Source organism: Streptomyces saintjeani, assembly GCF_055409605.1.
On sequence record NZ_CP189624.1, the window covers coordinates 391603 to 505469 of the forward strand.

Annotated in this window: 96 protein-coding genes (2 of these 96 only partly in view); 40 read left to right on the plus strand and 56 right to left on the minus strand. The window is 72.2% G+C overall.

Going from position 1 to position 113867, the window contains the following annotated elements; genetic code table 11:
• Positions 1-378 carry the beginning of a glycosyltransferase gene (locus ACQCO7_RS01845; protein WP_464070094.1) on the minus strand. It extends 738 nt beyond the left edge of the window, so 378 of the gene's 1116 nt are visible here — the first part of the coding sequence; its start codon is at positions 376-378; its stop codon lies beyond the left edge, outside the window.
• Positions 375-1070, minus strand: a complete 696-nt coding sequence (locus ACQCO7_RS01850) for a GTP cyclohydrolase II (RefSeq protein ID WP_464070095.1) — start codon at positions 1068-1070, stop codon at positions 375-377. Before ACQCO7_RS01850 ends, ACQCO7_RS01845 begins: the two co-directional genes overlap by 4 nt.
• Positions 1071-1814: 744 nt before the next feature.
• Between ACQCO7_RS01850 and ACQCO7_RS01855 the strand changes: the two genes are divergently transcribed.
• From ACQCO7_RS01855 to ACQCO7_RS01865, 3 genes are all read left to right on the plus strand, one after another.
• Positions 1815-3251, plus strand: coding sequence for a carboxylesterase family protein (locus ACQCO7_RS01855; protein ID WP_464070096.1), 1437 nt, complete (start codon positions 1815-1817; stop codon positions 3249-3251).
• Between the two features lie 55 nt (positions 3252-3306).
• Complete coding sequence (locus tag ACQCO7_RS01860) at positions 3307-4329, plus strand: alcohol dehydrogenase catalytic domain-containing protein (protein ID WP_464070097.1); 1023 nt, start codon at positions 3307-3309, stop codon at positions 4327-4329.
• Positions 4330-4463: 134 nt separating this feature from the next.
• A complete protein-coding gene (locus ACQCO7_RS01865; RefSeq protein ID WP_464070098.1) occupies positions 4464-5822 on the plus strand; it encodes a replication-associated recombination protein A in 1359 nt (452 codons plus the stop codon).
• A gap of 105 nt (positions 5823-5927) precedes the next feature.
• On the opposite strand, the gene ACQCO7_RS01870 is transcribed toward ACQCO7_RS01865, so the two are convergent.
• The 6 genes from ACQCO7_RS01870 to ACQCO7_RS01895 form a co-directional block, all read right to left on the minus strand.
• Positions 5928-6584: a TetR/AcrR family transcriptional regulator gene (locus ACQCO7_RS01870; RefSeq protein ID WP_464070099.1), complete on the minus strand. Its 657-nt coding sequence runs from the start codon at positions 6582-6584 to the stop codon at positions 5928-5930.
• Between the two features lie 170 nt (positions 6585-6754).
• On the minus strand, positions 6755-7513 hold the full coding sequence (locus tag ACQCO7_RS01875) for an SDR family oxidoreductase (RefSeq protein WP_464070100.1): 759 nt from the start codon (positions 7511-7513) through the stop codon (positions 6755-6757).
• Positions 7510-8289 (minus strand): enoyl-CoA hydratase/isomerase family protein, encoded by a 780-nt coding sequence (locus tag ACQCO7_RS01880; RefSeq protein ID WP_464070101.1) that lies wholly within the window; start codon positions 8287-8289, stop codon positions 7510-7512. The genes ACQCO7_RS01875 and ACQCO7_RS01880 overlap by 4 nt, the downstream gene beginning before the upstream one ends.
• Positions 8290-8294: 5 nt before the next feature.
• Positions 8295-9938 (minus strand): AMP-binding protein, encoded by a 1644-nt coding sequence (locus ACQCO7_RS01885; protein ID WP_464070102.1) that lies wholly within the window; start codon positions 9936-9938, stop codon positions 8295-8297.
• Positions 9935-11683 carry a CocE/NonD family hydrolase gene (locus ACQCO7_RS01890; RefSeq protein WP_464070103.1) on the minus strand — a complete coding sequence of 583 codons (1749 nt, stop codon included), beginning with the start codon at positions 11681-11683 and terminating at the stop codon, positions 9935-9937. The genes ACQCO7_RS01885 and ACQCO7_RS01890 overlap by 4 nt, the downstream gene beginning before the upstream one ends.
• A 70-nt stretch (positions 11684-11753) precedes the next feature.
• Complete coding sequence (locus tag ACQCO7_RS01895; protein WP_464070104.1) at positions 11754-12716, minus strand: helix-turn-helix domain-containing protein; 963 nt, start codon at positions 12714-12716, stop codon at positions 11754-11756.
• 193 nt (positions 12717-12909) lie between these two features.
• On the opposite strand from ACQCO7_RS01895, the gene ACQCO7_RS01900 reads away from it, so the two are divergent.
• The 4 genes from ACQCO7_RS01900 to ACQCO7_RS01915 all read left to right on the plus strand — a co-directional run bounded on the left by ACQCO7_RS01900 (position 12910) and on the right by ACQCO7_RS01915 (position 16623).
• Positions 12910-13665: an SDR family oxidoreductase gene (locus ACQCO7_RS01900; protein ID WP_464070105.1), complete on the plus strand. Its 756-nt coding sequence runs from the start codon at positions 12910-12912 to the stop codon at positions 13663-13665.
• Positions 13666-13704: 39 nt separating this feature from the next.
• Positions 13705-14391 (plus strand): TetR/AcrR family transcriptional regulator, encoded by a 687-nt coding sequence (locus tag ACQCO7_RS01905; RefSeq protein WP_464070106.1) that lies wholly within the window; start codon positions 13705-13707, stop codon positions 14389-14391.
• Between the two features lie 203 nt (positions 14392-14594).
• The gene (locus tag ACQCO7_RS01910; protein WP_464070107.1) at positions 14595-16061 is read left to right on the plus strand and encodes an MFS transporter; all 1467 of its coding nucleotides are present in this window, start codon (positions 14595-14597) and stop codon (positions 16059-16061) included.
• Between the two features lie 4 nt (positions 16062-16065).
• Entirely contained in the window at positions 16066-16623 is a 558-nt protein-coding gene (locus ACQCO7_RS01915; protein ID WP_464070108.1) for a TetR/AcrR family transcriptional regulator, read from the plus strand.
• 10 nt (positions 16624-16633) lie between these two features.
• Here the strand turns inward: ACQCO7_RS01915 and ACQCO7_RS01920 are convergent, their stop codons facing one another.
• From ACQCO7_RS01920 to ACQCO7_RS01955, 8 genes are all read right to left on the minus strand, one after another.
• Positions 16634-17632: a cation diffusion facilitator family transporter gene (locus ACQCO7_RS01920; protein ID WP_464070109.1), complete on the minus strand. Its 999-nt coding sequence runs from the start codon at positions 17630-17632 to the stop codon at positions 16634-16636.
• An 89-nt stretch (positions 17633-17721) separates the two neighbouring features.
• Positions 17722-18993 (minus strand): cytochrome P450, encoded by a 1272-nt coding sequence (locus tag ACQCO7_RS01925; RefSeq protein WP_464070110.1) that lies wholly within the window; start codon positions 18991-18993, stop codon positions 17722-17724.
• A complete protein-coding gene (locus ACQCO7_RS01930) occupies positions 18984-20201 on the minus strand; it encodes a wax ester/triacylglycerol synthase domain-containing protein (protein ID WP_464070111.1) in 1218 nt (405 codons plus the stop codon). The genes ACQCO7_RS01925 and ACQCO7_RS01930 overlap by 10 nt, the downstream gene beginning before the upstream one ends.
• 12 nt (positions 20202-20213) lie before the next feature.
• Positions 20214-21452: a beta-ketoacyl-[acyl-carrier-protein] synthase family protein gene (locus ACQCO7_RS01935; protein ID WP_464070112.1), complete on the minus strand. Its 1239-nt coding sequence runs from the start codon at positions 21450-21452 to the stop codon at positions 20214-20216.
• A complete protein-coding gene (locus ACQCO7_RS01940) occupies positions 21449-21676 on the minus strand; it encodes an acyl carrier protein (protein ID WP_464070113.1) in 228 nt (75 codons plus the stop codon). The genes ACQCO7_RS01935 and ACQCO7_RS01940 overlap by 4 nt, the downstream gene beginning before the upstream one ends.
• Entirely contained in the window at positions 21673-23010 is a 1338-nt protein-coding gene (locus tag ACQCO7_RS01945) for a cytochrome P450 (RefSeq protein ID WP_464070114.1), read from the minus strand. The genes ACQCO7_RS01940 and ACQCO7_RS01945 overlap by 4 nt, the downstream gene beginning before the upstream one ends.
• Positions 23011-23015: 5 nt before the next feature.
• Complete coding sequence (locus tag ACQCO7_RS01950; RefSeq protein ID WP_464070115.1) at positions 23016-24548, minus strand: prenyltransferase/squalene oxidase repeat-containing protein; 1533 nt, start codon at positions 24546-24548, stop codon at positions 23016-23018.
• Positions 24478-25083, minus strand: coding sequence for an NUDIX domain-containing protein (locus ACQCO7_RS01955; protein ID WP_464070116.1), 606 nt, complete (start codon positions 25081-25083; stop codon positions 24478-24480). The genes ACQCO7_RS01950 and ACQCO7_RS01955 overlap by 71 nt, the downstream gene beginning before the upstream one ends.
• Positions 25084-25140: 57 nt before the next feature.
• On the opposite strand from ACQCO7_RS01955, the gene ACQCO7_RS01960 reads away from it, so the two are divergent.
• The 4 genes from ACQCO7_RS01960 (at position 25141) to ACQCO7_RS01975 (ending at position 29230) form a co-directional block, all read left to right on the plus strand.
• Positions 25141-26394 carry a cytochrome P450 gene (locus ACQCO7_RS01960; RefSeq protein WP_464070117.1) on the plus strand — a complete coding sequence of 418 codons (1254 nt, stop codon included), beginning with the start codon at positions 25141-25143 and terminating at the stop codon, positions 26392-26394.
• 11 nt (positions 26395-26405) lie between these two features.
• Complete coding sequence (locus ACQCO7_RS01965) at positions 26406-26804, plus strand: hypothetical protein (protein ID WP_464070118.1); 399 nt, start codon at positions 26406-26408, stop codon at positions 26802-26804.
• 78 nt (positions 26805-26882) lie between these two features.
• Complete coding sequence (locus ACQCO7_RS01970; protein ID WP_464070119.1) at positions 26883-27992, plus strand: PLP-dependent cysteine synthase family protein; 1110 nt, start codon at positions 26883-26885, stop codon at positions 27990-27992.
• Positions 27989-29230 (plus strand): MFS transporter, encoded by a 1242-nt coding sequence (locus ACQCO7_RS01975; RefSeq protein ID WP_464070120.1) that lies wholly within the window; start codon positions 27989-27991, stop codon positions 29228-29230. Before ACQCO7_RS01970 ends, ACQCO7_RS01975 begins: the two co-directional genes overlap by 4 nt.
• Here the strand turns inward: ACQCO7_RS01975 and ACQCO7_RS01980 are convergent.
• A complete protein-coding gene (locus ACQCO7_RS01980) occupies positions 29220-30083 on the minus strand; it encodes a LysR family transcriptional regulator (RefSeq protein WP_464070121.1) in 864 nt (287 codons plus the stop codon). The genes ACQCO7_RS01975 and ACQCO7_RS01980 overlap by 11 nt on opposite strands.
• Positions 30084-30151: 68 nt before the next feature.
• On the opposite strand from ACQCO7_RS01980, the gene ACQCO7_RS01985 reads away from it, so the two are divergent.
• Positions 30152-31069, plus strand: a complete 918-nt coding sequence (locus tag ACQCO7_RS01985; RefSeq protein WP_464070122.1) for an EamA family transporter — start codon at positions 30152-30154, stop codon at positions 31067-31069.
• On the opposite strand, the gene ACQCO7_RS01990 is transcribed toward ACQCO7_RS01985, so the two are convergent.
• Together ACQCO7_RS01990 and ACQCO7_RS01995 are read right to left on the minus strand one after the other, a co-directional pair.
• The gene (locus ACQCO7_RS01990; protein ID WP_464070123.1) at positions 30975-31544 is read right to left on the minus strand and encodes a DedA family protein; all 570 of its coding nucleotides are present in this window, start codon (positions 31542-31544) and stop codon (positions 30975-30977) included. The genes ACQCO7_RS01985 and ACQCO7_RS01990 overlap by 95 nt on opposite strands.
• Positions 31541-32188: a class I SAM-dependent methyltransferase gene (locus ACQCO7_RS01995; RefSeq protein WP_464070124.1), complete on the minus strand. Its 648-nt coding sequence runs from the start codon at positions 32186-32188 to the stop codon at positions 31541-31543. The genes ACQCO7_RS01990 and ACQCO7_RS01995 overlap by 4 nt, the downstream gene beginning before the upstream one ends.
• Before the next feature lie 109 nt (positions 32189-32297).
• Between ACQCO7_RS01995 and ACQCO7_RS02000 the strand changes: the two genes are divergently transcribed.
• Together ACQCO7_RS02000 and ACQCO7_RS02005 are read left to right on the plus strand one after the other, a co-directional pair.
• Positions 32298-33410 carry a sensor histidine kinase gene (locus tag ACQCO7_RS02000; protein ID WP_464070125.1) on the plus strand — a complete coding sequence of 371 codons (1113 nt, stop codon included), beginning with the start codon at positions 32298-32300 and terminating at the stop codon, positions 33408-33410.
• Positions 33407-34057, plus strand: a complete 651-nt coding sequence (locus ACQCO7_RS02005; RefSeq protein WP_464070126.1) for a response regulator — start codon at positions 33407-33409, stop codon at positions 34055-34057. The genes ACQCO7_RS02000 and ACQCO7_RS02005 overlap by 4 nt, the downstream gene beginning before the upstream one ends.
• Before the next feature lie 88 nt (positions 34058-34145).
• On the opposite strand, the gene ACQCO7_RS02010 is transcribed toward ACQCO7_RS02005, so the two are convergent.
• Complete coding sequence (locus ACQCO7_RS02010; protein ID WP_464070127.1) at positions 34146-37223, minus strand: family 78 glycoside hydrolase catalytic domain; 3078 nt, start codon at positions 37221-37223, stop codon at positions 34146-34148.
• Between the two features lie 40 nt (positions 37224-37263).
• Positions 37264-38904 (minus strand): extracellular solute-binding protein, encoded by a 1641-nt coding sequence (locus ACQCO7_RS02015; protein WP_464070128.1) that lies wholly within the window; start codon positions 38902-38904, stop codon positions 37264-37266.
• Positions 38905-39074: 170 nt separating this feature from the next.
• Here ACQCO7_RS02015 and ACQCO7_RS02020 point away from each other — a divergent pair, with 170 nt between their 5' ends.
• Positions 39075-40133, plus strand: coding sequence for a LacI family DNA-binding transcriptional regulator (locus ACQCO7_RS02020; protein ID WP_464070129.1), 1059 nt, complete (start codon positions 39075-39077; stop codon positions 40131-40133).
• 74 nt (positions 40134-40207) lie between these two features.
• Here ACQCO7_RS02020 and ACQCO7_RS02025 read toward each other — a convergent pair whose 3' ends face one another.
• The 10 genes from ACQCO7_RS02025 to ACQCO7_RS02070 all read right to left on the minus strand — a co-directional run bounded on the left by ACQCO7_RS02025 (position 40208) and on the right by ACQCO7_RS02070 (position 56945).
• Positions 40208-41008: an SDR family oxidoreductase gene (locus ACQCO7_RS02025; RefSeq protein WP_464070130.1), complete on the minus strand. Its 801-nt coding sequence runs from the start codon at positions 41006-41008 to the stop codon at positions 40208-40210.
• Between the two features lie 132 nt (positions 41009-41140).
• The gene (locus ACQCO7_RS02030; RefSeq protein ID WP_464070131.1) at positions 41141-48166 is read right to left on the minus strand and encodes an SDR family NAD(P)-dependent oxidoreductase; all 7026 of its coding nucleotides are present in this window, start codon (positions 48164-48166) and stop codon (positions 41141-41143) included.
• A gap of 134 nt (positions 48167-48300) precedes the next feature.
• Positions 48301-49302 (minus strand): class I SAM-dependent methyltransferase, encoded by a 1002-nt coding sequence (locus ACQCO7_RS02035; RefSeq protein WP_464070132.1) that lies wholly within the window; start codon positions 49300-49302, stop codon positions 48301-48303.
• Positions 49296-50354 carry a pyridoxal phosphate-dependent aminotransferase gene (locus ACQCO7_RS02040; protein ID WP_464070133.1) on the minus strand — a complete coding sequence of 353 codons (1059 nt, stop codon included), beginning with the start codon at positions 50352-50354 and terminating at the stop codon, positions 49296-49298. The genes ACQCO7_RS02035 and ACQCO7_RS02040 overlap by 7 nt, the downstream gene beginning before the upstream one ends.
• Positions 50351-51898, minus strand: coding sequence for a histidine ammonia-lyase (hutH, locus tag ACQCO7_RS02045; RefSeq protein WP_464070134.1), 1548 nt, complete (start codon positions 51896-51898; stop codon positions 50351-50353). The genes ACQCO7_RS02040 and hutH overlap by 4 nt, the downstream gene beginning before the upstream one ends.
• A gap of 388 nt (positions 51899-52286) precedes the next feature.
• Entirely contained in the window at positions 52287-53294 is a 1008-nt protein-coding gene (gene dmpG, locus ACQCO7_RS02050; protein WP_464070135.1) for a 4-hydroxy-2-oxovalerate aldolase, read from the minus strand.
• Positions 53291-54214: an acetaldehyde dehydrogenase (acetylating) gene (locus ACQCO7_RS02055; RefSeq protein ID WP_464070136.1), complete on the minus strand. Its 924-nt coding sequence runs from the start codon at positions 54212-54214 to the stop codon at positions 53291-53293. Before ACQCO7_RS02055 ends, dmpG begins: the two co-directional genes overlap by 4 nt.
• Complete coding sequence (locus tag ACQCO7_RS02060; protein ID WP_464070137.1) at positions 54211-54990, minus strand: 2-keto-4-pentenoate hydratase; 780 nt, start codon at positions 54988-54990, stop codon at positions 54211-54213. Before ACQCO7_RS02060 ends, ACQCO7_RS02055 begins: the two co-directional genes overlap by 4 nt.
• A 5-nt stretch (positions 54991-54995) precedes the next feature.
• Entirely contained in the window at positions 54996-55934 is a 939-nt protein-coding gene (locus ACQCO7_RS02065; RefSeq protein WP_464070138.1) for a 3-carboxyethylcatechol 2,3-dioxygenase, read from the minus strand.
• Positions 55935-55976: 42 nt separating this feature from the next.
• A complete protein-coding gene (locus ACQCO7_RS02070) occupies positions 55977-56945 on the minus strand; it encodes a zinc-binding dehydrogenase (RefSeq protein WP_464070139.1) in 969 nt (322 codons plus the stop codon).
• A 111-nt stretch (positions 56946-57056) separates the two neighbouring features.
• Between ACQCO7_RS02070 and ACQCO7_RS02075 the strand changes: the two genes are divergently transcribed.
• Positions 57057-57617, plus strand: a complete 561-nt coding sequence (locus ACQCO7_RS02075) for a helix-turn-helix domain-containing protein (protein ID WP_464070140.1) — start codon at positions 57057-57059, stop codon at positions 57615-57617.
• A gap of 221 nt (positions 57618-57838) precedes the next feature.
• Here the strand turns inward: ACQCO7_RS02075 and ACQCO7_RS02080 are convergent, their stop codons facing one another.
• On the minus strand, positions 57839-58633 hold the full coding sequence (locus ACQCO7_RS02080; RefSeq protein ID WP_464070141.1) for an IclR family transcriptional regulator: 795 nt from the start codon (positions 58631-58633) through the stop codon (positions 57839-57841).
• A gap of 264 nt (positions 58634-58897) precedes the next feature.
• On the opposite strand from ACQCO7_RS02080, the gene ACQCO7_RS02085 reads away from it, so the two are divergent.
• The 11 genes from ACQCO7_RS02085 (at position 58898) to ACQCO7_RS02135 (ending at position 69593) form a co-directional block, all read left to right on the plus strand.
• The gene (locus ACQCO7_RS02085; RefSeq protein WP_464070142.1) at positions 58898-60211 is read left to right on the plus strand and encodes an aromatic ring-hydroxylating dioxygenase subunit alpha; all 1314 of its coding nucleotides are present in this window, start codon (positions 58898-58900) and stop codon (positions 60209-60211) included.
• The gene (locus ACQCO7_RS02090; protein ID WP_464070143.1) at positions 60208-60549 is read left to right on the plus strand and encodes a bifunctional 3-phenylpropionate/cinnamic acid dioxygenase ferredoxin subunit; all 342 of its coding nucleotides are present in this window, start codon (positions 60208-60210) and stop codon (positions 60547-60549) included. Before ACQCO7_RS02085 ends, ACQCO7_RS02090 begins: the two co-directional genes overlap by 4 nt.
• The gene (locus tag ACQCO7_RS02095) at positions 60546-61715 is read left to right on the plus strand and encodes an NAD(P)/FAD-dependent oxidoreductase (protein ID WP_464070144.1); all 1170 of its coding nucleotides are present in this window, start codon (positions 60546-60548) and stop codon (positions 61713-61715) included. The genes ACQCO7_RS02090 and ACQCO7_RS02095 overlap by 4 nt, the downstream gene beginning before the upstream one ends.
• Positions 61716-61861: 146 nt before the next feature.
• Entirely contained in the window at positions 61862-62449 is a 588-nt protein-coding gene (locus ACQCO7_RS02100) for a 3-phenylpropionate/cinnamic acid dioxygenase subunit beta (RefSeq protein ID WP_464070145.1), read from the plus strand.
• 13 nt (positions 62450-62462) lie between these two features.
• Positions 62463-63329, plus strand: coding sequence for an alpha/beta fold hydrolase (locus tag ACQCO7_RS02105; RefSeq protein WP_464070146.1), 867 nt, complete (start codon positions 62463-62465; stop codon positions 63327-63329).
• A 3-nt stretch (positions 63330-63332) separates the two neighbouring features.
• Positions 63333-64172 carry an SDR family NAD(P)-dependent oxidoreductase gene (locus tag ACQCO7_RS02110; RefSeq protein WP_464070147.1) on the plus strand — a complete coding sequence of 280 codons (840 nt, stop codon included), beginning with the start codon at positions 63333-63335 and terminating at the stop codon, positions 64170-64172.
• A gap of 76 nt (positions 64173-64248) precedes the next feature.
• Complete coding sequence (locus ACQCO7_RS02115) at positions 64249-65826, plus strand: acyl-CoA synthetase (RefSeq protein ID WP_464070148.1); 1578 nt, start codon at positions 64249-64251, stop codon at positions 65824-65826.
• Positions 65827-65837: 11 nt separating this feature from the next.
• Positions 65838-66131: a GNAT family protein gene (locus ACQCO7_RS02120; RefSeq protein WP_464070149.1), complete on the plus strand. Its 294-nt coding sequence runs from the start codon at positions 65838-65840 to the stop codon at positions 66129-66131.
• A gap of 95 nt (positions 66132-66226) precedes the next feature.
• Complete coding sequence (locus ACQCO7_RS02125; RefSeq protein ID WP_464070150.1) at positions 66227-68500, plus strand: hypothetical protein; 2274 nt, start codon at positions 66227-66229, stop codon at positions 68498-68500.
• A 10-nt stretch (positions 68501-68510) separates the two neighbouring features.
• The gene (locus tag ACQCO7_RS02130) at positions 68511-68900 is read left to right on the plus strand and encodes a hypothetical protein (protein ID WP_464070151.1); all 390 of its coding nucleotides are present in this window, start codon (positions 68511-68513) and stop codon (positions 68898-68900) included.
• Between the two features lie 129 nt (positions 68901-69029).
• Positions 69030-69593 carry a hypothetical protein gene (locus tag ACQCO7_RS02135; protein WP_464070152.1) on the plus strand — a complete coding sequence of 188 codons (564 nt, stop codon included), beginning with the start codon at positions 69030-69032 and terminating at the stop codon, positions 69591-69593.
• On the opposite strand, the gene ACQCO7_RS02140 is transcribed toward ACQCO7_RS02135, so the two are convergent.
• Positions 69590-69757, minus strand: coding sequence for a hypothetical protein (locus ACQCO7_RS02140; protein ID WP_464070153.1), 168 nt, complete (start codon positions 69755-69757; stop codon positions 69590-69592). The two genes, ACQCO7_RS02135 and ACQCO7_RS02140, sit on opposite strands and share 4 nt — an antisense overlap.
• A gap of 13 nt (positions 69758-69770) precedes the next feature.
• On the minus strand, positions 69771-70295 hold the full coding sequence (locus tag ACQCO7_RS02145; protein WP_464070154.1) for an RNA polymerase sigma factor: 525 nt from the start codon (positions 70293-70295) through the stop codon (positions 69771-69773).
• A gap of 93 nt (positions 70296-70388) precedes the next feature.
• On the opposite strand from ACQCO7_RS02145, the gene ACQCO7_RS02150 reads away from it, so the two are divergent.
• A complete protein-coding gene (locus ACQCO7_RS02150; RefSeq protein WP_464070155.1) occupies positions 70389-71312 on the plus strand; it encodes a MerR family transcriptional regulator in 924 nt (307 codons plus the stop codon).
• On the opposite strand, the gene ACQCO7_RS02155 is transcribed toward ACQCO7_RS02150, so the two are convergent.
• The 4 genes from ACQCO7_RS02155 to ACQCO7_RS02170 all read right to left on the minus strand — a co-directional run bounded on the left by ACQCO7_RS02155 (position 71287) and on the right by ACQCO7_RS02170 (position 76054).
• Complete coding sequence (locus ACQCO7_RS02155) at positions 71287-72612, minus strand: cryptochrome/photolyase family protein (RefSeq protein ID WP_464070156.1); 1326 nt, start codon at positions 72610-72612, stop codon at positions 71287-71289. The genes ACQCO7_RS02150 and ACQCO7_RS02155 overlap by 26 nt on opposite strands.
• Positions 72613-72694: 82 nt before the next feature.
• Positions 72695-73336 (minus strand): dienelactone hydrolase family protein, encoded by a 642-nt coding sequence (locus ACQCO7_RS02160; protein ID WP_464070157.1) that lies wholly within the window; start codon positions 73334-73336, stop codon positions 72695-72697.
• An 88-nt stretch (positions 73337-73424) separates the two neighbouring features.
• Positions 73425-74924, minus strand: coding sequence for a glycoside hydrolase family 43 protein (locus ACQCO7_RS02165; protein ID WP_464070158.1), 1500 nt, complete (start codon positions 74922-74924; stop codon positions 73425-73427).
• A gap of 80 nt (positions 74925-75004) precedes the next feature.
• Entirely contained in the window at positions 75005-76054 is a 1050-nt protein-coding gene (locus ACQCO7_RS02170; protein WP_464070159.1) for a LacI family DNA-binding transcriptional regulator, read from the minus strand.
• A gap of 202 nt (positions 76055-76256) precedes the next feature.
• On the opposite strand from ACQCO7_RS02170, the gene ACQCO7_RS02175 reads away from it, so the two are divergent.
• From ACQCO7_RS02175 to ACQCO7_RS02200, 6 genes are all read left to right on the plus strand, one after another.
• The gene (locus tag ACQCO7_RS02175) at positions 76257-77963 is read left to right on the plus strand and encodes a cellulase family glycosylhydrolase (RefSeq protein ID WP_464070160.1); all 1707 of its coding nucleotides are present in this window, start codon (positions 76257-76259) and stop codon (positions 77961-77963) included.
• A 316-nt stretch (positions 77964-78279) separates the two neighbouring features.
• On the plus strand, positions 78280-79341 hold the full coding sequence (locus ACQCO7_RS02180) for a hypothetical protein (RefSeq protein ID WP_464070161.1): 1062 nt from the start codon (positions 78280-78282) through the stop codon (positions 79339-79341).
• A gap of 10 nt (positions 79342-79351) precedes the next feature.
• Positions 79352-80209 (plus strand): DUF3592 domain-containing protein, encoded by an 858-nt coding sequence (locus ACQCO7_RS02185; RefSeq protein ID WP_464070162.1) that lies wholly within the window; start codon positions 79352-79354, stop codon positions 80207-80209.
• A 15-nt stretch (positions 80210-80224) separates the two neighbouring features.
• Positions 80225-80938, plus strand: a complete 714-nt coding sequence (locus ACQCO7_RS02190; protein WP_464070163.1) for an acyltransferase — start codon at positions 80225-80227, stop codon at positions 80936-80938.
• Complete coding sequence (locus ACQCO7_RS02195; RefSeq protein WP_464070164.1) at positions 80844-81938, plus strand: hypothetical protein; 1095 nt, start codon at positions 80844-80846, stop codon at positions 81936-81938. Before ACQCO7_RS02190 ends, ACQCO7_RS02195 begins: the two co-directional genes overlap by 95 nt.
• The gene (locus ACQCO7_RS02200; RefSeq protein WP_464070165.1) at positions 81935-82489 is read left to right on the plus strand and encodes an SMI1/KNR4 family protein; all 555 of its coding nucleotides are present in this window, start codon (positions 81935-81937) and stop codon (positions 82487-82489) included. Before ACQCO7_RS02195 ends, ACQCO7_RS02200 begins: the two co-directional genes overlap by 4 nt.
• 2 nt (positions 82490-82491) lie before the next feature.
• Here the strand turns inward: ACQCO7_RS02200 and ACQCO7_RS02205 are convergent, their stop codons facing one another.
• The 4 genes from ACQCO7_RS02205 to ACQCO7_RS02220 all read right to left on the minus strand — a co-directional run bounded on the left by ACQCO7_RS02205 (position 82492) and on the right by ACQCO7_RS02220 (position 88101).
• Positions 82492-83457 (minus strand): aldo/keto reductase, encoded by a 966-nt coding sequence (locus tag ACQCO7_RS02205; RefSeq protein WP_464070166.1) that lies wholly within the window; start codon positions 83455-83457, stop codon positions 82492-82494.
• An 81-nt stretch (positions 83458-83538) separates the two neighbouring features.
• Positions 83539-86388 carry an aminotransferase gene (locus tag ACQCO7_RS02210; protein ID WP_464070167.1) on the minus strand — a complete coding sequence of 950 codons (2850 nt, stop codon included), beginning with the start codon at positions 86386-86388 and terminating at the stop codon, positions 83539-83541.
• A 610-nt stretch (positions 86389-86998) separates the two neighbouring features.
• A complete protein-coding gene (locus ACQCO7_RS02215) occupies positions 86999-87547 on the minus strand; it encodes a hypothetical protein (RefSeq protein ID WP_464070168.1) in 549 nt (182 codons plus the stop codon).
• A complete protein-coding gene (locus ACQCO7_RS02220) occupies positions 87544-88101 on the minus strand; it encodes a hypothetical protein (RefSeq protein WP_464070169.1) in 558 nt (185 codons plus the stop codon). Before ACQCO7_RS02220 ends, ACQCO7_RS02215 begins: the two co-directional genes overlap by 4 nt.
• A 197-nt stretch (positions 88102-88298) precedes the next feature.
• Between ACQCO7_RS02220 and ACQCO7_RS02225 the strand changes: the two genes are divergently transcribed.
• Complete coding sequence (locus ACQCO7_RS02225) at positions 88299-88883, plus strand: DUF1707 SHOCT-like domain-containing protein (protein WP_464070170.1); 585 nt, start codon at positions 88299-88301, stop codon at positions 88881-88883.
• Between the two features lie 124 nt (positions 88884-89007).
• Here the strand turns inward: ACQCO7_RS02225 and ACQCO7_RS02230 are convergent, their stop codons facing one another.
• The 6 genes from ACQCO7_RS02230 to ACQCO7_RS02255 form a co-directional block, all read right to left on the minus strand.
• On the minus strand, positions 89008-89982 hold the full coding sequence (locus tag ACQCO7_RS02230; RefSeq protein WP_464070171.1) for an ArsR/SmtB family transcription factor: 975 nt from the start codon (positions 89980-89982) through the stop codon (positions 89008-89010).
• A 110-nt stretch (positions 89983-90092) separates the two neighbouring features.
• The gene (locus tag ACQCO7_RS02235; protein WP_464070172.1) at positions 90093-91817 is read right to left on the minus strand and encodes an MGH1-like glycoside hydrolase domain-containing protein; all 1725 of its coding nucleotides are present in this window, start codon (positions 91815-91817) and stop codon (positions 90093-90095) included.
• Positions 91818-91884: 67 nt separating this feature from the next.
• On the minus strand, positions 91885-92694 hold the full coding sequence (locus tag ACQCO7_RS02240) for a carbohydrate ABC transporter permease (RefSeq protein WP_464070173.1): 810 nt from the start codon (positions 92692-92694) through the stop codon (positions 91885-91887).
• Positions 92691-93620, minus strand: a complete 930-nt coding sequence (locus ACQCO7_RS02245; RefSeq protein ID WP_464070174.1) for a carbohydrate ABC transporter permease — start codon at positions 93618-93620, stop codon at positions 92691-92693. Before ACQCO7_RS02245 ends, ACQCO7_RS02240 begins: the two co-directional genes overlap by 4 nt.
• Positions 93621-93628: 8 nt before the next feature.
• Entirely contained in the window at positions 93629-94879 is a 1251-nt protein-coding gene (locus tag ACQCO7_RS02250) for a sugar ABC transporter substrate-binding protein (protein WP_464070175.1), read from the minus strand.
• A gap of 59 nt (positions 94880-94938) precedes the next feature.
• Positions 94939-95958, minus strand: coding sequence for a LacI family DNA-binding transcriptional regulator (locus tag ACQCO7_RS02255; RefSeq protein ID WP_464070176.1), 1020 nt, complete (start codon positions 95956-95958; stop codon positions 94939-94941).
• A 292-nt stretch (positions 95959-96250) separates the two neighbouring features.
• Between ACQCO7_RS02255 and ACQCO7_RS02260 the strand changes: the two genes are divergently transcribed.
• The gene (locus tag ACQCO7_RS02260; RefSeq protein WP_464070177.1) at positions 96251-99853 is read left to right on the plus strand and encodes a LamG-like jellyroll fold domain-containing protein; all 3603 of its coding nucleotides are present in this window, start codon (positions 96251-96253) and stop codon (positions 99851-99853) included.
• Positions 99854-99915: 62 nt separating this feature from the next.
• On the opposite strand, the gene ACQCO7_RS02265 is transcribed toward ACQCO7_RS02260, so the two are convergent.
• On the minus strand, positions 99916-101988 hold the full coding sequence (locus ACQCO7_RS02265; protein WP_464070178.1) for a HelD family protein: 2073 nt from the start codon (positions 101986-101988) through the stop codon (positions 99916-99918).
• Between the two features lie 237 nt (positions 101989-102225).
• Between ACQCO7_RS02265 and ACQCO7_RS02270 the strand changes: the two genes are divergently transcribed.
• On the plus strand, positions 102226-103170 hold the full coding sequence (locus ACQCO7_RS02270) for a bile acid:sodium symporter (RefSeq protein WP_464077126.1): 945 nt from the start codon (positions 102226-102228) through the stop codon (positions 103168-103170).
• Positions 103171-103233: 63 nt separating this feature from the next.
• Entirely contained in the window at positions 103234-103422 is a 189-nt protein-coding gene (locus ACQCO7_RS02275; protein ID WP_464070179.1) for a hypothetical protein, read from the plus strand.
• Here the strand turns inward: ACQCO7_RS02275 and ACQCO7_RS02280 are convergent.
• Positions 103413-104636 carry an MFS transporter gene (locus ACQCO7_RS02280; protein WP_464070180.1) on the minus strand — a complete coding sequence of 408 codons (1224 nt, stop codon included), beginning with the start codon at positions 104634-104636 and terminating at the stop codon, positions 103413-103415. The genes ACQCO7_RS02275 and ACQCO7_RS02280 overlap by 10 nt on opposite strands.
• 93 nt (positions 104637-104729) lie before the next feature.
• Here ACQCO7_RS02280 and ACQCO7_RS02285 point away from each other — a divergent pair, with 93 nt between their 5' ends.
• Positions 104730-105176 (plus strand): winged helix-turn-helix transcriptional regulator, encoded by a 447-nt coding sequence (locus tag ACQCO7_RS02285; RefSeq protein WP_464070181.1) that lies wholly within the window; start codon positions 104730-104732, stop codon positions 105174-105176.
• A 10-nt stretch (positions 105177-105186) separates the two neighbouring features.
• Here ACQCO7_RS02285 and ACQCO7_RS02290 read toward each other — a convergent pair whose 3' ends face one another.
• Genes ACQCO7_RS02290 through ACQCO7_RS02310 form a run of 5 tightly spaced genes read right to left on the minus strand, consistent with a single transcriptional unit; the run spans position 105187 to position 112099 of the window.
• On the minus strand, positions 105187-105594 hold the full coding sequence (locus ACQCO7_RS02290; protein ID WP_464070182.1) for a PPOX class F420-dependent oxidoreductase: 408 nt from the start codon (positions 105592-105594) through the stop codon (positions 105187-105189).
• Positions 105595-105654: 60 nt separating this feature from the next.
• Entirely contained in the window at positions 105655-108738 is a 3084-nt protein-coding gene (locus ACQCO7_RS02295; RefSeq protein ID WP_464070183.1) for an SAV_2336 N-terminal domain-related protein, read from the minus strand.
• A gap of 16 nt (positions 108739-108754) precedes the next feature.
• Positions 108755-109687 (minus strand): AAA family ATPase, encoded by a 933-nt coding sequence (locus ACQCO7_RS02300; protein ID WP_464070184.1) that lies wholly within the window; start codon positions 109685-109687, stop codon positions 108755-108757.
• Positions 109684-111783, minus strand: a complete 2100-nt coding sequence (locus tag ACQCO7_RS02305) for a VMAP-C domain-containing protein (protein ID WP_464070185.1) — start codon at positions 111781-111783, stop codon at positions 109684-109686. Before ACQCO7_RS02305 ends, ACQCO7_RS02300 begins: the two co-directional genes overlap by 4 nt.
• 1 nt (position 111784) lies before the next feature.
• On the minus strand, positions 111785-112099 hold the full coding sequence (locus ACQCO7_RS02310) for a trypco2 family protein (protein ID WP_464070186.1): 315 nt from the start codon (positions 112097-112099) through the stop codon (positions 111785-111787).
• 94 nt (positions 112100-112193) lie between these two features.
• Between ACQCO7_RS02310 and ACQCO7_RS02315 the strand changes: the two genes are divergently transcribed.
• Positions 112194-113675 (plus strand): type I restriction-modification system subunit M, encoded by a 1482-nt coding sequence (locus ACQCO7_RS02315; protein ID WP_464070187.1) that lies wholly within the window; start codon positions 112194-112196, stop codon positions 113673-113675.
• Here the strand turns inward: ACQCO7_RS02315 and ACQCO7_RS02320 are convergent.
• Positions 113606-113867, minus strand: the 3' portion of a protein-coding gene (locus tag ACQCO7_RS02320) for an HAD family hydrolase (RefSeq protein ID WP_464070188.1). It continues 395 nt past the right edge of the window; only the last 262 of its 657 coding nucleotides appear in the window; its start codon lies beyond the right edge, outside the window — the gene reads right to left on this strand; its stop codon occupies positions 113606-113608. The two genes, ACQCO7_RS02315 and ACQCO7_RS02320, sit on opposite strands and share 70 nt — an antisense overlap.

Here is a 113867-nt window from a genome sequence, read left to right on the forward strand (position 1 = left end):
CACGTCCGCGTCCAGGAACAGGACGATGTCGTGGGCGCCGAGGCCGTCCAGGGCGTGGTTCAGGGCGCGGCCCTTGGGGCGCATGTCCGGTACGGGCCAGACGCGGGACCTCGGGTCGAAGCCCGCCCCGTCCAGTGCGGCGAACGCGGTGCGGGCGGGGGTCTCGCTGCGGGTGTCGCCCTCGGGGATCAGCCAGAGGACGGTGATGTGGTCCCGGGGGTAGTCCAGGCGGAGCATTCCGGTGACCGAGCGTTCGCAGGTTTCCAGGGATTCCCGGTACATCGGGACGAGGATCACGACGTCGGCGGGGGTGGGGCTCGTGGTGGGGGTGTCCTGGTCCGGGCGGCGTTCCATGGTGGGGATCAGGAAGCCGGTCACGCGGATTCTCCGACGAGGTCGATGGTGTGGCCGCCCAGTTCCGCCTTGACCCTCAGGTACTGCGTATTGCGTTCCGTGCGGAATACCTGGGTGGCCTGGATTCCCTCGATTTCTATGCCCTGTTCTTCGAGCTGTCTGACCTTGTCGGGGTTATTGGTCAGCAGGCGCACCCTGGATATACCGAGTGCGCGTAACATCTGTGCGGCGGGGAGGTATTCCCTCAGGTCGTCGTCGAATTTCAGGGCGCGGTTCGCGGCGAAAGTGTCGAGGCCCGCGTCGTCCTGCACTCGATACGCGTCGAGCTTGTTGTACAGGCCGATTCCCCGGCCCTCCTGACGCAGGTACAGGAGAATGCCACCCGTGTCGGCGAACCTCTCCACCGCCTCTCCGAGCTGCGGTCCGCAGTCGCAGCGCGCCGAGCCGAAGACGTCTCCCGTGAGGCACTCCGAGTGGACGCGGACGAGGGGGGCGGGCGTCGAGTCGCCCGGGAAAACGACCGCGATGTGTTCCCGGCCGTCGGCGAGTCCACTGAAACTCACCATTTCCGCGGTGCGCCACGACCCGTCGTCGATATGGACGGGAACTTCTACGCGAGTTCGGATGACAACCTTGTCATCATTTTCGGCAACTCCTCTCTTCCTGCCACCGTTATCGACGGTCTGCGTGAACCTATGCCCTCCCGTTACAGGCATGGCAAGGCCCCCTCTCCATCCACCGATTTGACTTGACCGAACAATAACAGGGCCGCTGTTGCGAGTGTCAACGATCACATGGCCAGGGTGGCCGATTCGAACCTCCCCACGACGCCATGGGCGGGCAATCGATTTCCGTCGAATCGACAGTCACGCTGCTCGTTTCTCTCGGGCCGACTTCTCCTTTTGGGCGACTTCAGGATTCCGGTTGGCTTGTTCGATGGATCATCGAATCGACCCACAGGGTGGCCATAGGCGAAGGAATCATGTGAAATCGATCGCGGACCTCGCGGCGCCGAAGTGCCTATGGGGAAGCTTGAGGAACGACGTCGCCGCGCCGACGATCAGCCAGTTGCCCGGCCGCCCGCCTGCCGGAGTCCGTCCTCCGAGCCGCCGCCGGGCGCCTGACCCTGCTGATCCCGGCAGCGGCGACGGCCGACCTGCGGGGACTGCCCTCCTTCTGGCGGCGCCTCGCGGTGCTGGGCGAGTGGTCCATGGTCCACGTCCTGGTACTACGCCCAGGAGAGCAGCTCCTCCCCCTGCGCCACCTCCCGACCGCACCGGCGCCGCCCTCCCCTCCGCCGGCCTTGAGTGCCGAAGTGTCACCTGATGACCACCAGGTGACCGCTGCCCGCCAGGCGATTTACCGGAGCCCGGGGAATGCTGGGAGCGCGTCCCCGCGAGCGATCAGCCGCCGGCACGCCGCGCCGGACACCCGAACCGCACCGGAAGGAATCTCCCGCTATGACCGAGATCGCGCCCAAGGCCCCGACCGCACCAGGGGTGCGGTCCTGGTGGGGAATCCCGTACGCCACCGCCGAGCGGTACCGCCGCCCCGTGGTCGCGGACTTCGACCCGGACCTCCCCTACGACCGCAAGGGCGTCGCCTCCGTCCAGCCCGACAGCGGCGACTGGCTCGAAGCGGACAGCGGGATGGGCGAGGACTGCCTGAACCTGAACGTGTGGGCACCCGAGCAGCCGGCCGCCAAGGCGCTGCCGGTGGCCGTGTACATCCACGGCGGCGGATTCGAGTTCGGCGCGAACACGCAGATCACCTCGAACGCCTCCGGCCTCGCCGCGTCGGGTCGCGTGGTGGGCGTGTCGGTCAACTACCGGCTCGGCGCCCTGGGCGCGGTCTCGCTCTCGCAGTACGGCGGGCGGCTCGCCGAGGCGAGCAACCTCTGCCTCCAGGACGTCATCGCCGCGCTGACCTGGATCAAGGGGAACATCGCCCACTTCGGCGGCGACCCCGACAACGTCACCGTCTACGGCCACAGCGGCGGCGCCTACTCCACCTTCGGCCTGCTCGGCGCCGCCTCCGCAGACGGTCTGTACCGGCGGCTGGCCGGGTTCTCCGCCGGGCCCTCGCGGCTCCAGCCGGCCTGGTGGGCCGAGGAGCTCGCCCACCTGTTCGTCACCGAACTCGGCGTCGCGGACAACCCCGACAAGCTGCTCGACCTCGACACGGCGTCCCTGGTGGCCGCCCTGCACAAGGTCACCCCGACGGACCTCGGAGTCCGTGGCGGGATGGACAGCAAGAGCCTCGGCGTCGTCCTGGACACCGGACAGCCCGGCGCGGTGCTGCACGCCCACCCCCTGGACGTACTCGCCTCGGGCGCACACCGTGATGTCGACGTGCTGCTGAGCATGGCGAGTGACGACATGGGCTGGTGGGTGGCGAACGACCTCGACCGATTCGACCCGCACACCGTGGACCGCGTCGTCGACGAGGTCGCGGGCTGGCGCATTCCCCGCTCCCGCGCCAAGAAGATCGTCGACGCCTACGACCAGGGCGGCCGTACCCCTGCCGAGGTCCGCGCCGCACTCCTGACGGACTACATCTTCGGGCTCCCCGCCGCCCGCGGCGCCCTGGCCCACGCCGCCGCGGGAGGCAACGCCCGTCTCCTCCTGATCGGCCCCGCCGAGGGCGCGCCCGCCGTACACGGCACCGAGATGTACGCCCTGGTCGGCCAGGAGCAGCCGGGCCGCAGCCCCGAACAGGCCGAGCGTGACACGCGTATCCGCGACCTCGTCCTCGACTTCGCCACCGGCGAGCAGACCCGTCTGTGGCCCGCCGTCACGGACCGGCCCGCCTCGGAAAGCGTCGGCACCCCTCCCTTCGAGGCCACCGCCCACTACCAGCAGGCCCTCGGCCTGTGGGAGGGCATCGACCGCCCCTGACGGCCGGCGGGCGATACGCAACAGCGCGGGGGACGAGCAGAGTGAGGAACTCGGCATGAGCCAATCGACAACAGCCGGCGACGCCGCACCGGCGACAATGCGGGCCGTCGTCGTCACCCGGCCCGGCGGCCTCGACGCACTGGAGATCAAGGACGTGCCGGTGCCCGTCCGCGAGCCCGGCTGGGTACGGATCAAGGTGAAGGCGTTCGGCGTCAACGAGTCCGAGGTCGCCACCCGCAAGGGTGAGTCGGACGCGGAGGTCACCTATCCGCGCGTGCCCGGCATCGAGGGCGTCGGCGTGGTCGACGAGGCCGACGAGAACAGTCCGCTGCGGCCGGGACAGCAGGTGGCCACGATGATGGGCGGCATGGGCCGCTCGTACGACGGCGCGTACGCCCAGTACGTGACCGTCCCCGCGGCGCAGGTCATCCCGTTCGAGACCGGCCTGCCGTGGGAGGTCGTCGGTGCGCTGCCGGAGATGTTCCAGACCGCCTACGGATCGCTGACCACCGGCCTGGACCTCAAGGCCGGGCAGACGCTGCTGATCCGTGGCGGCACCTCCACGGTCGGGCTGAGCGCGGCCACGATCGCCAAGGACCTCGGAGCGACCGTGCTGTCCACCACCCGCAGCGCGGCGAGGGCCGGGCAACTGCGGGCGGCGGGCGTCGACCATCCCCTCGTCGACGACGGCACGATCGCCGGCCAGGTGCGCGAACTGATGCCGGACGGCGTCGACGCCGCCCTGGAACTGGTCGGCTGCTCGGTCCTCCCCGACACCCTGCGCACCGTCCGCCGGCACGGCACGGTCTGCTTCACCGGAGCCCTGGCGGGCCAGTGGACGATCCCCGACTTCACCCCGTTCATGATCCCGGGCGGGGTGCGGCTGACCTCCTACGGCGGCCAGGCCACCGACCTCCCGGCCGACGTCTTCGCCCGCCACCTCCGGGCCATCGCCGCAGGGCGCCTCGAAGTCCCGGTCGCGAAGGTCTACCACGGCCTGGAACAGGTCCGTGACGCCCAGACCGACGTCGAGTCCGGCACCACGCCGGGCAAGCACGTCGTCGTCCTGGACGACTGAGGACTGATCGCGGGACGCGACAAGGCCATGGCACGCGTCGTGCGCGACTGGTGACCGGCTCCTACGACCTGACACTCGACCCGGCGCCCCGCAGCCTGCCCCGACCACCATCACCTACGCGAAAGCCCAGCCCCATGGACCACAGCGAACCCGCGCTCCCCCTGTTCGACGACGATCCCGGCCTCGCCGCCACCGCGCCGGCCGTCGAAGACCTCTCCCGTCCTCTCGCCGACCGGCTGCGCCCGCGCACCCTCGGCCAGGTGGTCGGCCAGGAGCACCTGCTGGGCGATGAGGCGCCGATCGGGCGGATGGTCGAGCGGCAGCACCTGGTGTCGATGGTCCTGTGGGGGCCGCCCGGCTGCGGGAAGACCACCATCGCCCGGCTCCTCGCCGATGCCGCCGGTCTGGTCTTCGCCCCGCTGTCGGCGACCTTCTCCGGGGTCGCCGACCTGCGCCGGGTGTTCCACGACGCCGAGCGGCGCCGGGCCCGGGGGCGGGGGACGCTCTTGTTCGTCGACGAGATCCACCGCTTCAACCGCGCCCAGCAGGACAGCTTCCTGCCCTACGTGGAGGACGGCACGGTCGTCCTGGTCGGCGCGACCACCGAGAACCCGAGCTTCGAACTGAACGGCGCGCTGCTCTCGCGCAGCCAGGTCTTCGTCCTCAAACGCCTCGACGAACAGGCTCTGCGCACCCTCACGACCCGCGCCGAGGAGCTGACCGGGCGCCGGCTGCCGCTGACCGGCGAGGCCCGCCAGGCCCTGCTCGCCCTGGCCGACGGGGACGGCCGCTACCTGCTCAACATGGCCGAGCAGCTCCACTCCCTCCCCACCGGCACCGGCCCGCTGGACGTGGCCGGGCTGGCCCGGCAGGTGCAGCAGCGGGCCCCGCTGTACGACAAGGCCCAGGAGGGCCACTACAACCTGATCTCCGCGCTGCACAAGTCGCTGCGCGGCTGCGACCCGGACGCCGCCCTGTACTGGCTGGCCCGGATGCTGGAGGGCGGCGAGGACCCGCTGTTCATCGCCCGCCGGCTGGTCCGCTTCGCGGGCGAGGACGTCGGCATGGCCGACCCGAGCGCCGTCCAGCAGGCCCTTGCCGCGTGGGACGTGTACGAGCGGCTCGGCTCGCCCGAGGGGGAACTCGCCCTCGCCCAGGCCGTCGTCCACCTGGCCACCGCCCCGAAGTCCGTCGCCGTCTACCGAGGTTTCGGCGCGGCGACCAAAAGCGCCCGCCGCACCGGCTCCCTCATGCCGCCGCCGCACATCCTCAACGCGCCCACCCGGCTGATGAAGAACCTCGGCTACGGCAAGGGCTACCAGTACGACCCTGACTCCCCCGACGGCTTCTCCGGCGCCGACTACTTCCCCGAGGACATGGACCGCGAGACCTACTACCGGCCCACCGAACACGGTCACGAGGCAGAGATCGGCCGCCGCCTGAAGCACTGGTCCCGCCTGCGTGCCCAGCGACGCCACCCGGACTCCGGCTGAGCGCCCACATCCCCTGTGCCGGTGCGGTCGGTCTGTGGTGAAGCTTGAGCTGTTCGCTGCACCGGGCCGCGGATGCCGTGCGGCGCAGGCCGCTTCCGTCGGGCTCTACCCGGGCGTCGAAGCCTGATCCTTTGCGCTCTGCCCCGAGCTGAGCCCGTCCAGCAGGAGGTCGCCGAGTTCGGAGAAGGCGTCGCCCGCGGTCAGGCCGGTTCTCTCCAGGAGGGCCCCCGACTGGACCGCGTCGATGGTGACCGCTACGACGTGGGCGGCGAAGTGGCCGTTGAGCGCGCGGAAGACGCCGGTCCGCACGCCTTCTTCGATCAGTTCGTGGACCCGGTGTGCCGCGGCGGCGGAGTTCTTGCGGTAGATCCGCGCCGTCGGTTCGTAGCCGACCATGTCGTCGTAGAAGGCGTGGGAGTGGCGGCGCATGGCCGTGCCGACGCCCGTGAGGTAGACGCGGATGCGCTGCCTGGGGTCCGGCTCGGCCCGCACAGCCTGTTCGATCTCGGCTGTCGCGTCCCGGAAGAAGGTGCGGGTCACCGCCAGTACCAGCTGTTCCTTCGTGGAGGCGAGGCTGTACAGCGTCGCCTTGGAGCACTCGAGCCGTTGGGCGAGTTCGTCCATGGTCACCGTGGTGAAGCCTTCGGCCAGGATGATCGTCTCGGCCTGGAGCAGCAGTTCGTCCCGGCGGCGCGTGTCGACGACCCGCTTGCGCGCGGTTCGGCGTGGGCGTCGGTCACGCGAGTCGGTCTGGGCCGTCACCGTGGCAGTCTCCCCTGAGGATCTCCGCCGGAAGCGGCGAGTGGTCGTCCGGGCCGGAAGGCCGGCCCCGTACAAAGGGGTACCAGCGTACCTCCCGACGTACCCACGCCGACCGGGTCAACCCCGAGGCCCGAGAACCATTTGGCTCCCTTCGTTCGCGGGGCTCGCGGTCACCGGATCGAGGATCCGATGGAGATGCCGCCGTCCACGTCCAGGACGACGCCGGTGATGTAGCCGGCAGCCTCGCAGGCAAGGAACGCCGCTGCTTCGGCGATGTCCTCGGGGCGGCCGGTGTGGCGCATAGGGACCTTGGCCGTGAGTTTGTCGCGGGCCGGGCCGTTCATGGAGGCGAGCATGGGGGTCTCGATGAGGCCGGGGGCGATGGCGTTGGCGGTGATGCCGTGGCGGGCACCCTCAAGGGCGAGGGTGCGGGTCATGCCGACGATGCCCGCCTTGGCGGCCACGTAGTTGGCCTGGCCGAAGTTCCCGCGCCAGGACATGGAGGAGAAGCTGACGATACGGCCGTAGCCCTGGCGTTTCATGGGGCCGAACGCGGCGCGGGCGCAGTGGAAGCCGCCGGTCAGGCTCACGCCGACGACGGCGTGCCAGTCGTCGTCGGTGATGTCCTCGACGCGGTTGTCACGGATGATGCCGGCGTTGTTGACCAGCACGTCGAGGCGTCCGAGACCGGCGACGACGCCGTCGATCCAGGCGTTGACCTGGGCCGAGTCGGTCACGTCCACCACGTCGGTGCGGAGTGTCGCGCCATGGGACTCGGCGATGGTCCCGGCGGCTTCGGTGAGGGCCTGTTCGTTGACGTCGGCCAGGGCGACCATGGCGCCCTCCGCGGCGAACCGGGTCGCCATGGCGAGGCCGAGCCCCTGCGCGGCGCCGGTGATGGCGACGACCCGTCCCTGGTAGCGATTCACTGGTTGTCCGCTTTCGTGGTGGAGGGAGTGAGGAAGGCCCGCAGGGCATCGGCCACGGAACTGGCCGACCAGTTGTCCGCGAAGGTGGCCAGCTCCTCGCGCAGGGCCTGCTCGGGGGCCATACCGTCGATCCGGTGCAGCAGCGTCTTGAGCCGTTGCTGAGCGGGGCTGTTGCGCTCGGCCAACTGCCGGCAGATGCGGGCAGCGGTGGCGTCGAGGTCCCTCTCGGGCACGATCGCGCGGATCCAGCCGGTGTTCTCGAAGGCGGTCGCGGGCAGCAGTTCGCCGGTGAGCAGGAGCCAGCGGGACAGTCCCCGTCCGACCGCACCGGGCAGCCGGACACTCGACCCGCCGGCCGGTACCAGGCGCCGCTTCAGGTGCCCGTCACCGATGAGCGTGGTGTCGGCGGCGACGACGACATCGCAGGCCAGCGCGAGTTCGAGGCCCCCGGCGACGGCGTGACCGTGCAGCACGGCCACCCATGGTTTCGGGCTGGCCGCGATACGGCTGAGGCAGGCCGATACGTCGGTCAGGAAGTCGACCGGGTTGTGGCCGGCGTCGTGCGACTCCAGGAACTGGTGGAAGTCTCCGCCGGAGCAGAAGCTCGGCCCCCTCCCCGCCACCGCGACGACCGCCGTACCGGGATCGGCCTCGGCACTGGTGATCTGCTGGTCCAGAGCTTCCACGAGGGTGACGTCGAGGGCGTTGCGCCGCTCGGGGCGGTTGAGCGACAGCCATCGGACGGGGCCGCGTTGCTCGACGAGCAGCGGTTCCATGCCGGTCAACGTGACTCCGGGGTGGTGGGTTCGGTGTGCCGGCGTTCGCGCAGCAGGTAGCGCTGCGTCTTGCCGCTGGGTGTCTTGGGCAGGGCGTCGATGAAGTGGACCTGACGCGGGTAGGCGTGGGCGGCGTACCGGGTCTTGACCGACTGCTGGAGTTCGGTGGCCAGTTCAGGTGAGCCGTCGACGCCGCCGCGCAGGACGACGTACGCCTCGATGACCTCGCCACGGACGTCGTCGGGGGCACCGATGACGCTGCACTCGGCGACGGCGGGATGCTGGGCGAGGACGCTCTCGATCTCGAACGGCCCGATCCGGTAGCCGGCCATGATGATGACGTCGTCGTCGCGGGAGGAGAAGAAGAAGTCGCCGTCGGCGTCGACCCGTCCGGCGTCGCCGGTGAGGTACCAGCGGCCGTCGGGGGTGAACTTGGAAGCGCTCTGCCCGGGGATCTGGTAGTCGCGGAACGTCATCAGCGGGCTCGCCGCGACATCGATCGCGACCCGGCCCAGCACGCCTGGTCCGGCGGGCTCGTCCTTCTCGTCGGCCAGGACGGTGAGGCTCCAGCCGGGCAGCGGCCGGCCCATCGATCCCGGTTTGAGCGGACCGGCGAGTTCGGGATGGTGGTGGTTGGCCAGGGGCATGCCGACCTCGGTCTGGCCGAAGTGGTCGTGCACGGCAAGACCCAGCGCGGTGGCGGCCCACTCGTTGACCTCGGGGGTCAGGGGTTCGCCCGCGCTGGACGCCCGCTCCAGCCGCAGCCCCTCGGGCACCGGTACCGACGAGGAGCGCAGCCCTCGGTACACGGTCGGGGCGGCGGTGAAGTCGGTGACCCGGTGTTCGGCGAGGGTGCGCCAGGTCGTCTCGGCGGAGAACCCGCCGGACAGCAGCAGGCTGGGGATGCCGGCGGCCATCGGGGCGACGACGGCCGCGTACAGCCCGTAGGCCCAGCCCGGGTCGGCGGCGCACCAGTAGCCGCTGTCCCCGGTGACGCCCAGGGCGTACTCCAGGTAGATCTGCCATCCGGTGATGTACGAGACGGGGTGGATGACGCCCTTGGGCTTGCCGGTGGTGCCGGAGGTGAACATGTGGACCAGGGGGCCGTCCCCGCTCGTGGTGACGGCGGGTACCGGCTCGGGTGACGCGGCGGCGACGAGGTCGGCCAGCGACAGGTCACCGCGCGACGTCGCGGCTCCGGTGACGACGACGCGGCGCCGAGGGTCGTCCGGCATGTCGGGGCCCGGGTCGAGTTTGTGGCGCTGGTCCGGGTCGACGACCACCAGGTGTGCACCCGCGCCCTCCAGGCGCAGGGCGATGGCCTGGGGTGCGAACGCGGTGAACAGCGGGACGTAGACCGCGCCGAGTCGCCAGGTCGCGAGGATGACGGTCACGAGGTCGGTGCTCTTGCCCATCAGGGTCGCCACCCGGTCGCCCGGCCCGACGCCGAGTTCCCGCAACGCCCGCGCACAGCGGTGGGAATCCGCCGCGAGCTGCCCGAAGGTCAGGACGGACGCCTCGCCGACGGCATCGACGACGGTGAACGCCACCCTGTCGGCGGGATGCCGGTCGCACAGCAGCCACGCCACATTCGCCTCGGAGAAAAGGAATCTCGCGGTCAGCTCGGTGACCCGGTCGGCGGCGCTCACGACTGGTCCTCGCGGTCGATGACCGGCAGTACCAGACGGCTGGGGTGGTCCGGTCCGTGATGGATGTGGTTGACCGCGGGGATCATCTGCTCCTCGCCCTCACGGGCGATGACGCCGCCGGTGTTGGTGTTGCGGTCGTAGCGGGGGAAGTTGCTGCTGGAGACGTCCACGCGGATGCGGTGACCGGGGAGGAACACATTGGACGTGGCGGTCATGTCGACGGTGATCTCGTAGACCGTGCCGGGCTCCATCAGTTCTTCCGTGGCCAGGCCGCCCCGGTAGCGGGCGCGCAGGATCCCGTCGCACAGGTTGATCGCCTTGCCGTCGGGGAAGACGTCGACGAGCTTGGCGGTGAAGTCGGTGTCCACCGCCGAGGAGGAGACGAACAGGGTCAGGCTGACCGGACCGGTGACCTCGACGGGCTCCTTCAGCACCGGCCCGGCGAAGCACAGGACGTCCTCGCGGGCGGCCACGGTCCGCTGGTCGACCGGGCCGCAGAGTTCCAGCGTCACCGGCATGGACGCCCCGCCGGCCGTGGGAACCGGGCGGCGCGGGTCGTAGAGGTAGGTGTCGTGCCCGGCGCCGACCGGCGCCTCGGTCGTCAACACGCCGTCGCCGTAAGCGGTGTTGGCGTGACCGGCGCTCGTGAGGTGGAAGTCGGTCCACCTCGTGTCGGGCAGCGGCCAGTCCTGCTCGTCGCGCCACTGGTCGATGCCCATCACGAAGATCTTCACGGGCGCCACGCCGTCGAGAGCGGTGGTGTCGCCCCGGAGCCAGCGGTCGAAGAACTTCACGTGCAGGCCGGTCAGGCCCAGCATCTGCGCACTGGCCGGCGGACCGAAGGAGCGGTCGGGATAGACGCCGGTCGAGGAGATGTGATCCCACGGACCGATGATCAGCCGCTGTCCCTCACGGGCCTGCGCACTGCCCGCCTTCTGACGGGCGGTGGTGTAGGTGCGCACCGTCTGCCCGATGTAGAGGTCGTACCAGCCGCCTATGTTGAGCGCCGGAACGGTGACGTTCTTGAGCTCGGGCGTGAGCTCCATGGCGTCCCAGTACGCGTCGTGGGAGGGGTGGGCCATCCAGTCGTCCCACCACTTGCCGTACTCCGCCAGGACCGGGACCTCGGCCGTCGGCAGCACGTCGTTCAGCGGCTCCGGGAACAGCGCCGCCCGACCGAGCCGCCGCACCTGGGACACGGAGCCCTCGCCGGCCGCCAGGGACCGCTGGGCGTCGGCCATGTACATCATGGCGTTCCACGCGGTGACCAGGCTCAGTGAGAGCGCACCGCCCGGGCCGTACCAAGGCGCTTCGTAGTTGTCGGTCGAGGTGACGGACGGTGCGATCGCCTTGAGGCCGGGGGCGCCGGTCACGGCGGTCTCCCACTGGACCATCCCGAGATAGGACCCGCCGTACATGCCCACCGTGCCGTCGGACCAGAGCTGCTCGGCGATCCAGGCGACGGTGTCCTCGCCGTCGTCGCGGTCGGCCAGGTGCGGAACGAACTCGCCCTCCGAGCGGTGGGTGCCCCGGCAGTCCTGCACCACCACCGCGTAGCCCGCCTCCAGCAGAGGCATGAGGTCGGGCATGACCCCGCCCAGGCTGACGCCGAACACGTCCTTGCCGTAGGGCATGCGCACGAGCAGTGTCGGAGCCTTCTCCTCGACCGGACGCCACACGTTGGCGGCGAGGGCCGCTCCGTCACGCATCGGAACCCGGACGTCTATCTCGTACAGGTGCTGCATCGGTGCTCCTCATTGAGCCGACGGTGGTGCTCCCGGATGCGGGTACGTTAAGAGGTACGTTCGTACCCTGTCAATTACCGCGCGGTGGGCCGACCTCCCCTTGTCCGCCGTTCGCGCGGGCCGCGTAGGCGGCCGGGGTGAGGCCGGTGCGGTCGCGGAAGAAGCGGCCGAAGTTCGCGGGGTCGGTGAAGCCGAGGTGGGCGGCCACGGCGCGGGCGTCCCACCGGGCCGCTCCCAGCAGGCGCCGGGCTTCGAGGAGGCGCCGCTCGTCGATGAGTTCGCGCACCCCCTTGCCGGTGGCGTCCCGGGCGGCGCGGCTGAGGGTGCGGACCGAGCAGCCGAGCGACTCGGCGTAGTCCGCGGCCTGGTGCAGTTCACGGAAGTGCAGCTCCAGGGCGTCCAGGAAGCGCCTGTACCGGTCGGCGCGTCCGGTGTCGGCCGTGACCGTGTCGGCGGGGGCGATGCCCGGGGAGTTGGCCAGGCGCAGGAGCAGCGATTCGAGCAGGCTGCGCCGCAGGGCGTGGTGGATGGCGAGGGGGCGGCGCCCCAGTGCGCGGTGTTCGTCCAGGAGCTGGAGTGCCGTCCGCTGGAGCCAGGCGGTGTCGTCGGGGTGCGGGCTGAGCACGGGAGGGGCCTCGTGCGCGGTGAGCGGGGCCAGCAGGCGGGCGATGTCGGGCCGCAGCACGTCGGGTTCGAACAGGATGAACGGGCCACGGGCCGCGCCGGGCGGATGCCAGCACTGGGTGTGTCCGGGACGCACCCACAGCCACTGGCCGGGGGTGACGGTCCGCGTGACGTGGTCGACGTCGTGCCGCAGCTCGCCCTCGGTGACGGCGATGAGGTAGTGGAAGGTGGCACGGCCCGGACGGGGCGGGTTCCACGGCCAGTCGTCGTGCTGGTCGAAGAAGTCCTCGACGGTACTCACCTCAAGGCCGTAGGGAGTACCGACCGGGGGCTGGAAGCCGTAGAGCCGAACCTCAGCCGGTCCGGCCGGGGTTCCGCTCAGCTCGAAGTGTCGCTTGTCGACCATCATGCGTCCGCAACCTACAGCCCTCCCGGTCGGCTTCGACGGAAGGATGGGACGCCCCCCGCGACCGCGTGTCAGCCACTTTCTCCGGCGCGACCCGGATGGTAAGTGGATCGACTTGCCTCAAGGGTGGCACGGGGGTTACCTTCGCATGGTGAGTCGATCGACTCACCTTATGTCTCGGCAAGGAACCATGAACATGACTCGTCTTGCGGGCAAGCGCGCCCTCATCACCGGCGGCACGAGCGGGATCGGCCTGGAGACCGCGCGGCGTTTCGTCGCGGAGGGGGCCGAGGTGCTGGTCACGGGTGTCACCCCGGCCAGCATCGACAGGGCGCGGCAGGTCCTCGGGGACAAGGTGCCGGTCGTGCAGGCCGATGCCCGCGATCTCGATGCGCAGCGCGCCCTGGCCAAGCGGGTGGGTGAGCACTTCGGGGAGCTGGACGTGGTGTTCCTGAACGCCGGTGTCTCGGACTGGCGGCCGTTCGAGAACCACACGGAGAACAGTTTCGACCGGCTCTTCGACATCAACGTCAAGAGCGTCTTCTTCCTCACGCAGGCCCTGGTGCCCGTGCTGGCCAACCCGTCCTCGGTCGTCCTCAACGCGTCCAGCAGCGCGCACGGCGGCTACGGGAACTCGAACGCCTACGCGGCGACGAAGGCGGCCCTCGGCTCCCTGATGCGGTCGTGGAACGCGGACCTGCTCAGGTCGCACGGCATCCGGTTCAACGCGGTCAGCCCCGGCCCGGTGGACACCCCGCTGTACTCCAAGCTCGGGATCGAGGACCCCGCGGTGCAGGCGGCGGTGCTGGAGGGGATCAGCGCCGGCATCCCGCTGGGCCGCATGGGCCTGCCCGGGGAGGTCGCGGAGGCCGTCGTGTACCTGGCCTCCGACGCCGCCGCCTTCGCGGTGGGCCAGGACCTTATCCTGGACGGCGGCCAGACCGTCCTCTGACAGCGAGGACACGGCCAGGGACGGGCGAGGGGCGTGGACATGACGGTGGCGGACCGGGCGGAAGCCGGCGGCGATACGTGCCGGGCCGGGTATCACGCGCAGATCAAGGAGGAGAACCGGGCGCGCATCATCCGCGCCGCCCGCGACCTCTTCCTCGCCCGGGGATACGACAAGACCTCCCTCGCCCAGATCGCGAAGGAGGCCCGCGTCTCCACCGGCACTCTCTTCAAGCGCTACCCCTCCAAGGCCGCCCTGTTCGCGGCCGTCACCTCCGAACAGTGGCAGCTGGACGTGGAGTACGCCGCACCGCCCCCGCCCGGTGACCCCCGGTACGGTCTCGACCACATCGGCCGCGACTACGCCTGCCTGGTCTCCCGGCCCGGAACCGCGGCGCTGTGCCGCCTCATCATCACCGAGCTTCCCCAGATGCCGGAACTCGCCGACATCGTCGGCACCGGCTTCGCCATCGACCGCGGCCCCTTCTTCGACCGGCTCCGCGACTACCTCGACACCGAAGCGCAGGCCGGCACCCTCGACTTCCGCTCCGCCGACGGACACCCACAGACAGCGGCCACCGTCGCCGAACAGTTCCTCGGCATGATCTGTAGCCAGTTCCTGTGGCCCCAACTCGTACGGACCGACTTCGTCCCGCCCAACCCCACCGACGCCGCGATCGTGGACGAAGCCGTCGCCCTCATGCTCACCCGCTACAGCACCCGGCCCTGAACCCCGGACGGCAAACTTCTGGCAATCATCACGCCGGAGATCGCGGGCGCCGCACGGGGGCTGGACGGACAAACCCCTTTCCATATACGGCAGTTGATCCAGTAGCCCCTTCCAGACCCGGACTAACCGGACCCCAGGGTTCGGTTAGCCTGACGGAGAAACGGACCCTTGGGTCCACTTGACCCTCCTGGAAGACGGAATCCATGGCAGACACGAACGGGGCGAGAACCGCGCCCATAGGCCGGAGCATGGCCATCCTGGGGCTCGCCGCGCTGGCCTTCTCGCTCGCGCAGACCTCGCTGGCGCCCGCGCTGGGCGACATGGCCGCCTCCCTGCACACCAGCCCGCAGAACACGGCCTGGGCGCTCACCGGTTATCTCGTGGCCGCCGCCGTGCTGACGCCGGTGTTCGGGCGGCTCGGGGACATGTTCGGGAAGCGGCGGCTGCTGGTCGCCTCGCTGGTGCTGTTCGCGATCGGCGGGGCGTGGGCCGCGCTCGGCGACAGCCTCACCGTGGTGGTGATCGGGCGCGTCGTGATGGGGGCGGGCGGCGGCATCTTCCCGCTGTGCTTCGGCATCATCCGTGACGAGTTCCCGGCGCACCGCCGGGCCGGCGCGGTCGGTCTCGTCTCCGCCATCGCCGGGCTCGGCGGCGGGCTCGGCCTCCTGATGGGCGGCCTGCTGGTCGACCACGCCTCGTACCGCTGGATCTTCTGGGCCGGCACGATGATGGCCACGGCCGCCGCGGTCGCCGCGCACTTCCTGCTCCCGGAGTCCCCGGTCCGCACCCCCGGCAAGGTCGACTTCGCCGGTACGGCCCTGCTGGGCGCGGGCATCACCGCTCCCCTGGTCGCCATCAGCCAGGCGTCCACGTGGGGGTGGACCAGCGGGCGCACCCTCGGTCTGATCGCCGCCGGTCTGGTCGTCCTCGCGGTGTTCGTGCTGGTGGAGCGGCGTACCGCCGAGCCCCTCGTCGACATGGGCGTCCTGGTCCAGCGCCCGGTGCTGATGACGAACGCGGCGACGCTGCTGATCGGCTTCGGCATGTTCGGCGTGTTCCTGCTGGTCCCGCAGCTCGTGCAGACGCCCGAGGCGAGCGGGTACGGCTTCGGCGGCGACGCCACCCGCGCCGGGCTGCTGATGCTCCCCGGCTGCCTGATGATGCTGGTCGCCGGGCCCCTCTCCGGCGTCCTCACCGCACGTTTCGGCGGGAAGGTGCCGCTCTCGCTGGGCGGGGTCGTCACCGCCGCCGGGCTCGCGCTGCTCGCGGTGGCGCACGGTTCGCAGGCGGCCGTCCTCGGTTTCACCATGGTCGTCTTCACCGGTATCGGCCTCGCCTTCGCCGCGATGCCGAACCTGATCGTGGACGCCGTCGACCCGGCCAGGACCGGCGAGGCGACCGGGGTCAACGCCCTGGTGCGGTCCGTGGGTTCGTCGCTCGGCAGCCAGGTCATCGCGAGCATCCTGGCGAACAGCGCGACCGCGTCGAACCCGCTGCCCACCGAGCACGCGTACACGGTGTCGTTCCTCGTCGGCGGCGCGGGCGCGCTGGTCGCCGCCGCCGTCACGCTCCTCATCCCCCGGGCACGCGCCCGCCACCAGGTCGAGAGTTCCGTGCCGCTCCCCGAGCCGGTGCTGACCGTCGAGGACAGCGGAAACCGTCACACTTGAGCCCATGCACACGCCGAAAGCTACCGAGGACTGGTCCGAGCGCCGTACCGACGCCCGCCGCAACCACGAGCGGATCATCGCGGCGGCCTTCCAGGTGTTCGCGGACCGTGGCCTGGACGGCACCGTTCCCGAGGTCGCCGCGCGTGCGGGGGTCGGCAAGGCGACCGTGTACCGCAGCTACCCCACCAAGGACGACCTGGTGCAGGCCGTCGTCCGGCGCCGCTTCGGGCAGTTGGAGGACCGCACCGCCGAGGCCCTCGCGGAGCCGGACGCGGGCCGGGCGCTCACGGCGCTGCTGCCGGACGTCTTCGAGATCATGGCCGCCGACCGGCTCCTCGCCGACGTCATCCACGAACAGCAGTCCCCCGTCCTCCTCGGCATGATCACCTCGCTCATCGACGCGGCGAAGGAGCAGGGGGCGGTCCGCCCCGACGTCACCGGGACCGACGTGAGGATCCTCGCGGGCGGCTGCGCGAAACAGCTCGTCCGGCTGGGCATCACCGATCCCGCGCAGTGGCGGCACTTCGGGGACCTGGTGGTGGCGGCGCTGCGGACCCGGTGAGCCGGCGGGGTCAGTGTTCGTGCGGCCCCGCCCGGTGCACCGGACCGTGTGCGTCGTCGCAGTGGTCCCCGGCCCGGTCGTCCGGCGGCGTGATCGTCAGGACGTCGTCGGGGGTCTCCTCGCCCACGTGGTCGACCTGGAGGGTCGCGTGGGTGATCGCGTGAGTGGTGCGGAGGAGGCGTTGGAGGTCGCGGCGTACCGCGTGGCAGTCGCCGCCGGGAGCGACCAGGACGTGCGCCGAGAGGGCCGGTTCGCCCGAGGTGATGGTCCAGAGGTGGAGGTCGTGGATCTCCACCACCGAGGGACGGGACGCCAGTTCGTCGCCGATGGCGTCCGGGTCCAGGCCGACGGGGGCCGCTTCCAGGAAGATGCGGCCCGAGTCGCGGACCAGGCCGTAACCCGCCTTGACCATCAGGGCGACCACCACCAGCGTCGCGATCGCGTCGGCCCGGGCGAACCCCGTGAGGACGACGATCAGCGCCGCGATCGCCGTACCGATGAACGCGAACAGGTCGTTGAGGATGTGCTGGTAGGCGCCCTCGACGTTGAGAGAGCCGCGGTCGGCCCGGGAGATGCACCAGGTCGCCGCGATGTTCACGGCGATCCCGGCGAGCGCGGTCGCCAGCATGAGGCCGCCCTCCACCTCGGGCGGGTCGATCAGGCGCCGGACCGCTTCGTACGCCAGCCAGGCGCCCAGCAGGAGCAGGGTCAGCCCGTTGGCCTGGGCGGAGAGGATCTCGGCGCGTTTGAGGCCGTACGTGAAGCCACCCCGCGCGGGCCTCGCCGACAGCCGCATCGCGACGAGCGCCAGGACGATGGACACGGCGTCGGTCAGCATGTGCGCGGCGTCGGAGATCAGCGCCAGCGAACTCGCCATGATCCCGACGACGACCTCGGCCGCCATGAACACCGTGATGAGGCCCAGGGCGATGCCGAGCCAGCGCCGGTCCGCGTCGGCGCTCACGCCGTGGGAGTGCCCGGCGTGGTCTGCGGTGTCGTGACGGCTCATGGCGAACGCTTTCCTCGTACCGGCTTCCGAACAGCAGTGAAACCCACACCGGGCGCCTGCGCCAAACGTCGTCACCTGCGTAAAAACGCCTAGCGGTCCAGCACGGCGAGCCGGCACCGTACCGGCGTCTGCACCACCCGGAACCGCGTGCGCGGCGGGCGTCCTGCGGGCAGGAGGCGCCAGCGGGCCAGGAGCGTCGCGGTGACCACGGCTGCGGAGGTCATGCCGAAGTGGTCGCCGGGGCATTTGCGGGGGCCCGCCCCGAAGGGGAGGTACGTGTGGTCGCGGGCCGCCGGGCCGCTCTGCGGCCAGCGCTCGGGCGAGAAGGCGTCGGGGTCGGGGAACGCCCCGGGGTCGTGGTGGTACTGGTGCGGGCTCAGGTAGACGTCCGTTCCGGCGGGGATCGGGCAGCCGCCGAGTTCGGTCGCCCGGACGGCCGTACGCACGAGGATCCAGGTCGGCGGCCTGACCCGCAGCGTCTCGACGACGGCGCGTTGCAGCAGGGGCATGGCGGTGAGGTCGGTGTGGGTGGCCGGGCCGTCCGGGGCGACGGCGGTGACCTCGGCGGCGAGGCGCCGCTGGAGGTCCTGGTCGCGGGCGAGGTGGTGGAGGAGCCAGGCGACCGTGCTGTGCGTCGACTCCCCGCCCGCCACGAGGAGGGAGACGAAGTAGTCGCGCACCTCGTCCCGCGACGCGTCGTCCAGCGCGGCCAGCAGGCCCGAACGCTCGGGCGCCCGCAGCGCGACGACCTCGGCCCGGCGCAGGGTCTCCAGCGCGGGCCGGACACGCCGCGCGAGCAGGGGCGCGGCGGCGCCGGGCAGCAGGGCGTACAGGTAGAGCGCGGAGAACAGCCGGTCGGAGGCGGCGGCGAGCCGGTCGACCTCGGCGGCCGGGACGACGGGCAGCAGGGTCCGTACGGCGCTGCGGTGGACGTACGGACCGACCGCCTCCATGACGTCGACGACGCTCCCGGACCGCCACTGCCCGGCGAGGCGCCTGGCCTCCGCGCTCATCGCGGGGACGGCGTCGGCGACGCGCGCCCGCCGGAACGAGGGCTGGATGCGCCGCCGCAGCAGCGCGTTCCGTTCCCCGGGCGCGACGCCGAGGATGTCACCGAGGAGCGCGCGGGTGTTGTCGTGCAGGCGCCCGACCTTGTCGTAGACGTCCGTCCGCGTGACGAGGACGGTGTGGGCCAGCTCCGGATCGGTGACCAGCACACTGGGCCGCCCCCACAGCCGCACCCGCTGGACGGGGTGCCCGGCGTCGGTGCAGCGCCGCAGCCAGTCGGCGGGGTCGCGCAGCAGCGCGAGGGTGTGACCGGCGAGCGGTACGGCACCGGGGGCGAGCGGTGCTAGGGGCACGAGGTCTCCTCCATGCGGGTGAGCGCGGCGTCGAAGTGCCCGGGAAGCGCGTCGAGCCCGGGGACGCCGGTGTCGGCGAGGAAGGTGACGCGCAGGTGCCCGCGGTGCACGGTCCAGGCCACGAAGAGGGGCTGTCCCGGCACGGAGGGCGGGACGAGGAACGCGGCGTGGGCGCGGCGCCCCTGCCAGGCCGGCTCGGTGCGCAGCCGTACGTCGGCGAGGGCGAGGGGGACGCGGCGGGGGTCGATGGTGCGGCTGAGGCCGAGGCGGGCGCACCAGTAGGGCATGCGGTCGAAGAGGACGGTGTGCCGTCCGGCGAGTTCGGCGAGCCGCTCGGGGGACGCCTCGGTGCGCAGGGCCGCCAGCCGCGCGGCGGGCGACGGCTCGTGGCACGGGAGGGGGAGGACGGCGACGGCTCCCCGGTTGCCGAGCAGCCGGTGGGGGTCGTCGGCGGCGCGGACGCTGACGGCGAAGGTCGCCCCGAGGGGCGCGGAGGCGGCGTGCCAGGTGTCGGGGTGCCAGGCGCGCAGGGCTCCGGTGAGGGCGGCGAGCGTGATGTGGCTGAGTCCGGCGCGGGTGGCGCGGACGACTGTGTGCAGGCGGCGTACGTCGTAGGTGCCGAGGGCGGCGCGGCGGGCGGCGCCCGTCATGTGCTCGGCGGGCGGCCAGGGGGTCGGGCGGCGGCGGGGTGCGGGGAGCAGGTCCTTGAGGAGCGCGGCGCGTTTCGCGGGGCCGGTGATCGTGCCGGTGCCCCGGTGGGCCGTGTCCGGTCCGAAGAGCCGGTCGACGGTCTCGGCCACGGCCCGGCCGTCCTGGAAGGCGTGGTGGGCGCGGTAGGCGAGGGCGAAGCCGTCGCCCGTGGCGGGGGCGCAGATCCACAGGCCCCACAGGGGTCGGCCGGGGTCGAGCGGCAGGTCGAGGACGGCGTTCAGGGCGGGCGCGGGGTCTTCGAGGACGTCGCCGGGGACGGTGAGGGTGTGGATGTGGGCGCGGGGGTCGAAGCCGGTGTCCGGGGTCCAGTGGCGTCGTTCGCGGTCGGCCTTGAAGGTGAGTTCGGGCAGGCGTCCGCGCACGTGGCCGGCGAGTTGCTGCGGGGTGGGCGGCGGGCCGGGGAAGGTGAGGAGTGCGCCGAGGTGGAGGCGCGGGTCGGGGCCGTGGGCGGCGATCTCCAGGATCAGGCGGTCCCGGGTGGACAGGGGCTGGGTCATGGGGGCGCGGTCCTAGGCGGGGGCGAGGACGAGGACGGCGTTGTGTCCGCCGAACCCGGCGGAGACGGAGAGCGCCGCGCGGGCCGGGTGGGGGCGCGGGGCGGTCGGCAGGTCCAGGTCGATGCCGGGTGAGGGGCGGTCGAGGTTGGTGTTCGGCGGGAGCAGGCCGTGGCTGAGGGCGAGCACGGTGAGGGCCGCCTCGACGGTTCCGGCCGCGCCGAACAGGTGGCCGGTGACGCCCTTGGTGGAGGAGACGGGCGGCCGGTGCGGCAGCAGCCGGGCCAGGGCCTGGGCCTCGACGGCGTCGCCGAGGGGGGTGCCGGTGGCGTGGGCGTTGACGTACCCGATGTCGGCGGCGGTGATCCCGGCGTCGGTGAGGGCCGCGTGGACGGCGGTCGCGATGCCGTGTCCGTCGGCGCGGGGGCGTACGGCGTTGTGCGCGTCGCTGGAGGAGCCGTGGCCCAGGAGCCGGGCGTGGACGCGGGCGCCCCGGGCGGCGGCGTGGTCGGCGCGTTCGAGGACGAGGGCGCCGGCCCCCTCGGCGGCGACGAACCCGTCCCGGCCCGCGTCGAAGGGTCTGCTGGCGGCGGCCGGGTCGGTGAGGCGGTGCGAGAGGGCGCCGATCCGGTCGAACCCGGCGAGGTGGAAGGGCGTCAGGATGGCCTCGGTGCCGACGACCACGGCGGTGTCGCAGCGCCCCAGGCGCAGCAGGTCGGCGGCGAGGCCCAGGGCGCTCGCGCCGGACGCGCAGGCGGTGTTGACCGTCGTACTGGGGCCGCCCGCGCCGAGGGTGATGGAGAGTTGCGCGGCGATCGAGTTGGGCAGGGAGGAGGGGACGGCGAACGGCGACACCCGGTCCGCGCCCGCCGTGCGCAGCGTCTCGTGGTGGCTGTCGTAGGCGGTGACGCAGCCGGCGCCGGTGCCGACGAGGACGGCGGTACGGTCCGGGTCGGGGGTGAACTCGGCGTCCTGGACGGCGGTACGGCCCGGGGCCGCGCTCAGCCCCGCGTCCCTGACCGCCTCGACGGCCGCGAGGTGCGCGAACTGTGCGCTGCGGTCGAGCCGTCGGAAGCGTGCGGCCCCCAGCCGCTCCGGCGCGAAGGGCGGGGCCGGACAGGTGAGGTACCCGCGCCCGGCGACCTGTGCGAGCGTCGCGGCCGGCAGCCCTTTCAGGACCCGTTCCCAGGTGGCGTCCGTCCCGTCCCCGGCCGGGGTGAACAGGCCGATGCCGGTGACCGCGAGGGCGCTCACCGGGCCGCCTTCGCCGCACCCGTGAGCGCCAGCAGGTCGCCGATGGTCACGGTCTCCTGGAGCTCCCCGTCGGACACCTCCAGGCCGTGCCCCTCCCGCAGCACCTCCGCGAGTTCGGCGAGCCCCAGCGAATCGAGCCCCACCTCTTCCCGGAGGGTGTCCTCATGAAGCTCGGCATCCGTGCCGAGCGCGGCGAGAACGGTCCTGAGTTCGTCGAGAGTCATGCGGTCACGTGGCTTTCTGTACGAGGGATGAGGGTGACCCGGGAGTCGGTGAGGGTCAGCGAGAACGCGGCCACCGGCTTCGGCGGCACGGGCGCGCTCGCGCGCAGCTCCCAGCGGGCGGCGACGGAGGCGAGCACGATGACCATCTCGGTCCAGGCGAAGGACTCGCCCAGGCACCCGTGCGCGCCGAGCCCGAAGGGCAGGAACGCCGGACAGGCCCCTTCCGCGGAGACGGCCCAGCGGTCGGGCCGGAACGCGGCGGGCTCGGGGAAGTGCCGGGCATCCCGCTGGAGGGCGTAGTAGGAGAACATCACCATCGTCCCGGCGGGAACGGCGATCCCGTCGCCGAGCAGGGTGTCCCGGGTGGCGGTACGGGAGATGAGGTAACCCGGCGGGTAGAGCCGCAGAACCTCGGTGAGGATCCGCCGGGTCAGCGGCAGATGGGGCAGATCGGCGGCGGTCGCCGGACGCCCCGCCAGTCTGCCGTCCACCTCCACGTGGAGCGCGGTACGGACCTCGGGATGGGCGGACAGTTCGTGAACAGCCCAGGTCAGGGTGCGGGAGACGGACTCGACGGCCGCGATGAGGAACGTCATGATCTCGTCGTGCACCTGCTGGTCCGGCAGCGGCGCCCCGGTGTCCGGGTCCCGGGCGGCCAGCAGGGCGCCGAGCAGGTCGTCCTCGGGCGCGTCCCTCCGGCGGGCGACGAGGGACGTGACGAGCGTGGTCAGGTCCGACATGCCGCGCCGGAAACGCCGGTTGAGCGGGAGCGGGAGCCGGGCGAGGAGCCCGGTGGGGTCGGTGCCGCGGGTGCCGGCCCAGGCCATCAGGTCGGGCAGCGCGGCGACGACCAGGTCGAGTTCGCGTCCGGTGACGCCCGCGCCGAACAGGCAGCGGACGGCGGTCTCGGTGGCGAGGTGGGTGAACTCCCGGTCCACGTCGAGCTGTTGGCCCGGCCGCCAGCGGGCGAGGCGCTGCTCGGTGAGGGCGCTCACGGCGTCGGCGTAGCCGGGCATCCGGGACCGGGCGAGCACCGGCAGCATGATCTTGCGCTGCCGCCGGTGGAAGGGTCCGTCGGTGGCGAGGAGGCCGTTGCCGATGATGCGTTTCATCACCCGGAAGTGCGGGCTGAGGCCGAAGTCCCCGGCCCGCCGGGTGAGGAGTTCACGCACGGGCCGGTGGTCGTTCAGCACCAGGACGCGCCGGCGTCCGAGCCGGATCCAGACCGCCGGCCCGTGGTCGCGCAGCTCTTCGAGGTAGCCGAGGCGGTCGCGCAGCAGCCACGGCGCGTGCCCGGCCAGCGGCAGCCCGCCGGGAGCGGGGGAAACGTTCATGTCGGTCACCGGCCGAGGGCGTGGCCGAGGCCGAGCAGCACGCACACGTCGGCGAGCGCCGGGGTGTCGTACAGCAGGGGCCGGGGCCCGGCCTGGTCGGGTACGGAGGTGAAGCCGCCGTCGGGGCGCTGGCGGGCCACGAGGAAGTCGACGGCCCGGCCCAGGGCAGCTGAACGATTCGGCAGGTGGGCCAGCGCGATCGCCGCGTAGGCGGTGCTGATGGGATCGCCCGGATCCGCCTCCCGGTGCCCGAACCCGCCGTCGGCGCGCTGTACGGCGGTGAGGTGGCCGAGCGTCGAGCGGCGCAGCGCGTCGGCTCCCGCCTCGGTGCCGGGGCCGGCCGCGCGGCAGGCGAGGACGGTCCGGAAGGCCGCGTTGGTGGTGTTGCGGCTCCAGCTGCTCTCGGGCGGCAGGGCGATCCGGTCGGGGTGGGTGAGGTGGCGCAGGGCGCCGGTGACGGCGTGGCGGCAACGGGGGCTGGGGGCCAGGGCGTTGACGGCGGCGGCGGTCATGGCCCGCTCGGAGGCGACGCCGTGGGCGAAGGTGGGGAACCCGCCGTCGTCGTTGCGCTGCGCGAGGAGGAAGTCCTCGGCCCGGCGGACGGTGCGCGCGTGCCGGGCGGGGGCGGTGGCGCGGAGGAACTCCAGGCAGTACGCGGTGTCGTCGGTGTCGCTCTGCCGTACGCCCCGGGTGAAGCCGAAGCCGCCGTCGTCGTGCTGGAGGGCCGCGAGCGCGTCGGCGGCGGCGGGGAGTGCGGGGTGGCGGGCCTGTCCGGCGGCGGTGAGGGCGAGTCCGGCAAGGGCGGTGGTGAAGACGTCCATGCCGGTGATGAAGGGCAGTCCGCCGTCGGGGCGCAGGTGGCGCAGGGTGTGTTCGGTGCCGCGTACGGCCGCCGCGCGCCGGGTGGGGTGGTGGCGCAGGGCGAGGAGGGCGAGGAGGCGGGCGAGGTGGTTGCCCTCCCAGATCCGTCCGCCGTGGACGGTCTCTTCGAGGGTGGCCCACTCGGTGTCGCCGACCTGGTCGGGGCGTTGTCGGCCGTGGGCGGCGATCGCCTTGAGGGCGGTCATCTGGCGGATCAGCCAGGACTGTTCGCCGGGGGCCGCGTACGCCTCCCAGGGGATCTGCGGGTAGGGGGCGGCGCCGAGGGCGGCGAGCAGGATGTGGAACATGAGGCGTTTGCGGCCGGCCGTGAAGTGGACGAAGCGGTCCAGTTCGGCGTCCGCCGCGTGGGCCGCCGTGACGCCGTCGTCCAGGGCGGCGCGGGCGACGGCGGTCTGGAGGGGGTCGGGCGGGGCGGTGTCCAGCGTGTGCTTGAGGTAGCGGGCGAGGCGGTCGTGGGCCGGGTGGCCGGGGAGGAGGTCCGCGACGAGGGCCAGCAGGAGGGCGGATTCCAGGACGCGGCTCTCGACGGGTGCGCGGAGCACTCCGTCGGCGCCGAAGAGGTTCCCGACTCTCAGGGCGAGGCGGTCACGGCAGCGGCGCTGGTCCGTGGTCGCGGCCAGGGGGGAGAGGGCGGCCGGGATGCCGGCGGTGATCATGTGTTCCTTCGGTCGGGCCGGGGCCGGCTGTCACGAGTCCGGCGATGCGTTCCAGCGCCGCGAGCCCCGTGGGGTTGAAGGGCTGCGGGGGCCGGGTGAGCAGGTCGGTGAGTGGTATCAGCGCGTGCCAGGCGATCTCCCCCTCCAGGGCGGCGAGTCGGGCTGCGGCGGGCAGGCGCCCGTGGTGGACGGCGAGCCAGCAGGGCCCGTCGGGCGAGTCGTGCCGCTCGCGCCACACCTCGTACGGGTCGGCGGTGACCGCGAACTCCTCGGCCAGCTCCCGTACGGCGGCGTCGCGGTAGCTCTCCCCGGCGCGCACCGAGCCGCCCACGAGGACGTCGTGGTGGCCGGGCAGGACCCGGGCCGTGGCGGGGCGCCGGTAGACGAGGACGCGGCCGTGGCCGTCGTCCACGACGGTGGCCGCGATCCGGTGCAGCAGGCCGTCGGGCGCGAGGTGTCCGCGCAGCCCGGTGGAGAGGGGGCGGTCCGCGCCGTCGACCAGGTCAACTAGCTCACGGGCAGCAGGATTTGTCACTCGGCGTATCGAATAGGATGCGCTCCGTAATGTCAAAGGCGACCCCCGGAGCGTCCCGTGTCCGACAGCACTCTCATCGACCTTCTCCGCTCCGCGCAGCGCGCCGGGCCGGTGACCGGTCTCGAACTCGACGGACAGCGCGTCGTGCTGGTCACCGGCGCCGAGCAGGTCCGCGCGCTGCTCGTGGACGGGTCGGCGCGGTTCACCAAGCGCTCGCACCGGGCGCGGGCCCTGCTCGGCGACGGCCTGATCTCCGTCTCGGGCGAGCCGTGGAAGCGCCAACGCCGCCGCCTCCAGGGCTACTTCACCGGCGTGGGGCTGCGCGCGTGCGCCCCGCACATCACAGCGGCGGCCAGGCGGACGGCCGCCCGGTGGGCGGACCTGGCGGCCCGGGACGACGCGACCACGGACGTCGGCGAGGACATGCGGTTCTTCGCTCTGGACGCGATCTGGCGCGTCCTGACCGGCCGGGAACTCGACGAGGCGACGTCCCGCAGGCTCGCCACGATCGACGACGTGGTCGCCGCCCTGCCGACGATGGGCACCGACCCGGACACGGACGCCGAACTCGCCGAGCGGCTCGCCGGGATCGAGGAGGTCGCCCGCGAGGTCATCGCAGCGGCCCGCGAGACCCCCGGCGCCGCCCGGGGCATCCTGCACGACCTCCTCGACCCGGCCCTCGCCGACGCGTCCGGCCCCTACCCCGAGGACCTGGTCCGCGACGAACTGGTCACCCTGGTCGTCGCCGGGTACGAGACGACGGCGACCGCCCTGACCTGGCTGCACCTCCTGCTGGACGCCCACCCCGAATGGCGCGCGTGGGCGCTGGGCAGCGGCGCGCCGGGCACCCCGCAGCGCCACCGCGCCCTCCAGGCGCTGATCTCGGAGACGCTGCGCCTGTACCCGCCGGTGTGGCTCCTCCCCCGGCACGCGGAGACGGGCGGCCCGCTCGGCGCGTACGCCGTCGAGCCGGGCACCCGCGTCCTGGCCTGCCCCTACCTCACCCAGCGCGACGCGGACCGCGTCCCCGATCCGGACGCCTTCGACCCGACGCGTTTCACGGGCGGCGAGCGGCCCGCGCACGACACGCACCTCCCGTTCGGGCTGGGCCCCCGGGTCTGCCTGGGGCGGCAGTTCGCGCTGCTGGAGATGGAGACGCTGCTGGCGGCGCTCCTCCCCCATCACGCCCCTGACTTCGGGGTTCCCGTCTCCGGCGCCGTCTTCGCCGCGACCCTCCGCCCGCGCGGTCCGCTCACGGCGGTGATCCGTCCGGCCGATACTGACAGGATCTTTACGCGCACTGACGGTTAAGGTTCGTGTCCATGCGGGCCGCATCGATCAGCCGGGACACCCGCTCCGCCTTACGAGCCGGAGCGGTGCTGGTGCTTGCGCTGATCACGCTCCTGCACGTCCTGTGCTGCGCCCACGGCCCCACGGCGGCCGAGCCGTTACGCACGGACACCCTCACCGTCGCGTCGTCCGTCGCGTGCGATCCCCACCGCTCCGGCCACGGACCCCACGGCTCCTCGCACTGCGTGGACGCGGACGAGCCGACCGTCCAGCCGACCCGCGACCACCCGACCGGCCCGCTCGCCCCGGTCACAGCCGTACCCGCCGTCCTGCACCCGGCGGCGGCCCCCCTCCCGCACTTCTCCGGCGCGCCTCCCCCGCCCCTCCCGCCCGGCAACGACCGGGCCCGGCTCGGCGTGTGGCGGACCTGATCGGACCGGCGTCCGATCACGATCCGTCTCTTCCCCCGACCCACGGCCGGCCGTGTCCGGCCGCAGGAGAAGCACGCCATGACGCACACCCCCCACGCTCCGGTGTCCCAGTTGCTGGCCGACGCCAAGCACCCCCTCCACACGCCCGCCGGACTGGTCGGCGACACGCCCGTCCTGTGGATCGGCGAGCCCTTCACGGCCGCCGGACGCGGCTTCTGGGCCAAGCTGGAGGGCCACAACCCCGGCGGCATCAAGGACCGCACCGCCCTGTACATGGTCCGCGCGGCCCGCGAACGCGGCCAGCTGCGGCCCGGCGCCCGCATCGTCGAGTCGACGTCCGGCACGCTGGGCCTCGGCCTGGTCCTGGCCGGCGCGACGTACGGCCACCCCGTCACCGTCGTCACCGACCCCGGCATGGAACCCCTGATGACGGGGCTCCTCACGGCGTACGGCGCCGAGGTCGACCTCGTCACCGTCCCGCACCCCGAGGGCGGCTGGCAGGAGGCCCGGCGGCGCCGGGTCGAGGAGCACCTCGCGCGGGACCCGGAAGCCTGGTGCCCGGACCAGTACAACAACCCCGACAACGTGGCCGCGTACGCCCCGCTCGCCACCGAACTCGTCGCCCAGCTCGGGCGGATCGACACGCTGGTCGTCTCCGTCGGCACCGGCGGCCACTCCGCCGGGATCGCGTCCGTGCTGCGCGGCTGGTTCCCGCGCCTGAAGGTCGTCGGCGTCGACACCACCGGTTCGACGATCTTCGGCCAGCCCGCCGGGACGCGGCTGATGCGGGGGCTCGGCTCCAGCATCTACCCGCGCAACGTGGCGTACGACCTGTTCGACGAGGTCCACTGGGTCGCCGCCCCCGAGTCGGTGTGGGCCGCGCGCCACCTCGCCCGCAGCCACTACGCCACCGGCGGCTGGAGCGTCGGCGCGGTCGCGCTGGTCGCCCGCTGGCTGGCGCGGACACTGCCCGCCGAGGACCGGATCGCCGCCGTCTTCCCGGACGGGCCGCAGCGGTACGTCGGCACGGTGTTCGACGACGAGTACTGCCGGCGCCACGACCTGCTCGGGCGTCCGCCCGCCGACGAGCCGGACGAGATCGCCGCGAGCCACGAGCGGACGGTCACCCGCTGGACCCGCTGCACGCACGTCGTCGACCCCCTCGCGGTGACCGGGGTGACCCGGTGAGGGGACTGTGGCGGCAGACCCGCTCCTTCCCGCCGCCCGTCCGGCTGCTGATGGTCAACCAGTTCGCGATCAATCTCGCGTTCTACATGCTCATGCCCTACCTCGCCGCCCACCTCTCGGACGGGCTCGGGCTCGCCGCCTGGGCCGTCGGGCTGGTCCTCGGGGTGCGGAACTTCTCGCAGCAGGGGATGTTCCTGATCGGCGGGACGATCGCCGACCGGTTCGGGTACAAGGCGCCGATCATGGCGGGGTGTCTGCTGCGGACCGTCGGGTTCGGGCTGCTCGGCTGGGTGGACAGCCTGCCCGCGCTGATCGCCGCGTCGGCCGCGACCGGGTTCGCGGGAGCGCTGTTCAACCCGGCGGTGCGCGCGTATCTCGCCGCCGAGTCGGGTGAGCGGCGGGTGGACGCGTTCGCGACGTTCAACGTGTACTACCAGGCGGGGATGTTGCTCGGTCCGCTGGTCGGACTCGCGCTGCTGGCCGCCGACTTCAAGCTGGTGTGCGCTCTCGCGGCGGCGATCTTCGCGGGGTTGAGCCTGCTCCAGTGGCGGGCGCTGCCCGCACGGCACGGGGTCTCCTCCGACGGCGAGAAGAAGGAGAGCGTGCTCGCGCAGTGGCGGACGGTCGTCGCCAACCGGCCGTTCCTGCTGTTCTCGGCCGCGATGATCGGTTCGTACGTGCTGACGTTCCAGGTGTATCTGGCGTTGCCGCTCGCCGCCGAGGACGCGCTCGGGGCGCGGGGGACGGCGGTCACCAGCGGGCTGTTCGTGGTGTCCGCCGCCGTCGCCGTGGTGGGCCAACTGCGGCTCACCGGCTGGGCGAAGGGGCGGTGGCGTCCCGACGAGGCGCTCGTGCGGGGGCTCGCGGCGATGGGGGTGGCGTTCCTGCCGCTGGCGCTTCTCCCGCACGGGTCGTCGTACGCCGTGCTCGTCGGGCTCGTCCTCGCGGTGGTGCTGCTCGCGGTGGGGTCGGCGGTCGTCTACCCCTTCGAGATGGACACGGTCGTCGCGCTCTCCGGGGAGCGGCTCGTGGCCACGCACTACGGGCTGTACAACACCGTCTCCGGGCTGGGCATCACCCTCGGCAACCTCGTCACCGGGGCGCTGTGGGACTTCGCCCGGCGGCACGACGCCCTGTGGCTGACGTGGGTGTCGCTGACCGTGACGGGTCTGGCGTGCGCGGCCTCGGTCGCCGCGCTGGCCCGGGGCGGGCGGCTGCTGAAACCGGTCACGGTGTGAGCCGGTAGAGCGCCGTCAGCAGTTCCACCACCTGCTGGGTGGCGGGGTGCGGGTCGTCCCGCCACCAGGCGAGGCGTACGGCGATCGGCTCGGCGTCGCGTACCGGGAGGTACGCGACGCCGGGTCTCGGGTACTGGTGGGCCGTGGACTCGGCGGTCATGCCGATGCCGCGGCCCCCGGCGATCGCGGTCAGCCAGTCGTCGACGTCGTGCGTCTCCTCCACCGCCGGACGCGCGCCGGGCGGCCACAGGTCCGGGGTCGTCGTCCCGGTCCTGCGGTCCACCACCAGCGGGTGTCCGGCTCCGGCGAGGTCCGCGAGACGTACGGCGCCGTACGAGGCGAGGGGGTCGTCGGCCGGTACGGCGGCGACGCGGCGCTCCAGGCCGACGATCACCGAGTCGAGGCGGCGGTCCGCCGACGGGCGGCGTACGACGGCCAGTTCACAGGTGCCCTCGGCGAGGCCGCCGGTCGCGGAGTTGTGGCGGATCAGGTGCAGGTCCGTGGCCGGGTGGGCCTCGGCCCAGCGGCGCTGGAAGAGCGGCGTGTGCCGGCCGAGCGCCGACCAGGCGTAGCCGATGCGCAGGCTGGTGTGGCCGCAGGCCGCCTCGTGGACCAGGGCGTCGACCTCGGCGAGGACGCGGCGGGCGTGCGCGAGGGCGCGGGTGCCCGCTGCCGTGGGGGTGACCTCCCGCGACGTACGCCTCAACAGCCGTACGCCCAGGGCCTGTTCGAGGGAGGCGAGGGCGCGGGAGACCGCTGCCTGGGAGACGCCGAGGGTGATCGCGGCGTCGGTGAAGGTGCCCTCGTCGACGATGGCGACGAGGCAGCGCAGGTGCCGTAGCTCCACATCCATGCGTGCAGCGTATAGACCTCACGGTGGACGCATTGTGCGTATCCGGGCAGGTGGCGGAGGCTTGTGTCATGTCCGCCTCCAAAGATCGGTCCTTCGTCGCCGGGGTCGCCACGATGGCCGGGAGCGGTCTGTCGAATCAGACCGGTGCCGCGATCGGGTCCCTCGCGTTCCCCGTCATCGGCCCGGTGGGGGTGGTCGCGGTCCGGCAGTACGTCGCGGCGGCCGTCCTCGGTGCCGTCGCGCGGCCCGGGCTGCGGAGTCTGACCTGGTTCCAGTGGCGGCCCGTTCTCGCGCTCGCCGTGGTGTTCGGGACGATGAACCTCTCCCTCTACACCGCCATCGACCGCGTCGGCCTCGGGCTCGCGGTGACGCTGGAGTTCCTCGGCCCCCTCGCCATCGCCCTCGCGGGGGCGCGGCGGCGGATCGACGCGGGGTGCGCGGTGATCGCGGCGGCGGGGGCGGTGACGCTGATGCGGCCCCGGCCGTCGGCGGACTACCTCGGCATCGGGCTCGGGGTGCTCGCCGCGTGCTGCTGGGCCTCGTACATCCTGCTCAACCGGGCCGTCGGGGAACGGGTCCCCGGTGCCCGGGGGTCGGCCGCCGCCGCGCTGGTCTCCGCCGTGCTGTTCCTGCCGGTCGGGGTGGTCGTCGCGCTGCGGCATCCGCCGACCGTGAGCGCGCTGGGGTGCGCGGTCGCCGCCGGGGTGCTGTCCTCCGCCGTTCCCTATCTCGCCGACCTGATCACCCTGCGGCGGGTGCCCGCGCAGGCGTTCGGCCTGTTCATGAGCGTCAATCCGCTGCTCGCGGCCGTCGTGGGGTGGGTGGGGCTCGGGCAGCGGCTCGGGTGGCCGGAGTGGGCGGCCATCGGCGCCGTCGTGGGCGCCAACGCCGTCAGCATGACGACGCGGTCCGGCGCCGCCGCCACACCAGCGTCACGCCCAGCCCGGTCAGCACCACCAGGGCCAGCGCGGGCCCGCCGAGGGTGAGCAGCCGCACGAGGGACTCCGCCGCCGCGTAGCCGACCCCGGCCTCGGCACCCGCCCACACGCACGCGGCGACCGCGCTGTACGGGGCGATCCGGCGGTACGGGAGCCCGGTCGCGCCCGCGAGGTACGGGGTGACCGTACGGATCACCGGGAGGAACCGGCACAGGAGTACGGCCCTGCCGCCGAAGCGGGTCATCAGGGACTCGGCGCGGCGGCGGGCGGCCTGCGGGACGTCGCTCATACGGGGACCCAGGAAGCGGCCCGTGCGGTGGGCGAGGAAGTCGCCGGTGACGACCGCGCCGGCCGCGACGGCGATGACGACGGGGAGGCTGAGGTGGCCGGTGCGCGACAGGGCGCCGGCGGTCAGCATCAGGGTGAGGGTGGGAACGAACGCGCCGATCACCAGGACCGATTCGGCGAGGACGGCCAGGGCGAGCAGGGGGTAGGCGAGGGAGGGGGCGATATCGAGGTTCACCGGAGCGCCCCGTCCGTGCCCAGCGGGCTTCTGAGGTGCGGGCTTCTGAGGTGCCACGCGTACGCCGGGGGCAGGTTCGCCCATACCGTCCAGCGGCCCACCGCGTACCGGCGCTGGTAGGCCGCCATCACCTCGTCCACCTCCGCGTGGCGGCGGGCCTCCGCGCGGGAGGCGGTGAGGGTGCGGGCCCTGCGGGTGCCCAGGTAGGCGAAGTACGTCAACGTGCCGCCGGGGTGCAGGAGTTCGAGGAGGCGGGCCATGATCATCTCGACGTCCCCCGGCGGGAAGTTGGTCAGGGGGAGGCCGGAGACGACGACGTCGTAGCGGGTGTCGGTGGCCAGGTCCTCGACGCGCCGCTCGTGGACGGTGGCCCGGGGGGCGAGGTCGCGGAGGCGGGCGGCGAAGCGGGGGTTCGCCTCGACGATGTCCAGGGTGCTGCCGCGCGGGAGGCCGGGGAGCAGGACCCGGGTCACGGCTCCGGTGCCCGCGCCGACCTCCAGGACCGACAGGGGGCTCGGGGCCTGGGCGCGGACCGGTTCGGTCAGGGCGCGGGCGAGGGCCTTGCCGCTGGGGGCGATCGCTCCGGTGGTGCGCAGGTCGCGGGCCGCTTCACGGAGGAAGGCCCAGCGGTCGTGGTCGTTCATGGAATCGACGCTAGGAATCGGCGGCGGTCTTCGAATCGGTCGTTGTGCGACGCTCACCCTCGACTTTCGTAGGGGGTGCGGTGGGGCGGGCGCGCCTAGGATGGGCGGCGTGAGCGGGACGGGAAGCCGCGGGTGGACCGCCATCGGACGGGTCGTCCTGGTGGCCGGATGCGCGGTGACGTCGCCGATCGGCACGGACCGGGCGTTCGTGGTCCCGATGACCGTGGCCGGGCTGGTGTGCGGGGCGGTGCTGCTCGTGCCCCGACTGCGGTGGCCCGTCGCGCCGGTCGTCGTCTCCCTGGCCACGGCGTGGTGGGGGCTGCCGCTGCTGCCGCTGCTGGTGATCGCCTTGTTCGGGGTGGCCGTGGATCTGCGGTGGCGGGCGGCGCTGGGGTGCGCGGTGGTGGCGCTCGCCGGGAACCTGCTCAGTTACCGGGAGACCGCGCTGTGGACGATCTCGACGTACGCCTCCGTGGTGCTGCTGCCCGGCCTCGCCGTCGTCGGCGGGCTGTGGCTCGGCAACCGGCGGCGGCTGCTCGACGCCCTCACCGCCGACCTCGGGCATCTGCGGGTGGCGGCGGAACTCCGTGAGGACGCCGCCCGCGCGGCCGAACGGTCCCGGATCGCCGCCGAGATGCACGACGTCCTCGCCCACCGGCTCAGCCTCATCGCCCTGCACACCGGGGTCCTCACCACGAAGGGCGGCCTGCCCGCGCCGGTGACCGAACGCCTCGCGCTGCTGCGGGAGACCTCCGTGGAGGCGCTCACCGATCTGCGCGAGGTGCTGGGCGCGCTGCGCGACACCGAGTCGCACGCGCTGCGGCCCGCGGTGCGGGACGTGCGGGAGCTGGTCGAGGAGGCGCGGGGGGCCGGGCAGCAGGTCGTGCTCGTCTCCGACGGGACGCCCTCGCTGGCGCCGACCACGCACCGGCTGGCCGTGTACCGGCTGGTGCAGGAGGCGCTGACCAACGCCCGCAAGCACGCCGACGGGGCGCCCGTCACCGTACGCGTCTCCTACGACCCGCCGGACACGCTCGTCGAGGTCACCAATCCGCCCGGCGACTCCCGTACCGACGCGGACGGTTCCGGTTACGGGCTGGTCGGTCTGCGCGAGCGGGTCGGCGCGCTCGGCGGCGAGTTCAGCGCCGGGCCCGCGGGCGCGGGCGTCTGGCGGCTCGCCGCGCGGCTCCCCCACCCCTCCGCCACCCCGGGACAGCCATGATCCGCGCCATGATCGTCGACGACGACGCACTGGTCCGCCTCGGTCTCACCGACCTCCTGACCGGCGACCCCGGCATCACGGTCACCGCCCAGGCGGCCGACGGCCTCCAGGCGGTCTCCCTGGCCACGGCCCACACCATCGACGTCGCCCTGGTCGACGTGCGCATGCCGCGCATGGACGGCATCACCGCGACGGCCCGCCTGCGCGCGCTCCCCCGCGCCCCGAGGGTCATCATCCTGACCACCTTCGACCTCGACGAGTACGTCTACGACGCGCTCGCCGCCGGTGCGGACGGGTTCCTCCTCAAGGACACGGACCCGGCGGAGATCCTGCGGGCGGTGCATCTCGTCGCGGCGGGGTCGGCGATGCTGCACCCCGCGGCGGCGCGGAGGCTGATCGACCGGTACCACGCGAGCGGCGGGCCCCGTACGTCCGCCGCCCGGTCCCTGGTCGAACGCCTCACGCCCCGCGAGCGCGATGTGCTCGCGCTGCTGGCCGAGGGGGAGACCAACGCGGACATCGCCGGGCGGCTGAGCATGCGGGAGAGCACGGTGAAGGCGCACGTCAGCCGGATTCTCACGGGGCTGGAGGTGACGAACCGGGTGCAGGCGGCGCTGGTGGCGCGGGATGCGGGGCTGAGCGGTTGACGGCGGTGGCCGCGAGCGGTTCGACGCGGGTGGGGTCCGCCGGGAGGCCGTGAGCGCCGGACACGGCCTCCCGGCGGACCGGTTCGGGTCAGCGCAGGCGGGTGGTCACCCGGTAGCGGCCTGAGGTGAGGCGGTAGGAGGAGGTGCCGTCGGCGTGGGTGAGGAAGCGGGCGCCGTCGGCTTCGGACAGGGGGGTGCGGCCTTCCCGGACGGTGCCGGGGGACGTCGAGGGGAGGTGGAGGGTGGCTTCCGTGTTGGGGGGTACCGCCGCCTCGTACGTGAGGGTGTCGCCCGTCGTCGTCCATGCGCTGTGGATCTCGCCGTACGGGGAGTCGTGGGTGGCCGCTACGTGGGTGATGCGGCCGGTGGGGTCGAGGTGGGGGTGGAGGGTGAAGCGGCGGAAGCCGGGATGCGCCGGGTCGCGGGCTATGCCGGCCATGTACGCGTACATCCACTCCACGATCGCCCCGTACGCGTAGTGGTTGAAGGAGTTCATGGAGACGGGGCCGAAGCCGTCGGTGCGGGAGTAGGAGTTCCAGCGCTCCCAGACGGTGGTGGCGCCGCCTCGGACGGAGAACAGCCAGGAGGGCAGGGCGTCTTGGTGGAGGAGGGCGTAGGCGAGGTCGGAGCGGCCTTCGTCGCTGAGGACGGGGGCGAGGACGTTCACGCCGAGGAAGCCCACGGAGAGGGTGTTCTCCGCGTAGCGGACGCGGCTGCTGTCGGGGTGGGCCGCCTTGTACGCGGCGTCGTTGCGGATGTTGTCCGCCAAGTGGCCGACGAGGGTGCGGCGTTGGGCCTCGGTCTCGTAGAAGCCGAGTTTCAGCACCCACAGGAGGGCGGTCTGGGTGTTGTCCTCGGTCTTCTGATTCGGGTCGGCGCCGGGTTCGATGGGGGACGCCGGGCCGAGGCCGGACCTGACGACGACCGAACTGCCCTCACCCGCGAGGTACTTGGTGATGAACGCCTGCCGGATGCGGGCGAACAGGTCGGCGTACGTGCGGCCTTCGGCGGCGCGGCCGATCGCGGGGGCCATCTGGGCCATGAGGTGGGCGACGTAGCCGTAGTAGACGTCGCTCATGAGCTGGGCGCTGGTCTTCTGGAGGGCGAGCCAGTCGCCGGTGAAGGAGCCCTGTCCGGCGTAGGTGTCGCCGGTCCGCTGCCGGATCCAGTCCAGGTAGCGGACCATGGCGGGCCAGTTGTCGCGGACGATCGTGTCGTCGCCGGTCATCTGCCAGACCGTCCAGGGCAGGACGACCCCGCAGTCGGACCAACCGCTGCCGCCGCCGGGGAAGTTGTAGCGCCCGCCGGGGGCGACGCCGGTGAACTGGAGCTTGTCCTCGCCGTAGAGGGCGGCGGAGTCGACGACGGTGTCCTGGAACTGGGTGAGGAAGGCGCCCGCGTCGGCGTTGTAGAGGCCGGTGGTGGCGAAGACCTGGGTGTCGCCGGTCCAGCCGAGGCGTTCGTCGCGCTGGGGGCAGTCGGTGGGGACCCAGAGGTAGTTGCCGCGCTGTCCCCAACGGACGTTGCTGATCAGCTGGTTGGTGTCCGCGTCGTCGGTGGTGACCGTGCCGGTCTCGCGGATCGCGGAGGTGGCGACCTTCCCGGTGAGCCCGGTGAGGGTGACCGTGTCGGAGGCGGTGACGGACACGTACCGGAAGCCGTAGAAGGTGAGCGAGTCCTGGTGGGTCTCCCCCTCGCGGTCGCCCTTGAGGACGTACGTGCTGGTGGCTTTCGCGCTGCGGAGGTTGGCGCGGTAGACGGAGCCCTCGGGGCCGTCGGCGCCCGCGCTGTCGTCGTTGAGCATCTCCGCGAACCGGAACTCGACGCGGGTACCGGCCGGTCCGCGCAGGCTGTAGCGGGCGACGCCGACCATGTTCTGGCCGAGGTCGTACACGGCCGTCTCGCCGGCGCCGAGGCGGACGTGCGCGGTGGCCGCCTGGGCGGGGTCGGTGACCGTGCGGGCGGGGTCGACGACGATACGGCCCTTGCCCTCGCCGGTCACCCCGGTGTACACGGTGACCGACTGGGGGCGGCGGTCCCAACGGGGCATCAGACGCGCCGAGTCGGCGGGGTAGGCGAGCAACCGGGCGCCGGGGTACCGGGTTTCGTACGGGACCTGCTCGACGTCCCCCCAACCGTCCACGTGGTAGCCGGACCTGGTCCAGCCCGGCAGTTCCTGGCGGGCGTCGTAGGTCTCGCCGTCGTAGATGTCGTCGGCGCGCCAGGGGCCGGTGTCGGTGGCCTTCCAGCCGGGGCCGGTGACGACGGACCCGGTGGTGCCGTCGGTGTAGCGGACCAGGAGTTTCGCCTTGAGGGCGAGGGGGTTGCCGTCTTTCGACCAGTAGGTGCTGCCGTCGGAGATGCGGCCGTTGTACCAGCCGTTGCCGAGGACGGCGGCGAGGGTCACCGTCCGCTCACCGGCGACGAGTCGCGTGACGTCGTAGGTGAGATAGCTGGCGCGGACGTCGTAGTTGGTCCAGCCGGGGGGCAGGAGTTCGCGGGTGGGGGTGCCGTCCTGGAGGACGGTGAGGGGGCGGCCGTTGACGTAGGCGTCGTACACGCCGAGGGCGGCGACGTACAGGCGGGCCTCGCGGACCTTCGCCCTGAGGGGGACCTCGGTGCGCAGGAGGGGGGCGCCCGCGCTGTGGGGGGTCTTGCCCTTCATGCCGATCCACTGGGCGCCGTCCCAGCCGGTGACGCCGTCGGTGGACAGGAGGCCGGTCTCGAAGAAGGCGACGGGGGCGGTGCCGACGGTGTGGCCCTCGGTGTCCCAGACGGTGACGGTCCAGTGGTAGCGGGTCGAGGAGCGCAGGGCGGGGCCCGCGTAGCGGACGGCGACCGAGTCGGCCGAGGGGACGCGTCCGCTGTCCCAGACGTCGGCGCGGGTCGCGGTGAGGCGGTCGGGGGAGGTCGCGACGAGGATCTGGTAGGCGCCCTGGGCTCTGCCCCTGGCGCGGGAGCGGGTGCGCCAGCCGAAGCGGGGGGCGGTGGCGTCGGTGCCGAGGGGGTCGACGCGGTGTTCGACGGTGAGGCCGGTCACCTCGCCGTCCCGGGTGCGAGGGGCCGCCGCAGCGGGTGTCGCCGGTATCGCGCCGACGGCGACCGCTCCTGCGGTGGCGGCGAGGACGGTCCGGCGAGGGAGGCCCTGGTCGGGTCCGTGGTTCACACCGTTTTCCTTTCGTTGCGGGTGGGGAGGGGTGGGGTGGTCAGCGGGCTGCCCGGTAGTCGTCGTCCATCTCCTTGAGGAGCTTGGCGGGGGTGGACCGGCCGCTGAAGATCTCCTGGAGGCCGCTGAGCATCGTCTGCTGGACCTTGGCGTCGGGCCAGAGCTGGTCCATGAAGGGGACGGTGCGGCCGGCGCCGATGAACGTGGAGAGTCCGGCGAGCGCGGGGTCGGCTTTACTGCCGGTGCCGGGGAGGGCGGGGAGGCTGCCTTGTCTGGCGGTGAAGAGGTTCATGCCCTCGGGGGACATGACGAAGTCGACGAACTTGAGGGCGAGTCGCTCGTGTTTCGTCTTGGCGTTCACGCCGTATCCGGCCCCTGCGGCGGCGGGGACGAGGGTCTGCTTCGGGTCGTCGGTGGCGGGGAGCGCCGTGAAGGTGAAGGCGCCCCGCGGGTTCTTGCCCTTGAGGAGGGCGATCACCCAGTTGCCCTGGACGAGGCCCAACGTCTTTCCGGTGGCGGCGAGGGCGTACTGGACGAGTTGGGTGACCCAGTTGTCCTGGAGGCCGAGCGCGAAGGCGGGGGTGCCCTTGGCCTGGGCGGCGCGACAGAAGGCGAGGAGGCCGGTCCAGGTGTCGGGCGGGGTCGATCCGGCCTTGTCCAGGGCCTGTTGGTTGTAGATGCCGCGCTGGAGGACGAAGTGGACGGCGAGGACCGGCAGGACGCTGATCACCAGGGCCGCGAAGACGAGGTTCCAGTCGGTGGCGTACTGGCCGACGAACCCGGCGATCGCGACCGGCATGGTCTGCCGGGAGCTGCCGCTGAGGTGCAACAGGGGGGTGAAGAAGTCGTTCCAGACCGCGACCGTGTTGAGGACGAGCGCGGTGACCGTGAGGACGACGGCGAGGGCGATGCTGTAGCCGAACTCGCCGAGGGTGAAGGCGTCCTGGTAGATCAGCGTCGAGAGGGTGTCGGTGGCGTGGCCGGGTCCGCCGCCGGTCAGGGCGTGGACCTGGTCGAAGAGTTTGATGCCGCCGATGACCGAGAGCATCAGGTTGACGGTGAGGGCGGGGGCGAGCAGCGGCCGGGTGACGGACCAGAACCGCCGTACGGGGCCCGCGCCGTCGAGCTGCGCGGCCTCGTGGATCTCCTTCGGTACGGACTGGAGTCCGGCGAGGAAGATGACCATCGAGTAGCCCGCGAACTGCCAGGCGACGACGCCGACGACGGACCACAGGGCGAGGTCGGGGGCGCCGAGCCAGTCCTGGCCCCCGCCGAGCGCGCTGTTGACCGCGCCGTCGGGGCCGAGGAGGTTGCGCCACAGGTAGGCGGTGACGATCGGGGTGATGACCGCCGGTGCGAACAGCAGGACCCGCAGGAGGTTGCGGGACTTGATCGCCGAGTTGACGCCGAGGGCGAGCAGCAGGCCGAGGCCGTTCTGGACAACGGTGACGGAGACGGCGATCAGGAGGGTGTGGCGGACGGCGGCGAGCGCGTCGGGGTCGTCGAGCATGTCCGCGAAGTTTCCGAGGCCGACGAAGGAGAAGCCCGGGTCGAGGCCGTCCCAGTCGGTGAAGGCGTAGTAGACGCCCCGGGCGCCGGGGACCAGCACGACGAAGGCGAACAGGAGCAGGGCGGGGAGGACGAACCACCAGGGCGGGGTGGTTCTGGGGCGGGTGGTCACGGCCCACCTCTTCCATGGAACGTTTCAACGAGCGGCTCGGTGCGGGTGGTGGAGTGGGTAACGTTTCCCAAGGGGTGTTGCCAGACCCTAAGGACCGAGGTGAGGGACGTCAAGACACTGCGCAGTACACTGTCGGGCAACGTTTCCCACTCCGACCGGAGGACCCCGGGATGGCCCCGCCCACGCCGCCCACCCCGCCGCCCACGCCGCCGCGCCGCGTCACGATCGTCGACGTCGCGCGGCACGCCCAGGTGTCGACGACCGCGGTGTCCAAGGTGCTGCGCAACGCGTACGGCGCGAGCCCCGAGATGCGGGCCAAAGTGCGGCTCGCCATCGAGGAGTTGGGCTACCGTCCGCTCGCCGCCGCGCGGGGGCTGCGGGGGCGGACGTACACGATCGGGGTCATGCTGCCCGACATCCGCAACCCCTTCTTCCCCGAGATCCTCGACGGGATCACCGGGCGCCTCGCGGACACCGACTACCAGGTCTTCCTCGGTCCGGGCTGCAACGGGGAGAAGGCGGAGGGACGGGTCATGGAGGCGATGGTCGACCGGGGCATGGACGGGCTGGTCCTCATCGCGCCCGTCTCCTCGCGGGCCCACCTCGAACGGCTCGCGTCCGCCGTGCCGACGGTCGTCGTCGGGCGGCACGGGCATTCCGCCGCGTACGACACCGTCGTGGACGACGACGTCGCGGGCGCCGGGCTCGTCGTCGAGCATCTCGTGGGGCTCGGGCACCGCCGCATCGCCCACATCGAGCACCACGACACGGACCCGACGCGGCTCGCGGAGATGCCCAACTCGCAGCGGGCGGACGGGTACCGGCGGGCGATGCGGGAACGGGGGCTGGCGGACGACGTGGTGTCGACGAGCTACACGCACCGGGGCGGGTACGAGGGGGCCCGGCAGCTGCTGGCCCGGTCCGGACGCCCCACGGCGATCTTCGCGGGCGCGGACATCGTCGCGATGGGCGTCCTGGAGGCCCTGGCCGAGGCCGGTCTCACCACCCCCGGCGACATCTCGCTCGCCGGGTACGACAACACGGCGTTCGCGTCCCTCGCCCCCATCTCCCTGACCAGCGTGGACCAGGCCGGACGGGAGATCGGGGACAACGCGGCGCGGCTGCTGCTGGAGCGGATCGAGGACCGGGGGAAGGCTCCGGCGCAGGTGAAGCTGTCGCCGACGCTGGTGGTGCGGGGCAGTACGGGGGTTCCCTCGGCCGGGTCCTAGCGCTTTCCTCCGACGCCGGAGGCGCTCGGCGAACGTCACGCCCGGCCTGATTCAGGGTGCCCCCTAGACGCCGGTCACGCGGGGCCCGTCGCCGCGACCAGGGCCGCGAGGTCGTCCTCGTACGTCAGGTAGCGGCCCGTCAGCGCGTCCGCCTCGCCGCCGATCAGGCGCAGGAGGTTGCCGAGCGCGTCGGGGAGGGCGGCGTAGCGGCCCGCCCTGCGCTGTGCCGTGAGCCACGAGTCGACCCGGCGTTGCCAGGGGTTCTCCGCCTCCTGCGTGGGGGCGGCTCCGATGCCGATGTCCAGGAGGCCGGGGTGGTAGCTGAACGCGGCGATGTCGTGCGGGAGGAGTTCGATCGCCAGGTTCTCGGTGAGCTTGTTGACCGCCGCCTTCGACACCGAGTACGCGCTGACGTACGGCCATCGGGTGTGCCCGGCGTGGCTGGAGATCGTGACGACCCGGCCCCGGCCGCGCTCGATCATGCCGGGGATGACGGCGCGGCAGGCCGCGAGCGTGCCGCCGAGGTTGACGTCCATCGCGCGCTGCCACTGCGCCGGGTCGCTCTCCCAGACGGGGCCCGCGGGCCCGGGGACACCGGCGTTGTTGACCAGCACGTCGATGCCGCCCAGCCGGTCGGTGGCGAGCTTCACCGCCGCGGCCAGCTCGGCGTCGTTGGTGACATCGGCGACGGCGGTGACCACGCGGGGCCCTTGGTCGAGGCCCGCCGCGGCACCGCCCTGCGACTGCGGGGTCCGCGTGGTGAGCACAAGGTCACCGCCGGCCGTGTGCACGGCCTCGGCGACGGCCCGCCCCAGGCCGCCGGCCGCGCCGGTGACGAGGACCCGTAGACCGGTCAGGTCGGGACTTTGCGACATCAGAACCTCCAGCACGAGCATGTACGTTTCCGATAATCCGACCATGAGCGGATCTGGTGGGGGTGGATGGGGTGGCCTGCGGGGACGAGGGCTGGGGCGGGCGGGTCGGCCCGCTCGCCCCAGCCCGCCGCTCTACGCCTCGGCCTCCAGCGCAGCCGTCAGCTCGCCGTTCAGGTGTTCCGCCAGCCCCCTCAGCGCCGAGTGGTCGAACACCAGCGTCGCCGGGAGGCGCAGGCCCGTCAGGGTACTCAGCCTGTTCCTCAGCTCCACCGCTGTCAGGGAGTCGAGGCCGAACTCGTGCAGGCTGCGGTCCAGGGAGATCGCCTCCACGTCCGCGTGGCCCAGCAACTCCGCCGCGAGCGCGCGGACTTCGGTCAGCAACCGTGCCGCGCGCTCGGCCGGGGCCAGGTCCCGGAGGGCGACCGTCGGTACGGTGACCGACGTCGCGGGCGCCAGCCCTCGCAGCAGCCCCGGCGCCCCCCGCGTACGCAGCTTCGCGAGGTCGAACTTCGCCAGGGTCAGCGCCGCCTCGTCCTGGCGCAGCGCCTCGTCGAACAGGGCCAGCGCGAACGGCGTCGGCAGGGGCAGCGTGCCGTCCGGGAAGTCCCGGTCGCGGACCACCGACGTCATGCCGGAGATCTCCTCCCAGAAGCTCCACGCCTGGGACTGGACCGGCAGCCCCTCGGCCCTGCGGTGTTCCGCGAAGGCGTCCAGGAACGCGTTGGCGGCGGCGTAGTTGCCCTGGCCCGGGCTGCCGAGGACCCCGGCGACCGAGGAGAACAGGACGAACGCGGCGAGGTCGGCGTCCCGGGTCAGCTCGTGGAGGTTGAGGACGCCGTCGACCTTGGGCCGCAGCACCTCTTCGACCTGGTCGGCGGTCATCCCGGTGACGACCCCGTCCGCGAGGACCCCGGCCGCGTGGACGACGCCGACGAGGGGGTGCGAGGCGGGTACGAGGCTCAGTGCACCGGCGAGCGCCTCCCGGTCGGCGGCGTCGCACGCGGCCACGACGACCGACGCGCCCGAGCCGCGCAGTTCCTCGGCGAGAGCCTCCCCTCCCCCGCTGCGGCTGGTCAGCAGCAGACTCCGCACCCCGTACTCGCTCACCAGGTGCCGCGCGAGCAACGACCCGAGCGTCCCGGTCCCCCCGGTGATGAGGACGGTCCCCGACGCCAGCGGAGGCCGCTCCCCCCGTGCCGGCGCGACCCGGGCCAGCTCCGGCCGCTGCAACCGCCCCGCGCTGACCCGCACATGCGGCTCCCCGGCGCCCGCCGCGTCCCCGATCCGCGCCGAGGACCGGGCGTCCCCGTCCGTCTCCACCACCACGAACCGCCCCGGATGCTCCGACTGGGCCGACCGCACCAGCCCCCGAGCCGCCGCGTGGGCGAGATCGCCGCTCTGGGTCACGACGGCGAGCGGAGCGTCCCGCTCCCCCTCCAGCCACTGCTGAAGCCGGGCCAGCGTGTCCAGCACGGCCTTGCGCACATCACCGGCCGGCGGCGTGAAGACGACCGGCTCCGCGCCCGGCTCCCCGACGGACCCGGCGAGTTCGGTCCACCGCATCCGGTACACGGAGTCGGTGGGCACGGCCCCGGTCAACTCCCGCAGCGCGACGGCCCGCATCCCGAGGGTCCCCCGGAACATCGGCTCCCCCTCGACGGTGAAGATGCTCACGCCGACGTCCGACGCCCCGCTCGGCACCAGGTGGACGTACGCCTCGGTCTCCTGCCGCTCCCCCGCCCACACGTCACGCCAGACGAACGGCAACCGCACCTCGCCTTCGGCCGGGTCCGCGGTGAACGCGAGTGCGTGCAGAGCCGCGTCGCCGAGGACGGGATGCAGCCCGACCCCGCCGAGCCCACCGGGCGACTCTTCCGGCAACCGGAGTTCCGCGAAGAGTTCCTCACCCCGCCGCCACATGCGCCGTACGCCACGGAAGGCGGGCCCGTACTCGTACCCCAGCGCGGCGAGCGACGAGTAGTCCACGTCGACCTTCACCGCATCGGACGGCACCGGATCGGCAACCACCGAAGGCTCAACTCCCCCTGGGCACAGGGTCCCTTGCGCATGTCGTCGCCACCGGGCACCAGCCTGGTCCGGCCGTGAGAACACCTCGACCGTGCGCCGCTCGCCGTCCACGACGACCTGAAGCTCGGTCACTCCCTGCCGCGACAGCACCAGCGGCGCCTCGATGATCAGCTCGTCGACGCCACCGCCCCCGGCCCGCAGCGCGAGGTCCAGCAGAGCGGTCCCCGGCAGCAGGCACGTCCCGTTCAGCGCGTGATCGGCCAGCCAGGGCAGATCGACCGGCGAGATCCGGCTGGTCGCCACCGACTCCCCGCTGCGCGCGGACTCGACGACCGCCCCGAGCAGCGGATGCCCGCTCCCCGTACGCGCCGCCCCGCCGGTCGTCAGCCAGAACCGCCGCCGCCGGAACGGAGTGGTCGGCAACGGCAGCGCGACCGCCCGCCCGGCGGGGGGTGTGAGCCGCACCCCGTCCACGCCACGGACGTACAGCTGCGCGGCGGAGGACAGGAACCGCGCGGGGCCGCCGTCGTCGCGCCGCAGGGTCCCGGTGACCACGGCGTTCACGCCCATGCCGTCCAGCGTCTCTTCGACGGCGGAGGCCAGCACAGGATGCCCGCTGGACTCGACGAAGACCCGGAACCCGTCCTCGGCAAGGCGCTCGACGGCAGGCTGGAACCGTACGGGTTCACGGAGGTTGCGGTACCAGTACTCGGCGTCCAGGGCGCCGGAGCCGACCCACTCCAGGTCGACCGTGGAGTACATCGGCACCGAAGGCGTACCCGCCCGCACCGGTCCCAGCCGGTCCAGCAGCTCTTCCCGCAGAGCCTCCATCCGGGGCGAGTGCGAGGCGTACCCGATGCGCACGCGCCGCGCCCGCACCCCGTCGAGCGCGCACTCGGCGAGCAGCCCCTTGAGCGCGATCTCGTCCCCGGCGACGGCGGTCGCGGACGGCCCGTTGAGCCCGGCCACCCACAACTGGTCCGGCCACCGCTCCACCAGCCAGTCCACCTGCTCGCGCGGCGCCGGCACGGCGACCATCCCGGTGCCGCCGCCGAGCCCGGCGATGACCTGTCCCCGCACGGCGACGACCCGCGCGGCCTCCTCCAGGCCGAGCGCCCCGGCGACGTACGCGGCGGCCACCTCCCCCACGGAGTGCCCGAGTACGGCATCGGGCTCGACCCCGTGGGCCCGCCACAGCGCCGCGAGCGACACCGTCACCGCGAACAGCGCGGGCTGGACGATGTCCACCCGGTCCAGCCGCTCGGGGTCGGCGAGCACCTCGGTGAGCGACCAGTCGACGTGCGGCGCAAGGGCCCGCTCGCACGCGAGGATCGACTCCGCGAACACGGACTCGCCCATGAGCCCGGCGGCCATCCCGACCCACTGGGAGCCGTGCCCGGGGAACACGAACACGATCTTCCCGTCCACGTCGGCCGTCCCTCCGACAACGTTCGCGGCGGACTTCCCGTCGGCCAACGCCCGCACCCCGGCCGCGAGTTCACCTCCGACGACGACGGCCCGGTGGGGGAACCGGCTGCGCCCGGCGAGGGCGTGCGCGAGGTCCCCCGGCGACGCGGTCTCGACGACCGGCAGGAGCCGGGCGGCCCAGTCCCGGAGGCGTTCGGGGGACTTCCCGGACAGGGTGAGGGCGACGACCTCCGGTTCCGGGACGGCCGGCGGCGCGGGTTCCTTCGGCGGCTCCTCCAGGATCATGTGCGCGTTGGTCCCGCTGATCCCGAACGACGACACGGCGGCCCGCGCGGGCCGCCCCCGCTCCGGCCACGGCATGCTCTCGGTCAGCAGCCGCACGTCCCCCGCCGCCCAGTCGACATGCGGTGTCGGCGCGTCCACGTGCAGCGTCTTCGGCAGGGTCCGGTGCCGCATCGCCTGGACGACCTTGATGACCCCGCCGACCCCGGCGGCGGCCTGCGTGTGCCCGACGTTGGACTTCAGCGAGCCCAGCCACAGCGGCGCGCTGCGCCCCTGCCCGTACGTCGCGAGCAGCGCCCCCGCCTCGATGGGGTCCCCGAGGCGTGTCCCGGTGCCGTGCGCCTCGACGGCGTCGACGTCGTCCGGCCCGAGCCCGGCGTCCTGGAGAGCCAGCCGGATCACCTCGCGCTGGGCGGTGCCGCTGGGCGCGGTGAGCCCGTTGGAGGCGCCGTCCTGGTTGACGGCGGAGCCCCGGATCACGGCGAGCACCCGATGCCCGGCCCGGCGCGCGCTGGAGAGCCGCTCCAGTACGGCCATCCCGGCGCCCTCGGCCCATCCGGTGCCGTCGGCCCCGGCGGCGAACGGCTTGCACCGCCCGTCCTCGGCCAGCGCGCCCTGCTTGCTGAACTCCAGGAAGCCCTGGGGCGTTCCCATCACGGCGACCCCGCCGGCGAGCGCGAGGTCGCACTCGCCGCGCCGGATCGCCTGGGCGGCGAGGTGCATCGCGACCAGCGAGGACGAGCAGGCGGTGTCGACGGTGAGGGCGGGTCCGCGCAGCCCCAGCGTGTAGGCGATCCGCCCGGAGGCGACCCCGCCCTGCACCCCGGTGGCGAGGTAGCCCTCCAGCTCCTGGGGCACCCGTTCCATGTCGCTGATGTAGTCGTGGAGCATCAGCCCGGCGTACACGCCGACCCGTTCGCCGCGCAGTGCCGTCGGATCGACCCCGGCGCGCTCCAGGGCCTCCCAGGCGGTCTCCAGCAGCAGCCGGTGCTGCGGGTCGGTGGCGAGGGCCTCGCGCGGGGAGATCCCGAAGAACTCGGCGTCGAACTCGGCCGCGTCGTGCAGGAATCCGCCGCGCCGGGTGGTGGACGTGGCGAAGAGCCGCTCCAGGTCCCAGCCCCGGTCGTCGGGGAAGCCGGAGATCGCGTCGGCCTCGTCGGCGACGAGCCGCCACAGCTCGTCGGGGGTGGTGACGCCGCCGGGGTAGCGGCAGGCGAGCCCGACGAGGACGACGGGGTCGTCGTCGGCCGCCGCGTGCACGGCGGTCGGGGCCGGGGTCTCGGTGGAGCCGGTGAGTTCGCCGCGTACGTACGCGGCGATGGCCCGTACCGAGGGGTGGTCGAAGACGAGGGTGGTGGGCAGGCGCAGGCCGACGGCGGCGGCGACGCGGTCGCGCAGGCGGACGGCGTCGGCGGAGGTGAGGCCGTACTCGCGCAGGGCGCGGTCGGGTTCGATGCCGACGGGGTCGCCCAGGACGTGGGTGACCTCGCGGGTGATGACGTCGACGAGGGAGGTGCCGGTCAGGTCCGCTTTTTCGGGGAGCCGTTCGGGGGCGGTGGACCGGGCGGCGGTGACGAGGGTGGCGCCGGGGTGCCCGAGGGCGACGTCGAGGGCGTCGAGGACGCGGCGGTCGGTGAGCCCGTCCGCGAGGACCAGGGTCGCCCCGGCGACGGTGACGGTGGTGCCGGTGACGGTGACCGCCAGGTCGTACTGTTCGCCGGTGACGCGCCGGGCTCCGTGCCCCTCGACCAGGTGCCCGGCGATGAGGTCGGCGAGCCGTCCGCCGGTCACGGCGACCTCGCGGCCGGCGAGGGACGGCAGCGGTTCGGTGCCCGGAAGGGACGTCAACTCGCCGCCTGAACCGACGAGTTGGAGCCCTTCGTGGACCCCGGAGACGCCGAGGAGGCGGCCCGGCAGGTCGGGCAGCAGTCTGCGGATCACCTTCCCGGTGGCGGTCTTGGGCAGTTCGCGTACCGCCCGCACCTCCACCGGCACCTTGAAGTAGGCGAGTTCGCGGCGGCAGCGGGCGAACAGGTCGGCGCAGTCCACGCCGTCGGGCCCCGGCACCACCAGCGCGGCCGGGACCTGCCCGAACTCCTCGTCGGGGACGCCGATGGCGGCGGCCTCGCGGACGCCGGGGACCTTGTGGAGGACGGCCTCGATCTCGGTGGGGTGGACGTTCTCGCCGCCCCGGATGATGACGTTGTTGCGGCGGCCGGTGATGTAGAGGTAGCCGTCGTCGTCGCGGCGGGCGAGGTCGCCGGTGTGGTACCAGCCGCCCTTGAGTGCCTCGGCGGTCGCGTCGGGCCGGTTGTGGTAACCCAGCATGACGTTGGGGGACTTGACCCAGATCTCGCCCTCGGCGCCGGTCGGCACGTCGGCGCCGGTCCCGGGGTCGACGACGCGCAGGTCGAGTCCGGGCAGCGGCAGCCCGCAGGAGCCGGGGCGTGGTTCGCCGCCCGGCCGCATGGTGGCCATCGGGCCGCTGGTCTCGGTGCAGCCGTAGTTGTCGGTGAGCCGGACGCCGAAGGCGGCCTCGAACGACGCGGCGAGCTGCGGGGTGGTGACCGCGCCGGCGACGAAGCAGACGCGCAGCGCGGGGAGTCGGAGCCCTTCGGTGCCGGCCGCGTGGACGAGGTTGTGGTACATGGTGGGCACGCCGACGAGGAAGCTGTAGGGGCGGGCGCGCAGTTCGTCGAGGACCTCGGCGGCGGAGAAGCCGGGCACCAGGTGCGCGGAGGCGCCGACGGCGGTCACGGCCATCACGCACAGGTTGTGGCCGAGGGAGTGGAACAGGGGCAGCGGCCACAGCATCGTGTCGTCCGGGGACAGTTCGATGATCGGCGTGTAGCAGGTGGTGACGTTCCACAGGACGGCGCGCAGCGTCGACAGGACGCCCTTGGGGAGGCCGGTGGTACCGGAGGTGTAGAGCAGGAACGCGGGTTCGTCGAGGCCGAGGTCGTCGCGGGGCGGGGTGGCGGGGTCGCGGGTGACGAGGTCCTCGTACGACTCGTCGACGACGATCACGTGCCGCTCGCCCGGCGGCAGGGCCGTGCGGACCTGGCCGGCGTGGGCGGTGTCGGTGATGACGGCGAGGGCGTCGCTGTCGGTGAGGACGTGGATGAGTTCGGCGTCGGAGGAGTGCGGGTTGACGGGGACGCCGACGCAGCCCGCCCGGTTGACGCCGAGGTAGCTCTCCACGATCTCCACGCGGTTGCCGAGGAGGATCGCGACCCGGGAGCCCCTGGGCAGGCCGAGCGCGGCGAGGTGGCCGCCGAGGCGTGCCGTGCGCAGGTCGAGGTCCGCGAAGGTGAGCGACGTACGGGTGTCGGAGAACGCGACCTTCGTGCCGCGCGACTCGGCGTGTCCGCGCAGCAGTTCGGGCAGCGGTCGGACCAGGTCGCTGGGTGTCGCGGGCATCTGTGTCTCTTCTCGCGGTGCGGTCATGGTGTGGGTTCCCCTCGCTGTTTCGGCCACCACGATGTCATCGTCGGGCCGACCGGGCCCGGCCGTTTCGACGGCGGCCGGGCCGTGTCCATCGTGGGGCCCCGGGCTCAGGACCTCGGCGTCAGGTGGAAGATGCAGCTGTGGGGGATGTCCAGCTCGGTGCGGTCGTCGAGGTGCCACGGGGAGCGGGCGAAGGCGTCCTCCCACTCGCCGGTGTCCGGGATGTACTGGTCCATCAGGGCGTGGGTGTACTCGAAGCCGAGGGCGAAGACGGGTGCGGCGGGGTCGTTGCTGAGGCCGGAGCGGTAGGTGTCGCTGAGCAGCAGGCGCCGTACGTCGGGGAACGCCTCGCGCAGCCGGCCGAGCGAGGCGACGCAGTCCTCCAGGGGCCACAGATCGTGGCCGAGGAAGAAGGAGAAGACGAGGTCGACGCCGGGGTGGCGGCCCTTCTCCAGCCGGGAGATGTCGCCGTGGACGATCTCGACGCGGTCGGAGAGTCCGGCGTCGGCGACGGCCTTGGTGGCGACCTCGATCGCGCCCGCGTCGATGTCGATGCCGACGAACCGCTTGCCGGGGTGGCGCTGGGCGAGCTGGATGATCCGGCGTCCGCTGCCGCAGCCGAGGTCGGCGGCGCAGGTGAAGTCGAGTCCTGCGGTGACGCGCTCGAAGACGGGGTCGACGTGGAAGTGGCCGTAGTCGCGGCCGGCGCGGGCGATGGCGGCGCCGTCGCGCAGCCGCATGGCGTTCTTGCCGCGTCCGGTGCGGGCGAGGTCGTCGGCCTGGGCGAGGATCGGGGCGTATCCCTTGACGAGCCACACGAAGTAGCCCTTGTTCTCCCAGAGTTCGGTGAAGCGGGGGCCGGGGACGAGGGTGGTGCCGTCGCCGACGGTGGCGACCGCGTCGGCGCCCTCCAGGGCGTCCACGATGAGCCGCAGCGCGCGCAGGCTCAGGTCGTGCTCGCGGGCGAAGGCGTCGAGGGCGCAGATGCGGTGCTCGTCGAGGACGTCGAGGAGGCCGAGTTCGGCGGCGGCGGTGACGGCGGAGGCGAGAACGGTGCCGTTGAACGCCTGGCGCATGGACAGGGGCGCGGCGGTGTCGGTGCTCAGCACGGGGTCTCCTGGGTGAGGGCGGCTTCGAGGCGGCGGACGAAGGTGAGGACCTCGGCGGGGGTGCCGACGGAGACGCGGATCCAGCCGGGCATGCCGAGGTCGGTGGTGTCGCGGACGAAGGTGTCGTCGGCGAGGAGCTGCCGGGTCACCTCGGGGGCGGTGCCCGGCAGGTGGAGGGTGACGAAGTTGGTCTGCGAGGGCAGGTGGGCGACGCCGAGGCGGTCCAGGCAGGCGCACAGGGTCATGCGGGCGGTGGCCGTACGGGTCCTGGTCTGCTCCAGGAACGCCTGGTCGGCGAGGGCGGCGCGGGCGGCGGCCTGGGCGAGCCGGTTGACGTGGAAGGGCATGGCGTCCTGGACGGCGGCGGTGCGGGCGACGACCCCGGGGTCGCCGAGGAGGGCGCCGACGCGCAGGGAGGCCAGGCCGTACGCCTTGGAGAAGGTCCGCAGGACGCTGACGTTGCCCTGTTCGCGGGCCCAGGGCAGGGCGGAGGTGAAGGAGTCGTCGGCGAACTCGGCGTACGCCTCGTCGAAGATCACGTGCGAGCCGGTGGCGCGGGCGGCGTCGCACAGGTCGTGCACGGCTCCCGCGTCCAGGACGGAGCCGGTGGGGTTGTGCGGGTTGCAGACGAAGACGAGGGCCGGGGCCTTCTTCATCTCCGCGATCAGGGCGGCCGGGTCGACGCGGTAGCGGTCGAGGGGCGTGGTGGTGACCGTGAGGCCGACCGCCTCCAGGGACTTGGGGTAGCCCTGGAAGGTGGCCTCGGTGACGACGGCGCGCCCGGTGTCGCGCAGGGCGAGGGCCAGCATGAGGACGACCTCGTCGAGGCCGTTGCCGACGACGATCCGGTCCGTGGTGACGCGGTGGTGCGTGGCGAGGGCGTCGATGAGCGCGGTGTGGCTGGGGTCGGGGTAGCGGTTGACGCGCAGGAGTTCGGCGCGGGCCGCCTCCACGGCCCGGGGGCTCGCGCCCCACGGGTTCTCGCTGCGGTGCAGCAGGAGCGGGGCGGCCGTCGTGGTGTGGGCGGCGGGGGCCCGGGTCTGCGGGCTCACGCCAGCGCTCCCGCGACGGACTCGGCGGCGTGGACGACGGCGCCGGAGGCGACCAGGGCGACGGCGTCCTCGATCTCCGGCGCCAGATAGCGGTCCGGGCCGGGGCCGGGTACGCCGCGGTCCCTGAGCAGCGTGACGACGGCCCCCGTCGCGGGGGACGGCTTCAGCGGGGCGCGCAGGTCCAGGGCGCGGGCGGCGGTGAGGATCTCCACGGCGACGACCCGGGTGAGGCCGTCGACGGCGCGGCGCAGCTTGCGGGCGGCGCCCCAGCCCATGGAGACGTGGTCCTCGACCATCGCGCTGGTCGGGATGGAGTCGACGGACGCGGGCACCGCGAGCCGCTTCAGCTCGGAGACGATCGCGGCCTGCGTGTACTGGGCGATCATGTAGCCGCTGTCGACGCCGGGGTCGTCGGCGAGGAAGCCGGGCAGTCCGCTGCTGCGGGCGACGTCCAGGAACCGGTCCGTACGGCGTTCGCTGATCGAGGCGGCGTCCGCGATCGCGATGGCGAGGAAGTCGAGGACGTAACCGACGGGCGCGCCGTGGAAGTTGCCGTTGGAGCTGACCCGCCCGTCGTCGAGGACGGCCGGGCTGTCGACGGCGGCGGCGAGTTCCCGGCCCGCGACGGCCCTGGCGTGCTCGACGGTGTCGCGGACCGCGCCGTGGACCTGCGGGGTGCAGCGCAGGGAGTAGGCGTCCTGGACGCGGGTGCAGCCGGAGCCGGGGTCCCGGTGGGAGGCGAGGACGCCGGAGCCGTCGAGGAGGGCGACGATGTTGGCGCCCGCGAGGGACTGGCCCGGGTGGGGGCGCAGGGACAGCAGTTCGGGGGCGAAGGCCCGGTCGGTGCCGAGGAGTGCCTCGACGGACATGGCGGCGGCGATGTCCATCGTCTTCAGCAGGCGGTTCAGGTCGGTGAGGGCGAGGACGAGGTGGCCGAGCATCCCCTCGACGCCGTTGAGGAGGGACACGCCCTCCTTCTCGCGCAGGTCGACCGGGGTGAGTCCGGCGGCGGCGAGTGCGTCGGCGGCCGGCATGAGGGTGCCGGAGGCGTCGCGGACCTCGCCCTCGCCCATCAGGGCCAGTGCGCACTGGGCGAGCGGGGCGAGGTCGCCGGAGCAGCCGAGGGAGCCGTACTCGCGGATCACCGGGGTGATGCCGGCCGACAGGACGGCGGCGAGGAGTTCGGCGGTGCCGGGGCGGATGCCGGTGTAGCCGGTGGCGAGGGTGGACAGGCGCAGCAGCATCGTGCCGCGGACGATCTCGCGCTCGACCTCGGGGCCGGTGCCCGCCGCGTGCGAGCGGACCAGCGACTTCTGGAGCTGGGCGCGTTGGGCGGGCGGGATGCGCTCGGTGGCGAGGCCGCCGAAGCCGGTGGAGACGCCGTACACCGCGTCCGGTCCGGCGATGATCTCCTCGACCCGGGCGCGGCCCTTCTCCAGGGCCGACAGGGCGTCGTCGCCGAGGCGGACGCTCGCGCCCTCGCGGGCCACGGCGACGACGTCCGCGAAGGAGACCGGGCCGGTCCCGACGGTCACGGTCCTCATCGGGTCACCGCCCGCTCCGGTCGGGGTGAGGCCCACTCAGGGTGTCCGTTCACGGCGTTCCTTCCTGTCGAACCGGGGATGTGGGGGGACACCGCCGATGGGGGGGACGCGGGACGGCCGCGTGTCGGCGGTGGTGGGCCCTGCCGCGCCGCGCGGGGGCGGGCGGGCCAGGTGCTGGAGCCGGGCTACGGCTTCTCGTCCGGGGCGGGGGCCGACGGCGTGGCGTGCGCGTCGGACGTCATGTTCCGCATCAGATCTCCCGCCGCCTTTGGTCGGAGAACTCGTTACCGGGCTGCTCCCAGCAAAGACCTTGAACATTTGGCGGTCACGCGGTCGTGCCGCACTGTGGCACGGCGGTGGCGGAGCGTGGGCATGTACGGGTGGTTGTTCAGCCCTGGGACAGGTCCAGGGCGATGTCCACGATCATGTCCTCCTGGCCGCCGACCAGGCCCCGCCGGCCGACCTCCAGGAGCAGGGTCCGCGCGTCGACCCCGTAGCGTCCGGCGGCGTTCTCCGCGTGCCGCAGGAAGGACGAGTACGCGCCCGCGTAGCCGAGGGTGAGGGTCTCGCGGTCGACCTGGACCGGGCGGTCACGCAGGGGCCGTACGAGGTCGTCGGCGGCGTCCTGGAGGGCGAACAGGTCGCAGCCGTGCTTCCAGTCCTGCAAGTTGGCGACCGCCACGAACGCCTCGACGGGGCAGTTCCCGGCGCCCGCGCCCTGTCCGGCGAGGGAGGCGTCGACCCGGGTCACGCCCTCCTCGACGGCGACGACGCTGTTGGCGACGGAGAGGGAGAGGTTCTCGTGGGCGTGGATGCCGAGCTGGGTGCCGGGGTCGAGGACGTCGCGGTAGGCGCGGACCCGGTCGCGGACGCCGTCCAGGGTGAGCCGGCCGCCGGAGTCGGTGACGTACACGCAGTGGGCGCCGTAGGACTCCATCAGCTTGGCCTGCTGGGCCAGTTGTCGGGGCGGGGCCATGTGGCTCATCATCAGGAACCCGGAGACGTCCATGCCGAGGTCGCGGGCCTTCGCGATGTGCTGGGCGGCGATGTCGGCCTCGGTGCAGTGCGTGGCGACGCGCACCGAGCGCACCCCGAGGGCGTGGGCGTGTTCGAGTTCGGCGATGGTGCCGATGCCGGGGAGCAGGAGCGTGGTGAGGACAGCGTTGTCGATCGCGTCGGCGGCGGCCTCGATCCACTCCCAGTCGGTGTGGCTGCCGGGCCCGTAGGTGAGGGAGCCGCCCGCGAGCCCGTCCCCGTGGGCGACCTCGATCGCGTCGACCCCGGCCGCGTCGAGGGCGCCCGCGATGCGGGCCACGTCGGCGGGGTCGATGCGGTGGCGGATGGCGTGCATGCCGTCCCGCAGGGTGACGTCCTGGATGTACAGCTCGGTGCTCATCGGCCGGCCTTCGCTATCGTCTCGGCGACGCGCAGGGCGGCCGACGTCATGATGTCCAGGTTCCCGGCGTACGCGGGCAGGTAGTGGGCGGCGCCCTCGACTTCGAGGAACACCGAGACGCGTGTGGTGACCGGCCCGGCGTCCTCGGGGAGGAGGGTGTGGACGGGTTCGTCGGGCGCGACCGGCGTGAACTGCACCTCCTGTTTGAGCCGGTATCCGGGCACGTACTGCGCGACCCGCTCGGCCATCTCCTTCACGGACGCCCGGATCGCGTCGTGGTCGGCGTCGCCGGTCAGGCACAGCACCGTGTCCCGCATGATCATGGGCGGCTCGGCGGGGTTGAGGACGATGACCGCCTTGCCGCGCGCGGCTCCGCCGACCGTCTCGATCGCGCGCGAGGTCGTCTCGGTGAACTCGTCGATGTTGGCGCGGGTCCCGGGCCCGGCGGACCTCGACGCGATGGACGCGACGATCTCGCCGTAGTGGACCGGGGTCACGGCGGCCACGGCGGCGACCATCGGGATGGTGGCCTGTCCGCCGCAGGTCACCATGTTGAGGTCGGCCGCGTCGAGTTGGTCCTCCAGGTTGACCGGGGGCACCACGAACGGGCCGATGGCGGCGGGCGTCAGGTCGATGAGCTTCTTGCCGTACGGCGCGAGCTTCTGTGCGTTGGCGAGGTGCGCCTTCGCCGATGTCGCGTCGAACACGATCTCGATCTCGTCGAACCCCGGCATCGCGATCAGTCCGTCCACGCCCTCGTGCGTCGTCGGCACCTTCAGCCGCGCCGCGCGGGCGAGGCCGTCGGACTCCGGGTCGATGCCGACCAGCGCGGCGACCTCCAGCGTGTCCGACAGGCGCAGGATCTTGATCATCAGGTCGGTGCCGATGTTGCCCGAGCCGATGATGGCGACCTTGGTCATACGTCCCTCTTCTCCGAGAACACCGCCGACACCTCGCCCAGCTCCCCCACCTCCGCGCGGATCCGGGTCCCCGGCGGCGCCGGCACCATCGGTCCGAGCGCCCCCGACAGCACGACCTGCCCGGCCCGCAGCGGCTCCCCGAGGTCCAGCGCCGTACGCGCCAGCCACGCCAGCGCGTTCAGCGGGTCGCCCAGACACGCGGCGCCCGACCCCTCGGAGACGAGGACGCCGTCGGCGTACAGCCGCATCGGCGCGTCCCGGGGCTCGAACTCGTCGAGCGTGAGCCGGCGTTCGGCCAGCACGTACAGTCCGCTGGACGCGTTGTCGGCGACCGTGTCCGCGAGGGAGATGTCCCAGTCGGCGATCCGGCTGTCGACGATCTCCAGCGCGGCCACCGCGTAGGAGACGGCGTCGCGGACCCGCGTGGCGTCGGTGACGTCCGCCTTGAGGACGAACGCGATCTCCGCCTCCGCCTTGGGCTGGAGGAGCCGCTCCGAGGGCACCTCGGCCTGCCCCGACACGTCCATGTCGGCGAAGAGGACACCGAAGTCGGGCTGGTCCACCCCCAGTTGGGCCTGGACGGCGGGCGAGGTCAGCCCGATCTTGCGCCCGACGACCACCGCACCCTCGGCGAGCCGCCGCCGGGTCAGCTCCTGCTGCACGGCGTACGCGGCGCCGAGGTCACCCGTGCCGATGAGGTCCCGCACGGGAGCCACCGGGCGGGCCTCGGCAGCGGCCCGCGCCAGCCGTTGCGCAGCTTCCTGGACCGCGGTCACACCGCTCACCTTCCTTGCGCCGTCGCGACGGCGAACCCGGCGATCCACTCGGGGACCGGCTCGTAGAAACGGGACGTCATGTCGTAGCCCCCGGTCGCGGCGAGCGAGGCGAACGCCGCGATCCAGGTCCGTACCTCGTGCGCGGAGCCCCCGCCCTCGGCAGCCATCCCGGCCACCGTCCAGGCGTCGAACGCGCTCAGCTCCCCCTTCTCCAGGAGGTCGAGGAGCCGGTTGTCCCACTCCGGGTTGATCGGCATCATCGCCGACGACCCGGCCGCGTAGTCCCGGCCCGCCTGGACGACGCGTTGCTCGCCGCGCTCGCGCTGCTGCGGCGTCGGGGGGCGGCCCTCGATGAGGGCGTCCGCGACGCGGGGCGGGGCGCCGTCGAGGACGGGGACCGGCGGGTCGTGGGAGAGGCCGCCGGACGCGAGGAACAGGACCCGCCGGCCGAGGCCGGCCGCCGCCTCGCCGATCGCCGTGCCCAGGGCGCGGATACGGCTGACCGGGCCGAGGGGGGTGGCGACGCCGTTCACGAAGACGGGGACGACGGGGACGCGGTCGATGCCGTCGAAGAGGACTTCGAGGGGCTGGGCGAAACCGTGGTCGACGGTCATGCGGGCGGAGACGGTGAGGTCGATGCCCCGGTCCAGGACGCCCTGGGCGAGGGCCTTCGCCGCGGCCGTGTCGACCGACAGGGGGCCCGCCCGGGTGCCGAAGTCGCCCACCGCGTGGGCCTCGGTGGCCAGGCAGAAGGGGGGCATCTCCTTGTAGAAGAAGCCGTTGTAGTGGTCGGGTGCGTAGAGCACGACGAGGTCGGGGGCGAAGTCCCGGACGAAGCGCCGCGCTTCCTCCACGGCCGTCTCGACGCGGACGAGGACGTCGGGGGACGGGTCGTTCTTCCCGATGAGCGGCGAGTGGGACAACCCCACGGCGGCAGCGGTCATGACAGTGGTTCCTCTTGACGGTGGATGCCTCAGGGGGATGCCTCAGGGGTGGATGACGAGCTTGCCGGTGAGTTCGCCGTCGATCATGAGCTGGAAGCCCTTGTGGATGTCCGAGAGCGGCAGCGCGCGGTCGATGACCGGCCGGGTCCCCGTCGCCTCCATCATCCGCAGCATCGCGACGAGTTCGGAGCGCGTGGCGCCGGTGGAGCCGAGGATTCGCTGCTGGAGGTAGAAGATCCGGCCGAGGTCGGCGGGGGGATTCGTACCGCTCGTGGCGCCCGCGATGACGACGGTCCCGCCGGGCCGCAGGGCCTTGAGGGAGTGCGACCAGGTGGCCTCGCCGACAGTCTCGATGACGACGTCGACGCGTTCCGGGAGCCGTTCGCCGGTGCCGAGGGCCGCGCGGGCGCCCCAGGCGAGGGCCTCGGCGCGTTTGGCCTCGCTGCGGCTCGTGGCGTACACGACGGCCCCGGCGGCGACGGCGAGCCGGATCGCGGCGGAGGCGACCCCGCCGCCCGCGCCCTGCACGAGGACCCGGTCGCCCGCGGTGATGCGGGCCTGCGTGAACAGCATGCGGTAGGCGGTGGTCCAGGCGACGGGCAGGCAGGCGGCCTCGTCGAAGGAGAGCCAGGCCGGTTTCGGCACGAGGTTGCGGGTCGGGACGGTCAGGTACTCGGCGAAGGCCCCGTCGTGCCACTCGGACAGCAGGGCCCGGTCCGGGTCGAGGGTCTCGTCGCCGCGCCCCGCGTCCGGGTCGCCGAGCACCGGGTGGACGATGACCTCGTTGCCGTCCTCGTCGTACCCGGCGGCGTCGCAGCCGAGGATGATCGGGAGCCGCTCGGGCGGGTGGCCCACGCCGCGCAGGGTCCACAGGTCGTGCATGTTGAGCGAGGAGGCCACGACGCGGACCCGGGACCAGCCGGGCGCGGGCTCGGGCACGGGGGCGTCGCGCAGGACCAGGCCCGACAGCGGGTCGGTGGCGCTCTGGGAGATGGCGGTTGCAGCTAGCACGTACTCACCGTGGACCGTACCGGGCGGTCGGCCCCAGCCGGTGTTCCGCTGGGCAGCACACGAGTCGCTCTCACCGTCTGCCTGGTGGCGCGGCGTGTCTACAGTGGTCGCGTGTCCTCAGAGAACGCCATGGTGGCCCACAACATCCGGCTGCTCAGGGAGCGCCGCGGCCTGTCCCTGGCCGAGCTGGCGCGGCGGGCCGGGCTGGCGAAGCAGACGCTGTCGCGGCTGGAGCAGGGGTCGGGCAACCCGACGGTGGACACGCTGTTCGCGATCGCGGAGGCGCTGCGGGTGCCGGTGACCCGGCTGGTGGCGGAGCGGCGTCCGGCGGTCGCCGTGCAGCGGGGCGACGAGGCGGAGTGGGAGTGCGGCGGCGGCTTCGAGTCGCGGGCGCTCGGCCTGGTGTACGGCTCGGGGGTCGTCGAGAACTATCTGCTGCGGGTCGGCCGGCGCGCGGGCGGGGCGTCCGAGGCGCACCCGGTGGGCACGCTGGAGCATCTGTACGTGGTGAGCGGCCGGGTGCGGGTGGGTCCGGCCGAGAACCCGGTGGAGCTGTCGGCGGGCGACTCCGTCCGCTATCCCGGCGACCGGCCGCACGTGTACGAGTCGCTGGACGGCGAGAGCGTCGTCCACGTGGTGGTGAGTGTGCCGTACGGCGGTTCGCGGCGCTGACGGAGACCGCCGTGCACGCCCACGGGAGTCCGGGCCGCAAGGCCGTCAAGGCCCCGCGCCGAGCGCAGGGGCCGGACGTCGAGGCGGCGGACCCCCGGGGGCGGCTGCTCACGGCGAGCGTGCCCGGTGGCGTTGCAGCGCAGCATCCGGGCGCAGGAGGGCTTCGGGCTGGACCAGGAACTCGGCGGCTCGGGCACCGGCAAGCGCTGCCGGCTTCCCGGTCAGGCGGCGGGCCGTGCGCTGAGGACGCGGGCCGCCGCGTACGCCACCCTGCGCAGCGCGGGCGCGTAGCGGGCGGGGTCGAAGCGGTGGTCGGCGCCGGCGACGGAGAGCGCGGCGACCGGCCGGCCGCCGGGTCCCATGATGGGGACGGCGACGCAGGTCAGGCCCAGCGCGACCTCCTGGCGGTCGTAGGCGATGCCGTCGCGCCGGATACGGCCGAGGTCGGCGCGGAGCCGGTCGGGGTCGGTGAGGGTGTACTCGGTGCGCGCGGCCAGTCCGGCCGCGACGGCCGCCTCGGCGGCGTCGTGGTCGAAGGCGAGGAGGGCCTTGCCGACGCCGGTGCAGTACGCGGGCAGGCGGGCGCCGATGCGGGAGGGGGAGCGGGTGACGCGGTGGCCGTGGATCTTGTTGACGTACACGATCTCGGTGCCGCGCAGGACCGCCAGGTGAACGGTTTCGTGGGTCAGCTCGTACAGGTCGGCGAGGTAGGGCAGGAGCCGTTCCTGGAGGAGCTGGGGGGTGGGGCCGTAGACGCGGTTGCCCATGTCGTAGAGCTGGGTGCCGAGGCGGTAGTTGCTGCCGACCCGCTCCACGAGTTCGTTGCGCTGGAGGATGCCGAGCAGCCGGAAGGCCGTGGACTTGGTGAGGCGGGCCCGGCGGGCCAGTTCGCTCACCCCGATGTCCCCGTCCTCCTCGGCGAGGGACTTGAGGAGCACCAGCGCCTTGTCGACCGCGGTCTGCTGGTCGGGCGCGGGCGCAGGCTCGGGATGGACGGCGGAGGACGGCACAGGCATGGGGGACTCCAGGGGAAGAAGCACCTGACGACCATTGAAGTGGACGCCCGTCCAACCTATGAGACACACGTGGCAGTTGTAAACGACTTGTGCGCAGGCCCGCAATCCCCGCCCCTCACACGGTGGTCGCCGCAGGCAGGGCCCCTTTTCACTGAGTGAAAAGACCGGCCGTCGAAACGGTTCGCCGCGGTGTGCCCGAAGCCGCGTGCCGCACCACGGAACGGCCGCTGGGCCGCTCGGAGCCCTGTGCCGTCTGCTGGGGTCATGCAGCAATACGACACCGCCCGGCGGCCGGGGGAAGCGGCCCTCGACGTCAGCGGGTACTTCGATCTCGACCGCGGACTCGTCGACCGCCGGATCTTCGCCGACCCCGCCGTGCACCGGCAGGAGCTGCGCCGCGTCTTCGCGCCGAGCTGGCTGTTCCTCGCGCACGAGAGCCAGTTCGTGAAGCCGGGCGACTTCTTCACGACGTACATGGGCGAGGACCCGGTGATCGTCGCGCTGGGCCGGGACCGGAAGCTGCGGGCGTTCCTCAACGCGTGCCGGCACCGCGGGATGCGGGTGTGCCGGGCGGACGCGGGCGCCACGAAGGCGTTCACGTGCAGCTATCACGGCTGGTCGTACGACATGTCCGGCAAGCTGGTCAACGTCCCCAACGAGGAGGACTACCCGGCCCACTTCGACCGCGAGCAGTGGGGGCTGGTCGAGGTCGCGCAGGTCGAGACGTACAAGGGGCTGGTGTTCGGGACGTGGAACCCCGAAGCGCCGCCGCTGGCCGAGGCGTTGGGCGGAATGACCTGGTACCTGGACGCGATGCTGGACCGCGATCCGGCGGGCACGGAGGTCGTCGGCGGGGTCCACAAGTGGGTGCTTGAGGGCAACTGGAAGCTCGCCGCCGAGCAGTTCGCGTCCGACTGGTACCACGTCAACATCTCGCACGCCTCCGCGCTGATGGTCATGTCGCCCACCGGCAAGGGCCCGAAGACGGAGATCGTGCGGACGCCGGGCCGCCAGTTCTCCGACCCGCTCGGGCACGGCGCCGGTTTCCCCACGCACCCGAAGAGCCGGTTCGACGACCGGGTCGTGCACGACTGGTACGACTACGACGCGCTGCGCGCGCGCCTCGGTGACACCCGCGTCGAGGGGCCGATGACGACCGGTCACGCGACGGTCTTCCCGAACTTCTCCTACCTCCCCGTCAACGGCTCCATCCGCGTCTGGCACCCCAAGGGCCCGGACAGGATGGAGGTCTGGGCCTGGACGGTCGTCGACAGGTCGATGCCGGACGAGGTGAAGGACGCCCAACGCCTGTACAACCTGCGGACGTTCGGGCCCACCGGGATCTTCGAGCAGGACGACGGCGAGAACTGGAGCGAGGTCCAGGCGACCGCGCACGGCTTCGTCTCCGGCGCCCTGACCCTCAACTACCAGATGGGCCTGGGCCTCGAATCCGAGGACGGCATCCACCCCGGTACGACGGGCCGCCTCTACAGCGACGGCGCCGCGCGCGGCTTCTACGCCCGCTGGCGCGACCTGATGAACACGCCCGCGTGGCACGAGCAGAAGGACACGCGATGAGCACGACGAGCACCGGTATCCGCGTCGCCGAGGCCGGCGGCATCGAGGACGGCGAGGCGCTGCGGGTCCCCGCCGAGGAGACCGGCCACGGCGACGCGATCGCCGTCTTCCACGACGACGGCACGTACTACGCCCTCGACGACACCTGCACGCACGGCCAGGCGTCGCTCTCCGAGGGCTGGATCGAGAACGGCGAGGTGGAGTGCCCGCTGCACAGCGCCCGCTTCTGCCTGCGCTCGGGCGAGCCGCAGTGCATGCCGGCGACGCTCGCGCAGCGCACGCACCGCGTCGAGGTGCGGGACGGCGGCATCTGGCTGCACGCCGGGGTCGACGCATGAGGCGGATCGCCGTGGTCGGCGCGGGCCTCGCGGCCGTCTCCACCTGCGCGGCGCTGCGGGCACAGGGGTACGAGGGCCGGCTCACCCTGTACGCCGCCGAGTCGGGGCTGCCGTACGACCGTCCCCCGCTGAGCAAGGACGTCCTCCTCGGCAAGGCCGGCCGTACGGACGTGCTGCTGCGACCGGCGGAGTGGTACGAGGCTCAGCGCGTCGACCTGCGCGAGGCGACCCCGGTCCGGGCGGTCCGTCCCGGCGAGGGGGCGCTCGAACTCGCCGACGGGACGCGGGAGCCCGCCGACCGGGTCGTCCTCGCGACCGGCGGTACGCCGCGCACGCTGCCCGGCGCGCGGGTGCTGCGCGACTGGGAGGACGCGGAACGTCTGCGCTCACGACTGCTGCCGGGGGCCAGGGTGGTGGTGATCGGCGCCGGGCTGATCGGGGCCGAAACGGCGGCTGCGGCACGGGCGTCGGGCTGCGAGGTGACGATCGTCGACCCGGTGCCGGTGCCGCTCGCGGCCGTGGTCGGGGACGCCGTCGCGGGCGCCCTGCACGCCCGGCACAGCGCCGAGGGCATCGCGGTCGTCACGGCGGGCGTGGACCACGTCTCGGACTCGGCCGTCGTCACCTCCGACGGCCGCCGGATCGCCGCCGACACCGTCGTGGCCGGCATCGGCATCCGTCCAGCCACCCGACTCGCCTCCGACGCGGGCCTGTCGGTGGACAACGGCATCGTGGTGAACGCCGGCCAGGTCACCTCCCATCCGAACGTGTACGCCGTCGGCGACGTGGCCCGGCAGAACGGCCACACGATCCGGCACGAACACTGGGAGGCCGCCCAGCGGGACGGCGAGGCCGCGGCGCACGGCATCCTGGGCCGCCCCGCACCCGCCGCGGGCGCCCCCTGGTTCTGGTCCGACCGGCACGGCTCCCGCCTCGAAGCGGTCGGCACCATGGCGGACGCCTCCCGGATCGTCCTGCGCGGCACCCCCGCCTCCGGCACCTTCACGGCGTTCGGCCTGCACGCCGGCCGCCTGGTCGCGGCGGCGGCGATCGACAGGGTCCGCGACATCAAGGCCGCGCGCCGGATCATGGACCGGGAGATCGAGGTCGACGCCGGTCAGCTGGCCGACGAGGGCTGCGACTTGAGGGCGCTGCTGAGGGGGTGAGGCAACGCGCCGGGCACCACGTACCCAGCCCTCGGCGGCCCGCGCCTCGAACCGCACCCCCCGTGCCACCCCTCGGCACACGCGCTCCCCGAACCATCTTCGCCGCGCTGGAATGACCCCCACGCGGCTCGCAGGAGGACCCCCCGATGAGCATTCACCCGCCGGAGGCCCCGGAGACACCGGACGCCTCCGAAACCCCGGCTGCCCCGGCCCTCGTCCCCGACGCCGAGGTCCGCCTCCACGTCGAGGTCCAGCGTCTGTACGCCGTCGAGGCCCGTCTTCTCGACCAGCACCGCTACGCCGACTGGCTGGAGCTGTTCGCCGAGGATCTCCACTACTGGGCGCCGGTCCGTACCAACCGGCTGCGCCGTCAGCAGAGCATGGCCGACGGGGCGCCCGGCGAGGTCGCGATCTTCGACGAGACGAAGGCCAGCCTGGCCTGGCGCATCCGCCGGTTCGACTCCGGCATGGCGTGGGCCGAGGACCCTCCGTCCCGTACCCGGCATCTGGTCACCAACGTCCTCGTCGAACCCGGCGAGGAGCCCGGCACCTACACGGCGACCTCGGACTTCCTCTGCTACCGCAACCGGCTCGAACGCGAGGTCGACCTGTACGCGGGCGGCCGTACGGACCTCCTGCGCCGCACCGGCGACGGCGGGCTGCTGATCGCCCGCCGCACGATCCTGCTCGACCAGAACGTCCTGCTCGCCAAGAACATCAGCACCTTCCTGTGAACCGGAGCCGCTCGTGACCACTGAAGACAGCACAGAGGTGAAGCTCGTCGAGCACACCGTGTCCACCTCGCTGGGGACCGTCGCGGTCAGCGAGGCGGGGGCGGGTCCGGCGCTGGTGATGCTGCACGGAGGTGGTCCCGGCGCGAGCGCGGTGGCCAACTACGCGCAGAACCTCCCGGCGTTGGCCGGCCGTTTCCGGGTGATCCTCCCCGACCAGCCCGGCTTCGGCGGCAGTTACCGCCCGACGGAGGCCGACCTCGACGCCCGCAGCATCACCGAGATCACCGTCGACGCCCTGCTCCAGACCCTGGACTCGCTCGGCGTGGACCGCTTCCACCTCCTGGGCAACAGCCTCGGCGGCGCCGCCGCGATCGCGACCGCCCTCGAAGTCCCGGACCGCGTCGAGAAGCTGGTGCTGATGGCGCCCGGCGGCGGCTGGCTCCCGTTCGGCCCGACGCCGACCGAGGGCCAGAAGGCGATGTTCCGCTACTACAACGGCGAGGGCCCGACGCTGAAGAAGATGCGGGACTTCATCGGCGTGATGACGGCCGAGCCGAAGCGCTGGACGGATACCGCGCAGGCCCGCTACGAGGCGTCCCTCGACGAGTCCCACATCGCCTTCTACCACCGCTACAACGCCGCGTTCGCCAAACGCCACGGCATGGACCCGCTCTGGCAGCGCGTGCACAGGATCAAGGCGCCGACCCTCCTGCTGTGGGGCCGCGACGACCGCACGATCACCCTGGACGGCGCCCAGTTGATGCTGAAGCAGATCCGGGACGTCCAGCTGCACGTGTTCGGCGGCTGCGGCCACTGGGTCCAGCTGGAGCGGCGGGCCGAGTTCGAGCGGCTGGTCTCCGGCTTCCTCGCGGAGGGCTGAGCGATGGGCTGGCTGGACAGCGACGTGGCTCTGATCACCGGCGGCGGTTCCGGTATCGGGCGCGCGGTGGCGCTGCGGTTCCTCGACGAGGGCGCGCGGGTCGCCGTCTTCGGGCGCGACGAGGAGCAGTTGAGGGAGGTCGTCGAGGAGGCGGGCGACCTCGGGGAGCGGATGCTGACCATCACCGGGGATGTCCGGGAGCCGGACGATCTGCACCGCGCGGTGCGGGCGACGGTGGAGCGGTTCGGACGGCTCGACGTGCTCGTGCCGAACGCCGGGATCTGGGACTACCACCGCAGCCTGACCCGCCTGGACGGCAAGCAACTCGCCGAGACCTTCGACGAGTTGTTCGCGGTGAACGTCAAGGGGTACGCCCTCACCGTCGAGGCGGCCTGGCGTGAACTCGTCGCGAGCAACGGCTGCATCGTGATGACGCTGTCCAACGCGTCCTTCCACACCGACGGCGGCGGCTCCCTCTACACCGCGAGCAAGCACGCCTGCCTGGGCCTGCTGCGCCAGTTCGCCTACGAGCTGGCGCCGAAGGTCCGCGTCAACGGCGTCGCCGTCGGCGGGATGCGCACCCAGTTGCGCGGCCCGGAGAGCCTGGGCCTCCAGGACCGTACGCTGGCCGACTCCTTCGCCCGCAACGAGGCGTCCGGCGCCGAGCAGCCGCCGCTGATCCCGCTGTACGGCTCCAGCGTCGAGCCGGAGGACTTCACCGGCCCGTACGTCCTGCTCGCCTCCCGCGTCAACAGCTCCACCGTGACCGGCGCCGTGATCCCCGCCGACGGCGGCATCGCCGTACGCGGCTTCCGCAGCGCGGCCGGCGGCGCCGGCCTCTGAGCCACCCCGCCCCCTGTACGACTCTGCACGCCCCTGTATGCCCCTGTATGACCCGCCCACCGAAGGAGCCGACGCCATGGTCGCCGTCGACATCAGTCCCGCCACGGCGCTCTGTCGCAGAGCCCAGTCACCGACCCCCGCCGCCCTCGTCTACGAGGGCCGCGAGATCTCCGCCGCCGAACTCAGCCGTACGGCGGCCGAGTTGGCGGCGGGGCTCGCCGAGCACGGGGTGCGGCGGGGTGACCGGATCGCCTACCTGGGCTTCAACAGCGTGACCTTCTTCGAGACGTTCCTCGCGGCGGCGCACCTCGGGGCGGTGTTCGTGCCGGTGAACTTCCGGCTCGCGGCGGACGAGGTCCAGCACATCCTGGTCGACAGCGGGGCGCACACGCTGGTCGTGGAGGAGGGGCACCGGGAGGTCGTGGAGTCGGTCCTGGACGGCGTACCGGCCCGCCGTCACCTCCTCGTCGACACCGACCCCGCCTGCCCTCCGACGCCCGAACCCGGTGCCGTGTGGACGCCGCTCTCCGAACTGCTCGGTGCCGGGCGCCCGGCGCGGGAGCGGAGCGTGCTGCACGAGGGCGACCTCGCGATCCTGATGTACACGTCCGGGACGACCGGGCGCCCCAAGGGCGTGATGCTGACGCACGGCAACGTGTGGTGGAACGCCGTCAACGTGGACAGCGTCGTCGACACCCGCGCCGACGACGTGAACCTCGCCGTCGCCCCGCTCTTCCACATCGGCGGCCTCAACGCGCTGACGCTGCGCACCCTGCTCCGGGGCGGCACGGTCGTCCTGCGGCGTGCCTTCGACCCCGTCCAGTGCCTGGCCGACCTGGTCGAGCACCGGGCGACCAGCTTCTTCGGGGTCCCGGCGATGTACGCGGCCCTCACCCGCGTACCCGGCTTCGACCAGGCCGACCTCGGGGCGCTGCGCTCCGCGATCGTGGCGGGGGCGCCGGTGCCGCCGCGGCTCATCACGGAGTACGGCGAGCGGGGGGTCCTGCTCCAGCAGGCGTGGGGGCTGACCGAGACGGCGCCCTTCGCGACGTACCTCCCGGCGGGGCTGACGCTGGAGAAGACCGGGTCGGCGGGGACGCCGATGCCGTACACGGAGGTCTGTATCACCCATCCCGGTACGGGAGTTCGCGTCGACGAGGCCGACGCGCGCGGCGAGATCTGTGTGCGCGGGCCCAATGTGACGCCGGGGTACTGGAACGACCCGGACGCGACGCGGGCGGCGTTCGACGACGCGGGGTGGTTCCACACCGGGGACATCGCGCACCGGGACGCGGACGGGCACTACTACATCGTCGACCGCCTCAAGGACATGATCATCTCTGGCGGGGAGAACGTGTACCCGGCGGAGGTGGAACGCGTCCTGCACTCCTACCCCGGCGTCCTGGAGGCGGCCGTCATCGGCGTCCCCGACCCCAAGTGGGGCGAGACCGTCCTCGCGGTCCTGACCTGCGCACCGGGGACGTCGCCGACGCTGGACGACGTACGCGACTTCACGGGCCGTCACCTCGCCCGCTACAAGCTGCCCACCCGGGTCCTCGTCGCCGAGCAGCTCCCCCGCAACGCCAGCGGGAAGCTCGCCAAGGCCGAACTGCGGCGCTGGGTCGACAACACCAGGGAAACGGCAAGCTCTTGACGATCCATCAGATGTCCCGGCACCCCGTGCGCGCCTGCTACCCCTACGGCGCTCACGATCTGCTGGTCGAGTCCCCCTTCCCGGCCCCCGGTTCGCTCCCCGGCGTCTTCGCCGCCCATCCCCGCTGCCGCCGGCTCGTCGCCGCGCCCGCCGAGGACGACACCTCGGCTCGACTCGCCCTGGAGTCCGCCGGGTTCCGCCGGATCACCGAAGCCGACCTGCCCACCGGGACCGTCGTCCTGTACGTGGCCGAGCCGCCGGAGGTCATGGGGGTTTCGACGGCCCTGGACGACATGCCGCATTGAGGGGACTCGACGTGGGTTCCGCGGATTCGGGGTGCGCGGGGCGGGGGATGCCATAGAGTGCGGCCACTGTTTTCGGGGATGACGGGGGAACCCCAATGCCGGTGTCTCGATGGCGAATCGCGGGTGGGTCGAGATCGGGCCGCCTGATCATGCTGGTGCTGCTGGTCGGCGTGGGCGGCCCATGGATGCAGAGCCCGCTGAACGACTACTTCGTCGAGCACTATCACGAAGGCGGCTTCCAGAGGTGGCTCGCCTTCGCGGGGTACGCGCCGTCGTGGCATGTCGACCCCGACGACATCGGCGGCATGGGCTACCTGGTCTCCAACAACCTGCTGACCCTGCTGATGTTCGTGGGAATCCTGCTGCTCCCGGCGCGGCTGCCCGCGCGCCTGCCGGGCTGGCTGCGCTGCCTCGTCGGCAGTGTTCTGGCCGCGGAGCTGATGTACCTGGTCCTGTGGCTCGTTCCCGAACTGTTCGCCGCGGACTCTTCGGACACCAGGTTCAACGAGACGGTGCTGAAGGACTTCGCGCGCTCGGGCCTCATCTTCGGCCTCGCCGCAGGCATCGTCCTCGCACTGCTGACCAAGGGGTCACCCGGAACACGTACGACCGTGTCCGCCAGGAGGGTGAGGGCGTTGTCGAGTCTGAGGACCAGACAGGGGGTCGGAGTGAGAGACGCCGTACCGATGAGCATGCCGCTGGGGCGCACGAAGGGTGACGTCACCCGGTATCTGTGCGCGGCGGCCTACACGGACGAGAACTTCGCCCGCCGGGTGGTGGACGAGGTGCTCGCGGACGAGGCGAGCGCGGTCGCGCCGTCGCCGGACGTGGACCTGGTCGCGGTGACGCTGCACTGCCTGCACGCCGAGAAGCTGCGGCACGCGCGTGACCTGCGGCTGTCCGTGGCGTTCGGGGCCATCGCGCTGGTCGCGCCGCTGTGGCTGATCCCGGCCGGGATGTACCTGGGGGTCGTGCAGCGTCCGGTGCAGCCGAGTCTGTCGACCCGTGGCCGCCACCATCCCGACAGCAAGGTGCTGTGGGGGGCCGCGGTCTCGGCGGGGATCATCGCGCTGGTCGCCCTGTTCTTCGCCGTCCTGCTGTCCTCGGCGCCGCTGCCGGGGTTCTTCGCCTGGCTGCTCGGCGCCTACGCGGGCGGCGTCCCGGCCGTGCTGGTGTCGTTCGGCGCGGCGGCGTCCGCGTACGCGATGGTCGTGCAGCACGAGACGCGGATCGACCGGCTGCTGCGCTCGACGATGACGCGCCAGACGTTCGGCAGCGCGCCGCCGCCCGCGCCGCCCCGCAAGGACTGGGTCACGCGGCGGCTCGCGGCGATCGGCGAGGCGCAGAACGGGAACGTGACGATCTACAGCGGGTACGCGCCCTGGATGGGGTACGCGGCGACCGTCTCCAAGTACCCGCTGACCGTACCGCTGTTGGCCGCCGACGATCCGACGGGTACGGGGCGTCCGCTGGAGACGACGCCGTTCACGGTGACCGAGCTGATCGCCCATGTGCGCCGCCGGATCCAGGCGACCGCCGGGGAAGAGGCACTGGGATCGCTGACGATCGAGGACCGGGTCTTCGTCAACGGGACGACGCTGACGGACGACGACCGGTTCATGCGGGCCGACACGCTGGTGCCGGTGACGCGGCTGGCGGCGGAGGAGGTCGAGCAGATCATGCTGCGGCCGACCGGGCACGTCCGGCACTATCTCGCGGTCCATGTGCCGCTGTGGGGCGGGGACGTCGTACCGAGTGTGCTGCTGCACTTCTCGACGGCCAGCCAGACGCTCCAACTGCACATCGACAACCACGTCATGAGCCCGGTGTTCGCCGCGTACCACGCGGTGGACCGGCTGCGCGGCCCCGGGCTCGGGGCGGACGCGCGGCGCGGGGTGCTGGTGAACGCCATCGGGCGGACCGGCGGCGCGCTGCTGGCGGCGCCCTTCCGGGCCCGGCACCACGCGCAGTTCGAGAAGCTGCACTCGCGGCGGATGGACGACGAACTGAAGGCGATGGAGCAGGACCCCGGGTACGACTACGGGGCGCGGGTCAGCGTGCGGGAGATGGCGCTCGACCCGCAGTACCAGAACTACTTCCAGGTCCTGGACGCCGACCGGGTCACCGCGCTGATCCAGCGTCACACGTTCGCGGCGATCCGGGAGTTCCTCGACGCGCACGGGTACGACACGAGCGACTTCCGGGCGCAGCAGCAGACCATCCTCAACCAGGGTGTCATCCAGCAGGGCGGGACGAGCTTCGTCGGCAACCAGGCGGTCGGTCCGGGCGCGTCCGCGCTGCAAGGCATTCCGAAGCAGCAGTCGGGCGGGGCGGCGGCGCCGAGCCCGGCGGGCGGCGCGGCCAAGTAGAGGGGGAAGCATGAGTGACGAAGGCCGTCAGGGTCCGGGGATCAACCAGGGTGTCGTGCAGTACGGCGGCACGAGCAACGTCGGCAACCAGGCGATCGGTCCGGGCGCGACGGCGTACTCGGGCACGGTGTCCTTCCAGTCCTTCGACGCGGGGCGTACGGCGGAACTTCTCGCCCGCGTCGAGGAGTTGCTGGCGCTGCACCGGGTCCAGCTCGCCGACCCGGAGTCCACGAGCCGGGAACTCCGGCGGCTGCGCGAGGAGTTGGCCGAGCCCGAGCCGGAACCCGGCGTCGTCCGGCGGGCGTTGACCCGCCTCAACGACTTCGTGCAGCCGGTGACGCCGCTCGTGGTGGCGGTGGGCCAGCTCGCGGCGTCGATGCAGGGGCTGCCGGGGTTCTGAACTCCTCTCCGTGAAAGGGCCGTTCCCTGTGGGGCGGCCCTTTTCGGGATTCTCCGGACCTCCGGGCCGCCCTCGGTCTACGGTACGAGCACGAGGCGTTGCCCACCGTGACCGTCCGAGGAGGCTTCCGTGCCCGCGCCCTGCGACCCCGCGTACGCACCGATCGGTGATGTCAGCACCGCGCTCATGATGATCGACTCCCGGCTCAAGACGCTGTACTCGGGCCGGACCACCACGGATCCCGAGCAGCAGGAGATGATCGACCAGTACACGGCGTCGATGACCGCGCAGGGGGCGCGGGACGTCCTCGACGGGGCCTGCACGCTCATCTACATATACATGAAGTGGCTGCGGCTGGCGCACGCGGAACACGACCGGGACGTCATCGAGTACGTCGTCCCGAGCCTCGTCGCCACCCTCCGCCAGATGACCCGCAACGTCCGCCCCGAGGCCATCCCCACCATGGTCGGCCTCGTCGTCTCCTCCGCCATGGAACTCAGCCCCAGCCTGTGGCGCAAACAGTACGGCCAGTGGACCGAGGCGGAGATGGTGGCCCTGGAGGCGACGGTGACACTGCTCGCCGAACACATCAACCGGGTGACCGACGACCACGACTTCGCCACCCGCCTGATCACGGACGCGTTGTCGCAGGCGGAGGACGGGGAGGTGTACGAGGAGGAGGACGAGGATTAGCAGGCGTGCGCGAGGTCTTTCACGACCACGCTGTGCAGGGTGGCGGTGTCCGGTGCGGTGGGGTCGGTGAGCGCGGGGTGCGTCGGCCGCAGACTTCGAGGCGTGCGTCGCCGTAGGCGAAAGTCCGTCGTCGCGTAGTCCAGCAGCACGTCTCTCATGTCCATGCCGTAAATGATCTCAGGCTTCTCCGAGGGCGTGGCGGAGCTGGTGGAGTCCGCGTCTGGTGTGGCTCTTGACCGTGCCGAGGGGCCAGCCGGTGCGTTCGGCGATCTGGGAGTGGGTGAGGTCCTCGTAGTAGGCGAGGGTCAGGGCCCGGCGCTGGGGCGGGGTGAGCCGGGCGAGGCAGGCGTGCAGGTGGATCCGGTCGAGGATCGCTTCGGGGTCCGGACAGGCCGTGGGCGTGGCGCGCAGTTCGCTGCGGCGGGTCCGAGCCGCGAGTGCGTCGGCGATGCGGTGGCGGGTGATGCCCATGATCCAGCCGGGGAACGTACCGAGGTGGGGGCGGTAGCCGTGGCGGCCCCGCCATACGCCGAGGAAGACCAGCTGGGTGACGTCCTCGGCCTCCTTCGTGTCGCCGAGGGAGCGGCGGGCCGTGCTGTGCACCAGCGGCGACCAGCGGCGGTAGGCGGCGGCGAGGCACGACTCGTCGCCCTGGACGACGCCTCGCGCGAGTTCGTCGTCCGGCATCGGGGTGGGCTCCATGGCGTCATCGTGCGAAGGCTCGGGGCGCCCCTCAACTCGCGTCGGTCGTGCGTCGTTTCCCGAAGAGGAAGGTTCTCAGGAAAGGCTGTCCCCATGCACCAACCCGCCCTCACGACCGGCGCCCTGGCCCGCCGCCTCGGCATCGCCCCCACCACCCTGCGCACCTGGGACCTCCGCTACGGCATCGGCCCCACCACCCGCCCGGACGGCACCCACCGCCGCTGGACCCCGGACGACGTGGCGGTGGTGGAACGGATGTGCCACCTGACATCGACGGGCGCACCTCCGGCGGAGGCGGCACGGGTGGCCATCGAGGAGCGAATCGCGGAGGCAAGGGCGCCACAGGTGTCCGTCGGGAGCCGGCACGCGGACACGGAGCCGAACCTCGCCCTCGGCAACCTGCGCCGGGGCCTCGCCCGAGCCGCCCTCCGGCTCGACTCCCCCGCCCTGGAACGGCAGTTGGCCACCGCGGTCGAAACGTACGGCACAACGGACGCCTGGGAGCACGTCATCGCCCCCGTCCTGCACTCCGTGGGCCGCAAGTGGGCCTCCGCCGGGGAGCGTTACGTCGAGGTGGAGCACCTCCTGTCCTGGCACGTCTCCACCGCCCTGCGCCGGCACATCCGCCCGGCGTCCGGCCCCGACCCCGTGGTGCTGGCCTGCATGCCGGGCGAGCAGCACACCCTCGCCCTGGAGGCCCTGCACGCCGCCCTCGCCGAACAGGGCCTCCCCGTGCGGATGTTCGGCGCCGCCCTCCCCGTACCCGCCCTCACGGCAGCCGTGCACCGGCTCGGACCCCCCGTCGTCGTCCTGTGGGCGCAGACCCGCTCGACGGCGAACCCGGCGGTGCCCCGGCGGCTCGCCCGCACCCGTTGGGGCGTCCAGGGCGCCCGCCGCGGTCCCTCGGTGATCCTCGCCGGTCCCGGCTGGCTGGGCCGGGCCGGCGAAGGGATGCCGTGGCCCGGCGGTCTGCGGGAGGCCGTCGACGTGGTCAGTCGAGGCCGCGGGCCCGCTTGAACCGGGCGAGGCCGAAGGGGAGTTCGACGATCGGGTCCGGGTAGTCGCCGGCCGACATCCGGTCCAGACCCGCAAGACGCCACGGCTCGTGCACCAACGGCCCGTCCACACCGGCGAGTTCGGGCACCCAGCGGCGGACGTACACCCCCTCGGGGTCGTACCGTTTCGCCTGAGTCACCGGGTTCAGGACCCGGTTGGGCCGGGAGTCCGTGCCGGTGCCCGCCATCCACTGCCAGTTGAGCTGGTTGTTGGCCACGTCCGCGTCGACGAGCAGCGACATGAAGTGGGCGGCGCCCACGCGCCAGTCGATGTACAGGGTCTTCGTGAGGAAGCTCGCGACCAGCAGGCGTCCCCGGTTGTGCATCCAGCCCTCGTGCAGGAGCTGACGCATCGCCGCGTCGACGATCGGATATCCCGTACGCCCCGCCCGCCAGGCCGCGATGTCGGCCCGCGCGTCCGCCCCGGTCCGCCAACGGTCGTGTTTCGTACGGTAGTCGGCGTGCGCGGCGTCGGGCCGGGCGGCCAGCACCTGCCGGTGGAAGTCCCGCCACGCGACCTGCCGGAGGAACGCCTCGGTCCCTGGACCGGGCACGGTCCGCGCGAGGTGCGCCAGCTCGACCGGTGAGAGCGTCCCGAAGTGCAGATGCGGCGAGAGCTTCGAGGTGGCGTCCCCGGCGAGGTCGTCGTGCCGCTCGTCGTACGCGTTCACCCCCGTGCGCAGCCAGGCGCCGAGCCGCGCCCGCCCTGCCGTCTCGCCCCCGGGCCCCTGTCCCGGGGGCACCGGCTCGGACTTCACGTCCGCGGGGACCCGCACGCTGTGCGGCGCGGCGAGCGGGGTGCGCAGCGGGGTGCGGGCCCAGTGCCGGTAGTAGGGCGTGAACACGGCGAAGTGGTCCGACCCGGCGGGGAGTACGGCACCGGGGGCGACGGCCGCGTTCACCGCGTCGTGGACGTGCAGCCGTCCCCCCAGCTCCCGCCGCAACCGCTCCTCCCGGCGTTGCGCGAACCCGCTCACGTCGGCCGCCATGTGCACCGCCCCGGCGCCGGTCTCGGCGACGATCCGGCACACCTCCTCGACGGCGTCCCCGCTGCGGACGACCAGCCGCCCGCCCCGTTCCCGCAGCCCGGTGTCCAGGTCGCGCAGGCAGTCCGCGAGGAACGCCGACCGGCCCGGGGCCGTGAAGCGGGGCTCGCGGACGAACAGGGGGACGATCTCGCGGGCGCCGGCGAGGGCCGCCGTCAGCGGGGGATGGTCGTGCAGGCGCAGGTCTGAGGTGAACAGGACGACCGAGACGTTCATCAGTGCGTGACTCCGGGAGCGGGACGGGATGCCTTCCACAGATCACTTCCGCGCCGGAGCGGCGTCCGGATGCTCCGAACGGTCACGAATTCCAGGAGGTCGGCAGCAGGTCCGCCGGCAGCGGGTCGGGGCTGCCCCCGGGGTCGACGAGGTGCGCGACGAGCGCCGTCGTCGTCCGCTGCCAGACGCGGTACCGCCGGAGCATCGCGTGATCGCCGCCCGCGACGAGCGCGAGGTCGGCGCGTACGGCGATGCCCTCGGCCCGCCGGACCAGCTCGGCGGTCTCGGTCGCCGACGTGATGTGGTCCCGGTCGCCGTGCAGCGCGACGAGCCGCCGCCCGGCGAGCTGGTCGACGGGCTCGCCGGGCGGCCACCACGGAGCGAGCCCCACCACGGCGTGGACGAGCGGATGCCCGGCGGCGTGCAACGCGGCCCGCCCGCCCATGGAGTGCCCGACGAGGACGGTGGGGACGTCCCCGTACCGCTCGGCAAGCTCGTCGAGCGCGCCGAGCGTGTCGTGTACGGGGTCGGCCCGATCGCCGTTCCACCCCCGGACCCGGTACCGCACACGCGTCACCACCACGCCCTCCCCCACGACCGCACCGACCGCCCGCGCCACGGGCCCCATCCGCAGCGCGGCGAGCTGCCGGTCCCGGCTCGGCCGGACGTCCTTCACCGCACCACCGTGCAGCACCACCACCGCCGCACGCACCTGCCCGGACACACGCCTCACCTCCACCCCCGATCTTCCCCCGCCGCCCGGTCCCGATACGCGCGGGGGCGCAGATTCTGTGGTTCCCCGGCATCGGGGGTCAGGAGCCGAGCGGTTCGTACGCGCACCAGTCGAAGTGGACGGTTCCTTCGGTGGCGTACATGCCGATGACCCGGCCGGTGAAGCCGCCGGCGACCTCCGTGGAGAGGTAACGGCCGTCCAGGGCGGCGAGTTGGACGTACGTGCCGTCGGGGTTCTCGATGCCGAGGGTGACGGTGTCGGGGCCGGTGCGGGCGCCTCGGGGCTCGGGGGTGGTCGTCTCGACGCGGAGGACCACGGGGCCGGGCGGGAGGGGGTGGGTTGCCACGACGGGGTTCAGCGGGCCGATGCGGGCGCGGACCTGGACCTCGCCGGGGGTGGCCTCGATGGAGTAGTGGTGCTGTTCGTCGAGGCGGACGGCGAGGCCGCCGCGGCCTTCGGAGGGGTCGATGAGGGTGCGGGTGCGGGAGTGGGGGTGCTGTTGGCGGCGGCCGGTGAAGATGACGTCCGTGGCGTCGAGGGAGGTGCCTCGGGCGCGGAGGGTGAGCCAGCCGGGGCGGTCCTTGGTGGTGCAGTGGGTGGTGGGGCGGTCGCGGAGGGAGATCCAGTGGGGGGCGAGGTCGGCGAGGTCGAAGTCGTCGTGGGGCGGGTCGAGCCGGAGGAAGGGAGGTGCGGGAGCGTGGGGCGTATCCGAGGTGAACTCGCCTGCGGGGGACGTGAGTTCGCCGACCATCGGCCAGCCGTCCACCCAGTCCACCGGCGCCAGGAACGTCTCTCGCCCCAGGACGTGCCAGCCCGGGGTGCCCCCGCCCGGGCGTACCCCGAGGAACAGCATCCACCACCTGCCGTCGGGCGCCCGGACCAGATCCGCGTGGCCCGTGTTCTGGACCGGCTCGTCGGTGCCCCGGTGCGTGAGGACCGGGTTCGTGGGGCACGGCTCGAAGGGGCCCTCGGGGGCGGGGCCCCGGGCGATGGAGACGGCGTGGCCGCGTTCCGTGCCGCCCTCGGCGATGAGGAGGTACCAGAAGTCGCCGATGCGGTAGAGGTGCGGCGCCTCGGGGGCCTTCGCGCCGGGCGCGCCGGACCAGACGCGGCGGGCGGGGCCGAGCGTCTCGCCGGTGCGGGGGTCGATGCGGTACTGGCTGACGCCGGCGACCGTGCACCAGCAGGTGCCGTCGTCGTCCCAGGCGAGGTCGGGGTCGATGCCGTGGACGCCGGTCAGGAGGACCGGTTCGGACCAGGGCCCCGCCGGGTCGGTGGCGGTGACGAGGAGGTTCCCGTCGCCGCTGACGTTCGTGACGATCAGCCAGAAGCGGCCGTCGTGGTGGCGGAGTGTGGGCGCGTAGATGCCACCGGAGGACGGCGAGTCGAGGGGAAGCCGCAACTGGGTGGGCCGGTCGAGGGCGTTGCCGATCCGGGTCCAGTTCCGCAGGTCCCGGCTGTGGAAGAGCGGTACGCCGGGGAAGTACTCGAAACTGGAGCAGGCGAGGTAGTAGTCGTCACCGACCCGGCAGACGCTGGGGTCGGGGTGAAAGCCGGGGAGGACGGGGTGGGCGACCATGGGGATCACGATCCCTGGGGGCGCCCGGAGTTGGCAAGTGTCGTGGCGAGAATGAGAAAGTTTCGCGCACGAGCACCGGATTACTTTCTCGGCGGCGCCGTACTCTCCCGCACCGTCAGCCGCGTCGCGATCTCCACCCCCACCTGCGGCGCCTCCTCTCCTCGGCCCAGCAACAGCGCCAACTCCGTTGCCGCCACCGCCATTTCGGTCAGCGGCTGGTGGACCGTCGTCAGCGGCGGGTCGACCCACCCGACGACCGGCAGATCGTCGAACCCCACGACGCTCAGGTCCGCCGGAATCCGCAGCCCCGCTTCCCGCGCCGCCTGGTAGACGCCCAGTGCCTGGAGGTCGTTGGCGGTGAAGATCGCCGTGGGCCGGTCGGGCAGCGCCAGCAGCGCGCGGGCGGCTTCGCGGCCGTCCTCGCGGGTGAGCTGCGTGTGGACGACGAGGCCGGGGTCGTCGGGGAGTCCGGCGGCGCGCAGGGCGGAGCGGTGGCCGTCCAGGCGTGCGGCGCAGCAGAGTTGGTCGCGGGGGCCGCCGATCATGGCGATCCGGCGGTGTCCGAGGCCGGTGAGGTGGCGGGTGGCCGCGCGTCCGCCGGACCAGTTGGTGGCGCCGACGAACGGGACGTCGTCCGGGAGTTCGACGATGGGGTCGAAGACGACGAACGGGATGCCCTTGGCGGTGAGCTGGGCGCGTTCCGCCTCGGAGAGCTGGGCCACGGACAGGACGCAGTTGGGGCGCCGGGCGACCGTGTCGTCCCAGCCGGGCGCGGAGTCGTGCAGGCCGAAGCGGGAGACCATGAGGCCGACGCCGTTGCGCCGGGCGACCTCCTCGACGCCGCGGATGATCTCGACCGCCCACATGTCCTTGAGGTCGCGGAAGACGAGTTCGACGACGTTGCTGCGGCCGGCGCCGGCGGGTTTGCGGTAGCGGTACTTGTCGACCAGCGCCTCGACGCGGGCCCGGGTGTCCGCGGAGACTCCGGACTTGCCGTTGATCACCTTGGAGACGGTCGGCACGGAGACGCCGGCCGACTCGGCGATGTAGGCGATGGTGACGGGCCGGGGCGCGTCGGGCACCTGACCGCTCGCGTGATCGGCCGCGCGGTCCGTTGCGTGATCCTCCAAGGTCGCCTTCCTCGTCGTCGTACGGGCATTCTCGCACCGGCTCTGGCCCCTTGTAGATCCCCGTGTTAATTTCTCCGCCGCACAGAGCGAAAGTTTTCCCGCACAGCCAGAGTTTCCTTCGCACCGGCTTCCTGAGCGGCGGCCCACCGGGAGCGGCCCGCGTCCCGGCAGGTCCCGCACCCCCACCGTCCGGAAGGTGCACATGGCGAACTTCCTCCGCCGGCGAACCCTGCCACGGCTCGCGGCCCTCCTGCTGGCGCTCCTCCTGCTCCCCCTGCTGCCGACCACCGCGCACGCCGCCGATCCGCCCCCGCCCGCCTCCGCCGCCGCCCGCGGCGCGGTCGCGGCGATGCAGCCGGGCTGGAACCTCGGCAACACGTACGACGCGATCCCCGACGAGACGTCCTGGGGCAACCCGCCCGTCACCCGGGCCCTTCTCCAGCGGGTCAAGTCGCAGGGGTTCCGCAGCATCAGACTCCCCGTCACCTGGAGCGGCCACCAGGGCGGCGCCCCCGGCTACACCATCGACCCCGTCTGGCTGGGCAAGGTCCGGCAGGTCGTCGACTGGGCGCTCGACGAGAACCTGTACGTCCTGCTGAACATGCACCACGACTCGTGGATGTGGCTCAACACGCTGCCCACCGACCACGACAACGTCCTCGCCCGCTACACCGCGACCTGGACGCAGATCGCCGCCGCGTTCCGTGACCGCTCCCCCAAGCTGGCGTTCGAGAGCGTCAACGAGCCCACGTTCACCGGCACTTCGGGCGACGACCAGAGCTACCGTCTCCTCGCCGAGCTGAACCGCGCCTTCCACACGGCCGTCCGCGCGTCCGGCGGCGGCAACACGGACCGGCTGCTCGTCCTGCCGACCCTCTACACCAACTCCGACCAGGGCCGCCTGGACGCGCTCACCGCCGAACTCACCGCCCTGCGCGACCCGATGATCGCCACCACCATCCACTTCTACGGCTGGTGGCCGTTCAGCGTGAACATCGCCGGGTACACGCGCTTCGACGCGACCTCCGAGCAGGACCTCACCGCTTCGTTCGACCGCGCGTACAACGCGTTCACCGCGCACGGCGTGCCCGTCATCATCGGCGAGTACGCGCTCCTCGCGTACGACCACACCCGGCCCGGGATCATCGAACGCGGCGAGGTGCGCAAGTACTTCGAGTACCTCGGCAACTACGCGCGCGAACGCCGGCTGACGACGATGCTGTGGGACGCGGGCCAGTTCCTGAACCGGGGCACCCTCCAGTGGCGCGACCCCGAGCTCTTCGCCCAGATCAAGTCGAGCTGGACGACCCGCTCGGGCACCGCCTCCACGGATCAGGTCTTCCTCCCCAAGTCGGCCCCGATCGCGGCCCGGACGATCACCCTCAACCCCAACACGACCACCTTCCAGGGCCTGCGCGTCGGTTCCCGCAACCTCCTCCAGGGCCGCGACTACACCCTCTCCGGCAACCAGCTCACGCTCACGGCAACCGCCTTGACGGAACTCGCGGGCAACCGCGCGTACGGCCTCAACGCGACTCTCCAGGCGCGCTTCTCGCGAGGCGTCCCCTGGCGGATCGACATCGTCACGTACGACACCCCGGTGCTCTCCGACTCCTCCGGAAACACCAGCGGCTTGAGCATCCCGACCCAGTTCAACGGCGACCAGCTCGCCACGATGGAGGCCCGCTACGACGACGGCACGAACGCGGGCCCGGCGAACTGGACTCCGTACCAGCAGTGGGACAGCGCCTTCACGGCGTACACCTCCGACTCGGTCAAACTCACCGCCGACTTCGCCAACTCCCTGCGGGACGACGCCCGGGCGACGCTGACGTTCCACTTCTGGAGCGGGGCGACAGTCACGTACCACGTCGTCAGGACGGGTGGGGTGGTGACCGGGACCGCCTAGGGGACGGAGCGCCTGCCCGTGACGCGCCGTCCTCGGGGACGACCTCCACGGAGGACCTCTGTCAGGCGCGGCTTCTTCGAGCGGATGCTCACGACACGGTCCCGCAACCGCCCCGTGGTCGAGAGTTACGCCCCCGGGGGCCTGGGCGTAGGGGATGCCCCAAAAGACGGCGAGGCCGTTCTCCCGGCTTCCTCGGACCGTGCCCGCGGGGGTGCGCACCTTCGCCATCCCCGCGTCGTCGCACCGGGACGGACTGGTGACATTTCCTTCTTCGGAAGGTCTGTCGGACGTCACCCGCAGCCAGCACAATCGGGCCATGACGATCACCGGGGGCGCGGCGCCGCCTCAGCACGACACGCCGTTGGAGCTCGTCCGGGGGGCGCTGACCGGCGGGGTGATCGGGGTGTCGCTGGCCGCGTTCGTCGTCGGGATCGTCATCGGGCGGGTGCCGGTGACCGTGGGGGCGCTGGTCCTGCCGACCGTGTACGGGCTGCTGGTGCTGCTCGCCGGTGCGCCGGCCCGGGCGCGGGAGCGGGCCGTGGCGCCGCGTACGGCGCTCGCGATGATCGAGAGCGTGGAGGCCGTCGGGGGTGAGACGAGCGATGTGCCGGTGAAGTTCGAGGTGACGGTCGCGCCGGACGAGGCGTACGCCTACCGGGTGCGGTTCCGGCAGTCCATCAACCTCGCCGACCTGCCCGACTACCGGCCGCGCGACGTCGTGGTGGTGTCGTATCCGCCGGACGAGCCGTGGAAGGTGCGGATCGTGAAGCGGCCGACGCCGGAGTGGGAGGAGCGGGCGGCGGACGCGCGCCTGGACTCGGTGCCGGGTCCGGTCATGGAGAGCAGTCCGACGAAGGGGTGCGCGACCGGGTTCGTCACGCTGGTCGCGCTGCTGCTGGGGGCGGCGGCCGTGGTGTACGGGTTCCGGGGCGACCTGTTCGACTCCGGCTCCCCCGCGAATCCGTCGGCGTCCTCGTCGTCGTCATCGTCGACCACGTCGATCACGTCGACCGTCACTTCGTCCACCGGGACCGTCGCCCTCGGCCCGAACCAGTCGATGCTCGACCCCGGTGTACTGCGCCGGTCGGTCGAGTCGTTGGATCAGGGGAACCACCGCAGGGCGATCACCGTCGTCGTACAGGAACGGCTGCTGACGGTCGTCTTCTCCCCCGATGACGGTGCCACCGGGTTCGATCCCCGGTCCCTGCCCTTCGACCGCGTCCCCGCGCTGGTCGAGGAGGCCGGGTCCGGGCTCGGCGCGCCGCGCACCTGGCAGCTCACCGCCGACGGTGCCGCGCTCAAGGTCACGGTGACCGGGCGGGGCGGCACGAAGTCGCTGGAGGCGGACGGGGCGGGCAAGGTCGTACGTCGAGGGTGAGGGAGGGCGCATGGAGGTCTACCTCGCGGTGTGGTGCGCGGTGCTGGGGGTGGCCGCGCTGGCCGGGTACGGCAGGTCCCTGTCCGGGATGACCAAGGCGCAGCGCACGGTGCGGGCGCCCGGACGCATCGACCTGGTGCGGCAGCCGAAGCACGGGGGGTCGCGCCGGGACGGGGTGTCCGTGGTCGTCTCCTACGTCGAACCGGAGACCGGGCAGCGGGTCACCGTCACGAACGAGGGCGAGCGCGGCGAGACGATCACGGCGGCGTGGACGGGCCGGGAGATCGAGGTCAGCCATCCGCGCGGCAGGCCGCACGCCTACGAGTTCACCACCACTCCCGTCGACCCCGGCCGGGGGCTGGGCTGGCCGAACTTCGCGGTCTTCCTGATCTACGCCGGGGTCGTGGTGTATCTCGCGGTCGAGTACGCCTGGCCGTGGGCGCTGGTCGGGTTCTGCGGCCCGTGGGCCGTGATCGGCGCGCTCTACCTGCCCGAGAACGTCCGGGAGAGCCGGGTCCGCAAGGAGCGGCTGGCCTCGATGGTCGCCGTGCCGGGGAAGGTGATCGCGGTCCTCAAGGACGTCAGCACGGACTCCGAGGGCGGCACCACGACCACCATCACGCCGGTCGTCGCCTTCACGACCGCCGACGGTACGGCCGTCACGGCGCACTGCCGGTCCGGCATCCCGAAGCCTGCCGACGCGTACGGCCGTGACGTCACCGTCCACCACGACCCCACCGACCCCGCCCGCTTCGTCTTCGACCCCGTGGCCGCACGCCGCTCCGAGAACCGGGAGGTGCCGCTCGTCGTCCTCCTGGTGACGGTGCTGGCGGGAGCGGCGGTGGCGGGGGCGGTCCTGCTGGTCTGAGGTACGTTCACCGGCATGGATCAGGAGCGGCGTTTCGACCACTGTCCCTGGCTGTTCCCCGGCGAGGCCACCGACGAGGAGCGTGCCGCCCAGCGGGAGCGGCAGGCCGGTATCGGCGGGGACACCGTGGTCGGCGAGCGGTGTTACGTCGCCGGCTCGGCGGCTCTCTTCCCGGACCGGCTGCGGCTCGGGGACGACTCGTACATCGCCGCGCACGCCTATGTCACCGGGGAGTTGACGACCGGGACCGACTGCACGGTGAACCCGTACGCGACGGTGCGGGGGACGGTCGTCCTCGGGAACGGCGTACGGATCGGGGCGCATACGTCGCTGCTCGGGTTCAACCACTCCATGGCGCCCGACCGGCCGGTGTTCCAGCAGCCGTTGACCAGCCGGGGGATCACCGTCGGGGACGACGTGTGGATCGGGTCGCACGTGGTCGTGGTGGACGGGGTGTCCATCGGGGACCACTGTGTGATCGGGGCCGGGGCGGTGGTGACGAAGGATCTTCCGGCGTGGACGATGGCGGCGGGGAATCCGGCGCGGCCGTTGCGGGATCGGCGGGAGGTGAAGGCGGTGGCGCGGGGGGGATGCGGAGGCAGTGGCTGTGAAGGCGGGGGTTCCGGGAGCGGCTGTGGCGGGCGTTGTGCGCGCCGACCCGCTCGCCCGGTTCGCCGAGACCGTCCGGGCTCAGGCCGCCGACGTCGTCGGCCGGTGCTGGGACGGTGACCGGTACGTCGACCGGCCCGGGGCCGCGCCCACGCTGCGCGCGCACTGTGACGCCGTCGAGATCGCGGATCTGCTTCTCGGTGCCGTGCCGGAGCAGTTGACGGCCGAGGAGCACGTGAAGCGGCTCGCCGGTGCGCAGGACCCGGGGACGGGGCTCGTGCCGGAGTTCGGTGAGGCGGTGCCGGTGCCCGGGGCCGACGGGTTCATCGGGGACGGTTCCGCGCTGTATCACGTGCTGTCCGTGGGGTACGCGCTCGACCTGCTGGGGTCCGCCTTCCCTCGACCGGTGCGCGGCGTCCGGGACATGACGGCCGGTCAGCTCACCGCACGGCTCGACGCGTTGCCCTGGCGGGACGGCGCGTGGGGCGCCGGGGCGTGGATCGACGCGTGGGCGACGGCCGCGCACTGGAACATACGGCGGCAGGGCGACGTACGTCAGGACAGCGACGTCCGGCGGCCCGGCGGCGTACGACCCGGCACCCTGGAAGCCCTGTTCGGCTGGCTGCTCACCCGGGCCGACCCGTGGACCGGCCTGTGGGGCACCCCCTCCCCCGGCGCCGGACGCCTCCAGGTCGTGAACGGGTACTACCGCCTCACCCGGGGCTCGTTCGCCCAGTTCGGCCTCCCGGTCCCGCACCCCGAGCGGGTCGTGGACGCGGTGCTCGACCACTCCCGCGACCCCCGCCACTTCGGCCCCGGCCGGGACAACGCGTGCAACGTCCTGGACGTCGCGCACCCCCTGTGGCTGTGCGGACGCCAGCTCGACGGATACCGTTCGGCGGACGTACGGGCCTGGGCGGAGCGGCAGCTCGCCGCGCTCCTCCCCCGCTGGCAGGACGGCCGGGGTTTCGCCTTCGCCGCTGGTGAACCGGGCTTGCAAGGTACGGAGATGTGGCTCGCCATCATCTGGTACCTGGCCGACCTCACCGGCCGCGCCGACACCCTCGGCTACCACCCACGCGGCGTCCACCGCCCCGAACCCGCCGGAGCCGTCCGATGAACCGAGAAGCCAAGAACGTACGGCAGGCCTGGGCCCGCGTCACCGAGTGGCTCGACCAGCACGCCCCCAGGAATGCGGCCTCCCTGCGCGCCCCCGCCCGCCCGAAGGAGATCAGCGACGCCGAGGAGTCGCTCGGCGTGAGCTTCCCGCAGGAGCTGTGGACATGGCTGCTGACCAACGACGGCGTCCGCATGGCGAACGGGCATCTCGCCGAGCCGGACGGCCACTTCCTGCCGCACGGCTGGCATCTCCTGTCGGTCGACCAGATCGTCAAGGTCTACCGGACGCGTTCCGGGTACGAGGCGATGGAACCGTCCCCCGACCCGGACCCGGCGGTCCTGACCTGGCACCCCGGCTGGATCCCCTTCGCCGTCGAGACGGACTGGCTCTACGGCAGGTTCCTCGACACCTCGACCGGCGAGGTGGGCGGGTGGAGCGACGGCGACCTGAACAGGTTCGGCGTCCACGACTCGCTGGCCGCCTACTTCGACTCCCTCGCGGACGGGATGCGCGAGTACGGCAAGGTCGAGGACGGCCGCCTCGGGTGGTGACGTCAGCTGTAGAAGTTCTTCTCCCAGCGGTGCTTCGCGAGGATCGCCAACTGCTCGGCGGTCAGCGGGGGTTCGTCGGAGAGCGCCGCGTTGCGCTCGACGTTCGCCAGTGACCGCATCCCGACGATGACCGTGGACACCGCCTGCCCGGCGAGCGCGAACCGCAGGGCGACGGAGGGGAGTTCGGCGGGCTCGATCCCCAACTCGGCGACCAGCGCGTCCACTCGGCTCGCGACCTGTGCCGGACGCTCCTCGCGGAAGTACCAGTTGCGCCAGTCGCCCTCCGGGAAAGTGACACCGGGACGGATCGTGCCGGTGAGCGCGCCCTCGTCCAGGGCGACCCGGACGACGACGCCGACGCCGTACTCCTCGCAGGCGGGCAACAGGGCGTCCGCCGGGGCCTGTTCGAAGATGTTGTGGATGACCTGGACGGTGTCGAGGACGCCGGTGCGCAGGACGGTCAGCACGTTCTCGGGCTGGTGGTCCTTGACGGAGATGCCGAAGTACCGGATCTTTCCCTCGTCCTTGAGCGCGGCGACCGTCTCCAGGAGGTCACCCCGGCCGGTCCACTCGTCCTCCCAGGTGTGGAGCTGGAGCAGGTCGACGTGGTCACGGCCGAGTTCGCGCAGGCTCGTCTCCAGGCTCTCGCGCAGGTGCGCGCCGGGGAAGGTCTCCATGGGGTCGAGTCCGCTGGCCGCGAGGGACACCGGCACCTTCGGACCGACCTTGGTCGCCACGAACACGCTGTCACCGGGGCGCTCCCGCAACGCGCGTCCGACGACGCGTTCGCTGCGGTCGTACGCCCTGGCCGTGTCGATGAAGGTGACGCCCAGATCGAGCGCGCGGTGCAGGGCGCGCACGCCGGAGTCGTCGTCGGCGCCGACCCAGGCGCCCTGGCCCAGCCCCCAGGCGCCGTAGCCGATCTCCGACACGGTCGAGCCGGTGCGGCCGAGTTCGCGGTTGCGCATGTGCTGTCCCGACTTCCTGTACGGCGGTCCTGGTGATCTTCGACGACGGTACCGGCGGCGCGGCCGTTCTGGGAACCCTCGTCACCAGCCGTGCGTGAGGACGTCGTCGAGGGCCGCGACGAACACGTCCGCGTCGTCCCGGGTCAGACAGAGCGGCGGCTTGATCTTCAGCACGCACTGCCGGTCCGACGTCGGCTGCATGATCACGCCGAGTTCACGGAGGCGTTCGCAGATCGCGGCGGTCTCCTCGGTGGCCGGTTCCAGCGTCGTACGGTCGCGGACGAACTCCACGCCGAGGTAGAGCCCGGAGCCGTGGACGGCGCCGATCAGTTCGTGCCGGTCGGCGAGTTGCCGGAGCTGCTCCTTCAAGTACCCGCCGACGTCAAGGGCGTTGGCCTGGAGGCCCTCGTCCCTCATCGCGTCCAGGACCGCGAGGCCGACCACCGAGCTGACGGGGCTGCCGCCCGCCGAGGAGAAGAAGTAGCCCTGCGTGCGGTAGGCGTCGGCGATCTCGCGGCGCGTGACGACCGCGCCGAGGGGGTGCCCGTTGCCCATCGCCTTCGCGACGGTGACGATGTCCGGTACGACGCCCTGCTGTTCGAACCCCCAGAAGTGGGTGCCGAGCCGGCCGTAGCCGACCTGGACCTCGTCGGCGATACAGAGGCCACCGGCCTCGCGGACCGCCTCGTAGACCTGCGCCAGGTAACCGTCGGGGAGGGGCATACCGCCCGCGTTGCCGTAGAAGGGTTCGCAGATGAACGCGCCGGGGCGTACGGCGGCGATGCGCGCGGCGGCCTCCGGGGCGTACCGGTGGGCGTCCTCGCCCCGGTGGCGGCCCCGGTAGGAGTTGGGGGCCGCCACCGTGTGGACCCAACTCGGGCGTGAGGTCAGGGCGTTGGGATTGTCGGCGATCGAGGTGGAGACGGCGTCACTGGCGAACGTCCAGCCGTGGTACGCCTCTTCGACGGCGACGGTGTCCTGTCTGCCGGTTGCCGCCCAGGCGAGCCTCAGCGCCAGGTCGACCGCTTCCGATCCGCTGTTCACGAGGAACACGGTGTCGAGTTCCTCGGGGAGCAACTCCGTGAGGCGTTCGGAGAGTTCGACGACCGAGGCGTAGTGGAAGCGGGAGTTGGTGTTGAGCTTGCGCCACTGCTGGTGGACCGCGTCACTGAGGGCGGGGTGGCCGTGGCCCAGGATGGTGACGTTGTTGAGCATGTCGAGGTAGGGGCGGGCTTCGGTGTCGAAGAGGTGGTGGCGCCAGCCTCGCTCCATGCGGGGCGGGGATGCGTAGTAGTGCTCCTGGACGGGGGCGAAGGCTTGGGTGCGGCGGGTCAGGAGGGGGGTCTCGGGTGGTCCGGGGTGGGGGGTGGCGGTGAGGAGGGGGGTGGGGTCGGGGCACAACTTCAGCCAGGCGGGGGCCAGTTCGGCGGGGGCGAAGCGGGGTGGGCTGGGGCTGTCGGGGTGGGTGCCTTCAGAAAGGGCAGCTTCGGGGAGGGTGCAGAGCTGGATGTGGAGGTGGCGGGAGGCGGTGCCGAGGAGGTCTCCGGCTCCGACCTGGCCCGGTACCCGGTCGACGCCGTCCAGGAAGAGGACGGGACCGTCGCCGGTGAGCCTGACGCCGTCCGCCGTGCGCGTGACCGTGCCCGCCCAGGGCGCCCGCACCTCCAACTCCCCTTCCCCGTACACCTCGACACCGAGCGCGCACGTGTCCCCGCCCGCCCGCGTCAGCCGGAACTCCCCGTGCCGGGTCACAGCCGTCGCGTACCCCTCGGCGAGCCCCGCCTCGATGCCGGGTTCGCGCCAGCGCCCGCTGTGCAGGTCGTCGCTGTGCACGGAGAGGTCGAGCACATGGACGTCGTCCGGCAACCCGGGCAGCAGCCGGTGCCCGCGCACGGCCCCGACCGCCGTACCCCCCGCCAGCAGTGCCGTCATCACCTCCACCGGCACCGACACCGCCGCCTCGAACATCGCCCACTCCCGTTCGAGCGCGTCCGACGCGTACGTGTTCCCCGGGTCCAGCGAGGCGTCGTACTGTCCGCTGACCACCAGCACCCCGGCCCGCAGCACCACGAGCGGCCACAGGACCGCCGACTCGGCGTCGGACAGCGGCCGTTGCGCGCGGAACGCCTCCACGGCGGGCAGCACCGACACCGGCCCCGCGCCATGGTGGTGCAGCACCGACGTACAGGTGACCGCCAGCTCCGACACCGCCCAACCGGGCCCCAGATCACCGAAGTCGATGACCCCGACCGGCATCGGGCGGCCGTCCGCCCCCGTGTCGCAGACGACGTTGTTGTCCGTGAGGTCGCCGTGGATCACCTGCACCGGCAGGCTCCCGGCGTACGGCTCGACCACCGCCCAGGCGGCCCGCGCGGCGGCGGTCACCCGTGCGGCGCGTTCCTGGTCGGCCATGCGCGGGGCCAGCGCCTCGATCACCTCGGCGGCGTACGACAGGTTCCACAGCCGCCCCGCCTCCGGCTCGACCGGCTCGGCGGTGGCCAGCGCCGTCACCACGCGCCCCGCGAGTTCACCGAGCCGGGCGACGACCGGCGGGGCGAGGTAGCGGCTGTCCATGATGGGCTCGCCGGGGACGTATTCGAGGAGCCGGCAGGCGAGTTGCTCCTCCCCCATTGGCAGCCACTGGACGACGTCCCCGTCGGTCCCGGCGCGCGCCCGGGGCAGCCGTACATCGGGCAGCGCCTGCGCGAGCCGCTCGGTCACCGCGCACTGGGCGCGCAGCGCGCCGACCGCCGTCGCCGGGTTCGCGATCTTCAGGACGTACGCGCCGACCCGGTAGTTGCGGTCCTGCTGGCTGCCGAGGTCCTTCAAGTCCCCCTGGACACCGAACCGTTCGGCGAGCAGCGCGGTGACCGTCGACTCGTCGATCACCGGCATGGGCCGGACCAGCCAGTCCTCGTCGGGGAGGGTCATGAAGTGCTCCACTTCTGGGCTCGGCCCGACGACGGGACGCCGGATCGGCGGGTTCCTGTCGAGCCAGTATCAACCGTGATCGGCCGAGGCGGCGGTGCGGAGCCGGGGATCCGGTTCGAAGGCGACGGGCAACCGGCGAGGGCGGGCCCGGTACCGGCGGCGAAGGTCGTTCCCCAGGCCCGGTCGGTGGGCTGTACCGGGGCCGGACAGCCTGCTGAGGGCTGTCGACCGCCCCGGCCTCACACGCCGCGTCCCGCAGCGCGCCGAGGAGTTCCAGCTCCCGTGCGATGGCGGCGCCCTGGTCGTCGTCGAAGAAGTAGGCCACGGGTACGTCGAAGAACTGGGCCAGCGCTTCGATGTGCCGTTTCGTCGGGTTGTCCCGGCGGCCCGTCCTCAACTGCCAGAGGTAGGTGGCGGAGAAGGTCTCCCCGGTCGCCTCCCGGCAGGCGCGGGCGACCTCTTCATGGCTGAACTGCTCGCGGTTGGGGCGCCGCACGATGCGGAAGAGGGCCTCGATCTTCTCGGCGAGGGTCGTCGCGGTGTCGCTCACGTCCTGCCTCCTCAGCCTGTGTGGGTCGCCTGCGCGGGTCGGTCCACGACAGCTGACGCGTCAGTTCCGGTCCCGGGAGTCCGCCGAAACGGCCCAGAACCGCAGGAACAGCGCGAGCGCCCCGGACAGGACCAGCAGCGATACGTTCCAGCCGACGGCGCGGCGGCTCTCGGCGTCGTTCAGCATGACGATGACCACGAGGCCCATGAAGCCCAGCGCCACGTGGAAGCAGATCCGGATGGCCTGCGCGGACCGGCGGCGCAGCCGGTAGAGCAACAGCAGTCTGCCGACCGAGACGTACGGTTCCTCGCCGGTGGGGGGCTGTTCCGCCGCGGAGACCCGTGCGGCTGCCTCGTCCAGCCAGCGGTTCGCCACCGTGGCCGGGTCCTGGAGCGCTTCCGGTGTGGAGGCGGTCAGTTGCTTCGCCTTCAGCCACTCGGCCGCGAAGGCCACCTGCCGTGTCGCGTCCTCGAAGGCCAGCCGACGACGGCCGTCCCGCGACCGGCGCACCCGCCGGTCCTGCGCCAGCAGACTCACCACGCCCGCGACCGCGGTCACGACGGGAACCAGCACAGCGGCGGCGATCGTCACCGCGTCTTGCGCCCTCATCGGCAGACCCCCACGGTGCGTCCTGGTCCGCCAGCATCGCACCCCCGGGCGGGAAGAGGGTACGCAGCCGGAACCACCGCGCCGAGCGCGCGGTCCTCCGCCCGCCGGCACGCCGACCCGGAGACCGCGGACCGGCTACGGTCCCTGGTGTGCGGACGGCGTCGTCGGCGAGCTTCCTCCGGACGGGGACGGCGCTGCGCCGTACCCCGGCCCACCTGTTCGTGTCCGGCGCCGTGGCGCGCCCGTACCGTCCGGGTCGCCCGGTCACCGAGGAGGCCGCCGACCATCGGCAGGAGCCTAAAGCCGCTGCCCATGGCATCGGTGCCGGGGATGGCCTGGTAGTACTGCGGCATCGTGAACAGCACTCCCAACATGGTGAAGTTGATGACCGTGCCGAGTATGGTGCCGGAGTTGAAGCGGGCGGACCTGAACAGGGAGAGGTCGACGAGGGGGGCGGGGGTGCGCCTCTCCCACATCACGAAGGCGACGAGGGCGACGACTCCGGCGGCCGTCGAGGCGAGCACGAGAGCCGCGACAGCCCACCACCGCGTCATCTCTCTCAGAGGCGAACGCCCGGCAGCACCGTCGACCGGTCCCTCAGCGTCCGGGCCGGCCCCGTCGAACTCGCCCGCCGCCTCGGCCGGGAGCCGGCCGGGACCAGCGCCCGGTCCCCTCGACCCGCACGACCATCGCGATATAGCGTTAGTCTTCCAGCCTCGGGACACCGCTCAAGAGGACGGAGACGGAAGCGATGCCGGAAGAGATCACGGCCGCCGGGAAGCTGCGGGCCTCCCACGCCGACCGGGACCACGTGGTGGACGTCCTGCGCATCTCGGCCGGCGACGGCCGCCTCACCTCGGCCGAGTTGGACGAGCGCATCGAACTCGCCCTGTCCGCCCGCACGATGGACGACCTCACCGCCCTCACCGCCGACCTGCCCCCGGTCTCCACGTCCTCCGGCACGGCCGTCGCCGAGGTCAAGGACGTCCTGCGTATCGAGCAGACGTTCAGCAAGGTCGAGCGGGTGGGCCGCTGGGTCGTACCGCGCCGTCTGGAGCTGGCGACGCAGTGGTGCGACGTGACGCTCGACTTCACGCAGGCGGAGATCACTCAGCCCACGCTGCACATCGACATGGCGGTGTACGGCAAGACCCTGACCCTGATCACCCGCCCCGGGATCGTCGTGGACGCGGACGCCCTCCGCGTCCAGCACGCGAAGGTCAAGTACCGCCACCGCGACGACTCCACCCCCACGGCCCTGCGCATCGAACTCACCGGCGACAAGGCATTCGGCCGCGTGGTGATCCGCCCGGCACGGAGGTGGCTGGGGCGCTGAGGTCCGCCGGAGCCGGAGAGGTCCGCGTGTCCCCCGTGTCTCTCCGGCCCCGGCGGATGTCTCCATGGTCGGGGAGAGCGCGCCCGGCGGCCCAGCCGCTTGGACGGTGTTCGAAGAGTGCTGGTCAGCCGTTCGTGAGGTGCGTGCCGAGAGGTGTGGGGAAGTGGTGGGCGTGGGGGCCCTCGCGGCGGGTGGTGATGAGGCCGGCGTCGCGCAGGAGGGTCGTGTGGTGGGAGACGGTGGCCGGGGAGATCTCGGCGCGGCGGGCGAGTTCGGCGCTGGTGACGCCGTGTCCGGCGACGACGGCGCGCAGGACGGCGGCGCGGGTGGGACCGAGGAGCGCGCCGAGCGCGTGCGGGCCGGGCCGGTGGCCGGGGGTCCAGAGCGGGCCGTGGGCGACGGGGTAGAACAGGATGAGCGGCTCTTCGGGGGCGTGCTGGACCGAGACGTCCCGCCCGCCGAACAGGGACGGCACCAGGCGCAGGCCGTGGCCCTTGAGGGGGATGTCGAGGTCGTGGCGGGTGGTGGCGATCTCCAGGACCGGGGGTCTCCAGGTGACCGTGGGGTGCAGGCCGCCGAGCAGCGTGTCGAGGCCCTGGGCGAGCAGGGTGCGGGCCAACGCCGACCTGGTCTCCTCCGCGCGACCGCGCAGATGCGCGGTCATCGGTGCGATCGCCGCCTCGTGCCAGTCCCGTACGGCCCGCGCGACCGTGTCGAGGGCGCGCGGGGACCCGGCGGCCAGGTCGTCGGCCCACGACGGCAGGCGGGCGCCGGTGAGGCGGGCGAAGTCGTCGAGGTCGGCGCGCAGGACCCGTCCGGGCGTGTGCAGCAGCGCGTCCAGGCCCTCGTCGAGGCCCAGGTCACCGGCGGGGGTGAGGAAGTCGGGGATCGCCCGCTTCAGCGTCACCAGCGGGCGCAGCGCGTGGACCGAGCGCGGCACCCGCTGCCGGGCCCAGCGCTGCCAGGGCCCCAGCATCGGTCCCGGCCTGCGCTGTTGGAGGACGCGCAGGCTGGTCACGGTCTCGGTGAGGAGCGCGGGACCGTCCGCGAGGGTCACCCGGAGCAGGTCGTCGTGCGTCAAGTGGATCCGGAAGGCCACCGTTTCCCCTCTCAGGCCATGGCGGGCACACACCAGGTATCCCGGGAGAGGGGGTACGGCCACAAGTGGATCACCGGCCATGTACGGGGCCGGTGCTCGCGCCTGTCCCGTCAGTCGCCCGCGCGCCGCGCGTACGCCTCCGCCAGCAGCAGATACGCCGACGCCGTCCACGTGTACGCCCGGTCCCGCAGCCCCTTCCCCGTCAGCGCGTCGAAGTTCTCCGCGAACCCGTGCGTCTCGCACAGCGCCCGGAACCGCGCGTTGATGTCGTCCGCGAGGCGTTCGTGGCCGGCGCGGCGCAGGCCGTCCTCGACGAGGATCGTGGCCGGTGCCCAGATGGGCCCGCGCCAGTAGCCGTCGGGCAAGTAGTGCGGGGAGTCGGTGAGTTCGGTGGCGAGGCCGTACGGCGTGAGGTGGGCCTTGATGCGGTCGGCGAGGGTGCCGGCGATGTCCGCGGGGAGGTGCTCGCCGAGGGCGATCGGCATGAGGTCGAGGAGTCCGGCGCTGGTCCAGGTGGCGCCGGTGGTGGCGGAGCGGGCGGCGAAGCGGTCGCCGGTCCAGAGCTGGTCGAGGAGGGCCGCCTGGGTCCGGGAGGCCAGCTGCGCCCAGTGGGCCGCGTCGGACGGTCTCTCCAGCTCCCGGGCCAGGTCGGCGAGTTCGTGCAGTTGCAGGATCAGGAACGCGGCGAGGTCGGCGGTGACGACCACCCGCTCGGGGTCGAAGGCCGTCGCGTTGTCCCAGCCGCTGTCGTTGCCGTGCTCGTAGTACGGCAGGTCGGCGCCGGGGGCGCGGCGTGCGGTGAGCCAGAAGCCGGTCCAGCGCTCCAACCGCTCGTAGGCTTCGGTGAGTTCGTCCCGCGTGGGGGGTGTGGCGAGCCGGCGGCGCAGGTGGCCGAACGCCCAGCCGTGGATGGGTGGCTTGACGAAGTTGCGCAGCACCTCGGAGTGCGTGACCGAGTCGGGCAGCGCACCGCTCGCGTCCTGGTGGTCGAAGGGCAGCGCGAACTGGTCCCACGCCAGGGAGGGGCAACCCGGCGCGAGGGCGAGGGCGTTGAAGCAGTGGTCCCAGCTCCACACCTTGTCCATCCAGTGCTTGGACATGAGGACGCCGGGCCGGGTGACGAGCCCGGTGGGCCGTACGGTCGCCGACCACAGGACGTACGCGGCGAGTTCGGCGGCCGGGGTGTCGTCGGAGCGCCAGGGCGCCACGGCGTCGACGAACGACGCGAACGCCTCCCGCGCCCCCCGCACCACGTCGTCGAAGGACGCCGAGGACGTGTACGCCGGACGCGCGGTGTCGATCTCCTCGACGGCGATCTCCCACTCCCCCGCGACGGCGACCCCGCGCTCGGCACCGCCCAGCGCCTGCGCGCCGGTGACGTCGGCGAGGGTGCCGGACAGCACCGTGACGCGGTAGCGCCGCCCGGTCTCGTACGACGTGAAGACGTGGGCGCCGGTCGCCGGGTCGGGGAAGAAGTACGTCCCGCTGAACGGTGTCAGCGTCGGCGCGGCGGCGTAGACGCCGAGGCCCAGGCCGTTCCCGCGCAGCCGCAGCGTGTCCGGCGTCTCGTAGGCGAGTTCGACGCGCCCGCCCGCACCGGCCCAGCTCAGCAGGGCGGGCGTGGCCTCGATACGGGTCTCGGCGCGGGCGCCGGTCGCCGGGTCGAGGGGGACGAGGCGCAGGACGCCGTGCATGCCGTTCTGGTGCGAGACGAGGTGGAGGTCGTCGGCGTACGTCTTCTCCGCGACGACGGGCGACACGTCGAACCAGGAGCCGGAGAAGCTGAACGGAATGTCGTGGACGGAGAAGGCCGGACCGGAGGGGACGGCGGTCATGGGGGGAGACTCGTTTCTGGAGCAGTTTCTGGGGCAGTTTCTGCGGCGCTTCTGGGGCGGGGGGTTTTCAGTCCTTGACCGCACCGGCGGTCACACCGGCGGCGACATAACGCTGAGCGAGGACGAGAATCACGGCGGCGGGGAGCGACGCGACGACCGCGGTGGCCATGACCGCGTTCCATTCCTGGTTGTTGTTGCCGATGTAGTGATAGATCCCGAGCGTGATCGGCTCGTGCGCGCCGCCGTTCACGAGCGTGCTCGCGAACACGAAGTCGGACCAGGACCAGAGGAAAGCGAACAGGGAAACGGTGACCACGGCATTGCGGCTCATCGGCAGCACGACGGACCAGAAAGTCCGCAGTGTCCCGGCCCCGTCGGTCTTCGCGGCCTGGAGCAGTTCCCCGGGAATCCCGGACATGAACGCCGTGAAGATGAGCACCCCGAAGGGAACGGCGAGTGTGGAGTCCGCGACGATCAGCCCGGGCACGGATTGCAGCACCCCGAGTTGCAGATAGATCGCGTAGAACCCCATCGCCATGATGATCCCGGGAATCATCTGCGCGGCCAGCAGCACGAAACTCAGCACGCCCCCGCCCCTGGGCCGCAGCTTGGCGAGCGCGTACCCGGCGGGAGCCGACAGCGCGACGGTCAGGAGCACCGTCCCGAGCCCGATCAGAAGGCTCGTCCCGAGATAGGGCAACTGGTCGTCGAGAACCGTCCGGTATCCGTCGAGCGTGCCGTGCAGCGGCAGCAGGTCCGGCGGGCTCTTGCGCATGTCCTGGTCCCGGGTGAACGAGACGTTGACCATCCAGTAGACCGGAAAGAGCATCACCCCGGTCAGGATCAGCCCGATTCCGGTCTTCCAGCCCTTTCTCATGACATCGCCTGCTTCCGCTGAACTCTCAGATAGACGAACCCGAAGACCAGCGCGGCGGCGACGAGCAGATTCCCGACGGCCGCGCCGGGCCCGAACGCGGGCAGCAGATTGCCGAATCCGAGCTGATAGGACCAGGTCGCGAAAGTGGTGGACGAATCCGCCGGACCGCCCTTGGTCATGATCCAGATGATGTCGAACACCTTGAGCGTGTAGATGAGCCCGAGCAGCAGCGTGATCGCGGAGACCGGCCGCAGCAGGGGAAAGGTGATCGACCAGAACCGCTGCCAGGAATTCGCCCCGTCGAGCGAGGCGGCCTCGTAGAGGTTCGCGGAAATGGACTGGAGCCCGCTGTAGAGCACGACCAGGTTGAACGGGACGCCGATCCAGATGTTCGCGACGATCACCGAGACCAGCGACCAGGACGGCGACGTCAGCCAGTTGACCGAGCCGAGCCCGACGGCCTTCAGCGCGGCGTTGACGATCCCGGAGTCGCTGTTGAGCATCCACGACCAGGTGGACGCGGACACGATGAGCGGCAGCAGCCAGGGGACGAGGAAGAGGGCGCGCAGGGTCGCGGAGAGCCGGAAGTGCTGGTTGAAGAAGACGGCGAGGGCGAGCCCGATGGCGTACTGGAAGACGAGGCTCACGGCGGTGAAGAGGACCGTGTGGACGAGCGCGGGCATGAACGTCGGGTCGTCGAGGACGGTCCGGTAGTTGTCGAGCCCGGTGAAGGGCGCGTCGCCGTTCACGAAGGAGCGGACGGTGTAGTGCCTCAGGCTCAGATCGAGGTTGCGGTAGAGGGGATAGGCGTAGAAGAGGACGAGGTAGAGGGTGACCGGTGTGAGGAAGGCCCACGCCGCCCACTGGGAGGAGCGTGGCCGACGGCGCTGGGTCACCTTCCTCACGGACACCTGGTCCCGGGTCATCTGCAACGTCACTTGACCGCGCCCTGCGCCGAGGACAGCGCGTCCTTGGGCGACTTGGAGCCGCTCAGCGCGGACTGCACGGCCTTCCACAACTGCTCGGAGATCTTCGGGTACTTGGTGCCGAGGTCGTCGCTGGTGCGCCCCTTGGCCGACTTGACGGCGTCGACCCACGGCTTCAGCGCCGGGGTCGCGGCGACCTGCTTGGCCTGGACGGCGGCGGTGGGGGCGACGTAGGAGAGCGCGGAGTCCGTGTCGTACAGGCCCTGTTCACTGGTCAGGCAGGCCGCGAGCTGCTGCGAGGTGGCGTAGCGGCCGGTGTCGTCCTGGACGGGGAGGGTGACGAACTCGCCGCCGGTGGGGGCGGGTGCGGTCGCGGCCGAAGCGCCGGGGATCGGGAGGACGCCGTACTCGAAGCCCGCCTTCTCGGCGTTCGCGAGCTGCCATGTGCCGTTCTCGGCGAAGGCGTAGTCGCCGGTCGCGAACTCCTGCCAGCTCGTGGTCTGGGTGTTGTTGAGGACGGAGTTGGGGGCGTAGCCGTTCTTCAGCCAGTCCTTCCAGAGGGTGAGCGCCGACTCGGCCTGGGGGGAGTCGAGTTGGGTGAGCTGGGCGCCGGATCCCCAGTACCAGGGCAGGAACTGGAAGCTGCCTTCTTCGGTGCCGATCGCGGAGAAGGTGATGCCCTTCTTGCCGGCCTTCTTGACCTTGTCGAGGGCGGCGGTCAGGGAGGGCCAGTCCTTGATGGTGGCGACGTCGACGCCGGCGGCCTTCAGGACGGTCTTGTTGTAGTAGAGGGCGAGGGTGTTGGCGCCGATCGGGGTGCCGTACGTCTTGCCGCCCGACTGTCCGGCGGCGAGGAGGTTCGGGTCGACCTTGGAGGTGTCGAGCTTGTTCTCGGCGGTCGTGGTGAGGACGCCCGCCTCGGCGAGGGTGGAGACGACCGGGTTGTCGACGACGAGGACGTCCGGGGAGTTGCCCTGCTGGGCCGCGAGGAGCGTCTTGTTGGCGAGGTCGCTGGTGTCGAAGCCGGTGCGCTTCACCTTGACGCCGGCCTCGGTGCCGCAGCGGTCGAGGAGCTTCACCCACGCCGAGTCCTTGGCGAACTGGGGGTAGGGGTCCCAGACGGTGTAGGTGCCGCCGCCGTCGGAGCTCTTGCTGTCGTCGCTGCCCGAGCCGGAGGAGCAGGCGGTGGCAGCCGTGGCGACGGCGAGGGTGGTCAACACGGCGGCGGTCAGACGGCGTTGTCTGGAGGAGGTGTTCATCGCGGGCTTCCTTCGGTGAATATCGATGGGTGTGCCTGGCTGCCTGCCGGTGCGGGCGGCTACGGCATCGCCGGGGTGGCGGGCCCGGTGCTGGCCCGCAGCGAGATCGGCGGCGTCAACAGGTGGTGCCGAGGGGGCGTGCCGGGCTGGTCCAGCCGCTCGACCAGCAGGTCGACGGCCCGCCGCCCCATCTCCTCGGCCGGCACGTCCGCCGCCGTGAGCTGCGGCGTCACCGTCTCCGCCCAGCGCGCGGCGACGACCCCGGTGACGGAGAAGTCGCGCGGGACATGGCGCCCGGACTGTGCGAGGCCCCGGTAGATCCCGCCCAGGGACGCCTCGTTGAGCGTGACGAGCCCGGTCGTCGCGGGGTCGTCGTACAGCATCCGCTCCACGCACGCCTGCCCCGCCGCCGCGTCGTCCCCGCAGGTGTACGCCCGTACGGCGAGCCCGCGTTCGGCGGCGGCCTTCGTGAAGCCGTCGAGTCCCCGGTGCGCCGACTCGTAGCCGGCGCGCAGGAGTTGGGAGGGGCGGTTGACCAGGGCGATGCGGCGGTGGCCGAGGTCGGCGAGGTGGTGGACGCAGGCCGCCGCGAGCGCGGTGTGGTCGACGCCGACCCACCAGGTCGTCTCGGGGCGCGCGGTACGGCCGATGGTGACGGCCGGGAAGTCGAGGGCGGCGAGGTGGTCGACCCGGTCGTCCTGGAGGCGGATCTCCATCAGGATGGCGCCGTCGACGCGGCGTTCTCCCAGGAGGCGCTGGAAGGAGCGGTCGCTGTCGACGCCGCTGGGGGACAGCAGGACGTCGTAGTCGTAGGAGGCCGCCGCTTCGACGACGCTGCCGATGAAGTCGAGCTGCATGCCGGTGTAGTGGTCGCCGGCGGGCGGGAAGACCAGGCCGATGGTGTTCGTCCGGCCGTTGGCCAGTGCCCGCGCGCTCGCGTTGGGGCGGTAGCCGAGTTCGTCGATGACGCGCTGGATCTTGCGGCGGGTGTCGTCGGAGACGGGGCGCTTGCCGCTGAGGGCGTACGAGACGGTGCTCCGGGAGACACCGGCCCGGCGGGCGATCTCACCGATGTTCACGGGACTCCTCCGTCTGGGTCGAACCGGTTCGGCGACGGACCGGGAGTTGTCGAACCGGTTCGCGTGAAGTGAAGGTAGGGAGCGGCCGAGCGGGTGTCAACACCTCTGACAGGACTTCGTGGATGCCGGAAACAAGCCTTGTCAGGGGGATTGCCGGGCAGTCGCGCCGGTGCTAGCTTCCCGAACCGGTTCGATGAACTGATCCTTCCGCGCCCCCGACACCCCTGCCCTCTCCGCTCCAGGTCAGTGATGCGAACCGGTTCGACAACCCCAAGGATTGAGGACGCGATCCATGCCATCCCCTGAGAGATCCCCCCGGCGCCGCGCCCCCGCCGCCGTGGCACTCGCCCTCGGCGCGGGCCTCCTGGCCTCGCCCGCCGTACCCGCCCAGGCCGCCGACGCCCCCGCCCCGGTCGCCCACTACACCTTCGACCAGGACGACACCGCCTCCGGCAAGATCACCGACACCTCCGGCAACAACCTCACGGCGACCCTCGTCAACCCGTCGACCGCCCAGTCCGTCACCGGCGCCGACGGCGGCAAGGCCCTCGCCCTGCCCGGCGGCGCGCCCACCTCGACCGGCGCGTACGTCCGCCTGCCCCGCGAAGTCCTCGCCGACGCCGCCGACCTGACGGTCTCGGCCCGCGTGAAGTGGGGCACCGACGCCTCGTCCTGGCAACGCCTCTTCGACCTCGGCACCGACACGTCGACGTACCTGTTCACGACCCCCTCGAACGGCAGCGTGCTGCGCACGGCCGTGACCACGGGCGGCGGTGGCGGCGAGGCGCAGGTCTCCGGGTACGCCCCGCTCCCCGCCGACCAGTGGCGGACCGTCACCGTCACCCTCGACACGGCCGCCGGCCGCGTCACCACCTATCTCGACGGCGTCGCCGTCTCCTCGGCGCCGACCAGCGTCAAGGCGAAGGACCTGCTGGCGAGTTCGGCGACGGCCGCCGGCTACATCGGCAAGTCCTTCTACCCGGACCCGCTCCTCAAGGGCGCGATCGACGACTTCGCTGTCTGGCACACGGCCCTCACGCCCGAACAGGTGGCGGGCCAGATCGGCACACTTCCCACCATGACGCAGCTCTCGCAGACCGCCTTCACCGTCCGTACGACGACCGGCAAGGCCCCGGCGCTCCCGCCCGCCGCCCGCGCCTCCTTCTCCGACGGCTACGACCGCGACGCCCCGATCACCTGGGACGCCGTCCCCGCCGACAAGTACGCCGCCCCCGGCACCTTCACGGTGGCCGGGACCGCCGCCGGGCGCGCCGTCACGGCGACCGTCACGGTCGTACGCGAAGGCCAGTTGACCGTGGACCTCGCCTCGGACACGGGCGCGTTCCACGGCGGCGCCTCGGGGACGCTGTACGGGGTGTACGGCCCGGACGTCCCGACCAACAACCTCATCGAGGGCATGGGCCTGCGGACCGTCTCGACCAAGGCGCAGGACGGGCCCCAGCATCCGGGCGCCGACGCGCTGGAGGTCGTGAAGCCGCTCGCCGACTCCACGGACGGCGACGTCTACATCTACATGACCGACATCCACCGCGGCTTCCCGTACCAGTGGCCCGGTGACACGCCCGGCGAGAAGCTGAAGCTGTACGAGGAGAAGATCGCCAAGCAGGTCGACCAGGTCCTCCGGTTGCCGGAGAAATACCGGGACAACATCGTCTTCGTGCCGTTCAACGAGCCCGAGGGCAACATGTTCGGGACCGGCGAGTGGAGCTACGACAAGGTCAGCTGGCTGACGGACCCCGCCGACTACTTCGCCGCGTGGGACTCCGCGTACAAGCTCATCAAGGGCAGGATGCCGGACGCGCGGATCGCGGGCCCCAACACCAGCGTCCTGTACGACCAGGTGAAGGGGTTCCTCACGCACGCCAAGGCCGCCGGGACGCTGCCCGACGTCGTCACCTGGCACGAGCTGAGCCACCCGGAGGCGGTGCGGCAGAGTGTCGCCAAGTACCGTGCCTGGGAGAAGGAGCTGGGGATCGGGCCGCTGCCCATCAACATCAACGAGTACGCCTTCAACTACCACACCTCGGTGCCCGGGCAGATGATCCAGTGGGTGTCCGCGATCGAGGAGTCCAAGGTCGACGCGGACATCGCGTACTGGAACATCGACGGCAACCTCTCCGACTCCGCCGTGCAGTCCAACCGGGGCAACGGGCAGTGGTGGCTGCTGAACGCGTACGCCTCGATGAGCGGGCACACCGTCGCCGTGAACCCGCCCTTCCCGGGCCAGAACTACACGATGCAGGGTGTCGCCACGCTCGACGCGGCCAAGAAGCAGGCGCGGCTCATCTTCGGCGGGTCGAGCGGCAAGGGGCACATCACGTTCGCCGGCGTTCCGCGCAAGGTGTTCGGCTCCCAAGTCCACGCCTGGGTACGGGAGATCGAGTGGAGCGGGCAGATCGGGGACAACTCCGGGCCGAAGCTGCTCAGTGAGCAGAACCTGAAGGTCGCGGCCGACGGGACGGTCTCCGTCGACTTCGGCGCGCTCAAGGAGTCCTCGGCGTACGAGATCGTCCTCACCCCGGCCGGCAACGCGCGCGGCGTCCAGTCCGCGCCGGTGCGCTGGCAGGGGTCGTACGAGGCGGAGGACGCCGCGCACACGGGTTCGGGCTGGACGAAGAACGGGCCCGAGGGGTCGACGAGCGACGTCTCGAAGTTCTACACGTCCGGCGGGTACGACGTCGGCGGGCTGCGCACCGGCTCCGACGTCACCCTGGACTTCACGGTCGACGTGCCCGAGGACGGCGCGTACGACCTGAGCGTCTTCGCCAACTCCCTCAACACGTACGACAAGGTCCAGGAACAGGGCCCCACGAACGTCTTCCTGCGCGTCGACGGCGCCGCCGAACAGGAGGTGTACCTCCCCCTCGGCTACAAGTGGGTCGTCTGGGACCACACCGACACGAAGGTCCAGCTCACCAAGGGCCGGCACACCCTGACCCTCGCCGCGAAGAGCCTCGACGGCAAGCGCGCGACGAAGGGTGACGCGATCGTCGACCGCCTGACGCTGGCCCTCCCGTCGGCTTCCGCCGACACCCGGGTGTACGAGGGTGAGTTGGCGTGGCTGAGCGGTGGCGCCCGGCCCGTGTACGGGCCCGCGCTCACCGGGTCCGGCGGCGCCCAGGTCGGGCGGGGCCAGACGGCCACGTTCTGGGTCTACTCCCCCGCCGACCGCGAGGCCACGCTCACCGTCGACTCCCTCGGCGGCGCCGGTGCGCGGCTGTCCGTCAACGGCAACGACGTCCTGCGCCTCACCCCGGGCAAGCGGGCCGTCGCGGTGTCCCTCTCCGGGGGCGTCAACAAGGTGACGGTGACCGGGAGTTCGGTCCCGACGCTGGTGGACCGCCTGACGGTGACGTCAACCGAGGGCCGGTTGCCGGTCCGTACGTACGAGGCGCGGGACGCCGTCCTCGCGGGTTCGGCGAACCTCGTCTCCCTGCCGCTCGCGAGCGCGGGAACGGCGATCACCGGAGTCGGCGGCGATCCGGGCAACACCAACACGGCGACGTTCACCGTCACGGCGGACAAGCCCGGCCTGTACGCCCTCCGCATCCGCTACTCCAACCCGGAACAGTCCCCGGCGACCCACTACAACCCCGACCCCCTGACCCGCCACGCGGACCTCTCGATCAACGGCGGCCCCATCCGCCGCGTGACCTTCCCGCACACCTTCCACCAGGACAACTTCTGGGAGTTGACGGTTGCGGTCCAGCTGGAGAAGGGGGCGAACAAGGTGTCCTTCCGCTCGGAGGAACTCCCCAACTTCGACGGAACGACGTACGCCTCGGACACCTTCCCGGGAGTGCTGCTCCGCTCCCGGTACGCGCCGCTGATCGACCGGATCGACGTGGCGCCGTACGCGCGGGAGGTGCACTGACCGAGACTAGACCGCGATGAGTCGCCCTCACCCGCTCCAGGCCCCGGAGCGGGTGAGGGCCGCTACCCGGACGCCTCGCTGCGCTGCCGGACGGCGATCGTGCACAGCCGTTTCGTCGCCCGCGTCAGGCCGACGTACAGATCCCGCTCCCCGCTGACCCGCGCCGCCTCGATCCCCTCGGGGTCGAGGACGATGACGCCGTCGAACTCCAGGCCGCGCGCCTGGGACGCCGGGATCAGGTGGGCCCAGTGGGTGACGCCGGCGGTGTGCAGTTCCTCGGTGCGGGTGTCCGCGCAGATCACGCCGAGCAACTCGCCGGGGTGCTTGGTGTGTTGGTCCTGGAGTTCCGCCAGCAAGGCTGCCGTCAAGTCGTCCGGGGTGGTGGTGAGGGTGCGGGGGATCTCGCCGCTCCGGATGGCGCTACTGGGTTTCTGGCCGGGGGCGATGCGGGTCAGGAGGTCGTGGGTGGTGGCCAGGATCTCGACCGTCGTGCGGTAGCTGACCGTGAGGGTGTGCAGCTCGAAGCGCGAGCCGACGTGCGGGGTCAGCGCCTCGTCCCAGCCACGGGCCGTCGTCGCCGGTCCCGCCTGCGCGAAGTCCCCGACCAGTGTCATCGACCGCGCCGGACACCGCCGCACGACCATCCGCCACTGCATCGCGGTGAGTTCCTGCGCCTCGTCGACGACGACATGTCCGTACGTCCGCGAGGGCGGCCCGTCGACGAGGCTCGCGGCTTCGTCCAGGAGCGGAACGTCCGCGTCGGACCAGGCGGCGCCGGCCGACCCGGCCAGCAACGCCCGCTCCTCGTCGCCGAGTTGAGGCAGCCCCGACGCGAACAGGGCCCGGACGACGACCTCGGCCGTGAGCGTCGGCCACAACTCCTCCACCGCCCGCTCGACTTGGGGATCGTCGAGCAGCCCCTCCCGCACCGCGTCCGCGTCGAACTCGTCGGCGGCGCTGCCGGCGGCCTCCTCGTCGTACCCCAGTTTCCGCAGGTCAGCGGCGGCGGCACGGTCGAGGTCGAGTCCCGTGGCCTCGGCCACCTCGGCGTCGATGCGCTCCAGTGTCTCCAGGGCGTCCCGCTCCAGCGCGTCGGTGACCGCGTCGACGAGGTACTCCTTGAACACCTGCCGGGCGCGATTGTGCCCAAGTCCCGTTCCCACAGCGGCGTTCCGGGCCCGCGCGACCTCCCGCTCCCCGAGCCGCACGCCCTGGACGGCGAACTCGCCGCGCACCGCCTGCCGTTCGCGCACCACCCCGGCCAGCGCGTCCGCCAGCACCGAACTCCCCTTGATCCGCGCCGACTCGGCCGGTTCCGTCCCCGACGGGACGACCCCGGCGAGTTCCTCGCACGTCGCGAGGACGACGTCGTTCTCACCGAGGGAGGGCAGCACCTGGGACACGTAGTCGAGGAACCGGGCGTTGGGCCCGAGGACCAGCACCCCGCGTTCGGCGGCGCGCGGGAACGCGTACAGCGCGTACGCCGCCCGGTGCAGCGCGACGACCGTCTTCCCGGTGCCGGGCCCGCCCTGGACGACGGTGACACCCCGGTGGGGTGAGCGGACGATGGCGTGCTGCTCGGCCTGGAGCGTGGCAACCGCCGTACCCATGCGGCCGGTTCGCCGCGCCTGGAGGACCTCCGTGAGGGGGTTGTCGCCCACGACGTCGTCGGGCGTTGCCTCGGAGCCGTCGAGGAGTTCGTCATTGACGGCGCCGACCGTGCGGCCCTCCAGGCGGAGGTGGCGCCGGCGGCGCAGGCCCATCGGGTCGACGGCGGTGGCCTCGTAGAAGGGCCGGGCCGCCTCCGCGCGCCAGTCGACGAGGAGCGGCAGGTCGAGGTCGTCGGGGTGCAGGCCGAGACGTCCGATGTGCAGGGCGGTGCCGTCGGCGGCGTCGGTCCGGCCGAAGACCATGCCGCTCTCGGCGGCCTCGAAACGCCGGATCTCCCCGGCGAGCCGGGCGGCGGCGAGATCACGCTCGTACACCTCGCGCCCGCCGTCGGCCGGCGCCTTGACGACAGCCGCGAGCTGCGCCCGGACCTGCGCCACCCTCTCGTCGAACAGCCCGTACATGGTCGATACACAAGCCTGCTGCGCCTTCACCTGACGCGCGGGACCGTCGCTGATCTGCGACAACGGGGGGCCTCCTCTGGGTGCGGCTCACCACTATGGGGGTGCGCGCGCACAAAGGTAAGTCTTGATTTACCCGCCGGGCGGATGTCCTCGCCCCCAGCGCGGTCGGTTGAGGCCGACGCGGGTCCAGGTACGGGTGGTCTCGATGCGGGGTCCTGCTGAGTCACGGGTTACGGTCGTGGTGTTCGTCCGTCCTCAGGAGTGCCCCCGTTGCCTTCCTTCTCCGCCCTGGTCACCGGCATGGAACGCCACCAGGTCGCCCTGTACGTCGGGGCGCTGGCCGTCGGTGCTCTCATCGGTCGGGCGGCTCCCGGCGCGGGGCCCGGCCTTGAGCACGCGATCAACCCCGTGCTCGCCGCGCTCCTGTACGTGACGTTCCTCCAGGTGCCCGCCGCCGAACTGGTCCGCTCCGCGCGGGCGGGCCGGTTCCTGGGGGCGGCGCTGGTGGTGAACTTCGTCGTCGTCCCCCTCGTGGTCGCCGCGATGTTCGCGTTCCTCCCCGGTGATCACGCCGTCCGGCTCGGCGTGCTGCTCGTTCTGCTCGCCCCTTGCGTCGACTACGTCATCGTCTTCAGCGGGCTGGCGGGTGGCAGCAGTGAACGGCTTCTCGCCGCTACGCCGTTGCTGCTTCTCGCGCAGATGGTTCTTCTGCCGGGGTACCTGTTCCTCTTCATGGGGCCCGGCCTCTCGGACGTCGTCGATGCCGGGCCCTTTGCCGAGGCGTTCGTCGTGCTGATCGTCGTGCCGCTGGTGCTGGCGTGGCTCACGCAGGCGTGGGGTGCGCGGCGTGTGGCCGGGCGGCGGTTCGCGGAGGGGGCGGGGGTGGCGATGGTGCCGTTGATGGTCGCCGTCCTGCTCACCGTCGTCGCCTCGCAGGTGCCCAAGGTGGATGACGGGTCGGGGCGGTTGGGGGATGTCGCGCGTGTCGTGCCGTTCTACGTCGTCTTCCTGGTCGTGATGCCGTTCGCGGCGTTGGGGGTCGTGCGGCTGTTTCGGCTGGGGGCTCGGGATGGGCGGGCGATCGTGTTCACGGGGGCTACGCGGAATTCGCTGGTCGTGTTGCCGTTGGCGTTGGCTCTGCCGGAGGGGTTGGCTGTGGCGGGGGTGGTTGTGGTGACGCAGACGTTGGTGGAGGTGGTGGGGATGGTGATGTATGTGCGGGTGGTGCCTCGGCTGTTGCCCTGAGGTGGGGGGCCTTGAGGTGGGGGGCGGGCGCTTCAGCGATCCCGTGGACAGCCTCGCCGAGGCATGTGGGGCGACGAGCAGCTCGTCCCGCACGAGGGGGTGGACCTCGCGACCACACCGCACATCAACACCCTCCCGACCGAAGACGGAACGCACAACGCCGACTTCACAGCCGACCTGTACGTCATCACCACCCCGCACCGCGTACGCCTGAGCACCGGCCCCAGCCTGGAACTCCACGGTCACCCCTGATGACACGACCGGACGTCGCGTAGGACAGCCGCCCCTTCCACCTGCCGAAGCATGCGCTCGAACGCCCACACCACAAGCCCGAGCCCGCTGAACACCGCCCCCAGCACACAGACGGCGCCCCAGCCCCCGACCGCGTACAAAGAGGTCGCGGCGAGCGCGCCGGCGCCGCTGCCGATCGAGTAGAAGACCATGTATCCCCCGATCACCCTGCTGCCCGCGTCCGGATGCGACGCGTAGATCAACGTCTGGTTGGTGACGTGCACCGCCTGCACAGCCAGATCGAGAAGCACCACCCCAACGGCCAAGGCCCACAAGGAACTTCGGGTGAAGGCCAACGGCAGCCACGAGACGACGAGCAGCGCCAGCGCGATGCCCGTGGTCCACCGGGACAGCCCGCGATCGTTCAACCGCCCCGCGACTCCGGCCGCCAGTGCACCCACGACCCCGACCAGCCCCAACGCCCCGACCGCGCTGTGCGGCAGGGAGCTGAGCGGGAGCGCGAGGCTGCTCCACAGGGTGCTGAAGGCGGCGAAGATCAGCAGCCCGTACATCGCGCGGACCCGCAGCAGCCGTTCCCGCGCGAACAGGGAAACCGTGGAGCGCAGCAGCTGTCCGTACGGCAGGCCCGGAGCGTCATCGCCGCCCGGCAGTACCCGGTACAGCACCAGGGCGAGCACGGCGACGCACCCCGCCGAGGCGGCGTACACGGACCGCCACCCCGCGAGATCGGCCATGACACCGGACACCGTACGGGCGAGCAGAATCCCGACGACCACTCCGCCGGTGACCAGCCCGACGACCCGGCCACGCCCATCGGCGGGAGCCAGTGACGCCGCGAAGGCCACCAACGTCTGTGTCACCACGGCGAGCAGCCCCGTCGCGGCCATCCCGACGAGCAGGACCAGCGCCGTACGCGCCGTGGCCACCACCCCCAACGCCACGACGAGCAAGGCCAGTTGCCCCACGATCAGCCGCCGCCGGTCGGTCACGTCGCCCAGCGGCACGAGGAAGAACAGCCCGAGCGCGTACCCGACATGCGTGAGGGTCACGACGCTCCCGATCAGCCCCGGGCCCATGTCGAGTTCGCCGCCCATGGTCACCAACAGCGGCTGCGAGAAGTAGACGTTGGCGACGGAGGCTCCGCAGGCGACAGCGAACAGCAGGACGATGCGGCGGGACAGCACGAAGGCGCGCTTCTCCACGGTGTCTGACATCTGGCTCCCAAGGCTTGGTTTCAACTTGCAACCGATGGGGACGATAGCCATCACTGGTAGCATGTTGCAACCACCTGGAGAGCGAGGGACGACATGGTCACCAGAACCCGGTTCGACGACAGCGACTGCCCCGTCGCCCGTTCCGTCGACGCGATCGGCGACTGGTGGTCCCTGCTGGTCGTCCGCGACGCCTTCGACGGGAGTCGGCGCTTCGGTGAGTTTCAGCGCAGTCTCGGGGTCGCGAAGAACATCCTCACCGCCCGCCTGCGGGCTCTCGTCGCCGGTGGTGTTCTCGAAAGTGTTCCGGCGTCGGACGGGAGCGCCTATCGGGAGTACGTCCTGACTCCCAAGGGCAGGGACCTGTTTCCGGTGATCGTGGCGCTGCGGCAGTGGGGCGAGCAGCACTTCTTCGAACCCGGCGAGCCGCACTCGGAGTTGCTGGACAGGCGGCACGAACAGCCCTTGCGCCCGCTGGAGGTGCTCTCGGCGGACGGACGGCGGCTGGACTCCGAGGACACCGCCGTCCGTAAGGTTTCCTGAGCCGGTGGGGTCAGAAGCGGCCGGTGATCTTTGTCGGGGTCACGCGGACGATGACGCGGTCGCCGTCCTGCTTCGATGCCGGGTTGAACGTGGCGTAGTCCTGGCCGGTGTATTTGAGGGAGAGTTCGTTGGGGAGGTCCCGGTCGGGGTCGGGAGTGACGGTGGCGGTGCCTCGGATCTCCGCGTAGGTGTACGGGTTCTCCGGGGGGTTGATCATGATGGTGACCCGGGGGTCGCGGGCCAGGTTCTTGCCCTGGGCGCGGTCCGCGGTCGTGGAGAAGACGAGGTCGTCGCCGTCTCGTTTGATCCAGACGACGGTCAAGTGGGGGTGGCCGCTGGCCGTGAGGGTCGCGACGGTGGCGAAGACCTTGGTGTCGTCGAGGTGTTGCTTCAGGGCGTCGGAAAGTTCTGCTGCCATGGTTCGGGGTCCTTTGTGAGAACGCTCGGTCTGTTCAGGGAACGCGGCGGCGCCGTGGAATCATCCGGTGAGCCAGGTTCTGATGCGGTCGGATTGTGCGCGGATCCGGGGGAGGGCGTTCGTGGGAGCGCCTTCGAGCCTCGACTGGAGCGCGGTGCTCTCGTCGAGCGTGCGGAGGGCGTCGTCGTGGCGGCCGAGGGTGCCGTACAGGACGGCGAGGTTGTTGAGGGTGACGGCGTGATCGGCCGAGGCACGTCCGTCGTAGCCGCGTACGGCTGACAAGAACGCGTCCAGGGCCTCTTCCCTGCGGCCCAGTTCACTCAGCCGGTTACCGAGGGTCGTGGACGCCCTGGCCAGGTCCCCGTAGGTCCCGACCACGACAGCTGCTTCGGCCGCCGCGAGGGCTTCCTCTCTCCGGCCCACCGCCGCCAGGCAGTTGGACAGGTTGTTGAGGACCATCGCGAGACCGGGGCCACCGCCCGTCGCCTCGTACGCCTCCCTCGCCTCGAAAGAGGCGGCGAGACTCTCCTCGGCGCGGCCCGACTCCCCGAGCCGTACGGACAGGTTGTTGAGGGCGGCGCCCAGACCGGCTGCGTACTCCTGCGGAGCCTCTGCGGCCAACTCGCGGCAGACGCGCACGGCTTCCTCGGCCTGAGCGAGTGATTCCTCGTGCTGTCCCAGGTTCGCCAGACGGTTGGAGAACGTCATTAGGCGGCCTACCAGATTCGGCCCGAGGATCAGCAGGTCCTCCCGGGCCAGTGGCTCCATCCGCAGGAGGTCATCGAACACGAGGTCAAGGTCCGTCGTGTCAGCGCTAGTCGGTCCATCCACTGCGGAGGTGAACGCCTCCACCAACTCCCTTGCGGACGGTCTGTCCGCAGGCTGGTGCTCCAGGCAGTGCTGGAGTGTCACGAGGAGCACCGGATCGATTCGAGAGGCCAAGCCGGCCCTGGGGTACTCCCAACTCCCGGCGAGAAATGCCAGGAGCAGCGCACCGGCGGCGTACACATCGCTTTCGGGAGAGACCTCACCCCCGCCCAAGTAGGTCTCGGTGAGCGGCAGTAGGTCACGGTGCGGGCTGTCGGCCCCGTCCACGGTCGCGGTCATCCACCCGATCAGCCGGGCACCGTCATCGGTCAGAAGTACCGCCCTCGGCGCGATGGAGCCGTGCACGAGGCCGAGTTCGTGGGCGCGGGTGAGGGCCAGGGAGAGAGTCAGGCCGATCCGCAGGAAGACGTCCTGGGGGACCACTCCCCCATGGCTCGCGAGGACGTCGCGCAGGTTGGGCGCGGGCACGCCCGCCCGCTCCATCAACTCCGAGGCGATCCAGGGGAGTTCGTCAATGTTGTCAGCCTGCACATCCAGCAAGGCGGGCGCATGGATGCCACCCATCCTGCGCAGACACTCCGCCTCCGTCCGCACCAGCTCCACCGCAGCCGCCGGATCATCCGCGTACAACGACACAGGCGCCCGCACCGTGACCAGGTTTCCGTCCCGCCCCTGCGCCAGGTACATCGTGATGTGCGGCCACCCCCGGGTACTACGCCACAACAGCCGGAACCAGCCGAGCCGTTGAGGATCGTCCGGCGACAACGGACTCCATCCCGGCGGCGCCGGATCCCCCTCCCCGCCCGACACCCCGAGCCGCACGAGGAGTTGCTCCCGCAGCCACCCGAACGACCGCCCCGTGTCGTCCACGACAGCCGTCCCGTCCGGATGCCCCACCCACGCCGGAAACACCGGCGACCGCCCCACCGCATCCTCGATGTCCCGGGCCACCGCATCGGCCGTACGCAGCAACTCCCCCGCCGACACCGCACTGAGCAGCGCCCGCCGATCCTCCCCCGAGAAGTCGAACCGCCGGTGCTGCGGCAGCCGTTCGGATGCGTCGACCTCGTGCATGAGCCCTCCGAGGAACACCTCCATGAGGTGTCCGGCGTCGGTAGGCGCACCAAGTGCCGTCTGCACCAGCCGCATCACCGGCGGCGTGACCGGAGCGACGGCCGCGACATGTGCCGCGAGCCGGTACGCCTCGGCGGACGCGGCCTCCCGGAAACGCAGGACGGCGTCACCCTCCGGCACCTCAACCACCGTACGGATCGCATCAGTTCGCCCCTCCCACAGCGAGAGGAGTGCCGTACTCCCCGGCGATGCGAGGAGCCGCGACCACGCGCCGACGGCCTGTGGGGTCGGTGTGAGGACGGGTACGGGGACGGAGTCGAAGTGGGTGAGGCCGAGCGGCAGGTCGGGGTCGGCCGCCTGCCAGTCATGGGTGGGCCCGCCGCGCCGGTGGGACGTGACCTGCGCGGGCCGTACGTCGATCCCCGTACCCGCCCAGAGCCGCCCCGGCAGCGCGTGGACGATCGCGACGGGCCCGCAGCGCCCCCACCGGTCCAGCACCCCGCGCATCCCGCCGTCCCGCCAGCCGGAACCCACCCCGTCGCTGATGACGAGGACGAGCGTGTTCCCGCCCGGATCGCACAGGGCCTTGGGCGAGAGGTCGCGCCCTCTCCGGTAGGGGCTGGTGCGCAGGACGGGGACGGCGGCGCGGGTGTCGAGTCCGTAGACGCGTACGTCGCGGAAGGCGCCCGCGCGTTCCATGAGCCGGCGGACGTCGGACGCGAGCCGCTGCCACAGCACCATGGACACGCCGTCGTCGATGACGAGGGCGAGGGAGAGCCAGCGGGTGCGGGCCGGGCGGGTGACGGTCTCGGGGATGCCGGTGTCGGCGATGGCGGCGACCGTGCGGGCGAGGTCGAGTTCGGGGCGGCGGCGGTCGGGGAAGCGCTGGCGCAGGGGGCGCAGGGCTTTGCCGAGGTGGAGTTGGCCGGTGGGGCGGGGTTCGGGGGTGCGGACGGGGAGCGCGAGGGACGGGGTCGTGGCGCTGGTGGGCGCCTTCGGGGTGTCGTCCGTGGCGGTGATGGGGCGCGCGGGTTCCTTCGGCGGCAGGGGCGGCGCCGTCGGGGTGGGGCGTGGGGTGGGTGCCGGGGGTTCCTCCGGGACCGGGACCGGGACCGGGGGTGTCTCGGGTACGCCGGTGGCGCGGGCCAGCGGCGTGGGGCCCCGGCGCATCGCGAGCCACAGGGCGTCGAGGAGTTCCTCGTGGGACAGCTCGGCCCCGCTCTCGGCGAGGATCTTCGTCACGCGGGAGAGCATGGCGTCACACGGCTCCGCCGAGGCGGTGCAGTACGGCGTCCAGGAGGGCGCCCGCGTCGAGGTGGACGCCGCCCTTGCGCAGGAAGACGGCGTTCAGGAGCTGGTCGGTGGCGAGTTCGCCGGTGGCGCGGCGGCCGAGGAACTCGCGCAGGAGGTCGTCCACGCCGTCGAGGGCATCGGGGCCGAGGTGCGCGGCGACGATCTGCCGGAGCCGTTGTTCGTCGGGGTCGGGGAGGTCGAGGCGTACGCAGCGGCGCAGGAAGGCGGGCGGGAAGTCGCGTTCGCCGTTGCTGGTGATGACGACGACGGGGAACTCGGCGCAGCGGACGCGGCCCTTGGTGACGGGCGCGGTCTCGTCGGGGTCGTCGGTCAGGACGTGCACGGGGGCGTCGTCGTCGCGCAGGCGGCTGAGTTCGGGGATCGCGAACTCGCCTTCCTCGAAGACGGTGAGGAGGTCGTTGGGGAGGTCGACGTCGCCCTTGTCGAGTTCGTCGATGAGCAGGACGCGGGGGCGGGTGCGCGGAATGAGGGCGCTGCCGAGGGGGCCGAGGCGGAGGTACTGGCCGATGTCGGGCTCGGCGTCGCGGCGCAGGGTCGCCTCACGCAGGCGGCCGACGGCGTCGTACTGGTACAGGGCGTCCTGGAGGGTGGAGCGGCTGTTGACGGGCCACTGGAGGACGCGGCCGAGACCGAGTTCGTGGGCGACGGCGTGGGCGAGGGAGGACTTGCCGGTGCCGGGCTGGCCGGTGACGAGGAGGGGGCGGCGGAGGTGGAGGGCGGCGTTGACGACGTCGGCGGCGTCGTCGTCGATGAGGTAGGGGCGGGGGGTTTCGGTGCCGGGTCCGGGGCGGTCGAAGCGGCGCCAGGGCGGGGCGGCGGGGAAGGGGGTGTCGCGGGGTTCGCCGTCGCCGTGGAAGAGGCGCCAGTCGGTGGTCATGACGCGTTGGTTCCTCTCGCGGGGTCCGCCAGCAGCAGCGACTCGCTCCTCGGGTGACGCTCTTCCGGCTCCCAGACGAGCGAGGGCCGCGCCCGGCGCTCTCCCCGTCGGGCGGCCGTGTCGCTCCTGAAGTGCCGTACGCGTTCGGGGAGTCCGTCCAGATCGCCTGCGGGCGCGAGGCCGACCAGCCGTACGGCGTCCTCGTGGCCGCTCGCGTCCCGGTCCCACAGGACGACCGGGGCGCCGAGGGCGAGGGTGGCGAGGAGCCAGGGTTTGCGCTGGTCGGCGGGGCCGTGGAGGACGACGCGGGCGGTGTCGCGGTGGTCGGTGCGCAGGAGGTGGACGAGGCGGTGCACGCTGTCGCACGCGGGGTCGACGACGAGGGTGACCTGTCGCCCGTGCCTCCACCGGCGCTTCTGGTCGTCCTCGCCGCGCTTGCGGAACTCGGGGCAGCTGAGGGAGACGCGGTAGTCCGCGCCGATCGGGCGGGCGGGGAGGATGTCGTCGACCGCGCCGGGCACCCATTCGTCGACGGCCCGCTGAAGCCCGTCCCGGTCGACCTCGACCGTCACCCACGGCACGGTGTCCCCCTGCCCGGGTTCCTCACGTACGGCGAAGACCGCCTCGCTCAGGCAACTCGCCACTTCCTGCGGGGTCTTGGACACCGACTCCACCTCCTTCAGCACCCGGTGCGTCCCGTCGTCCCGGACGAGCAGGATCCGGCACCGGTACCGCTCCTCCCCCGCCGCTTCGTCACGCTCCAGGCTCATCACGACCCGCGACACGGGGGACGCGGGTCGCTTCGCCCACCGCTCGGCGTCCGCGCGGTGCTCGGCCAGTACGTCCTGGTGGATACCGAGGCGGTCGGCGACCGCTTTCGACCAGGCACGGAGGCCGTCGCACTGTTCGGTGGCCGCCGCGATGTACTCGACGACCTTCAGCAGCGCGGGAGCGCCCTTGTCGGACAGGCCCTCCAACTCCGCGATTGCGTCGGCGAGTTGGGCCTCGTCCAGGCGCGGCTGGTTGAGGGCCTCGGGGAGCACGGCATAACGCAGCGCCTCGCGGGCCGCTCGGGGTATCAGGGTCGGTTCGTCGTCGCGGCTGCCGCGGAGGAGGGTGAGCAGGTCGTCGTACTCGTTCAGGGAGAGGAGGGCGCCGTGGCCGAGGGTTCTGGTCGTGGTCAGGAGGGTGGTGAGGGCGGTGCGGTTCGTCGCGTTCTGCGCGAGGGTTTCGGAGAGGGTCGCGAGGGCGCGGGGGTGAGTGAGGGCGAGGGTGACGAGGTCTGCCGCGCACGGGTCGTATCCGGCGGTGTCGTAGCCGAGTTGGTGGGCCAGCTCCTTGCCGTGTTCGGTGCGGGTCGTCGCGTCCGGCAGCAGGGGGCGGAGCAGTCTCTCCAACTCCCTTTCGGTGGAGGTACGTTCAACGCCGGGCTCCGCCTTGGGCAACGGGGCGCCGATCGGGGCCAGTTGGGGACAGGCGCCGATGTGGGCCGTGAACGTGTCGTCCGTCGCGAAGGAGGAGACGGGTACGGCGATGAGTCGGCGCGCCCCGTATGCCTGGTCCTCCTCGGTGACGACGCACACGAGGTGGCCGCCGCAGAAGATCGCGGCGCCCGAGGCTCCTCCCCACGCGTTGCCGCCGACGCGGGGAGCGGGGGCCGGGGTCTGGTCCAGGACGTAGCGGTCCTTGCCGCCGGAGAGGACGGGGAGAAAGCCACGGAGGTGTTCGGGGGCGCGGAGCTGGCCGTTCCTGGACGCCCAGGGATAGCCGAGGCCCTCGTACGGGAGGGGGGCGCGGCCTTCGGGGCGGCCCCAGCGGACGGGGTCCGGGAGGTCGATCTCCTCGGCGAGTCGGAGGAGGGCGATGTCCAGGCCGGAGGGGTGTTCCCAGAGGAGTTGTGCTGAGGTCCTGATCTGCTCGCCGTCGCATTCGTGGCCGACGTACACCTTGATCTTCGGCCAGAACTGGGCTGTGGCCCGGTCGACGAGTACGTGACGTGCCGTCAACACCAGCCGTGGGGCGATCAGATACCCGGAACCGACGGTGTGACGCTCCGCGTCCCCGCTGCGGATCAGGGCAAGTCTGCGCGGGTCCATCTCAGTCCTCGTCCGGTGACCCGGTCTCGTCGTCCCCGACCTCGGGGCTGGTGCCGCCTGCGGCTCGGTCCTTGACGGAGAGTTTGAGGGTCAACTTGTGGGTACGGACGGAGGCTTGCTCCCCACCGCCGCCGACGGCCACTACGCCGAAGCTGAGCTTGCCGTCGCCCTTGGCGGACTTGCGCAGCTCCAACTGGAGCTCCAGCTGGGCTTCTTCGACACCGAAGGCGAACTGCTGGTTGACGCCGAGGCGTTGGGCTTCGTACAGCTCTTGGCGCAGCTCTTCTATGGCTGCGGCCAGGCCGATCGTCGACATTTGGTGCGCCCCCCGGTCAAAAACAGTGCGTTGTCGGTACGTTACAGCGCTGGCGGATCGGTCGTGGAAGAATCCGGGCGGGGGTGATCGCCACATGCTGCAAGAGGCGTCTGCCGAGGAGTTCAGCAATTTACTGTGGCGGGCCGTCGACAAGCTGCGGGGGTCTGTCGATGCCGCTCAGTACAAGGAGTTGGTGCTCGGGCTGGTCTTCCTGAGGCACGCCACCAGCGCCTTCGACAAACGTCAGAGGGAACTCACCGAGACGCTGTTCAGGAGAGGTGTCCCCGAAGAGCAGGCAGCCGAGCTGCTGGAAGACCCTGCCGAGTACCAGATCTGGGTGCCGCAGGAAGCGAGTTGGTCCTGGATCGAGGCCAACGCCAGGAACGAGAACACGGGCAGATTCCTCGGTGCGGCGATGGATGCGATCATGCAGGCCAATCCCTCCTTGGCCGGTGTCCTCCCGAAGGTCTTCTACCGCGCCGGCATCGACCAGGACCAACTGGCCAGCCTGCTCGGCCTCTTCCAGCACACCTCGTACGATCCGGCATGGGGCGGCGCAGCCTACGAGTACATGCTCGACGCCTTCGCACGCATGGAAGGCAAACGAGGCGGCGAATTCCACACCCCGCAGTCCGTGACCCGGCTCATCCTGGACATGCTGGAGCCGTACCAGGGGCGGGTGTACGACCCGGTGTGCGGCTCAGCCAACATGCTCGTCCAGGCAGCCGCGTTCCAGGGCAACCGTTCCTCCGTATACGGCCAGGAAGTCAACGAGCGCACCTGGCGCCTGGCCAGGATGAACCTCCTCGTCCACGGCATCGACGGCGACTTGTCCGACCGCTGGGCCGACACCCTCACCACCGACCAACACCCAAGCCTCCAGGCCGACTTCGTACTGGCCCACCCCCCGTTCAACATCAAGGACCGGCCCCGAGACGCATCCGACCCCCGCTGGATGTACGGCGTCCCCCCGGCCAGTAACGCGAACTACGCCTGGCTCCAGCACGTGATCTCGAAGCTGGCCCCCGCCGGAACCGCCGCAGTCATCCTGGCCAACGGTTCCCTGCACTCACGCAACAAGGCCGAGGCCGAGATCCGCCGAGCCATGGTGGAAGCCGACGTCGTCTCCTGCATCGTCGCCCTCCCACCCCGCCTCTTCCTCTCGACGGACATCCCGGCCTGCCTCTGGATCCTCGACAAGGACAAGTCGTCCCGCCGCAACCAGATCCTGTTCATCGACGCTCACGAAATGGGCGAGAGAGTCCGCAAGGCCGAACGCGTACTGACGGACGCCGACCTCGCGAACATCTCCGGTGCCTACCACGCCTGGCGCGGATCATCGCAGCCGTACGAGAACCAGCCCGAGTTCTGCCACTCGGCCTCCCTCGAAGCCGTACGCGACAACGACTACGCCCTGGTCCCCGGCCACTACGTAACCCCGGCCCCGCCCCCACCGAACCTCATGCAGGACCTCTACGCCATCTTCGACGGCTACGACTTCCCCCCTCAAAGCACCGCCGACACCACCCCGTCGAACGAATCGGCGATCACCAGCGCCCCAGACTCCAGCAACTGATCAGCCGTAGCCACCCCGTACGAAACCCCGACAGAGGCCATCCCGGCAGCGGATGCCATCTCGATGTCCCCCACCGCGTCCCCGACGACAACACACCGCTCGGCAGGCAGCGCCAGCTTCTCCGCGACATACAACGCCATATCGGGCGCCGGCTTCCCCCGCCCCACCGAATCATGCCCGGCGACGACAGCG

What these genes read in the sequence shown, in the direction of transcription:
- ACQCO7_RS02235 (WP_464070172.1), bottom strand. Translation starts at nt 91,817, where the DNA reads ATGACCGCCGTCCCCTCCGGTCCGGCCTTCTCCGTCCACGACATTCCG.
- ACQCO7_RS02140 (WP_464070153.1), bottom strand. Translation starts at nt 69,757, where the DNA reads ATGGACATGAGAGACGTGCTGCTGGACTACGCGACGACGGACTTTCGC.
- ACQCO7_RS01970 (WP_464070119.1), top strand. Translation starts at nt 26,883, where the DNA reads ATGACGCACACCCCCCACGCTCCGGTGTCCCAGTTGCTGGCCGACGCC.
- ACQCO7_RS02240 (WP_464070173.1), bottom strand. Translation starts at nt 92,694, where the DNA reads ATGAGAAAGGGCTGGAAGACCGGAATCGGGCTGATCCTGACCGGGGTG.
- ACQCO7_RS02205 (WP_464070166.1), bottom strand. Translation starts at nt 83,457, where the DNA reads ATGCGCAACCGCGAACTCGGCCGCACCGGCTCGACCGTGTCGGAGATC.
- ACQCO7_RS01900 (WP_464070105.1), top strand. Translation starts at nt 12,910, where the DNA reads ATGACTCGTCTTGCGGGCAAGCGCGCCCTCATCACCGGCGGCACGAGC.
- ACQCO7_RS02315 (WP_464070187.1), top strand. Translation starts at nt 112,194, where the DNA reads ATGCTGCAAGAGGCGTCTGCCGAGGAGTTCAGCAATTTACTGTGGCGG.
- ACQCO7_RS02245 (WP_464070174.1), bottom strand. Translation starts at nt 93,620, where the DNA reads ATGACCCGGGACCAGGTGTCCGTGAGGAAGGTGACCCAGCGCCGTCGG.
- ACQCO7_RS02165 (WP_464070158.1), bottom strand. Translation starts at nt 74,924, where the DNA reads ATGGTCGCCCACCCCGTCCTCCCCGGCTTTCACCCCGACCCCAGCGTC.
- ACQCO7_RS01940 (WP_464070113.1), bottom strand. Translation starts at nt 21,676, where the DNA reads ATGACTCTCGACGAACTCAGGACCGTTCTCGCCGCGCTCGGCACGGAT.
- ACQCO7_RS01985 (WP_464070122.1), top strand. Translation starts at nt 30,152, where the DNA reads ATGTCCGCCTCCAAAGATCGGTCCTTCGTCGCCGGGGTCGCCACGATG.
- ACQCO7_RS02200 (WP_464070165.1), top strand. Translation starts at nt 81,935, where the DNA reads ATGAACCGAGAAGCCAAGAACGTACGGCAGGCCTGGGCCCGCGTCACC.
- ACQCO7_RS02300 (WP_464070184.1), bottom strand. Translation starts at nt 109,687, where the DNA reads ATGACCACCGACTGGCGCCTCTTCCACGGCGACGGCGAACCCCGCGAC.
- ACQCO7_RS02125 (WP_464070150.1), top strand. Translation starts at nt 66,227, where the DNA reads ATGCCGGTGTCTCGATGGCGAATCGCGGGTGGGTCGAGATCGGGCCGC.
- ACQCO7_RS01950 (WP_464070115.1), bottom strand. Translation starts at nt 24,548, where the DNA reads ATGATCACCGCCGGCATCCCGGCCGCCCTCTCCCCCCTGGCCGCGACC.
- ACQCO7_RS01995 (WP_464070124.1), bottom strand. Translation starts at nt 32,188, where the DNA reads ATGAACGACCACGACCGCTGGGCCTTCCTCCGTGAAGCGGCCCGCGAC.
- ACQCO7_RS02110 (WP_464070147.1), top strand. Translation starts at nt 63,333, where the DNA reads ATGGGCTGGCTGGACAGCGACGTGGCTCTGATCACCGGCGGCGGTTCC.
- ACQCO7_RS02260 (WP_464070177.1), top strand. Translation starts at nt 96,251, where the DNA reads ATGCCATCCCCTGAGAGATCCCCCCGGCGCCGCGCCCCCGCCGCCGTG.
- ACQCO7_RS01860 (WP_464070097.1), top strand. Translation starts at nt 3,307, where the DNA reads ATGAGCCAATCGACAACAGCCGGCGACGCCGCACCGGCGACAATGCGG.
- ACQCO7_RS02250 (WP_464070175.1), bottom strand. Translation starts at nt 94,879, where the DNA reads ATGAACACCTCCTCCAGACAACGCCGTCTGACCGCCGCCGTGTTGACC.
- ACQCO7_RS02275 (WP_464070179.1), top strand. Translation starts at nt 103,234, where the DNA reads ATGTGGGGCGACGAGCAGCTCGTCCCGCACGAGGGGGTGGACCTCGCG.
- ACQCO7_RS02145 (WP_464070154.1), bottom strand. Translation starts at nt 70,295, where the DNA reads ATGGAGCCCACCCCGATGCCGGACGACGAACTCGCGCGAGGCGTCGTC.
- ACQCO7_RS02215 (WP_464070168.1), bottom strand. Translation starts at nt 87,547, where the DNA reads ATGAGGGCGCAAGACGCGGTGACGATCGCCGCCGCTGTGCTGGTTCCC.
- hutH (WP_464070134.1), bottom strand. Translation starts at nt 51,898, where the DNA reads ATGAGGACCGTGACCGTCGGGACCGGCCCGGTCTCCTTCGCGGACGTC.
- ACQCO7_RS02055 (WP_464070136.1), bottom strand. Translation starts at nt 54,214, where the DNA reads ATGACCAAGGTCGCCATCATCGGCTCGGGCAACATCGGCACCGACCTG.
- ACQCO7_RS01890 (WP_464070103.1), bottom strand. Translation starts at nt 11,683, where the DNA reads ATGCAGCACCTGTACGAGATAGACGTCCGGGTTCCGATGCGTGACGGA.
- ACQCO7_RS02310 (WP_464070186.1), bottom strand. Translation starts at nt 112,099, where the DNA reads ATGTCGACGATCGGCCTGGCCGCAGCCATAGAAGAGCTGCGCCAAGAG.
- ACQCO7_RS01915 (WP_464070108.1), top strand. Translation starts at nt 16,066, where the DNA reads ATGCACACGCCGAAAGCTACCGAGGACTGGTCCGAGCGCCGTACCGAC.
- ACQCO7_RS02225 (WP_464070170.1), top strand. Translation starts at nt 88,299, where the DNA reads ATGCCGGAAGAGATCACGGCCGCCGGGAAGCTGCGGGCCTCCCACGCC.
- ACQCO7_RS01945 (WP_464070114.1), bottom strand. Translation starts at nt 23,010, where the DNA reads ATGAACGTTTCCCCCGCTCCCGGCGGGCTGCCGCTGGCCGGGCACGCG.
- ACQCO7_RS02175 (WP_464070160.1), top strand. Translation starts at nt 76,257, where the DNA reads ATGGCGAACTTCCTCCGCCGGCGAACCCTGCCACGGCTCGCGGCCCTC.
- ACQCO7_RS02115 (WP_464070148.1), top strand. Translation starts at nt 64,249, where the DNA reads ATGGTCGCCGTCGACATCAGTCCCGCCACGGCGCTCTGTCGCAGAGCC.
- ACQCO7_RS01980 (WP_464070121.1), bottom strand. Translation starts at nt 30,083, where the DNA reads ATGGATGTGGAGCTACGGCACCTGCGCTGCCTCGTCGCCATCGTCGAC.
- ACQCO7_RS02130 (WP_464070151.1), top strand. Translation starts at nt 68,511, where the DNA reads ATGAGTGACGAAGGCCGTCAGGGTCCGGGGATCAACCAGGGTGTCGTG.
- ACQCO7_RS01920 (WP_464070109.1), bottom strand. Translation starts at nt 17,632, where the DNA reads ATGAGCCGTCACGACACCGCAGACCACGCCGGGCACTCCCACGGCGTG.
- ACQCO7_RS02030 (WP_464070131.1), bottom strand. Translation starts at nt 48,166, where the DNA reads ATGCCCGCGACACCCAGCGACCTGGTCCGACCGCTGCCCGAACTGCTG.
- ACQCO7_RS01855 (WP_464070096.1), top strand. Translation starts at nt 1,815, where the DNA reads ATGACCGAGATCGCGCCCAAGGCCCCGACCGCACCAGGGGTGCGGTCC.
- ACQCO7_RS02285 (WP_464070181.1), top strand. Translation starts at nt 104,730, where the DNA reads ATGGTCACCAGAACCCGGTTCGACGACAGCGACTGCCCCGTCGCCCGT.
- ACQCO7_RS02065 (WP_464070138.1), bottom strand. Translation starts at nt 55,934, where the DNA reads ATGACCGCTGCCGCCGTGGGGTTGTCCCACTCGCCGCTCATCGGGAAG.
- ACQCO7_RS02080 (WP_464070141.1), bottom strand. Translation starts at nt 58,633, where the DNA reads ATGCCTGTGCCGTCCTCCGCCGTCCATCCCGAGCCTGCGCCCGCGCCC.
- ACQCO7_RS02190 (WP_464070163.1), top strand. Translation starts at nt 80,225, where the DNA reads ATGGATCAGGAGCGGCGTTTCGACCACTGTCCCTGGCTGTTCCCCGGC.
- ACQCO7_RS02120 (WP_464070149.1), top strand. Translation starts at nt 65,838, where the DNA reads ATGTCCCGGCACCCCGTGCGCGCCTGCTACCCCTACGGCGCTCACGAT.
- ACQCO7_RS02095 (WP_464070144.1), top strand. Translation starts at nt 60,546, where the DNA reads ATGAGGCGGATCGCCGTGGTCGGCGCGGGCCTCGCGGCCGTCTCCACC.
- ACQCO7_RS02180 (WP_464070161.1), top strand. Translation starts at nt 78,280, where the DNA reads ATGACGATCACCGGGGGCGCGGCGCCGCCTCAGCACGACACGCCGTTG.
- ACQCO7_RS02005 (WP_464070126.1), top strand. Translation starts at nt 33,407, where the DNA reads ATGATCCGCGCCATGATCGTCGACGACGACGCACTGGTCCGCCTCGGT.
- ACQCO7_RS01865 (WP_464070098.1), top strand. Translation starts at nt 4,464, where the DNA reads ATGGACCACAGCGAACCCGCGCTCCCCCTGTTCGACGACGATCCCGGC.
- ACQCO7_RS02210 (WP_464070167.1), bottom strand. Translation starts at nt 86,388, where the DNA reads ATGACCCTCCCCGACGAGGACTGGCTGGTCCGGCCCATGCCGGTGATC.
- ACQCO7_RS01910 (WP_464070107.1), top strand. Translation starts at nt 14,595, where the DNA reads ATGGCAGACACGAACGGGGCGAGAACCGCGCCCATAGGCCGGAGCATG.
- dmpG (WP_464070135.1), bottom strand. Translation starts at nt 53,294, where the DNA reads ATGAGCACCGAGCTGTACATCCAGGACGTCACCCTGCGGGACGGCATG.
- ACQCO7_RS01965 (WP_464070118.1), top strand. Translation starts at nt 26,406, where the DNA reads ATGCGGGCCGCATCGATCAGCCGGGACACCCGCTCCGCCTTACGAGCC.
- ACQCO7_RS02220 (WP_464070169.1), bottom strand. Translation starts at nt 88,101, where the DNA reads ATGACGCGGTGGTGGGCTGTCGCGGCTCTCGTGCTCGCCTCGACGGCC.
- ACQCO7_RS02280 (WP_464070180.1), bottom strand. Translation starts at nt 104,636, where the DNA reads ATGTCAGACACCGTGGAGAAGCGCGCCTTCGTGCTGTCCCGCCGCATC.
- ACQCO7_RS02155 (WP_464070156.1), bottom strand. Translation starts at nt 72,612, where the DNA reads ATGAACGTCTCGGTCGTCCTGTTCACCTCAGACCTGCGCCTGCACGAC.
- ACQCO7_RS02090 (WP_464070143.1), top strand. Translation starts at nt 60,208, where the DNA reads ATGAGCACGACGAGCACCGGTATCCGCGTCGCCGAGGCCGGCGGCATC.
- ACQCO7_RS02150 (WP_464070155.1), top strand. Translation starts at nt 70,389, where the DNA reads ATGCACCAACCCGCCCTCACGACCGGCGCCCTGGCCCGCCGCCTCGGC.
- ACQCO7_RS02100 (WP_464070145.1), top strand. Translation starts at nt 61,862, where the DNA reads ATGAGCATTCACCCGCCGGAGGCCCCGGAGACACCGGACGCCTCCGAA.
- ACQCO7_RS02085 (WP_464070142.1), top strand. Translation starts at nt 58,898, where the DNA reads ATGCAGCAATACGACACCGCCCGGCGGCCGGGGGAAGCGGCCCTCGAC.
- ACQCO7_RS02305 (WP_464070185.1), bottom strand. Translation starts at nt 111,783, where the DNA reads ATGGACCCGCGCAGACTTGCCCTGATCCGCAGCGGGGACGCGGAGCGT.
- ACQCO7_RS01880 (WP_464070101.1), bottom strand. Translation starts at nt 8,289, where the DNA reads ATGGAACCGCTGCTCGTCGAGCAACGCGGCCCCGTCCGATGGCTGTCG.
- ACQCO7_RS01850 (WP_464070095.1), bottom strand. Translation starts at nt 1,070, where the DNA reads ATGCCTGTAACGGGAGGGCATAGGTTCACGCAGACCGTCGATAACGGT.
- ACQCO7_RS02290 (WP_464070182.1), bottom strand. Translation starts at nt 105,594, where the DNA reads ATGGCAGCAGAACTTTCCGACGCCCTGAAGCAACACCTCGACGACACC.
- ACQCO7_RS02270 (WP_464077126.1), top strand. Translation starts at nt 102,226, where the DNA reads ATGGAACGCCACCAGGTCGCCCTGTACGTCGGGGCGCTGGCCGTCGGT.
- ACQCO7_RS02025 (WP_464070130.1), bottom strand. Translation starts at nt 41,008, where the DNA reads ATGTCGCAAAGTCCCGACCTGACCGGTCTACGGGTCCTCGTCACCGGC.
- ACQCO7_RS01905 (WP_464070106.1), top strand. Translation starts at nt 13,705, where the DNA reads ATGACGGTGGCGGACCGGGCGGAAGCCGGCGGCGATACGTGCCGGGCC.
- ACQCO7_RS02020 (WP_464070129.1), top strand. Translation starts at nt 39,075, where the DNA reads ATGGCCCCGCCCACGCCGCCCACCCCGCCGCCCACGCCGCCGCGCCGC.
- ACQCO7_RS02185 (WP_464070162.1), top strand. Translation starts at nt 79,352, where the DNA reads ATGGAGGTCTACCTCGCGGTGTGGTGCGCGGTGCTGGGGGTGGCCGCG.
- ACQCO7_RS01895 (WP_464070104.1), bottom strand. Translation starts at nt 12,716, where the DNA reads ATGATGGTCGACAAGCGACACTTCGAGCTGAGCGGAACCCCGGCCGGA.
- ACQCO7_RS01930 (WP_464070111.1), bottom strand. Translation starts at nt 20,201, where the DNA reads ATGACCCAGCCCCTGTCCACCCGGGACCGCCTGATCCTGGAGATCGCC.